The sequence below is a fragment of the Halomonas sp. HAL1 genome (genome assembly GCF_030544485.1).
In the GTDB taxonomy this organism is placed as follows: Bacteria; Pseudomonadota; Gammaproteobacteria; order Pseudomonadales; family Halomonadaceae; genus Vreelandella; species Vreelandella arctica.
Map to the genome: position 1 here is coordinate 1 of NZ_CP130610.1, position 115,343 is coordinate 115,343.

General features: G+C 54.7%; 91 protein-coding genes, 6 rRNA genes and 1 other RNA gene (1 of these 98 running past the window's edge). 46 read left to right on the forward strand and 52 right to left on the reverse strand.

All coding sequences use genetic code 11. The features are described from left to right. From dnaA to gyrB, 4 genes are all read left to right on the forward strand, one after another. Positions 1-1,467 carry a chromosomal replication initiator protein DnaA gene (dnaA, locus tag Q3Y66_RS00005; protein WP_008959106.1) on the forward strand — a complete coding sequence of 489 codons (1,467 nt, stop codon included), beginning with the start codon at positions 1-3 and terminating at the stop codon, positions 1,465-1,467. A gap of 60 nt (positions 1,468-1,527) precedes the next feature. Beyond that, positions 1,528-2,631 (forward strand): DNA polymerase III subunit beta, encoded by a 1,104-nt coding sequence (gene dnaN / locus Q3Y66_RS00010; RefSeq protein WP_008959107.1) that lies wholly within the window; start codon positions 1,528-1,530, stop codon positions 2,629-2,631. A 126-nt stretch (positions 2,632-2,757) separates the two neighbouring features. After that, positions 2,758-3,861, forward strand: a complete 1,104-nt coding sequence (recF, locus tag Q3Y66_RS00015) for a DNA replication/repair protein RecF (protein ID WP_008959108.1) — start codon at positions 2,758-2,760, stop codon at positions 3,859-3,861. Positions 3,862-3,912: 51 nt separating this feature from the next. After that, the gene (gyrB, locus tag Q3Y66_RS00020) at positions 3,913-6,333 is read left to right on the forward strand and encodes a DNA topoisomerase (ATP-hydrolyzing) subunit B (protein WP_008959109.1); all 2,421 of its coding nucleotides are present in this window, start codon (positions 3,913-3,915) and stop codon (positions 6,331-6,333) included. A 106-nt stretch (positions 6,334-6,439) separates the two neighbouring features. Here the strand turns inward: gyrB and gmhB are convergent, their stop codons facing one another. From gmhB to glyQ, 3 genes are all read right to left on the reverse strand, one after another. After that, positions 6,440-6,997: a D-glycero-beta-D-manno-heptose 1,7-bisphosphate 7-phosphatase gene (gene gmhB / locus Q3Y66_RS00025; RefSeq protein ID WP_008959110.1), complete on the reverse strand. Its 558-nt coding sequence runs from the start codon at positions 6,995-6,997 to the stop codon at positions 6,440-6,442. Positions 6,998-7,160: 163 nt separating this feature from the next. Then, positions 7,161-9,227, reverse strand: a complete 2,067-nt coding sequence (glyS, locus tag Q3Y66_RS00030) for a glycine--tRNA ligase subunit beta (RefSeq protein ID WP_008959111.1) — start codon at positions 9,225-9,227, stop codon at positions 7,161-7,163. Next, positions 9,227-10,198, reverse strand: a complete 972-nt coding sequence (gene glyQ, locus Q3Y66_RS00035; RefSeq protein WP_008959112.1) for a glycine--tRNA ligase subunit alpha — start codon at positions 10,196-10,198, stop codon at positions 9,227-9,229. The genes glyS and glyQ overlap by 1 nt, the downstream gene beginning before the upstream one ends. Before the next feature lie 109 nt (positions 10,199-10,307). Here glyQ and rfaD point away from each other — a divergent pair, with 109 nt between their 5' ends. Both rfaD and waaF read left to right on the forward strand, forming a co-directional pair. Further along, positions 10,308-11,264, forward strand: coding sequence for an ADP-glyceromanno-heptose 6-epimerase (gene rfaD / locus Q3Y66_RS00040; RefSeq protein ID WP_008959113.1), 957 nt, complete (start codon positions 10,308-10,310; stop codon positions 11,262-11,264). After that, a complete protein-coding gene (gene waaF, locus Q3Y66_RS00045) occupies positions 11,257-12,300 on the forward strand; it encodes a lipopolysaccharide heptosyltransferase II (RefSeq protein ID WP_008959114.1) in 1,044 nt (347 codons plus the stop codon). Before rfaD ends, waaF begins: the two co-directional genes overlap by 8 nt. Here the strand turns inward: waaF and Q3Y66_RS00050 are convergent. The 4 genes from Q3Y66_RS00050 to Q3Y66_RS00065 are packed head-to-tail and all read right to left on the reverse strand — an operon-like array spanning position 12,290 to position 16,593. Then, a complete protein-coding gene (locus tag Q3Y66_RS00050) occupies positions 12,290-13,933 on the reverse strand; it encodes a sulfatase-like hydrolase/transferase (RefSeq protein WP_008959115.1) in 1,644 nt (547 codons plus the stop codon). The genes waaF and Q3Y66_RS00050 overlap by 11 nt on opposite strands. Before the next feature lie 30 nt (positions 13,934-13,963). Beyond that, a complete protein-coding gene (locus tag Q3Y66_RS00055) occupies positions 13,964-14,668 on the reverse strand; it encodes a YrbL family protein (RefSeq protein WP_083832272.1) in 705 nt (234 codons plus the stop codon). After that, positions 14,632-15,807, reverse strand: coding sequence for a glycosyltransferase family 4 protein (locus Q3Y66_RS00060; RefSeq protein ID WP_008959117.1), 1,176 nt, complete (start codon positions 15,805-15,807; stop codon positions 14,632-14,634). The genes Q3Y66_RS00055 and Q3Y66_RS00060 overlap by 37 nt, the downstream gene beginning before the upstream one ends. A gap of 33 nt (positions 15,808-15,840) precedes the next feature. Then, a complete protein-coding gene (locus Q3Y66_RS00065) occupies positions 15,841-16,593 on the reverse strand; it encodes a glycosyltransferase family 2 protein (RefSeq protein WP_008959118.1) in 753 nt (250 codons plus the stop codon). Between the two features lie 82 nt (positions 16,594-16,675). On the opposite strand from Q3Y66_RS00065, the gene Q3Y66_RS00070 reads away from it, so the two are divergent. Together Q3Y66_RS00070 and Q3Y66_RS00075 are read left to right on the forward strand one after the other, a co-directional pair. Further along, positions 16,676-17,704 (forward strand): glycosyltransferase family 4 protein, encoded by a 1,029-nt coding sequence (locus Q3Y66_RS00070; RefSeq protein WP_035587216.1) that lies wholly within the window; start codon positions 16,676-16,678, stop codon positions 17,702-17,704. 31 nt (positions 17,705-17,735) lie between these two features. Then, positions 17,736-18,707 (forward strand): glycosyl transferase family 90, encoded by a 972-nt coding sequence (locus tag Q3Y66_RS00075; RefSeq protein ID WP_008959120.1) that lies wholly within the window; start codon positions 17,736-17,738, stop codon positions 18,705-18,707. Between the two features lie 35 nt (positions 18,708-18,742). On the opposite strand, the gene Q3Y66_RS00080 is transcribed toward Q3Y66_RS00075, so the two are convergent. Next, the gene (locus tag Q3Y66_RS00080; RefSeq protein WP_008959121.1) at positions 18,743-19,450 is read right to left on the reverse strand and encodes a 3-deoxy-D-manno-octulosonic acid kinase; all 708 of its coding nucleotides are present in this window, start codon (positions 19,448-19,450) and stop codon (positions 18,743-18,745) included. Between Q3Y66_RS00080 and Q3Y66_RS00085 the strand changes: the two genes are divergently transcribed. The 3 genes from Q3Y66_RS00085 to waaA are packed head-to-tail and all read left to right on the forward strand — an operon-like array spanning position 19,449 to position 23,258. Continuing rightward, entirely contained in the window at positions 19,449-20,546 is a 1,098-nt protein-coding gene (locus Q3Y66_RS00085; protein WP_008959122.1) for a glycosyltransferase family 9 protein, read from the forward strand. The genes Q3Y66_RS00080 and Q3Y66_RS00085 overlap by 2 nt on opposite strands. Beyond that, entirely contained in the window at positions 20,536-21,966 is a 1,431-nt protein-coding gene (gene hldE, locus Q3Y66_RS00090) for a bifunctional D-glycero-beta-D-manno-heptose-7-phosphate kinase/D-glycero-beta-D-manno-heptose 1-phosphate adenylyltransferase HldE (protein ID WP_008959123.1), read from the forward strand. Before Q3Y66_RS00085 ends, hldE begins: the two co-directional genes overlap by 11 nt. Continuing rightward, positions 21,966-23,258 carry a lipid IV(A) 3-deoxy-D-manno-octulosonic acid transferase gene (gene waaA / locus Q3Y66_RS00095; RefSeq protein WP_008959124.1) on the forward strand — a complete coding sequence of 431 codons (1,293 nt, stop codon included), beginning with the start codon at positions 21,966-21,968 and terminating at the stop codon, positions 23,256-23,258. The genes hldE and waaA overlap by 1 nt, the downstream gene beginning before the upstream one ends. A gap of 27 nt (positions 23,259-23,285) precedes the next feature. Here waaA and rpiA read toward each other — a convergent pair whose 3' ends face one another. Continuing rightward, positions 23,286-23,957, reverse strand: a complete 672-nt coding sequence (gene rpiA, locus Q3Y66_RS00100) for a ribose-5-phosphate isomerase RpiA (protein WP_008959125.1) — start codon at positions 23,955-23,957, stop codon at positions 23,286-23,288. A gap of 141 nt (positions 23,958-24,098) precedes the next feature. Between rpiA and ilvA the strand changes: the two genes are divergently transcribed. Beyond that, on the forward strand, positions 24,099-25,613 hold the full coding sequence (ilvA, locus tag Q3Y66_RS00105; RefSeq protein ID WP_008959126.1) for a threonine ammonia-lyase, biosynthetic: 1,515 nt from the start codon (positions 24,099-24,101) through the stop codon (positions 25,611-25,613). Positions 25,614-26,059: 446 nt separating this feature from the next. Here the strand turns inward: ilvA and Q3Y66_RS00110 are convergent, their stop codons facing one another. From Q3Y66_RS00110 to Q3Y66_RS00120, 3 genes are all read right to left on the reverse strand, one after another. Next, complete coding sequence (locus Q3Y66_RS00110) at positions 26,060-26,674, reverse strand: 5-formyltetrahydrofolate cyclo-ligase (RefSeq protein ID WP_008959128.1); 615 nt, start codon at positions 26,672-26,674, stop codon at positions 26,060-26,062. Positions 26,675-26,696: 22 nt separating this feature from the next. Further along, positions 26,697-26,879: non-coding RNA, 6S RNA (gene ssrS, locus Q3Y66_RS00115), on the reverse strand. Between the two features lie 124 nt (positions 26,880-27,003). Next, positions 27,004-27,315 carry a cell division protein ZapA gene (locus tag Q3Y66_RS00120; protein WP_008959129.1) on the reverse strand — a complete coding sequence of 104 codons (312 nt, stop codon included), beginning with the start codon at positions 27,313-27,315 and terminating at the stop codon, positions 27,004-27,006. Positions 27,316-27,485: 170 nt separating this feature from the next. Between Q3Y66_RS00120 and Q3Y66_RS00125 the strand changes: the two genes are divergently transcribed. The 4 genes from Q3Y66_RS00125 to Q3Y66_RS00140 all read left to right on the forward strand — a co-directional run bounded on the left by Q3Y66_RS00125 (position 27,486) and on the right by Q3Y66_RS00140 (position 32,096). Next, the gene (locus Q3Y66_RS00125; protein ID WP_008959130.1) at positions 27,486-28,064 is read left to right on the forward strand and encodes a UPF0149 family protein; all 579 of its coding nucleotides are present in this window, start codon (positions 27,486-27,488) and stop codon (positions 28,062-28,064) included. 20 nt (positions 28,065-28,084) lie between these two features. Beyond that, positions 28,085-29,425 (forward strand): Xaa-Pro aminopeptidase, encoded by a 1,341-nt coding sequence (gene pepP / locus Q3Y66_RS00130; protein WP_008959131.1) that lies wholly within the window; start codon positions 28,085-28,087, stop codon positions 29,423-29,425. 93 nt (positions 29,426-29,518) lie between these two features. Continuing rightward, complete coding sequence (gene ubiH, locus Q3Y66_RS00135) at positions 29,519-30,760, forward strand: 2-octaprenyl-6-methoxyphenyl hydroxylase (protein WP_008959132.1); 1,242 nt, start codon at positions 29,519-29,521, stop codon at positions 30,758-30,760. A 52-nt stretch (positions 30,761-30,812) separates the two neighbouring features. Next, positions 30,813-32,096, forward strand: coding sequence for a UbiH/UbiF/VisC/COQ6 family ubiquinone biosynthesis hydroxylase (locus Q3Y66_RS00140; protein WP_008959133.1), 1,284 nt, complete (start codon positions 30,813-30,815; stop codon positions 32,094-32,096). Positions 32,097-32,108: 12 nt separating this feature from the next. Here Q3Y66_RS00140 and Q3Y66_RS00145 read toward each other — a convergent pair whose 3' ends face one another. The 3 genes from Q3Y66_RS00145 to gpmI form a co-directional block, all read right to left on the reverse strand. Then, positions 32,109-33,425, reverse strand: a complete 1,317-nt coding sequence (locus Q3Y66_RS00145; protein WP_008959134.1) for a S41 family peptidase — start codon at positions 33,423-33,425, stop codon at positions 32,109-32,111. Between the two features lie 114 nt (positions 33,426-33,539). Beyond that, complete coding sequence (locus tag Q3Y66_RS00150; RefSeq protein WP_008959136.1) at positions 33,540-34,676, reverse strand: murein hydrolase activator EnvC; 1,137 nt, start codon at positions 34,674-34,676, stop codon at positions 33,540-33,542. Positions 34,677-34,681: 5 nt separating this feature from the next. Further along, positions 34,682-36,259 carry a 2,3-bisphosphoglycerate-independent phosphoglycerate mutase gene (gene gpmI / locus Q3Y66_RS00155; RefSeq protein ID WP_008959137.1) on the reverse strand — a complete coding sequence of 526 codons (1,578 nt, stop codon included), beginning with the start codon at positions 36,257-36,259 and terminating at the stop codon, positions 34,682-34,684. A gap of 366 nt (positions 36,260-36,625) precedes the next feature. Between gpmI and Q3Y66_RS00160 the strand changes: the two genes are divergently transcribed. From Q3Y66_RS00160 to Q3Y66_RS00170, 3 genes are read left to right on the forward strand one after another with little or no spacing between them, the layout of a single operon-like run. Continuing rightward, the gene (locus tag Q3Y66_RS00160) at positions 36,626-37,048 is read left to right on the forward strand and encodes a rhodanese-like domain-containing protein (protein WP_008959138.1); all 423 of its coding nucleotides are present in this window, start codon (positions 36,626-36,628) and stop codon (positions 37,046-37,048) included. A gap of 41 nt (positions 37,049-37,089) precedes the next feature. Next, entirely contained in the window at positions 37,090-37,590 is a 501-nt protein-coding gene (gene secB, locus Q3Y66_RS00165) for a protein-export chaperone SecB (protein WP_008959139.1), read from the forward strand. A gap of 15 nt (positions 37,591-37,605) precedes the next feature. After that, positions 37,606-38,370, forward strand: a complete 765-nt coding sequence (locus Q3Y66_RS00170) for a 16S rRNA (uracil(1498)-N(3))-methyltransferase (RefSeq protein ID WP_238528571.1) — start codon at positions 37,606-37,608, stop codon at positions 38,368-38,370. 24 nt (positions 38,371-38,394) lie between these two features. On the opposite strand, the gene Q3Y66_RS00175 is transcribed toward Q3Y66_RS00170, so the two are convergent. Together Q3Y66_RS00175 and Q3Y66_RS00180 are read right to left on the reverse strand one after the other, a co-directional pair. Further along, a complete protein-coding gene (locus tag Q3Y66_RS00175) occupies positions 38,395-38,943 on the reverse strand; it encodes a hypothetical protein (protein ID WP_008959141.1) in 549 nt (182 codons plus the stop codon). Continuing rightward, positions 38,936-40,579, reverse strand: coding sequence for a sodium:solute symporter (locus Q3Y66_RS00180; protein ID WP_008959142.1), 1,644 nt, complete (start codon positions 40,577-40,579; stop codon positions 38,936-38,938). Before Q3Y66_RS00180 ends, Q3Y66_RS00175 begins: the two co-directional genes overlap by 8 nt. A gap of 172 nt (positions 40,580-40,751) precedes the next feature. On the opposite strand from Q3Y66_RS00180, the gene Q3Y66_RS00185 reads away from it, so the two are divergent. The 4 genes from Q3Y66_RS00185 to ruvX all read left to right on the forward strand — a co-directional run bounded on the left by Q3Y66_RS00185 (position 40,752) and on the right by ruvX (position 43,563). Further along, positions 40,752-41,444, forward strand: a complete 693-nt coding sequence (locus Q3Y66_RS00185) for a S1 RNA-binding domain-containing protein (RefSeq protein WP_008959143.1) — start codon at positions 40,752-40,754, stop codon at positions 41,442-41,444. A 77-nt stretch (positions 41,445-41,521) separates the two neighbouring features. Further along, a complete protein-coding gene (gene gshB, locus Q3Y66_RS00190) occupies positions 41,522-42,478 on the forward strand; it encodes a glutathione synthase (protein ID WP_008959144.1) in 957 nt (318 codons plus the stop codon). A gap of 72 nt (positions 42,479-42,550) precedes the next feature. Then, positions 42,551-43,108, forward strand: a complete 558-nt coding sequence (locus Q3Y66_RS00195; RefSeq protein ID WP_008959145.1) for a YqgE/AlgH family protein — start codon at positions 42,551-42,553, stop codon at positions 43,106-43,108. Next, positions 43,108-43,563, forward strand: a complete 456-nt coding sequence (gene ruvX, locus Q3Y66_RS00200) for a Holliday junction resolvase RuvX (RefSeq protein ID WP_008959146.1) — start codon at positions 43,108-43,110, stop codon at positions 43,561-43,563. Before Q3Y66_RS00195 ends, ruvX begins: the two co-directional genes overlap by 1 nt. A 19-nt stretch (positions 43,564-43,582) precedes the next feature. Here the strand turns inward: ruvX and Q3Y66_RS00205 are convergent, their stop codons facing one another. Further along, the gene (locus Q3Y66_RS00205) at positions 43,583-44,608 is read right to left on the reverse strand and encodes an aspartate carbamoyltransferase (RefSeq protein WP_008959147.1); all 1,026 of its coding nucleotides are present in this window, start codon (positions 44,606-44,608) and stop codon (positions 43,583-43,585) included. Positions 44,609-45,164: 556 nt separating this feature from the next. Between Q3Y66_RS00205 and Q3Y66_RS00210 the strand changes: the two genes are divergently transcribed. From Q3Y66_RS00210 to Q3Y66_RS00225, 4 genes are all read left to right on the forward strand, one after another. Then, positions 45,165-46,697, forward strand: a 16S ribosomal RNA gene (locus Q3Y66_RS00210). 305 nt (positions 46,698-47,002) lie between these two features. After that, positions 47,003-49,895 (forward strand): 23S ribosomal RNA (locus tag Q3Y66_RS00215). Positions 49,896-50,038: 143 nt separating this feature from the next. Further along, a 5S ribosomal RNA gene (gene rrf / locus Q3Y66_RS00220) occupies positions 50,039-50,154 on the forward strand. Together the 16S, 23S and 5S rRNA genes form the textbook arrangement of a ribosomal RNA operon. A 191-nt stretch (positions 50,155-50,345) precedes the next feature. Continuing rightward, on the forward strand, positions 50,346-51,677 hold the full coding sequence (locus tag Q3Y66_RS00225; protein ID WP_008959658.1) for a deoxyguanosinetriphosphate triphosphohydrolase: 1,332 nt from the start codon (positions 50,346-50,348) through the stop codon (positions 51,675-51,677). An 8-nt stretch (positions 51,678-51,685) separates the two neighbouring features. On the opposite strand, the gene Q3Y66_RS00230 is transcribed toward Q3Y66_RS00225, so the two are convergent. The 3 genes from Q3Y66_RS00230 to Q3Y66_RS00240 are packed head-to-tail and all read right to left on the reverse strand — an operon-like array spanning position 51,686 to position 53,728. Further along, positions 51,686-52,594, reverse strand: a complete 909-nt coding sequence (locus Q3Y66_RS00230) for a nuclease-related domain-containing protein (protein WP_008959657.1) — start codon at positions 52,592-52,594, stop codon at positions 51,686-51,688. A 58-nt stretch (positions 52,595-52,652) separates the two neighbouring features. Next, on the reverse strand, positions 52,653-53,027 hold the full coding sequence (locus Q3Y66_RS00235) for a translation initiation factor Sui1 (RefSeq protein WP_008959656.1): 375 nt from the start codon (positions 53,025-53,027) through the stop codon (positions 52,653-52,655). A gap of 2 nt (positions 53,028-53,029) precedes the next feature. Next, a complete protein-coding gene (locus Q3Y66_RS00240; protein WP_008959655.1) occupies positions 53,030-53,728 on the reverse strand; it encodes an HAD family phosphatase in 699 nt (232 codons plus the stop codon). A gap of 286 nt (positions 53,729-54,014) precedes the next feature. Between Q3Y66_RS00240 and Q3Y66_RS00245 the strand changes: the two genes are divergently transcribed. After that, positions 54,015-54,437, forward strand: a complete 423-nt coding sequence (locus tag Q3Y66_RS00245; protein ID WP_008959654.1) for a hypothetical protein — start codon at positions 54,015-54,017, stop codon at positions 54,435-54,437. A gap of 17 nt (positions 54,438-54,454) precedes the next feature. Here Q3Y66_RS00245 and Q3Y66_RS00250 read toward each other — a convergent pair whose 3' ends face one another. The 7 genes from Q3Y66_RS00250 to tkt form a co-directional block, all read right to left on the reverse strand. Then, complete coding sequence (locus Q3Y66_RS00250) at positions 54,455-54,730, reverse strand: hypothetical protein (protein WP_238528594.1); 276 nt, start codon at positions 54,728-54,730, stop codon at positions 54,455-54,457. A 238-nt stretch (positions 54,731-54,968) separates the two neighbouring features. Next, on the reverse strand, positions 54,969-56,033 hold the full coding sequence (fba, locus tag Q3Y66_RS00255) for a class II fructose-bisphosphate aldolase (protein ID WP_008959652.1): 1,065 nt from the start codon (positions 56,031-56,033) through the stop codon (positions 54,969-54,971). A 96-nt stretch (positions 56,034-56,129) separates the two neighbouring features. Then, a complete protein-coding gene (locus Q3Y66_RS00260) occupies positions 56,130-57,299 on the reverse strand; it encodes a phosphoglycerate kinase (RefSeq protein WP_008959651.1) in 1,170 nt (389 codons plus the stop codon). A 67-nt stretch (positions 57,300-57,366) separates the two neighbouring features. Continuing rightward, positions 57,367-58,404, reverse strand: coding sequence for a type I glyceraldehyde-3-phosphate dehydrogenase (locus Q3Y66_RS00265; protein ID WP_035587409.1), 1,038 nt, complete (start codon positions 58,402-58,404; stop codon positions 57,367-57,369). 104 nt (positions 58,405-58,508) lie between these two features. Continuing rightward, the gene (locus tag Q3Y66_RS00270; RefSeq protein WP_008959649.1) at positions 58,509-59,234 is read right to left on the reverse strand and encodes an LrgB family protein; all 726 of its coding nucleotides are present in this window, start codon (positions 59,232-59,234) and stop codon (positions 58,509-58,511) included. Then, positions 59,224-59,577 carry a CidA/LrgA family protein gene (locus Q3Y66_RS00275; protein ID WP_008959648.1) on the reverse strand — a complete coding sequence of 118 codons (354 nt, stop codon included), beginning with the start codon at positions 59,575-59,577 and terminating at the stop codon, positions 59,224-59,226. Before Q3Y66_RS00275 ends, Q3Y66_RS00270 begins: the two co-directional genes overlap by 11 nt. Positions 59,578-59,580: 3 nt before the next feature. Continuing rightward, positions 59,581-61,572 (reverse strand): transketolase, encoded by a 1,992-nt coding sequence (gene tkt, locus Q3Y66_RS00280; protein ID WP_008959647.1) that lies wholly within the window; start codon positions 61,570-61,572, stop codon positions 59,581-59,583. A 253-nt stretch (positions 61,573-61,825) separates the two neighbouring features. On the opposite strand from tkt, the gene metK reads away from it, so the two are divergent. After that, complete coding sequence (gene metK, locus Q3Y66_RS00285; RefSeq protein WP_008959646.1) at positions 61,826-63,046, forward strand: methionine adenosyltransferase; 1,221 nt, start codon at positions 61,826-61,828, stop codon at positions 63,044-63,046. Positions 63,047-63,186: 140 nt separating this feature from the next. Beyond that, positions 63,187-64,863 carry an NAD-dependent DNA ligase LigB gene (gene ligB / locus Q3Y66_RS00290; protein WP_008959645.1) on the forward strand — a complete coding sequence of 559 codons (1,677 nt, stop codon included), beginning with the start codon at positions 63,187-63,189 and terminating at the stop codon, positions 64,861-64,863. A 12-nt stretch (positions 64,864-64,875) separates the two neighbouring features. Here the strand turns inward: ligB and Q3Y66_RS00295 are convergent, their stop codons facing one another. After that, the gene (locus tag Q3Y66_RS00295; protein ID WP_008959644.1) at positions 64,876-65,811 is read right to left on the reverse strand and encodes an AEC family transporter; all 936 of its coding nucleotides are present in this window, start codon (positions 65,809-65,811) and stop codon (positions 64,876-64,878) included. A 141-nt stretch (positions 65,812-65,952) separates the two neighbouring features. On the opposite strand from Q3Y66_RS00295, the gene metF reads away from it, so the two are divergent. Continuing rightward, entirely contained in the window at positions 65,953-66,795 is an 843-nt protein-coding gene (gene metF / locus Q3Y66_RS00300; protein WP_008959643.1) for a methylenetetrahydrofolate reductase [NAD(P)H], read from the forward strand. 94 nt (positions 66,796-66,889) lie between these two features. On the opposite strand, the gene Q3Y66_RS00305 is transcribed toward metF, so the two are convergent. The 4 genes from Q3Y66_RS00305 to prlC form a co-directional block, all read right to left on the reverse strand. Beyond that, entirely contained in the window at positions 66,890-69,091 is a 2,202-nt protein-coding gene (locus Q3Y66_RS00305; protein WP_008959642.1) for a TRAP transporter fused permease subunit, read from the reverse strand. 104 nt (positions 69,092-69,195) lie between these two features. Continuing rightward, the gene (locus Q3Y66_RS00310) at positions 69,196-70,188 is read right to left on the reverse strand and encodes a TAXI family TRAP transporter solute-binding subunit (RefSeq protein WP_008959641.1); all 993 of its coding nucleotides are present in this window, start codon (positions 70,186-70,188) and stop codon (positions 69,196-69,198) included. A 283-nt stretch (positions 70,189-70,471) separates the two neighbouring features. Beyond that, positions 70,472-70,723 carry a YheV family putative zinc ribbon protein gene (locus Q3Y66_RS00315; RefSeq protein ID WP_008959640.1) on the reverse strand — a complete coding sequence of 84 codons (252 nt, stop codon included), beginning with the start codon at positions 70,721-70,723 and terminating at the stop codon, positions 70,472-70,474. Between the two features lie 58 nt (positions 70,724-70,781). Continuing rightward, entirely contained in the window at positions 70,782-72,830 is a 2,049-nt protein-coding gene (gene prlC / locus Q3Y66_RS00320; RefSeq protein WP_008959639.1) for an oligopeptidase A, read from the reverse strand. 216 nt (positions 72,831-73,046) lie between these two features. On the opposite strand from prlC, the gene Q3Y66_RS00325 reads away from it, so the two are divergent. The 3 genes from Q3Y66_RS00325 (at position 73,047) to Q3Y66_RS00335 (ending at position 75,784) form a co-directional block, all read left to right on the forward strand. Further along, positions 73,047-74,387 (forward strand): sodium-dependent transporter, encoded by a 1,341-nt coding sequence (locus Q3Y66_RS00325; protein WP_008959638.1) that lies wholly within the window; start codon positions 73,047-73,049, stop codon positions 74,385-74,387. Between the two features lie 51 nt (positions 74,388-74,438). Then, positions 74,439-74,984, forward strand: a complete 546-nt coding sequence (locus Q3Y66_RS00330) for a gamma carbonic anhydrase family protein (protein ID WP_008959637.1) — start codon at positions 74,439-74,441, stop codon at positions 74,982-74,984. 128 nt (positions 74,985-75,112) lie between these two features. Then, positions 75,113-75,784: a metal-dependent hydrolase gene (locus tag Q3Y66_RS00335; RefSeq protein WP_008959636.1), complete on the forward strand. Its 672-nt coding sequence runs from the start codon at positions 75,113-75,115 to the stop codon at positions 75,782-75,784. Here the strand turns inward: Q3Y66_RS00335 and Q3Y66_RS00340 are convergent. From Q3Y66_RS00340 to Q3Y66_RS00350, 3 genes are read right to left on the reverse strand one after another with little or no spacing between them, the layout of a single operon-like run. Further along, positions 75,760-77,142, reverse strand: a complete 1,383-nt coding sequence (locus tag Q3Y66_RS00340; RefSeq protein WP_008959635.1) for a sigma-54 dependent transcriptional regulator — start codon at positions 77,140-77,142, stop codon at positions 75,760-75,762. The genes Q3Y66_RS00335 and Q3Y66_RS00340 overlap by 25 nt on opposite strands. Beyond that, complete coding sequence (locus Q3Y66_RS00345) at positions 77,135-79,054, reverse strand: ATP-binding protein (RefSeq protein ID WP_008959634.1); 1,920 nt, start codon at positions 79,052-79,054, stop codon at positions 77,135-77,137. The genes Q3Y66_RS00340 and Q3Y66_RS00345 overlap by 8 nt, the downstream gene beginning before the upstream one ends. Beyond that, positions 79,051-79,824, reverse strand: a complete 774-nt coding sequence (locus Q3Y66_RS00350) for a GntR family transcriptional regulator (protein WP_008959633.1) — start codon at positions 79,822-79,824, stop codon at positions 79,051-79,053. Before Q3Y66_RS00350 ends, Q3Y66_RS00345 begins: the two co-directional genes overlap by 4 nt. Positions 79,825-80,092: 268 nt before the next feature. Between Q3Y66_RS00350 and lldD the strand changes: the two genes are divergently transcribed. The 4 genes from lldD to rrf (Q3Y66_RS00370) all read left to right on the forward strand — a co-directional run bounded on the left by lldD (position 80,093) and on the right by rrf (Q3Y66_RS00370) (position 86,725). Then, positions 80,093-81,247: an FMN-dependent L-lactate dehydrogenase LldD gene (gene lldD, locus Q3Y66_RS00355; RefSeq protein ID WP_008959632.1), complete on the forward strand. Its 1,155-nt coding sequence runs from the start codon at positions 80,093-80,095 to the stop codon at positions 81,245-81,247. A 480-nt stretch (positions 81,248-81,727) separates the two neighbouring features. Beyond that, positions 81,728-83,260 (forward strand): 16S ribosomal RNA (locus Q3Y66_RS00360). Positions 83,261-83,565: 305 nt separating this feature from the next. Next, positions 83,566-86,456, forward strand: a 23S ribosomal RNA gene (locus tag Q3Y66_RS00365). A gap of 153 nt (positions 86,457-86,609) precedes the next feature. Next, positions 86,610-86,725, forward strand: a 5S ribosomal RNA gene (rrf, locus tag Q3Y66_RS00370). A gap of 69 nt (positions 86,726-86,794) precedes the next feature. Here rrf (Q3Y66_RS00370) and Q3Y66_RS00375 read toward each other — a convergent pair. Both Q3Y66_RS00375 and Q3Y66_RS00380 read right to left on the reverse strand, forming a co-directional pair. Then, entirely contained in the window at positions 86,795-87,535 is a 741-nt protein-coding gene (locus Q3Y66_RS00375; RefSeq protein WP_008959215.1) for an SDR family NAD(P)-dependent oxidoreductase, read from the reverse strand. 222 nt (positions 87,536-87,757) lie between these two features. Continuing rightward, a complete protein-coding gene (locus tag Q3Y66_RS00380; protein WP_008959214.1) occupies positions 87,758-88,366 on the reverse strand; it encodes a hypothetical protein in 609 nt (202 codons plus the stop codon). Positions 88,367-88,584: 218 nt separating this feature from the next. On the opposite strand from Q3Y66_RS00380, the gene Q3Y66_RS00385 reads away from it, so the two are divergent. Together Q3Y66_RS00385 and Q3Y66_RS00390 are read left to right on the forward strand one after the other, a co-directional pair. After that, positions 88,585-90,696 carry an adenosylcobalamin-dependent ribonucleoside-diphosphate reductase gene (locus Q3Y66_RS00385; protein ID WP_008959213.1) on the forward strand — a complete coding sequence of 704 codons (2,112 nt, stop codon included), beginning with the start codon at positions 88,585-88,587 and terminating at the stop codon, positions 90,694-90,696. A gap of 75 nt (positions 90,697-90,771) precedes the next feature. Continuing rightward, complete coding sequence (locus Q3Y66_RS00390; protein WP_008959212.1) at positions 90,772-91,557, forward strand: hypothetical protein; 786 nt, start codon at positions 90,772-90,774, stop codon at positions 91,555-91,557. Positions 91,558-91,655: 98 nt separating this feature from the next. Here Q3Y66_RS00390 and Q3Y66_RS00395 read toward each other — a convergent pair whose 3' ends face one another. Further along, complete coding sequence (locus tag Q3Y66_RS00395) at positions 91,656-92,399, reverse strand: Crp/Fnr family transcriptional regulator (RefSeq protein WP_008959211.1); 744 nt, start codon at positions 92,397-92,399, stop codon at positions 91,656-91,658. Between the two features lie 161 nt (positions 92,400-92,560). Then, positions 92,561-95,407, reverse strand: coding sequence for an excinuclease ABC subunit UvrA (gene uvrA, locus Q3Y66_RS00400; RefSeq protein WP_008959210.1), 2,847 nt, complete (start codon positions 95,405-95,407; stop codon positions 92,561-92,563). Positions 95,408-95,611: 204 nt separating this feature from the next. Here uvrA and Q3Y66_RS00405 point away from each other — a divergent pair, with 204 nt between their 5' ends. From Q3Y66_RS00405 to Q3Y66_RS00420, 4 genes are all read left to right on the forward strand, one after another. Then, positions 95,612-96,991: an MFS transporter gene (locus tag Q3Y66_RS00405; RefSeq protein WP_008959209.1), complete on the forward strand. Its 1,380-nt coding sequence runs from the start codon at positions 95,612-95,614 to the stop codon at positions 96,989-96,991. Positions 96,992-97,065: 74 nt separating this feature from the next. Further along, positions 97,066-97,695, forward strand: a complete 630-nt coding sequence (ssb, locus tag Q3Y66_RS00410; protein WP_008959208.1) for a single-stranded DNA-binding protein — start codon at positions 97,066-97,068, stop codon at positions 97,693-97,695. A gap of 53 nt (positions 97,696-97,748) precedes the next feature. After that, positions 97,749-98,639: a sugar nucleotide-binding protein gene (locus Q3Y66_RS00415; RefSeq protein ID WP_008959207.1), complete on the forward strand. Its 891-nt coding sequence runs from the start codon at positions 97,749-97,751 to the stop codon at positions 98,637-98,639. Continuing rightward, complete coding sequence (locus Q3Y66_RS00420) at positions 98,636-99,379, forward strand: 1-acyl-sn-glycerol-3-phosphate acyltransferase (protein ID WP_008959206.1); 744 nt, start codon at positions 98,636-98,638, stop codon at positions 99,377-99,379. The genes Q3Y66_RS00415 and Q3Y66_RS00420 overlap by 4 nt, the downstream gene beginning before the upstream one ends. Positions 99,380-99,490: 111 nt before the next feature. On the opposite strand, the gene fabB is transcribed toward Q3Y66_RS00420, so the two are convergent. Together fabB and fabA are read right to left on the reverse strand one after the other, a co-directional pair. Then, positions 99,491-100,708, reverse strand: a complete 1,218-nt coding sequence (fabB, locus tag Q3Y66_RS00425; RefSeq protein WP_008959205.1) for a beta-ketoacyl-ACP synthase I — start codon at positions 100,706-100,708, stop codon at positions 99,491-99,493. A 13-nt stretch (positions 100,709-100,721) separates the two neighbouring features. Continuing rightward, the gene (gene fabA / locus Q3Y66_RS00430; protein ID WP_008959204.1) at positions 100,722-101,237 is read right to left on the reverse strand and encodes a 3-hydroxyacyl-[acyl-carrier-protein] dehydratase FabA; all 516 of its coding nucleotides are present in this window, start codon (positions 101,235-101,237) and stop codon (positions 100,722-100,724) included. Positions 101,238-101,519: 282 nt separating this feature from the next. Here fabA and Q3Y66_RS00435 point away from each other — a divergent pair, with 282 nt between their 5' ends. Beyond that, a complete protein-coding gene (locus Q3Y66_RS00435; protein ID WP_008959203.1) occupies positions 101,520-103,361 on the forward strand; it encodes a bifunctional diguanylate cyclase/phosphodiesterase in 1,842 nt (613 codons plus the stop codon). On the opposite strand, the gene Q3Y66_RS00440 is transcribed toward Q3Y66_RS00435, so the two are convergent. The 9 genes from Q3Y66_RS00440 to Q3Y66_RS00480 form a co-directional block, all read right to left on the reverse strand. Then, positions 103,358-103,852 carry a DUF2878 family protein gene (locus Q3Y66_RS00440; protein ID WP_008959202.1) on the reverse strand — a complete coding sequence of 165 codons (495 nt, stop codon included), beginning with the start codon at positions 103,850-103,852 and terminating at the stop codon, positions 103,358-103,360. The two genes, Q3Y66_RS00435 and Q3Y66_RS00440, sit on opposite strands and share 4 nt — an antisense overlap. Continuing rightward, positions 103,853-105,121, reverse strand: coding sequence for a cyclopropane-fatty-acyl-phospholipid synthase family protein (locus Q3Y66_RS00445; protein ID WP_008959201.1), 1,269 nt, complete (start codon positions 105,119-105,121; stop codon positions 103,853-103,855). Then, positions 105,118-105,885 carry a DUF1365 domain-containing protein gene (locus Q3Y66_RS00450; protein WP_008959200.1) on the reverse strand — a complete coding sequence of 256 codons (768 nt, stop codon included), beginning with the start codon at positions 105,883-105,885 and terminating at the stop codon, positions 105,118-105,120. Before Q3Y66_RS00450 ends, Q3Y66_RS00445 begins: the two co-directional genes overlap by 4 nt. Further along, positions 105,882-107,261, reverse strand: a complete 1,380-nt coding sequence (locus Q3Y66_RS00455) for an NAD(P)/FAD-dependent oxidoreductase (RefSeq protein WP_008959199.1) — start codon at positions 107,259-107,261, stop codon at positions 105,882-105,884. The genes Q3Y66_RS00450 and Q3Y66_RS00455 overlap by 4 nt, the downstream gene beginning before the upstream one ends. Further along, the gene (locus Q3Y66_RS00460) at positions 107,258-108,043 is read right to left on the reverse strand and encodes an SDR family oxidoreductase (protein WP_008959198.1); all 786 of its coding nucleotides are present in this window, start codon (positions 108,041-108,043) and stop codon (positions 107,258-107,260) included. The genes Q3Y66_RS00455 and Q3Y66_RS00460 overlap by 4 nt, the downstream gene beginning before the upstream one ends. 36 nt (positions 108,044-108,079) lie before the next feature. Further along, a complete protein-coding gene (locus tag Q3Y66_RS00465; protein WP_008959197.1) occupies positions 108,080-108,511 on the reverse strand; it encodes a nuclear transport factor 2 family protein in 432 nt (143 codons plus the stop codon). Positions 108,512-108,571: 60 nt separating this feature from the next. Next, positions 108,572-109,984: a deoxyribodipyrimidine photo-lyase gene (phrB, locus tag Q3Y66_RS00470; protein WP_035587250.1), complete on the reverse strand. Its 1,413-nt coding sequence runs from the start codon at positions 109,982-109,984 to the stop codon at positions 108,572-108,574. Positions 109,985-110,068: 84 nt separating this feature from the next. Continuing rightward, positions 110,069-110,989, reverse strand: a complete 921-nt coding sequence (locus Q3Y66_RS00475) for a MerR family transcriptional regulator (RefSeq protein WP_008959195.1) — start codon at positions 110,987-110,989, stop codon at positions 110,069-110,071. Positions 110,990-111,229: 240 nt separating this feature from the next. Beyond that, positions 111,230-112,279, reverse strand: a complete 1,050-nt coding sequence (locus Q3Y66_RS00480) for an NAD(P)/FAD-dependent oxidoreductase (RefSeq protein WP_008959194.1) — start codon at positions 112,277-112,279, stop codon at positions 111,230-111,232. Between the two features lie 146 nt (positions 112,280-112,425). Between Q3Y66_RS00480 and Q3Y66_RS00485 the strand changes: the two genes are divergently transcribed. After that, positions 112,426-113,328 (forward strand): TIGR01777 family oxidoreductase, encoded by a 903-nt coding sequence (locus Q3Y66_RS00485; RefSeq protein WP_008959193.1) that lies wholly within the window; start codon positions 112,426-112,428, stop codon positions 113,326-113,328. An 18-nt stretch (positions 113,329-113,346) separates the two neighbouring features. On the opposite strand, the gene rapA is transcribed toward Q3Y66_RS00485, so the two are convergent. After that, positions 113,347-115,343 carry the 3' portion of an RNA polymerase-associated protein RapA gene (gene rapA / locus Q3Y66_RS00490; protein ID WP_008959192.1) on the reverse strand. Its footprint extends 949 nt past the window's final position, so 1,997 of the gene's 2,946 nt are visible here — the last part of the coding sequence; its start codon lies beyond the right edge, outside the window; its stop codon occupies positions 113,347-113,349.

A 115,343-nucleotide genomic window follows, 5' to 3' on the forward strand; every position in this document is an offset into this window, starting at 1 on the left:
GTGTCACTGACGCTTTGGCAACAGTGCCTGGACAACCTGCAGGATGAGCTGAATTCACAGCAGTTCAATACCTGGATACGCCCGCTGCAGGCAGAAGAAGGAGAGTCCAACGAGCTGCGCTTATTGGCGCCGAATCGCTTTGTGCGCGATTGGGTGAGCGATAAGTATGCCAAGCGGATTAGTGAACTAATGCGTGAGCTCGCGCCGGCCAAGCCGCCGAAAGTGAGTTTGACGGTAGGTAGCCGCCGCCCGGCCACGCAGGCACCTCAGCATCGCGACTTGGGCAACCCCGTATCGGCTTCTCCATCGCGTCCTTCGGCACCGGCTGTTCATACGCCTCCGCGCGGCGATATTGCGGACGAGCGTGAAATAGACAGGCTACGTGATGAAGCTCCCAGTCGGCGTAATAATGAGCGCCAAGTACAGGTAGAGGGCAGCCTGAAACATGGTAGCGGACTAAATCCTAATTTTACTTTCGATACGTTTGTTGAAGGTAAATCGAACCAGCTGGCTCGCGCTGCCTCCCGCCAGGTATCTGAAAACCCCGGCGGCGCTTATAACCCGCTGTTTTTATATGGCGGCGTGGGCCTCGGTAAAACCCACTTGATGCACGCCGTGGGTAATGCACTGGCAACGCGGCGCGAAAATGCCCGTGTGGTCTATCTGCACTCAGAGCGTTTTGTCGCCGATATGGTCAAGGCGTTACAGCTCAATGCGATTAACGATTTCAAGCGCTTTTATCGCAGTGTTGATGCATTACTTATTGATGATATTCAGTTTTTCGCTGGCAAAGAGCGTTCCCAGGAAGAGTTTTTTCATACCTTCAATGCGTTATTAGAAGGTGGTCAGCAAATGATCCTGACCTCTGACCGCTATCCTAAAGAGATCAGTGGGGTAGAGGAGCGCCTTAAATCACGCTTTGGTTGGGGGCTCACGGTCGCGATAGAGCCGCCAGAGCTTGAAACCCGCGTAGCCATCTTGATGAAAAAGGCCGACCAAGCTAAGGTCGATTTGCCTCACGATGCAGCTTTCTTTATTGCTCAGAAAATTCGTTCCAACGTGCGCGAATTAGAAGGTGCATTGAAAAAGGTCATCGCTGATTCGCACTTCATGGGTAAAACGATTACCCAAGACTTTATTCGCGAATCGCTGAAGGATTTGTTGGCCCTTCAAGACAAGCAGGTGGGCGTCGATAATATTCAGCGCACAGTCGCGGAGTATTACAAGATCAAGGTAGCGGACTTGCTCTCCAAGCGCCGTTCACGCTCGGTTGCCCGGCCTCGTCAGGTGGCGATGGCGCTTGCCAAGGAGTTAACCAATCATAGCTTGCCGGAGATTGGCGATGCCTTTGGTGGGCGTGACCACACAACGGTGTTACACGCTTGCCGAAAAGTGAAATCATTGCAGGAAGAGAGCGCGGATATTCGTGAGGATTACAAGAATCTGCTGCGCCTGTTGACCAGTTAACCACCCTATGGGACGGGCCTGTTACGCGCAGGTCTTTCAGGATATAGAACCGGAGTATTGATGAAATTTTCGATTTCCCGAGAGGCGCTGTTACGTCCGCTGACTCTGGTCGCAGGTGTTGTCGAGCGCCGCCAAACGCTACCTGTACTTTCGAATGTACTGATTCAGGTAGAGGGCGACCAGGTGTCGCTTACCGGTACTGACTTAGAGGTTGAGCTTGTTGGGCGCACGGTGGCCAGCCAGGTTGATCAGGCGGGTGCAGCAACGGTGCCTGCTCGCAAGCTGATGGATATTTGTAAATCACTGCCTGATCAATCCGATATTCAGCTAGCCGTTGAAGAGGGTCGTGCGGTCTTACGCAGTGGCCGTTCACGCTTTACCCTGTCGACGCTTCCGGTAGCCGAGTTCCCCAATATAGAAGATGCGGACGGCAGTCAGGAAATCAGCGTACCTCGCGGTACCTTAAAGCACCTGATTGAAGCCACCTCATTTGCGATGGCGCAGCAAGATGTACGTTATTACCTCAACGGTATGCTGCTGGAAATCCAAAGCAACCTGCTGCGTACGGTCGCGACTGACGGTCACCGCTTGGCGATGTGCTCACGCCCGATTGAAGTGTCTGTTAGTCAGTCACAAAAGCTGATTGTACCCCGCAAGGGTATCCTTGAGCTGTCGCGCTTGCTGGATGACAGTGATGAGCCTGTCAGCTTGACGCTGGGCTCCAGCCATGTACGTGCTCACACGGGCGATTTCACCTTCACCTCTAAGCTCATTGACGGCAAATTCCCTGACTATGAACGCGTAGTGCCGCGCAACGGCGATAAAGTGCTGATTGCCGAACGCGCTGCGCTGCGCCAAGTGCTTTCGCGTACCGCTATTCTCTCTAATGAGAAATACCGTGGTGTACGGCTATACTTTGAGGAAAACAACCTTAAAGTAATGGCCAACAACCCTGAACAGGAGGAAGCCGAGGAAAATATCGCTGTTGAGTATAACGGCGGCGCGATGGAGGTCGGTTTTAACGTTGGCTATCTAGTCGATGTACTGACGGTGCTGAACGAAGAACTCGTGCAGATTACCCTGGCCGACCCTAACAGTAGTGCACTGCTTGAAGTGCCCGGCGGTGGTGATGCACTTTATGTCGTTATGCCAATGCGCCTGTAAAGGGGGTTTGGATCATAGCATTGCACATGCAAGCTACATTAGCGGTGCTTCTGCTACCAGAAGCACCGCTTTCTCATTGGATGCAATACTCTTTATTTGCGGACTATTTTAAGTGGTGATAATAGGATGAGCCTGACACTGCTTAATTTCCACGGTTTGCGTAACCTCCAGCCAGTCGAAATGACGCCCTCATCACGTATTAACGTTATTAGTGGTGCCAATGGCAGTGGTAAAACCAGCCTTCTCGAAGGCGTGCATATTCTGGGTATGGGACGCTCGTTCCGTACACGCCAGTTGAAGCACACCATTCAAGCCGATAAGCCCCATATGACGCTGTACGGACGGTTAAGCGGTGAGCCTGAGGTTACCCTTGGTGTACGCCGTTTGCGTGCCCAGAGAGAGCTAGAGCTTCGTCTAAAGGGAGATAAAAACGCCCGCTTGGCGGAGCTTGTCGAAGCGATGCCGTTGCAGTTAATCAACCCTGACGCTTTTCGACTGCTTGAAGGTTCTCCTGCTGGTCGCCGAGAGTTTCTCGACTGGGGAGTGTTTCACGTGAAACATGACTTTTTGGGAATCTGGAAGCGTACCCGGCGTGCGTTGAAACATCGGAATGCACTGCTCAGGCGTGGTAGAATACACCCTCAGGAAATAGTGGTGTGGGAGCAGGAGCTCTCCATTTGGGGCGAACAGATGGATGCGTTGCGTCGTGCATGGTTTAGTGACTTTTTGCCTGTCTTTGAAGAGACGCTTAAGGTGCTACTGCCACTACCTGGGTTGTCGATTCATTACGCGAGGGGCTGGGATAAAGAGCGCTCTCTTTCGGCAGTGCTACACGATAGCCGACCCACTGATCAACAAATGGGCTTCACGCAGCAAGGCCCGCAGCGCGCAGATTTGCGTATCCGAGTAAACAAGCAGCCTGCTATCGAAGTGCTTTCCAGAGGCCAGCAAAAGTTAGTGGTGAGCGCCTTGAAACTCGCCCAAGGGCGGTTTCTGGAAAGAACAGCACAGCGGCACTGTATTTATCTCATCGACGATTTGCCAGCAGAACTTGATGAGCAAAATCGGCATCAGTTTTGTGGGTTACTTGAAGACATGCAGTGCCAAGCATTTATTACCAGCGTCGAACCTTCTGCGTTAAGTAGTACCTGGCGGCCTGATACTTTGGTGAAGATGTTTCACGTGAAACATACTGAACAAGGGCTGAGCCAGTTAGTGCTGGCTAGCTAGCGCGAAGAGTAGACGATACGGAATGAGACAGACTTCACGACGGAGTGGTCAATGAGCGAGCAGGCTTACGATTCATCAAGCATTAAGGTGCTCAAGGGGCTGGACGCAGTGCGTAAGCGTCCAGGAATGTATATTGGTGACACCGACGACGGTACCGGTCTGCACCACATGGTCTTCGAGTTGGTGGATAACTCCATCGATGAGGCCTTGGCTGGGCATTGCAGCGAAATTCGCGTTGTCATTCACCCGGATGAGTCAGTCACCGTTAGTGATAACGGCCGCGGCGTACCCACTGAACTTCACGAAGGCGAGGGGGTGTCCGCTGCTGAAGTTATCATGACGGTGCTGCACGCAGGCGGCAAATTCGACGATAACTCCTATAAAGTTTCTGGTGGGTTACACGGCGTTGGCGTTTCTGTTGTAAACGCACTGTCTGCCGAGCTGCGCTTGACCATTTGGCGCCAGGGCGAAGTGTTTGAACAGATGTACCATCACGGTGTGCCTCAAGCACCGTTGGGCGTTGTGGGCAAAACCGAAAAAAGCGGTACCCGCGTCCATTTTCGCCCTTCCCCTGAAACCTTTGGCAATATCGAGTTCCATTTCGATATTCTTGCCAAGCGGTTGCGTGAACTCTCTTTCTTGAATTCCGGTGTTGCGATCCGATTGTTCGATGAGCGCAGCGGTAAAGAAGAGCTATTCCATTACGAAGGCGGCTTAAAAGCCTTTGTTGATCACCTGAATACCAATAAAAGTGTCATTAACCCGGTATTCCACTTTAACGCTATTCGTGAAGATGGCGTTGAAGTTGAGGTGGCCATGCAGTGGAGCGAAGCCTTCACTGAAAATATTTTTTGCTACACCAATAATATTCCTCAGCGAGACGGTGGCGCGCACTTGGCAGGCTTCCGAGCGGGGCTTACCCGTACGCTCAATAACTATATTGAAGCTGAAAACCTGCTCAAAAAGGCCAAGGTCAATACCACCGGTGACGACGCCCGTGAAGGCTTGACTGCGATTATTTCGGTCAAAGTGCCGGATCCTAAATTTTCGTCGCAAACGAAAGATAAACTAGTCTCTAGCGAAGTTAAGACTGCCGTTGAGCAGGAGATGAGCCGCCTGTTTTCTGAGTATCTGGTTGAAAAACCTAACGAAGCTAAAGCGATCGTTAATAAGATGCTGGATGCGGCGCGGGCGCGTGAAGCCGCCCGCAAGGCGCGTGATATGACCCGCCGTAAAGGCGCGCTGGATATTGCCGGCCTGCCCGGTAAGCTGGCGGATTGCCAGGAAAAAGATCCAAGCCAGTCTGAACTCTACCTGGTAGAGGGTGACTCGGCAGGGGGTAGTGCCAAGCAGGGCCGTGACCGGCGTACCCAGGCTATTTTGCCGCTCAAGGGTAAAATCCTGAACGTCGAAAAAGCACGTTTTGATAAAATGCTTTCTTCAGCTGAAGTAGGCACGTTGATTACTGCACTTGGTTGCGGCATCGGCCGCGAAGAGTTCAACCCTGATAAGCTGCGCTACCACTCCGTCATTATCATGACCGATGCGGACGTGGATGGCTCACATATTCGTACGCTATTGCTGACGTTCTTTTTCCGTCAGATGCCGGAACTGATCGAGCGTGGCCATATCTTCATTGCCCAGCCGCCTTTGTATAAAATCAAGCGCGGTAAGCAAGAGCTCTATCTGAAAGATGAGCAGGCGATGGTGGATTATTTAACCACCACGGCCCTGGACGGCGCTGGATTACACGTTAATGCCAATGCACCAGGCATCTCGGGTTCTCAGTTAGAAACGCTGGTAAACCAGTACCGTAACGTCATGAAACGGATTGATCGCTTGTCACGGGTTTACCCCAATGAAGTGCTCAAGCAGATCATTCATACGTCCGCGCTTAAAGGTGAAGAAAGCCTGAAAGATCGCGTAACCATGCAGAACTGGATTGATGAAATTCAGAAGACCATGGATGACATGGTTGCCTATGAAGGTGGTCCGCGTTATCACTTCCACCTTCAAGAAGATTCTGAACGTGGACTTTTCCTACCTACCGTCTCGCTGGTGGCTCATGGTGTAACCACAGAGTACACGTGGGGACTCGACTTCTTTGAAAGCGCTGATTATCGGGGCATCGCTGAGTTGGGCGAAACGCTGGATGGCTTCCTTGAAGAGGGCGCGTTTATTGCCCGAGGGGAACGTCAAAAGCCTGTATCTCACTTCTCCGAAGTGCTGGCATGGCTGATGCAAGAGGGCCAGCGTGGTCTATCGGTGCAGCGTTATAAAGGTCTGGGTGAAATGAATCCAGATCAGCTTTGGGATACCACCATGGATCCCGATAGCCGCCGAATGCTGCGGGTGACGATCGAAGATGCGGTGGGTGCTGACATGATGTTCAACACGCTGATGGGTGATGACGTTGAACCACGTCGCGACTTCATCGAAACCAATGCGCTAGTGGCTAACCTAGACGTATAAGAGACGTTTGCTACTATCGTCATTGTTTCACGTGAAACATAGTGACGATCATTAACGAAAAGCGCCGCTAGTCTCCTAGCGGCGCTTTTTGATTACAGATCGGTATCTACTGCTTCGTAGTGATCAGCCAGTCCACAAAGTGAGCTAAATCATCGAAAGCATGTGCTTTTTCAAGCCCAATACCCTTGGCTTCAGTTTTTGCTCCTTTTCCGGTTCTAACCAGTACAGTACGACAGCCGACTGCTTCGCCTGCTTGTAAATCTCGCAGACTGTCTCCTACCATCCAGCTCCCTGCCAAGCTTGCCAGCCCCAACTGCTGCTGAATCTGATGCAGCATTCCAGGTAATGGTTTACGGCATTGACACTTGTCGTTAGGCCCATGGGGGCAGTAGGCGATGTGAGCGATGCTTCCGCCTTCCTTTTCCACCAACGCTAACAAGCGATCATGCATGCTCTGGAGCGTTGCTTCATCATAATAGCCACGGGCAATGCCTGACTGATTGGTCGCCACCACTACTGTAAATCCTGCATGACTGAGGCGAGCAATGGCGGCAATTGAAGAGGGGTAGGGCACCCATTCATCAAGGGATTTTATGTAGGCATCAGAATCAAGATTAATGACGCCGTCACGATCCAGAATGACAAGTTTTCCGGCACTTAGCATAGAAATCCTATTGGTACGGTTCGGCGATACTTGATGTCCGCGATTTTTATCGACTATCTTACTCGGACTCGCAGCAGTGTTTCACGTGAAACATATATTCCCAGTTAACAAAAAAGCCCAACCGTTTAGACGGCTGGGCTTGTAGCGACTAATCAAGCGATGACTACTGGGGAAGAAGTGAGATATCGGCCACTTCTAGGAAGAGCGCTTGAAGGCTAGCGAGTAGAGCCAAGCGGTTGCGCTGAATAGCGGGGTCATCCGCCATCACCATTACCTGGTCAAAGAAAGCATCCACCGGTTCCCGCAGGGTAGCAAGAGTGTCCAATGCTTGCTGATAGTTGCCTACAGCAAACAGTGGGGCCACTTGTGTCTGGCTTCCGCTCACCGCATCGAACAACGCTCGTTCGGCATCTTCCTGCAATAAGTTTTGATCAACCTGGGTACTACCATTGTGCTCTTGCTTAGCCAAGATGTTAGAAACACGCTTGTTAGCGGCTGCCAACGCGGCTGCTTCATCACGCTGGGCAAAAGCTTTCACGGCGCGCAGGCGGCGAGCGAAGTCGAGAGGATTGGTCACCGGGCGAGCGCGTACCGCAAGGTACATTTCAGCACTGATACCTTCTTCCTGGCCCCAGGCGCGGAAGCGATCCAGCATATAGGTCAGCACATCCTCAACCAGCCCATCGGCCTTGGGTAGGCTCTGGTGCTGCTCAGCGGCAACGGTGAGTAGCTCGCGCAGGTCAAGGTCCAACTCGCCTTTGATCAGAATGTTAAGCACGCCAATCGAGGCACGACGTAACGCAAAGGGATCCTTCGCGCCGGTGGGGCGTTGGCCAATGCCAAAGATACCTACCAAGGTGTCCAGCCGATCAGCCAGGGCTAACGCCTTGCCGGTCGCGCTCTGGGGAATGACATCAGTGGCGAATCGCGGCAGGTACTGCTCTTCAAGCGACTGGGAAACCTCCGTGGGCTCACCATCCTGCTCGGCGTAGTAACGGCCCATGATGCCCTGCAGCTCGGGGAATTCGAGCACCATTTCGGTCACAAGGTCACATTTGGCAAGCGCCACGGCGCGCTGGGCCTGAGCCACATCGCCGTTGATCTGCTCGGCAATAAAGGTCGCAATGGCGGTGCTGCGGCGCGCTTTGTCCGCCAAGGTGCCCAGCTGCTGCTGGAAAACAACGCTTTCCAGCTGGGGAATGCGCGAGGCCAGTGTGCGCTTACGATCGGTTTCGTAGAAAAACGCTGCGTCGGCTAGGCGCGGGCGAATGACTTTCTCGTTACCGGCAATGACCTGATCAGGGTCGGCGCTATCGATATTGGCGATGGTGATAAACAGCGGTTTCAGATTGCCAGCGTCATCCAGCAGGTGAAAATATTTCTGGTTGGCCTTCATCGAAGAGATCAGGCACTCAGCGGGCACTTCCAGGAAGCGCTCATCAAAACTACCGGTAAGAGCTACCGGCCATTCAACCAGTCCGCTCACTTCGACCAGAAGATCTTCATCAATGACGGCGGTGGCTTCTTGCACTTCGGCTTCTGCCAACACCTGCTCGCGGATACGTTCACGGCGCTGCACGCGATCAACCAGCACGTAAGCATTTTCCAGCGTAGCCACGTACTCATCGGCATGGGTCAACTGAATGGCATCAGGGGCGTGGAAGCGATGACCGTAAGTGGTGCAGCTTGCCTGTAGGCCTAGCGCCTCAGCAGCCACGACATCACTACCGTAAAGTGCTACCAGCCAATGAACCGGACGCGAGAACTCAACCCGTGAAGCGCCCCAGCGCATGTTTTTAGGCACAGGGAGGGCGCTGATGGCTTTGCGAATAATCTCGGGCAGCAGCGCTTGAATAGACTCACCTGGCTGCTGCTCGCGGTAGCCAAGCCAGGTGCCTTTATCGGTTTCCAAATGCATCAGCTCATCGACGCTAACCCCGCAGGAGCGGGCGAAGCCTTCTGCTGCTTTCGTGGCAACGCCATCCTTAAAGGCCGCCACCAGTGCGGGGCCACGGCGCTCAACGTCGCGGTCAGGCTGTTTGTCGGCCAGTTCACGCACTTGAACCGCTAAACGACGCGGGGTCGCAAAGGCTGTCACGCTGGCGAAGGGAACGTCGGCTTCTTGCAGGCCTTTCTCAATGCCTGCGGCAAACGCATCGGAAAGCGCATCCAGGGCCATGGGTGGTAGCTCTTCTGCACCCAGTTCTAGTAAAAGCGTATTAACAGCCATTAGTCGTCTCCCTGATCGGCGAGTAGCTCTTGTAACAGTTCTCGGCGAAGTGTTTCTGGCGCCATGGGGAAACCTTCGGCCTTGCGCGACTCAAAGTAGGCGGTGGCCACATCGCGGGCCATGGTGCGAACGCGTAAAATAAAACGCTGACGCTCGGTCACCGAGATAGCGTGACGGGCGTCCAGCAGGTTGAACGTATGCGATGCCTTCAGAACTTGCTCGTAGGCTGGCAGCGGCAGGCTGGCGGCGAGCAATTTGCTACACTCTTTTTCCTGATGGTCAAAGTTAGCAAACAGCTGATCCACATCGGCATGTTCAAAATTGTAAGTGGACTGCTCGCGCTCGTTTTGCAGATACACATCGCCATAGGTGACCTTGCTGCCGTCTGGGGCAATGGCCCAAATCAGGTCATAGACGCTATCGACGTCCTGCAAGTACATGGCGATACGCTCAAGCCCATAGGTCAGTTCGCCGGTAACCGGGTAGCACTCAATGCCACCTGCCTGCTGAAAATAGGTAAACTGGGTGACTTCCATGCCGTTTAACCAGATTTCCCAGCCCAGGCCCCAGGCGCCTAGCGTTGGGGATTCCCAGTTATCTTCGACAAAGCGGATGTCATGAATCAGTGGGTCGAGACCGAGCCGCTTGAGTGAGCCCAGATAAAGGTCCTGCAGGTTGCTGGGCGATGGCTTCATCACCACTTGAAATTGGTAGTAGTGCTGAAGGCGGTTAGGGTTCTCGCCATAGCGGCCATCAGTAGGGCGCCTTGAAGGCTGCACATAGGCCGCGTTCCAGGTTTCGGGGCCAATCGCCCGCAAGAAGGTGGCGGGGTGGAAGGTGCCCGCGCCGACTTCCATATCGAGCGGCTGAAGGATGACACAGCCTTGTTCTGCCCAGTACTGCTGCAGAGCAAGGATCAAGCCTTGAAAGGTCGACACATCAGGTGTCGATTGGTTTGTCGAAACACTCATCGCGGAAAGCACCGTTGGCCATGAATTCATAAGGCGTCAAGTATACAATCCTAGGCAGATGGGTTATAGGCACGTATGCCAACAAGCCGCGTTAGGTAAGGAGAACAGTATGATTGTGGTAACAGGCGGTGCCGGTTTTATCGGGGCCAACATAGTGAAAGCACTGAATGCCCGTGGCCGAAACGATGTAATGGTGGTCGATGATCTGCGCGATGGCACCAAATTCGTCAACCTGGCCGACTGCACGCTGGCGGATTATCTGGATAAAGATGACTTCCTTGCCAGAGTAAAAGCTGCCCTGAAAGGGGAAAGCGTCGACTTGCCTACCATTGATGCCATTTTCCACGAAGGCGCCTGCTCAGATACCACCGAGTGGGATGGCCATTACATGATGGAAAATAACTTCGAGTACTCCAAAGTGCTGCTTAACTACTGCGAGCAGCAGGGTATTCCCTTCCTGTACGCGTCATCGGCGGCGACCTATGGCGGCAGCGAGGTGTTCAAAGAGGTACCGGAGTGCGAAAAGCCACTCAACGTTTACGGCTATTCCAAACTGCTGTTCGATCAGCACGTGCGTGCGCGGTGGAGCGAATTGACCACTCAAGTAGTTGGCTTTCGATACTTCAATGTTTACGGCCCGCGGGAACAGCATAAGGGCAAAATGGCCAGTGTGGCGTACCATAATCATCTGCAAATCCGTAACGGCGAAACCCTGAAGCTGTTCGGCGCCTATGGTGGGTATGAGGCGGGTATGCAGAGCCGCGACTTCGTTTATGTCGGCGATGTGGTCGATGTAAATCTCTGGTTTCTGGATCATCCTGACCAGTCGGGTATCTTCAATCTTGGTACTGGTCGCGCAGAGCCTTTCAAAGCGATTGGTGAAGCCGTTATCGATTTTTACGGTAAAGGTGAGATTGACTACATTGCCTTCCCCGAAGAACTTAAAGGACGCTATCAGAGTTATACCCGGGCTGACATTAACCAGCTACGCACCAGTGGCTGCGATGTGGAGTTTAAAACCGTTGCTCAAGGGGTTAAGGCCTACTTGGGGTGGCTAAATGGCTAACTCAGCTCAGCGCTTGCTGGTGGTTGGCCCTTCGTGGGTCGGTGATATGGTCATGGCACAAAGCCTGTTTATGACTTTAAAAGCTCGCCAGCCAGGTGCGACGATAGGGGTGGTCGCGCCCGCGTGGTCGCAGCCTATTTTAGAACGCATGCCCGAGGTGGATGAGGTGTTGCCGCTGGCGATTGGTCATGGCGAATTTGGTTTGGCCAGCCGCCGCGAACTCGCCAGCCGCCTAAGGGGGCGATTCGATCGCGCGATTGTATTGCCGCGTTCTTGGAAGGCCGCATTGGTGCCTTTTATGGCACGCATTCCCGAGCGTGTCGGGTTTATGGGCGAGCATCGCTACGGTCTTCTCAAGGAGCGCCGTAAGCTCGACAAGCAGGTGCTGGATCAAACGGTAAAGCGCTTTGTTTCGCTAGGGCTGCCCCTTGAAGAAGCGACCAGCGGCGACTTTGTATTGCCCAAGCCGCGGCTGCAGATTGACCGCGATAATCTGGTTAATTTACGCCTGACGCATTCGCTTTCATCACGCACGGCGATTGGCATGATGCCGGGCGCTGAATACGGCCCAGCCAAGCAGTGGCCGATCAGTTACTTTCACACGTTAGCAAAACGCTTGGTAGAAGAAGGTTTTGAAGTGCGGGTGTTGGGCGGCGCCAAGGATCACCCAGCGGGGGAGGAGATTATTCAGGGGCTTGCCCATGCCCATAACCTATGCGGCAAAACACAGTTAGCCGATGCCGTTGACTTGCTGGCGGACTGTCGGCAAGTGGTCACCAATGACTCGGGCTTGATGCATGTGGCCGCAGCGGTAGGCGTTCGCATCCATGCGCTATATGGCTCTTCATCGCCAGCCTACACGCCGCCGTTGACCGATAATGCAGTGATTCACTACCTGGCGCTCTCTTGCTCTCCCTGCTTTCAGCGCACGTGCCCATTGGGGCATACCAACTGCCTTAACCAACTGAGCGTTGACCAGGTCTACGAGCAGATTCACGCGGCTCATCAACGGGAGAGCGTGATAGCTAATGGATAAGCTCCACTTCATCGGCTCGGTCAGCGGGTGTCTCTACGGTTTGCTCTTGAGAAGAGGACGCGTCGGGCTCACGGCGCTGGGGTGAGATACCTTCCCAGAGACGGTGCTGCAGCGCTGTCTCTTCCTGTAGGCGCTCATTGAGTACTTCAATACCATGTGCTTCCACCAGCGTACGCTGATCACTAAATAATGACGTGCCCAGCCCCGCACGCTGGCCTTCCAAGCGAAAGCCCAGCGCATCTAACAACGTGGGGAAAACATCCAGCATGGTGGCATCACGGCGAATACGCTGTGGCTGAATATCATCACCCAGCATGATAAGCGTGTTGTCGCGGTCTAAAGCGGTCAACTGATCCCACACCGACACCCGCATGGTCAGGTGGTCGCTGAGTACTACGACCAACGTGTTGTCGAGAAGCCCCTCTGATTCCAAACGCTCAATTAAATCTCGGGCCAGCCACGTTGAGCACTCTACTGAGTAAAGAATATCCTGCCCGTCAAATTCGCCCTGTTGTTCTACACAGGATTGAGAGGGGTAACCATTGGGCGCATGACCTGCTAAATTAAGAGTTACCACGCCCCAGGGGCCGTTATTCTCTTTGTCGAGACGCCGTATTTCGTCGGCGGTAATGTCATAAAGCGTGTCGTCATAAAGCCCCCAACTGTTTACATATTCGGGATCTGTCAGCTGTGGCTCTAACTCTTCACGCCCTTTTACGGTGTTGAACTGGTGGCCGCGATAGAAAATCCCCTTGCCTGCAAACTGAGTGCTGGCACCACCCAAGTAGCTGAGCTGGTAGCCCTGCGCCGCGAGTATATCGCCAAGGCAATCAACGCCGGGAACGACCTTAGAGAGAGGGTCAAACTGACTGTCGTGAAGGAGGCCCGCAGGCATTAAAGGCACGCCACATTGGCTGGCAATCATCCCCGCCATTGTCCAGCCGGTGTTATCCATTTGGCGGACACCTTCAAAGACCGCACCTCGTTCACCCAGTGCGTTGAGATTGGCATAGGCATCCTCGAATATATCGTTGGCGTAGGTGCGCTCAATGCTTTCTAGATACAAGAGAAGTAAGTTCGGGGCGTCTCTAAGCGCTTCAGCGGGGGGCGGCTTATAGCGACGATCCAGCCAGGCACCATCGTCGGTAACAATAGCTGCGCTGCGTTGGCCCAGACCAAAAAGCAGCGGGTTGCTTGCCAATAACAAAATAGCGAAAAAGCGCTCGGCTAACCGCCAGCGCTGGTCATGACGGGACAACCACGTGACGGATGCCAGCACGCCAATCATGATCAGCGTATAAAGCACCGCGGTAAGCATTTTACCGGCGCCGCCGTGCTCGGCCATGCCTGCCTGGAGATGAAAAAACACCGCGCCCAGATCGACAATGCCGAAGCTATCTGCCAAGTAGACGTAAACGCCCCACAAGCTAAGCGGCAACAGCGACCAGGGCCACATTTTGCGGTAACGAGCATTGGCAGGTTGGCCCCAGCGCAGCTTTAAGCCCACCCCAATCCATGCGGCGGCGACAAAAAATAGCGTCCACCAAGGTAGGCGGGTTAGCACCGTGACGGTATAGCCAAGGCATAGGCCGATAGTGATGATTGCTATTTTTCGAATAGCACGAGGATTCATATGCAACCTACTTTTTCAGGCAAGTTCATTTCATTGATTAACTTTGAGACCATCACTGTTTGAGGTATCAATCAGAGGCATGGCTGCGGCAAAATTATAATCACCAGCATAAACTTTTTGTGCACAGTCGGTAAATCTTGTTTTTGTTTGACGCCATTTCCGTTTGGTATAGCAATTCGACAATACTTTACTATGCAAAAGTAAACGTGCTTTGAGATTGATTTTTTTAGGAGAGAACCCATCAATCATAACTAGTTTATTATTAGCATGTTCTCCCTCAATAACAAAGTTATCTATATTAAAATCAGAGGCAGGAATGCCAGTAGTGGAAAATTTATGAACAATTTTTTCCACTAAAAGTAATGCACACTCAACGGTTAGCTCTTTTCTAAATAAAAGCTTGCGCAAAGTAATGGACTGACCTTGATCATCAACAATTCTTTCGACAACTAAACCAGGCCCTTTATTCGTTTTTACCCACTTTTGACAGAGGCTAATGCAACATTCAGTATTGTTAGGTGCAACAGCTTTTGATACATACCATTCTGAAAAGCTCTGTCGATGTTCTTTTTTCCAGCTTTCTGGATGCCGAGCAATTTTTATTAGTTTTGACGGATTGGTTTCATCTAAATAACAAATTCGATTTGACCCGTAGGATAAAATATTGTTATCGTTTAAGATTATTTTTTTACTATTTTTTATTTGCTTTCTGATTTCTCTGAATGCAATGTACATATATCATCCTTGATATTCTCTTTGAGGTGATCTGAAATTAAGGATTGCAGCGCTTGATATTGATATTCGTAGGTGTAATAACTAGCTGTTTCGACAAGCTGGTTGTTTATAAATGCATTATCTTTAAGCATGAGACTCTCAATTTTTTCCGCCCACTGCTCTGAAAGATAACCCTTTACAATTAAATTCCTTAACTCGCCTTTGAGTAGCTCACCAGCACCAACACGTTCGGACATCAGGGTCAATGTAGAACATGCCATCGCTTCTAATATAACACAACCAAACTCTTCGATATGTGCAGGCAAAACAAAGAGATCTAAAGCAGCGTAGTAATGCTCTACCTCAGGAACCGTTTTTTTCCATATAAAATATTGGTCGACGCCTAGTCTTACTGCTTTTTCTTTATAGGCTTCTATCTCCCCCTGCCCTATTACTAAAAAACGATATAAGACATTGGTTGCTTTTACCAAATCTCTCGAAATTTCAATGAAAAAATCTAAGTTTCTTTTTTTGAAATCACCCGAGGTGATTAAGCCGATGAGCTTTTCTTCTTGTTTAATATCAAGCTCATCTCGCTTCTTCTGTCTAAATATTGACTTTTTGAAGACATTAAATTGATGTGCGTCAAAACCAGGATAAGAGATGCTTATTTTTTGAGCCGGAATACCGTAACGAGTAGTTAAATCATTAGCCATTAACTGAGAGTTGGCAACAACATGCTGATAGTTACCTTTTCTGAGAATTTTATTATGTATTTTTGAAACGCTTTTTTGTTGTTGAGTCGATTTTGGATAAATTATTTCTTGTGCTAAATCCACACAGTTATGCATAAAAATTATGTTTGCATTTTCCATATCGCCATGGCTGATAATAAGAGAGGGCTTATTTTTTTGACACCAAGCATTAGCACGCTTACTAAACCAGAGTCGTCTGATGTAACTACTTAGTGGGATTTTTTTAATAATCTTTAAATCCACACCATAGGAAACAATTGTTTCTTTATTAATTTTTTCACATATGATGGTTACGTGATATCCCAAGTTTTTTAAAATTGAAATTTGTTGCAGAGCGATTCTTGCAGCGCCAGTTGTCTTGTTCAAGTTACGGATGGCAATAACTGCCGTCGGCACGTCTTCCATGATAGAACCTGTTGTCAAAAGTTTTTTTGAAATTTAATGCTTGATCTTCAAGAAGTTTTTCATATATTTCCAAAACACACCATTAGCATTCGAAACTGCTATTACTAATCCTCTCCAGCCATCGCGCCAGCCCTGCTGTAGAAAATAAGTTCGTAGAAAGGCGAAGACTGCTTTGAAAAAAATGACTAATACTGAGTAATGCTTCAGTTTTCCAGATTCAGCGCGAATGTTTGAATAACGATTAATTTTTTCTAGAAACTGTGACAAATCTGTCACGGCTGTATGCTTAATAGTACCCGATAAGCGTTGTACGCGGCTAATGCTGTTCACTGATATTGCTTCGTGAACCATGGCATTATTGAAATTATGACTGCGACGATCAAAGAGTCGAATTAACCAGTCATTTCCCCATCCAGAGTAGTGGACTGGCTGACCCATCATCCAATTCTCACGCAATATTTCCCCCAGATCGCTAGGTGATGCGTTGTTAACCCACGTTGTGATTGATTCGATGAGTTCTGGGGAAGGTACTTCGTCGGCATCAAGGGAGAGTATCCAATCATGCTTGGCTAGCGAAACGGCGTGACGTTTGGTAGGCCCGAAGCCAATAAAATCACCTTGATGTAGTGAAACGTTCGGATAACTCGCCGCAATGCGGAAGGTATCGTCGCTTGAACCGTTATCGTAAATCACTACGTTTTCAAAACACTGCACAGCATCCAGCGTATTTTGTAAAGTTGAGGCAGCATTTCGAGTGATGATAACAACGCTAACGCCAGCGGGCATAAATGTTTCGATCCTGTTAGAAAGTGGGTAGCGAATGCTATTATAGCGGCTTTACAGTCACCGTATCCCCAGTGAGGCGTTTTTGCACATCATTCATGTCAATCTGGCTAGAGGGTTCCGCGGGGGAGAGCGTCAAACCGTCCTATTGATCCAAGCATTAGCTGGTGCGGATGGAATAGAGCGCCAGACGCTGGTCTGCAAGCCATCGTCCCCTTTACGCGATGAGTTAGCAGGTACTCCAGGTTTAGAATTTACTAACGCTAGACATCAATTAGCAGGGCATTGGCATGCAGGTAAAGCCGATGTCGTGCATGCACATGAGGCAAAAGCAGTTCATTGGGCATGGCTACATAGCAAGCTGTTCCAAACGCCATATATTATTACTCGCCGCGTCGATACCCCTATTAAGCGTAAACTAAGTAATAAGGCTTTTTATCGTAATGCTCACTACTGCGTCGCTATATCGAGTGCCATAGCGCAGGAAATAAGCACATTAACATTTCAAAAAATTCCCATTATTCCAAGCGCCTTCACGCCCGTTTCACCGAATCCAAACTTCGTAAAGGAGCTACGTGATGGTTATTCCGAGCGTTTTATCGTCGGCCATGTTGGTGCTCTGGTGGATCGCCATAAAGGACAGCGAGTGTTATTAGAGGCAGCTCGTCAATTCCAGGTTACACGGCCAGAAGTATTGTTTGTATTTTTTGGAAGGGGGGAGGACGAGCAAATTCTACGTCAGGAGAGTGCCTCGTTAAGCAATGTCCTTTGGATGGGTTTCAAGCCTAATATTGGCGACTATCTGCCAATGTTAGACCTTTTTGCATTCCCTTCGCGAAATGAAGGGCTAGGATCGGTACTTCTAGATGTAATGAATGCTAAAGTCCCTATTATTGCCAGTGATGTTGGTGGTATTCCCGATATTGTCAAGCATAAAAAAACTGGCATTCTAGTGCCGCCCAATAACTCTGAGAAGCTAGTTGAAGGCCTTGAAGCATTAATAAAAAATGAACAGCTTCGAAGTACATTGTCATTTAATGCTTTTAAGCAATTAGAGAGGTTTTCTCCTGATGCGATGATGGATGCTTATCTTTTTCTATATCGTACTAAATAACACTTATTTGTAATATTACTGGCTTGGTTTTATGACTTTTATCGAACGCTTGAAAGCTAATTACCATAAGTTTCTATTTTATAGCAAGGGTGTCTTGGAAATAGGCTTACCCCGGCAATACTATTTCTTCGAACGGAAAAAATATCTCACTGCCTTTGAGAGGTTACCGTTAGGAAGTGAAAAATCTTATATTGAAGGCCGAGTAAATTACTATAACCAGCTTTCTAAGCCGTTAGAGCTAAATGATCAAGCACTAGACGTAGGTGGTTTTTCAAAACAGAAAAGTTGGTCTTACTATATTGATATGAAGTGCTATTTATCGCGTTTTGAGAAACCTTTGAAATTCCATTTCTGGCCGGGTGATATTCGTACAATACCCGAAGAACCTACGTTTGTAAAAAGTCGCCCGATTAGCCTGGATAATCAGCAGTCGGTGCTACTAAAGCTAAATCGAGTAAGACATTATTTCTTTGTAAATGATACGCTTAATTTTGATGAGAAAAAAAATCAGTTAGTGTGGCGGGGTGCTTGTCATCAGCCACATCGACAAGCCTTTGTAGAAAAATATTACCATCATCCCCTGTGTAATGTGGGTGACAGTCGTAAAAATGCTCAGGGAAAACCTTGGGGGCGTTCCTATATGAGCGTCAATGCACAGTTGAACTATAAGTTTATACTGAGCATTGAAGGTAATGATGTGGCAACGAATTTAAAGTGGATTATGGCCTCTAATTCATTATGCTTTATGACTAGGCCTAAATATGAAACTTGGTTCATGGAAGGGACACTTCAACCAAGCTTTCATTATGTTGAGCTTGCTGACGATTACTCAGATTTAGAAGAAAAATTAATTTACTATCAACAGTATCCTAATGAAGCAAAAAAAATTATTAAAAATGCTAATAATTATGTGGAGCCTTTTTTAAATCAAAAGCAAGAGCACCTTATCGGCTTGTTAGTAATGCAAAAATATTTTGAGAAAACAGGGCAAAACAGCGGCTGAAGTAAATAACATAAACAATGCGAGTAATTTCAGTCTTAGCTAAGATACCCTAGATTAATAGCTGATATTGATGACGAGTTAGTGAATTTCTCAATGGAGCGTTCCAATCTATCCAGGTTAGCTTTCTGCCATTTTCCCGCTGCCCGCAGGCGGCAGCGGTCAAGGTCAATCAACCATGGTGCTCCGCTGGGGTCGACCAGAATATTGCGCGCATTCAGGTCGACATGATCTAGCCCTGCTTGGTGAAAGCGTCGAATCATAACGCCGACGCGGTGTAACAGCGCTTCATCGGCTTGATCGTTGACCAACAGCTCGGCCAGCGCTTTTGCACCTGTAATACGTACGGTGATCAACGCAGCTTCATACGTAAGTCCATAGCGGGTAACGCAGCCTGCTACAGGACGGGGCACCGGCAGGCCCTGCTCGAAAAGCGCGGCCGTTAAACGCAATTCTCGAAATGCCCGGGTTCGCTCAGCGCCGGTCCATAAATAGCGTTTTTCACTGAGCTTGGCTGCCATGCCACCTCGGCGATAGGGCCTTAACACCCACTGTTCGGTCGGTGTTACCTGTAAAAACAGACTGCTGCCCCGGCCTGGGGCTTCACCCACTATTAATCCCTGTTCACGCCAGTATTCGGAAGTGAACAGAGCAGGATCCATTTGGTGTGTTCCCGGCGCGTCACATAAACTGTCTGCATCATGTAAAATCAGTCCATTTTCCTGCCGGAGTGCCGCTAAGCGCATGAAGCCCTCTCTGCCTGTTCAGCCTAACCACATTGCCATTTTGCGCCTTTCCGCCCTAGGAGACGTATGCAATCTCGTCCCCACGGTGCGGGCGTTGCAGCGCCAGTGGCCCGATGCGCGCATTACCTGGATTATCGGCAAGGGGGAGCACAGTCTACTGGCGGGGCTTTCCGGGGTCGAGTTCGTTGTTTACGACAAAGCGACCGGTATTGCCGGAATGCGTGCGCTTTGGCGGCAGCTTGCCGATACGCGCTTCGATGTACTGCTGCATATGCAGCAGGCCATCCGTGCGAGCGTGCTGTCCCTTGGGCTTAAAGCCAAGGTGCGTGTGGGCTATGACAAGGCGCGCGCCAAAGATGCTCAGCACTGGTTCACCCAGCATCAGCTTGCGCCGCACCCTAATGCCCATGTATTGGAGTCATTCATGGACTTCGCCCGGGTGCTGGGGGTAGAGGATGAACGGTTAGAGTGGAATCTGCCGGTCACCGACACCGCGCGCAATGAAGCACAGGTTATCAGTGGTGAGGCGCCTTACCTGGTGATCAACCCTTGCAGCAATGTGCGCCTGCGCAACTTTCGCAACTGGTCAGTGGAGGGCTATGCCAGCGTCATTGAGCATGCCTGGGTGCAGTATGGTCTCAAAAGCGTGCTGACCGGTGGCGGCAGTGCCCTGGAGCGGGAAATCGGCGATCAAATCGAAGCGCTTTGCCAGCCCAGTAGTGTGATTAACGCCATTGGCGGCACCTCCCTGAAAGGGGTGTTGGCCCTGATTGATCACGCTCAAGCGGTGATCGCGCCGGATACCGGGCCTATTCATATGGCCAATGCGATGGGAACTCCAGCACTGGGCCTGTACGCGTCGACCAATCCCCAGCGGGCCGCCCCCTATTTGTGGCGCGACTTTGCGGTTAATGCTTACCCTCAGGCGGTGCGCACCTATCTGCATAAGTCAGTAGACGAAGTGAATTGGGGTCAACGGGTGCGCCACCCAAGCGCCATGATGCTGATAAAAGCCGATGACGTTATCGCTAAACTGGATACACTGCTGGCCCATACTGCTTTGACTGCCAGCGCAGGGAGCACCGATGAAGATTGATTTAACCGCGTTAGAACATGCTCGTGTGCTGGTGGTCGGCGATGTGATGCTGGATCGCTACTGGCATGGCGGTACCTCACGCATATCTCCAGAAGCGCCCGTACCGGTGGTGCGCGTGGAAGATGTTGAAGACCGCCCGGGCGGCGCGGCTAATGTGGCGTTGAACATTACCTCGCTAGGTGGCCACGCAGTATTGGCGGGTGTAGTCGGTGATGATGAAAACGCAAAACTGCTCGAAGCCAGCTTGACCGCTTCCGATGTAAGCACTTACTTCCAGCGCAGCGCTGAAATACCCACAATCACCAAGCTGCGCGTGATGAGTCGCAACCAGCAACTGTTGCGTCTGGATTTCGAGCAGCGCCTGGACAGCGTCGATACCAGTGAACTATTGGCCCAGGTAGAAAAGGTGCTCCCCGACTGCGACGTAGTGATTCTCTCCGACTACGGCAAAGGCACGCTGAACCAAGTAGAGAACCTGATAGCCAATGCAAGGGCCCAGGGCAAGCGGGTTCTGGTCGACCCGAAAGGGCAAGATTTCAGCAAGTACCGCGGGGCGAGTTTAATTACACCCAACCTGACAGAGTTTGAAGCGGTGGTCGGTGCCTGCGCAACCGATGCGGAACTATCCACGAGAGGCGAAGCGCTACGTGCCGAGCTTGAGCTGGAAGCGCTGCTGATTACGCGCAGTGAAAAAGGCATGACCCTGATTCGCGAAGGGCACGCGCCGCTGCACTTGCCGACCCGGGCTCAGGAAGTCTTCGATGTGACGGGGGCAGGGGATACGGTGATTGGCCTGATGGGATTGGCATTGGCGGCAGGGCATGCCTTTCCTGAAGCGATGATGCTGGCCAACCTGGGGGCAGGGCTGGTAGTGGCCAAACCGGGCACAGCAACTCTATCGATCGCCGAGCTCTACACCGCGCTACACGGCGATAAGCTGGCTGAATTTGGAGTGATTGAGCCTGCTGTGCTGATAGAGGCCGTGCGCGCCGCTCAGCTGCGTGGTGAGCAGGTGGTGATGACTAACGGCTGCTTCGATATTCTACACGCGGGCCATGTCGCTTACCTGGAGCAGGCCAAACGCCTGGGTGATCGGTTAATTGTCGCGGTAAACGATGATGCCTCCATCGGCCGCCTGAAGGGGCCCAAGCGTCCGATTAATCCGCTTAACCGGCGCATGCAAGTCTTGGCGGGGTTAGGGGCCGTCGATTGGGTGGTGCCGTTCAGTGACGACACCCCCCAGGCGCTGATCGAAGCGGTGTTGCCGGATATTCTGGTCAAGGGGGGCGATTACAGGCCAGAAGATATCGCCGGGGGGGCGGCGGTTATCGCTAATGGCGGAGAGGTCAAGGTACTGGGCTTTGAAGATGGTGTTTCGACCTCGGCGATGATTAGTTCCATTTTAGACCGCGAGCGCTAATGGCTTTCACCACCTGGCCCCGGATTGCCTACTCAGCGGCCCTGTATGCGCTTTCACCGCTGATTGGTTGGCGCATCTGGCGTGAGCAAGTACCCACTTACTCACGCCTTCAGCGGCTGGGGTTACGCCTGAAGCCCCTTCCTCCAGCGCCACGCGTTTGGCTGCACTGTGCCTCGGTGGGAGAAGTGCGCGCCGCTCGGCCACTGATTGAAGAGCTGTTGGAGCGTTATCCAGCGTATAGCCTGCTGCTCACCACCATGACCGCTACGGGTGCCCAGCAGTCGCAAGCGCTTATTAGCGAGCAGCCCCCAAGCGATCAAGCAAGGCTTACCCATCGCTTCCTACCGTTGGATTTTCCCGGTGCTGCCAGACGCTTTGTGCGCAGCGTTCAGCCCAAACTCGCGATCCTGTTTGAAACCGAGCTGTGGCCTAACCTGATTCACGCCTGTCGCCAGCAGGGAGTGCCTGTGGCAGTAGTGAATGGTCGCTTATCGCCACGCGCCTTTAAGCGCTACCAACGCCTGCGCCCATTGATGACCAGTCTGCTTGCCGAGATTAGCTGGCTCGCCGCAAAATCATCGGCGGATGCCGAACGCTTTAATGTCCTCGGCTGTAGCACAGAAATTACCCGCATCGTTGGCTCGCTGAAATTTGAGCTGGCTAGCCAAGAGAAAGCAATAGAAGATAGTGAGCGTTTACTTCATTCGTGGGGTGAGCGACCTGTCTGGGTGGCGGGCTCGACTCGTGAAGGCGAAGAAGCGCTGCTGCTCAAGGCTCACCGCCAAGTGCTTGCGCGCTACCCCGACGCGCTGCTGGTGCTGGTACCGCGTCATCCTCAGCGCTTTGATGAGGTGGCTAAGCTTTGCAAAACTGAAGGCTGGACATTGAGCCGCCGCAGCCAACAGCAACCCGTGACAGCACAAACCCAGGTTTACCTGGGGGATACGCTTGGTGAGCTGGCCATGCTTTATGCCGCAGGCAGTGTGGCCTTTGTAGGGGGCAGCCTAGTGCCGCTGGGCGGGCATAATGTGCTTGAACCTGCGGCGTTAGGCCGGCCGGTGCTTAGCGGCCCCTCGATTGAGAACTTTGCCGACGTGGCTGAGCCGCTTCAAGCTGCAGGGGCGTTAACGCTGGTCGATAGCCCGGATACGTTAGCAGACGCCTTGGCGGGCTACTTTGCTAACCCTGAGCACGCCCAGCAGGCTGGGCGTGCTGGCTGCGCGGCGATTGAAACACAAAAAGGGGCATTGGCCCGAACGCTGACTGGATTAGAAGTGCTGCTGCCCCGATAACGCACGGCCTTTATTGACGCATTTTGATTAACGCGCCATTCGCTCTACACCATCCGCTGTACCCAGCAGTAGAACATCGGCGCCACGTGCGGCAAACAGACCATTGGTGACCACACCAACGATGGCATTGATACGCGCTTCCATGGCCACCGGGTCTGCGATCATAAATTCATAGCAGTCGATAATCTGGTTGCCGTTGTCGGTCACCACTCCCTGGCGGTAGACCGGTTCTGCTCCTAGTGCGACAAGCTCGCGAGCGACATAGGAGCGTGCCATCGGTATGACTTCTACTGGTAGCGGAAAGCTGCCTAGTTGAGGCACGTACTTTGAGCCATCAGCAATGCAGATAAAACGCTCGGCGCAGGCCGCCACGATTTTTTCGCGAGTGAGCGCTGCGCCACCGCCTTTGATCATATGTAAGTTAGCATTTACTTCGTCTGCACCATCGATATAAAAAGGGACAGTGCCAACGCTGTTGAGCTCAAATACTTCAATGCCCAAGGCTTCAAGGCGCTTGGCGCTCGCTTCTGAACTGGCCACCGCGCCTTTAAAAAGATGCCGCAGCGGCCCAAGGCGATCAATAAACAGATTGGCCGTTGAGCCAGTACCAATACCTAAGATGGTATCCTTTTCCAGCTTAGGTTTAATTTCTGCAATGGCTGCATCCGCCACGGCGGCCTTCAGTTCATCCTGGTTCATAAAGAGTAAGCCTAGTAAGTCAGTCTAGTGTGAGTCAGTAAAGAGTTAATGGCGCTAGTATAGCGACCTAGACGCGACTAGGCGTAATCTGCTACCAATAAAAGCTTTTGTCCGTTCACGTTCTTCCCTTGGGATACCCGCATGCTCGAAGCAACCGTCAAAAAGATCCTCCAGGCCCGCGTTTATGAAGCCGCTTGTGAGACCCCGATTACCCCTGCACCCTTTTTGTCGCGTCGTTTCAACAACCAGATTTTGATTAAGCGCGAAGATTTACAGCCGGTGTTTTCATTCAAGATCCGCGGCGCTTATAACAAAATGGCGCAGCTCACCCAGGCGCAAAAAGATAAAGGCGTGATTGCCGCCTCCGCGGGTAACCATGCCCAAGGGCTGGCTATGGCCGCCAAGCTGATGGGCGTCAAAGCCGTCATTGTGATGCCGCGGATTACCCCGGATATTAAAGTCCAGGCGGTACGCGCCCGGGGTGCCAAGGTCATCCTAAAAGGGGATGCCTTTGCGGCGGCCGCCGAGCATGCGCAAGAACTCATCAAAGAGCACGGCTATACCTATATTCCGCCATTTGACGATATTGACGTGGTGGCTGGTCAAGGCACCATCGGGGTGGAAATCTTGCGCCAGCATGCGGGGCGGCTGGATGCCATCTTCGTACCGGTGGGCGGCGGTGGATTGATTGCGGGGGTGGCGGCTTACGTCAAGTACCTGCGTCCGGATATCAAAGTGATTGGTGTCGAAGCCGAAGACAGCGCCTGCCTTAAAGCTGCATTAGAGGCGGGTGAGCGTGTGATACTCGACCAAGTAGGCGTGTTTGCCGAAGGCGTCGCGGTTGCGCAAATCGGTGAGATACCTTTTTCACTGATCCAAGGCCTGATTGATGGTGTCATTACCGTCAATACCGATGAAATGTGCGCAGCGGTTAAAGATATCTTTGAGGATACCCGAGCGGTGGCGGAAACTTCCGGCGCGCTCTCGCTGGCGGGGCTGAAAAAATATATCCAGCAGACCGGTGCCGAAGGCGAGACGCTGCTGTGTATTAATTCGGGGGCCAATACTAACTTTGATCGTCTTCAGCACATCGCTGAGCGCACAGAGTTGGGTGAGCAGCGCGAAGCAATTTTGGCGGTAACCATCGCCGAGAAGCCCGGCAGCTTTAAAAAGTTTTGCCGTACCCTGGGCAAGCGTATGGTGACTGAGTTCAGCTACCGTTATGCCGATAGCAGCGAAGCGCATATCTATGTCGGTGTTCAGGTCAAACCCGGTGGCGAAGACCGCCAGGCGGTGATTGATAAGCTGCGTGAAGGCGGCTACCAGGTGGAAGACCTTACCGATAACGAGTTGGCGAAGCTGCATATTCGCCACTTGAGCGGCGGTCGACCCAGCGAGCGCTTCGAAGAGGAGGTGTATCGCTTTGAGTTCCCTGAACGCCCAGGCGCATTGATGAACTTTTTGACCCAACTGCCCCACGATTGGAATATTTCGCTGTTTCATTATCGCAACCATGGCGCGGCGTATGGCCGAGTATTGGTGGGCATGCAAGTGCCGAATGGCGACCGAACCCATGTGGCAGAATATCTAGACGCTATCGGTTACCGCTATTGGCGCGAGAGCGACAATCCGGCTTATCGACTGTTCATGGCCTAGTGCTGGCCAGTAATGAGCAATAACGATGTGTGTAAGCGGTTGCTTACCCTAGATGCCAGAGCAGCCAGTAACATAACGTTACTAAAATGTTTGAAATAAGGCTGGAAAACATCATTCAAGCTGTTGTCAGTGGTGCCCATATCGCCCTATAGTCGTGAGCGAAATTAAGCAAGTTTGCCACCCTGTTGGCGACAGTAAAGGGTGGCAGATTTCACACATTCGGTAACGACAAAGGTGTTGGAGAAGCGGCATGCGGCGTAAGAAGCCTGATATGGTAATGGCGTTGATGGTGGTGTTTGCATTAGGGGTGCTCGCGACCGGTTATGCACAGGCGTTGTCAGGTAGTTAATCCCTGACAACTGCGGCAGCTCCACTGTTAATCCGGGTAACAGATATCAGATGAGAAAGGCTGATCCTTGATGGGGTCAGCCTTTTTTGTGGGCGGCTTATTGGCGGCGGACGCCGCCTTGATCGCTGACCACGGCTTGTAAAGGCACGTCCCATGGCTCTACAGGCAGAGATGCCACCTGCTGGCAGGCATGGGCGACGCCGATCAGGGTAGGCGACGGCCCAGGGCGATGCATGAACGCCAAGCTACGGTCGTAAAATCCGCCCCCCATGCCCATACGGTTAGCATTACCATCAAAGCCAACCAGCGGCACAATCAGCGTATCTAGCGCCCAGGCCGGTAGCCGGTTGCGCTGCTGAGCGCTAAAGCGTAAATCGGGTTCCCAAATACCAAAGCGGTTTTTTACCATTGGGGTATTGGGCCGGTAGGCGACGAACCAGAGGGTATTCTTGCTGAAAGGACGTAAAACAGGTAAATAAACCTCGACGTTACGTTTGCGCAGCCAGGGAAGCAGCGGCATCGGGTCAATTTCACCGTTGACGGGCAGGTACAGGCTTATACGCCGTGCGCGGCGGATTTCAGGTAGGGTTTTCAGGTGCTGACACAAGCGTTGGGCCGCAAGGCGCTGCTCATGCTGAGAAAGGGCTTTGCGTTGGCGACGTAAAAAGCGGCGAAGTGCGCGCTTATCCTCGTCGTGATGGAGGCTTTCCATGCATAGGTTCTCTCTTGCAGGGGTGTTCTCCAGAGTGCCGCTGTCGTTCTGGCCCTGAACCTACTGGTTCAGGTGGGTGGCCGCAGCCAAACCGTCAGGCTTTCCGACGCACGGACATGCACACGGGTCTGGCTAGCATTTGGCCCCCTGGGTATTACGCATAGGCTCGAGGGACTATAACGACTGGCGCACACCCCAGAGAACCCCGCCATCCTAACAGAGCGATGGCTAATGCCAAAGGGCTGGGTTAAACGTTCGCCGAGTTTTTAGGCGGTTTGCAGCGCTTTTAAACAATGCCCAGGGTACACAATGTCTGAGGTAAACAATGCCTAGGGTTGACGTGAGGGTTGGCGTGTTTTGGCCAATGCCCGTTCAAGGCGATCATTTAACCGATTCAGGTTCGCCTCACCGGCGCGGTGCTCATCCATGGCTTCAAGCAGTTCATGGGTGATATTGAGGGCCGCCATGATAGCAATTCGCTCACTACCCAGTACGCTGCTTTGGGCATTGATACCCTGCATGGCGCGATCAAGATAGCGCGCGGCGCGGTCAAGTTTGGCTTCTTCGCCCGTGTCGCAGGCAATGATATAGCCGCGCCCTAACAGGGTTATTTCTTTGGTTGGCCGCTTGGCATTACTCATCAAAGACTCCAGCACGGGCCAGCAGGGGGCCCAATGCGTTAACATCACAGCATAGGAAGATAGGTGCCAGGTGCCACTCACTATAAGAGAGGCGCTTGTGCGCGGTCAACGCGCAAGCCCTATCACCCATACTTCCAGTGCCACGAATAAATACGAGGTTATCAAATACTATGTCATTGATTGATGAGCGTCAGGACTTTTCTGACGTCGCCGATGTTTTTCTACTGCATGGCAGCATGCAATCTCCGGCTTTCTTGGATGGCCGTTTGTGTGCGCTGCTGGCGCTGCGCGATGTGAGTGCCGAGGACTGGTTGGACGAAGTCTGCCAGAGCTTAGGTGTTGAACAGCCACGCGACCAGCCAAGTGCCGAGCGGCTATTAGGCTGGCGGCGGCAAACCGTAGAGGCGCTCAGCGCCAGCGACCTGGACTATACGCCGCTGCTGCCCGATGAGCTGTTCTCACTGGCCGAGCAGGCGCAGGGCCTGAAGGAGTGGACGCTAGGCTTTATCGAGGTGGTCGACGAGGTAGCTGACACTGAATTGCGTGAGCGTTGGTCACAGGCGCTACGCGAGGCACTGAGTGACCTGGAAGGGTTAGGCCGCATCGATACCGATATTGATGACAGCCCCGAGAACGAAAATGATCTGTTTGCGCTGACTGAGCATGCCCGTATGGCCGCCATGCTGCTGTATACCGAGCAGCACCCAGGTATGCCGCAAGTAGAGCAAACCGACGCCCCCGTTCATTAATCACTTAGCCAGGAGCCTCCATGTTGCCCGAGATGTTACCTCGCCCCCCCGCCATTAGCGTAGCGGAGTATCGCCAGCGCCGTGATGCCTTGATGGCGCAGCTACCGGATAACGCCGCGGTAGTGCTTCCCGGCGCTGGGCTGATGACCCGCTCACGGGACAGTGAATTCGCCTTCCGTCAGAACAGTGATTTTTACTACCTGACCGGCATTCGCGAACCGGACGCGCTGCTGGTGCTGCTGCCGGGGCGAGCAGAAGGCGAAAGCGTGGTGTTCTGCCAGGACCGAGACCCCACCATGGAAGCGTGGACAGGGCGTCGGCTTGGAGCTGCTGGTGTGGTGGCCGAGCATGAGATTGACCAGGCATTCGAAAATGCGGATCGCGACGAGCAGTTGGTTGAGCTGCTGACGGGGCGCGAATTGCTCTATCTGCCGTTGGATAGTGGCGAGGCAGTCGCCGTGGCTGAAGAGGCCCTGCACAGTGCTCAGGCAGGGCTTAGGCGCGGGCGGCCGGCATTGAAGGGCTGGTTGGACATTAGTCCGTTGATCCACGCCATGCGGCTGATCAAGAGTGATGCCGAGATTGACTTGCTCAGGCATGCGGCGGTGATATCCGCACGGGCTCATCGGCGTGCCATGCAGGTATGTCGCCCTGGGCTCAGTGAGTTTCAGCTCCAGGCCGAATTAGAGCATGAGTTTGTCTGGCAGGGCGCCAGTGGCCCGGCTTACAGCACGATTGTCGGCAGCGGTGCCAACGCCTGTGTCCTGCACTATATTGAAAACAGCGCACCGCTGTGTGAAGACGGTCTGGTATTGATCGATGCGGGCGCCGAATTTGAACTGTACGCTGGCGATATCACCCGTACGTTTCCGGTCACAGGGCGGTTCAGCGCTGCGCAGCGGTCGCTGTATCAGGTTGTACTCGACGCCCAGGAGCGCGCCATTAGCGCTGTCCAGCCTGGTGCCACACTGGCGGATATTCATCAGGGCGTGGTGCATGACTTAACCGCTGGCCTGATTGAGCTTGGCTTGCTGGAAGGTGACGTTCAGGCGCGCATTGACGACGAGAGTTATCGACGCTTCTATCTGCACTCGACGTCACACTGGTTGGGGCTGGACGTACACGATGTCGGTACCTATCGGCTGGACGAGCAAACGCCGCGCCCTCTTGCCCCTGGCATGGTGCTCACCGTAGAGCCCGGCCTCTATATTCCCAGCGATGACGATATTCCTGATGCCTATCACGGTATTGGTATTCGTATTGAAGACAATGTGGTCGTGACGAAGGATGGGCATGCTGTGCTGACGGCGGACGTGCCCAAGCAGGTGGCTGATATTGAGGCCTTGATGGCTAAAAAATAACCAGTTTTTAGAGCATTAATTTGACGTTATGTAAATTACGTTACGAATTATTAGTTGCCTCTAAAGTGCGGCGGTATGGCGAGGGAGAAGCCGATGCAACGGGCTAAACAGACGACTGATCATGAAACTGCTCAAGCGCTGACCCATGACATTGTGATTGTGGGCGGTGGATTGGTGGGGGCGAGCCTGGGCTGTGCTCTTGCGCCGCTGATTGAGCGCTACGGCTGGCGGGTGGCCGTGATTGAAGCGGCACCGTTAACGGCGCAGTCACTGGAAAGCGCCTGGCAACCCAGCTTTGATGCCCGGGCCAGCGCGATCGCCGAAGGCTCTGCCCAGCGCTTCGAGCAGTTGGGTGTGTGGGAAGCGATGCGTCATGAGGCGACACCGATCAAGCGTATTCATATCAGTGAGCGTGGCCGCCTGGGGGCGACACGGCTGAGTGCTGACGAGCTGGGCGTCGCGGCGCTGGGCCACGTGATTCCCAACGCCTGGATGGGGCGTGTACTGCATCGGCGTCTAGCCGAGCTGCCGCTGGAGTGGCACTGCCCTGCGAAGGTGGAGCAGCTGACCCCCGTAGCGGGCGGGCATCATCTCAAGCTCTCGGATGGTAGCCAGCTTACTGCTGGCTTGACGGTATTGGCGGATGGGGGGCGGTCTGGGCTTAAAGAGCAATTGGGTATTGGCAGTCGCCGAGAACCTTACCAGCAGACAGCTTTGATCGCGCATGTGGGCGTTAGCCAGCCTCATGAGGGGGTCGCTTACGAACGCTTTACCGCCCAAGGGCCAATGGCCCTGCTGCCACTGCCGGGTCAAGCCATGGAGTTGATATGGACGCATCCTAGCGGTAGCGAGAAAGCGCGTATGGCACTGCCGGAGCGTGAATTTCTGCTTCAGTTGCAGCAGGCGTTTGGTGATCGAGTGGGCCGGTTTACGCAGCTGGGTGCCCGACATGCTTATCCGCTCTCACTGGTAACCGCCGAGGAACCGGTACGGCCGGGGCTGGCGGTATTGGGCAATGCCGCCCACGCCCTTCATCCGGTTGCTGGGCAAGGGTTTAACCTGGCGCTGCGCGGGGTGATGGATCTGGTCGATGCCTTGGAGCAGGGGGAACTGGCGAAGCGACCGCTGGGGGATATGGTCACACTGCAGACCTTCGAGAAGCAGCGTTCACGGGATCGCGCCAACGTGATTCGCTTTAGCGACGGCCTGGTCAGGCTGTTCGGGCTCTCCTTTCCGCTGTTGCCCCATGCCCGTGCGGCGGGCTTGATTGGCCTGAACCTGGTGGGGCCGTTAAGGCGAGGACTGGCCAGACGTGCCATGGGCCTGGAACGCTAGGCTATCTACAATCAATAGCTGCGCTCGCTGGCGCTAGTTAAAAAGGATTTCTATGCAGACTGACTCCTCTACTGCAAAGCCGCCGGTTGAGCGCTTTGAGGCCATCATTGTCGGCGGCGGCATGGTTGGTACCGCGCTCTGTGCGTTGTTGGCACAAGCGGGGATGAAAGTCGCGTTGGTCGAGGCAAGGCCAGCGCCATTAGGTCTTGATAAGGCCACTGGCCCGCTACCTGCTCCGCGCGTTAGCGCATTAACGCCGGTTTCCCAGCGCTTGCTGGCGCATGTGGGCGCTTGGCCCGCCATGCAGGCAACCCGGGTAACGCCCTACCGCGGCATGCAGGTGTGGGATGCCGAAGGCAGTGGCGAAATCGCTTTTTCCGCTGATGAGGCGGGCGTGGCGGTGCTTGGTCATATCGTTGAGAACACGGTCACGCTGGCCGCACTCAATCGTCAAGTGCTAGACCACCCCAACGTCACGACGTTTTTTGGTGCTAGCCCGCAAGCGCTGCAGCGTGCCAATAGCCATGCTGCCAATGGCAATCGTGCTAGCGGGGACTGGCTCATACTTGACGATGGGCGCCAGCTACACGCGCCGTTAATCGTTGCCGCCGATGGCGCCCACTCGATGCTGCGTGAGATGGCGGGTATTGAGGTAGCCAGCGACGATATGCAACAGCACGCTGTCGTGACCACGGTGCAGTGCGCCAAGCCTCATGGTGGCAAGGCGCGGCAAGCGTTTATCGATGGCCGACCGCTGGCATTTCTGCCTTTAACCGTGGAAGGCAATGAGCATTTCTGCTCTATCGTCTGGTCAACCACCCCAGAGCACGCCGATGAGTTAAGCGCGCTGTCTCGTGACGCACTGGGGGAGGCGCTTGGGGAAGCGTTTGGTCATCGCCTAGGAGGCGTTACTGCCTGCGACAAGGCCCACCGTTTTCCGTTAGTGCAGCGCCATGCCCGCCACTATGTGCAGCCGCATTTCGCGCTGGTGGGGGATGCGGCCCACAGTATTCATCCGTTGGCGGGCCAGGGGGTCAATCTGGGGCTGATGGATGCGGCGGTGCTGGCCGAAGAGGTGGTACACGCCTGGCAGCGTGGCGCTCCTTGGGGAGAAATGAATACGCTAAGGCGCTATGAGCGGCGTCGGCGCTTTGATAATAGCGCCATGCTGGGGTTGATGAAGGGCTTTAAAGTACTGTTTGGCAGTCACGATCCGGCGTTGACGATGATGCGCAACCTGGGCATGAGCGGCATGAACCAGTTGGTGCCACTGAAGCGAGTGTTGATGCGGCAGGCGACTGGGGAACGCGGCCGCCTGCCGCTCACGTGCCGTTAAATTAGGCTGTCGTTAACGCCGCTGGCGATCCACCACATTAAGTGCCTTGAGTAGGTTGAGTGCTTCGCTGAGCTGGTAATCATCAAGTAGCCGCTCGGCCATCTCCTGTCGATCACGGGGCGCCTGCTGGGCGCTTAGGTGGCCTTCAAGGTCGGCTTCGCGAATTTCACGACGGCTCTCGGCCACTTCCAGACGGCCGCGGACCACCTCTACATCGGGTTCAATACCCTGGGCCTGGATAGAGCGCCCGTTGGGAGTGTAGTAGAGCGCCGTCGTCAGTTTCAGGCCTTCGCCATTGCCCAGTGGCATGATCTGCTGCACCGACCCCTTGCCAAAACTGTCGGTGCCCATGATGACGCCGCGCCGTTGATCCTGCAGCGCACCGGCGACGATTTCTGCCGCTGACGCACTACCGCCGTTGATCAGCACCACCAGCGGAACATCACTAGCCGGCGTGGCGGGGGAGGCAGAGAACGACATTTCGGTATCCGAGAGGCGACCCTCGGTATAGACGATCAGTCCTTCGTCCAGGAACAGGTCGGTAATGCCGACGGCGGCCTGCAGCACACCGCCGGGGTTATTTCGTAAATCGAGTATTAACCCTTCCAGTGGCTGATCCTGTGCCATGCGTTCAAGCGCGTCGCGGGCCTGATCAGGCGTGCGCGATTGGAATTGGCTGATGCGTAGGTAACCGTAACCCGGTTCAAGCAGCTCGTGCTTAACGCTCTCACTGCGAATAATTTCGCGGGTTAGGGTGAACTCGCGCGGCGTGTCTTCCCCTGAACGCAGCACGCTAATGCGAATCTCGGTATTGGGCTCGCCGCGCATCAGGGTTACCGCTTCCTGCAGCGACATGCTGTCGGTAGGCGTACCGTCGATGGCCACGATAATGTCGCGGGACTGTAAACCGGCGCGGGAGGCCGGGGTGTCATCGATAGGCGTAATGACCATCAATTGGCCGTTCTCGGTGCCCACTTCGATACCAATGCCGCCAAATTCGCCCTGGGTCGACTCTCGCAGGCTTTGGTACTCCTCCTCGTCCAGGTAGGCGGAGTGGGGGTCAAGCTCGCTCAGCATGCCGCGCATGGCATTGCGCAGCAGCGTGCGATCATCGACCTCTTCAACGTAGGCACGCTTGATGCGTTCAAACACCTCGGCGAAGGTCTGGATATCTTCAAGGGGGAGTTCGTTAGAGACAGGCTCATCCACCACGCTGCTACTGGCTGGTTGAGCAAGTAACGGTAGCGGGGCCGACAGTAAAACAATCGGGAGCAGGGTAGCCAAGAAGCGCTTGGCGGGGGCTGATACCCCGGTAACTGATAGCGTCATGCAGACTCCGCAGGGCGATAGGTGGCGCCAATGCGCGCCACCCTGTCATTGAAAATGTTGAGTAGAAATGTGTCGTTGGGCGTTGAGACATCAATAGTCATGCAGCTTATCCCGTCAGCGACGCGCAATCCAACGCTGTGGATTAATTGGTTCACCGCCGCGACGAACTTCAAAGTAGAGTGCCGCGCGGTTTTGCCCACCACTATCTCCTACGCGACCAATTTCATCGCCTCGGTTGACCTGCTGGCCAGGCCTGACGCTGAACTGCTGCAGGTGGGCATGCAGCGTCATGATCTGGTCGCCATGGTCGATAATCAGCAAGTTACCAAACCCGCGCATCCAGTCAGCGAATACCACCCGGCCAGTGTGTACGGCAGTGACTGGGGTGCCTGCGCTGGCCTGAATCACAATGCCGTTATAGTGCACGCCGTCGCGATGGTGAAAATCGCTGCTGATTGAACCCTGTACCGGCCAAGGCAAATCACCTTGGGTGCTTACAATATGCGTAGTGGGCGTGGGTTCAGCAAGTTTTGCCATCTCCGCCTGGATATTGCGCAGCACCCGCTCGGCTTCTTCGCGGCTTTGATTGAGGTCGGCCAGCCGCTCTTCTTCGCTGCCGTAGCGGTCATCCAGGTTAGAAACAACGCCACGCCGTTCGGTAGTGCGCTGGGCAAGCAGCGCGCTTTGCTCTTCTAACTCGTCGGCCAACGTATCGAGGCGGGCCTGGCGCTCGCTCAGCTCTTGCTGGGTCTCAGCCAGGGCGGTGTCTAGCTTGGCGATAGCCTCTAAGCGACGATTGCGTGCTTCCGTTAGCCGGTTCATGTAGGCCTGCATACGGTCAAGCTCAGCAGGGTCACCCTGGTTAAGCAGCAGCTTGAGCTGTGGCGTTGGGCCAAGCCGATAAAGCGCTGAAAGCTGTTGGCCCAGGGCCGCATACTGATCGGTGCGCTCGCCCTCTAGCCGGTCGCGGTGCTGACGTAGCTGGGTCGTTTCATCGTTGAGCTGGCGGCGCTCCGCTTGCAGTGTGTCTAAGCGCTGATGCGTTTCGGCAAGCTCCGTTTCAACTTCCTGAAGCTCGCGCTCGGCGCTATCGCGAGCCTCGCCAGTGGCGCTGAGGCGTTGGGCGACGGACTCGATCTCCTGGCCAATCACATCCAACTGCTGACGCGCCGTGCTTTCATCCTGCTGAGCGAAACCTGCTGACGTGTAAACTAACGCCAGCAGGAGCGCCACTGTTAAATACCACCGCATGGGCACTACTTGTAATGAATCAGTGGTTTTCCGGTCATCGCCTCGGGCTGTTGCTGATCCATCATGGTCAGTAGCGTAGGGGCCAGGTCGCATAGTTTGCCCTCTTCAAGCGAGGCCGCGCGATCGCCAACGTAAATGAGCGGTACCACAAAGGTGGTGTGGGCAGTCTGCGGTGCGCCCGTTTCGGGGTGTACCATCTGTTCGGCATTGCCGTGATCGGCGGTAATCAAGCAGGCGCCGCCAGCGCGCTCAATCGCTTCGACCACGCGGCCCACGCAGGTGTCGACGGTTTCAATAGCTTTTACCGCCGCGTCAAAGTCACCGGTGTGGCCGACCATGTCACCGTTGGCGTAGTTGCAAACGATGAAATCGAAACTGCCGCCGTCAATGGCGTCTACCAGCTTGTCGGTAATCTCAAAGGCACTCATTTCAGGCTTTTCATCGTAAGTGCGCACATCACGGGGCGAGGGCACCAGGATGCGTTCTTCGCCCTTGTACTCAGCTTCATTACCACCTGAAAAGAAAAACGTCACGTGGGGGTACTTTTCGGTTTCGGCAATACGCAACTGTTTTAAGCCGCGCTTGGCGACGACTTCCCCCAAGGTGTCGTTAAGATCCGATGGGGGGAAGGCGGCAGGCGCAGGAATATCAGCGGCGTACTGGGTCATCATCACCAGCCCCTTGCCCGCAAGCTTAGGACATACACGCCGCTCGAAGCCCTTGAAATCCGGCTCGGCAAAGGCGCGAGTTAACTCACGGGCGCGGTCGGAGCGGAAGTTAAGGAAAATGGCGGCATCGCCATCCTGTAGCGTTACCGCATGCTCTTTGGTGCCGTCTTTCTGCGGTATGCTGCTCGCTGCTACAAATTCGTCAGTTTCACCGCGCTGGTAGGCGTCGCGTAGCGCGGTTTCGGCGCTGGTGGCGTAATGCTCCGCATGACCATCGGTCAGTAGGCGGTACGCTTGCTCAACACGTTCCCAGCGGTTGTCACGGTCCATGGCGTAAAAGCGACCAATAATTGAGGCTACAAAGCCGTTATCAGCGCCCACCAGTTCTGCCAAACGGGCATTGGCGCGCTCTATTGATGATAGAGCGCTTTGTGGAGGCATATCGCGGCCATCGAGAAAGGCGTGAATAAAAATACGCTGGGCACCGCGGCGTGCGGCCAGTTCGGCCATGGCAATAAAGTGCTCTTCATGGCTATGGACGCCGCCGGGGGAGAGCAGGCCAATCAAGTGTACCGGCTTACCGTTGGCGACAGCTGCGTCAATCGGCTGGGTAAGATTTTCATTAACGTCCAGGTCGCCGTCTTCAATCGCTTTGCTGATGCGGGTGAAGTCCTGATACACGATACGCCCGGCACCAATATTCATATGCCCGACTTCCGAGTTACCCATTTGGCCTTCGGGGAGCCCCACGTTAAGACCATCGGTATGAATGAAGGTGTGCGGGCAGGTTTCCCACAATTTATCTATCACCGGTTTATGGGCAGCGGCGACGGCATTATGGTCGCTGTCGGGGTTGTGGCCGTAGCCATCAAGAATAATCAGCGCCACTGGGCGCGGGGTACGCGAAGTATCCATAAAAACCTCGTTAAGATTGGCAAGCCGAACGACTCGAAAATTCGGGGTCGCGACGGACGCACGCTTGGGGCATCATAACGCAGGCAACTGCCAGGCGTCATGAGTTAGGAGCCTGCCCGGCTTAACACTGATCTACTGCGAATCCCGGTATTTTGGCCAACTTTTATCGATCAATTCCGTTAAATAGCGCGCTATTCGTCTCAATTGATCGATAAATTTGGCTCAAAATCCGTGCTTCTCGCGACGATCGGCTAAGCCGGACAGGCTCCTAGGCCTGCGCGGGAAGCTATCTGACGTGTATACTTGTCGCGTTTTGGCAGCGGTTAGGCCGCTTTTTTCTGCATTGACCAAGAGATTGTGTTCGCGATGATCGATCAGGTGTTCGAATTCGTACAGAACCACCCCCTGCTAGTCGGGGCATTTTTGCTGGTGCTAATCGCGTGGATCATTTATGAAACGCGTAGCGCCTCTACAAATGCACTGACCGCCTCGCAGGCCACTCAGCTTATTAACCGCGAAGACGCGGTGGTGCTGGACATACGTGAAAGCAAAGACTTCAAAGCCGGGCATATCGCGGGGGCGCGCAACATTCCGCAAAGCAACCTCGATAGCCGCATGAGCGAACTGGAAAAAGTAAAAGCCCAGCCGATCATCGTGGTATGCAAGCACGGTCAGAGTTCTGGTGCCGCACAGGCCAAACTCACCAAAGCAGGCTTTGAGCGCGCTTATAAGTTAAGAGGCGGTATGGCGCAGTGGCAAGGCGATGGCCTTCCGGTGGTTAAGAAGTAAGCGACGTTATTTTTATTTAATGAACAATCAGGAGTTTTATCATGGCGGAAGATAACAATACCCCACAGGCCGGTGCCGCAACGGATGAAAAGCCGCAGCTGAAGTTTTCGCTGCAGCGCATTTATGTAAAAGATATTTCGTTTGAAGCGCCGAATTCCCCGTCGGTATTTAAGCAGGCGTTCAAACCCAAGGTGAACCTGGATCTGAATACCACCAGCACCAAGATTGCTGACGACCAGTACGAAGTCGTTGTCAAAGTGACCGCTCAGGTGAACGATAACGAAACGGGCACAACGTCTTTCCTGGCCGAAGTTGAACAGGCCGGCCTGTTCCGCATTGCCGGTATCGAAGGCGCACAGCTGGAACAAACCCTGGGTGCATTCTGCCCTAACCTGCTGTTCCCCTATGCGCGTGAATGCGTGGATAACCTGGTCAACCGCGGTGGTTTTCCGCCACTGATGCTGGCACCGGTTAACTTTGAAGCAATGTACGCTCAGCGTAAGCAGCGCGAAGCCAAACAAGCCGAAGAGAACACCCACTAAGCGATGTCAAACGCCATGTCAGCAACCCACGCCGCTGATTGGTATGCCCAGCATGGCAAAATGCCACGCCTCTATGTGCCTGTTGATTTTGTGGCAGGTAAGGAGCTGGCACTGCCTGAAGGGCCTGCTCGTCATGTCACCCGTGTATTGCGTATGGGTGAAGGCACGCCGCTGGTGCTATTTGACGGCCAAGGTCTTGAGGCAGGGGTGCGCTTGGTAGACGTTAGCCGTAAACAGACGCTAGCGCGAGTCGAAGCGGTGTGGTTGGGCAGTGGTGAATCACCACTGTCCGTCCATTTAGGCCAAGCTATCTCTAAAGGCGACCGAATGGATTATGCCATTCAAAAAGCCGTTGAGTTGGGCGTGGCGGCCATTACGCCGCTCTACACCGAGCGTGGCGATGTGCGATTGAAAGGCGACCGTGAAGATAAAAAGCTGGCGCACTGGCAAGCGGTGGCTGCCAGCGCCTGCGAGCAGAGCGGTCGAGCGGTAGTTCCGCCAGTGCATCCACCCATGGCACTCCAAGCATGGCTTGCAGAGCGCCAGGAGCCGCTGCGCTTGATGCTGCATCTAGCGACCGGCAATGCGTTTGATCGCCAAGACCGACCGGCGTCGGTGGCACTGCTGATTGGCCCGGAAGGCGGTTTGAGCGAAAGCGATATCGCTGCCGCTCAAGTCGCTACCTTTACGCCGCTAACGCTCGGTCCCCGGGTGTTGCGAACAGAAACAGCACCCATAGTGGCGCTTTCCCTGCTACAACACTACTTTGGCGATTTGTAAGCACTTACTATCAGCAAAACTCTATCACACCGCCTTTTCCCTTCGCGCTTTTGTCCCTGAATTCTTTGTCGCTGATTCCTGCCCATTTCGATAGGCCTGTTGAAGCCCCTTAAGCACGATGGGCTTAAGCATCGGTAGTGTTTCTCCCGATAACCCACTGAGCACCGTTAAACGGAGTTGTCGGCCACGTGCGTAGCCCAGCCAGCAGGGCAGCCATATCGGTACGGGCGTGCTATCCAGCATCTGGATTCGCCAGTGGCGCGGGGTGGCTATGCGTTCCCATAGCCACAGTCGGTCCAGCGCTTTTGGCGTTGGCGGTGAACCGCTATCAATTTTAACGCCTGCACTGGGTTCTTCTTTTTGAGCGGGTAGTTCGGCCCCCACCAATAGTAGTGCGCGGCGCATTTCATGAGCAGAGAGTAACCACGCCCCTGGCTTGCCATCAGCCACTCCCAAGCCTGCGGCCCACAGGCGAACCCAGGCCGGTTCGCAAGCATTGGCCCCAAGACGCTGTAGCCGCTTTTGAGCCGCTGTCGTATCAATACGCCGGGCTAGCGTTAAGCACTCAACCATTCGCCCACCACTCATTCGCCCAACCCTGTAGCAGTGCTAACATGCCCAGCATGATGCAAAACCAAATAAATAAGCCGATACAGCGTCGGCGCGTCAGGCGGGCCTCTTTGCCAATCACCTGGGCGTTATCAGCTCTGGATGCCAGCACGGCCTGCATGTCTGGCGCAGCTTCTGCCATCATTACATCGCTCAACTGTTCTTGGCTGGGGGCTGGCGCTGTCAGGCTAACGAGATAGCCAACGCTCATCGACACCGCTACGCCGACCGTGTTGTTGTACAGCCAGGAGATATCGAGTAGCGCAGAGACTGCCCATACGGCAAACATGCCGGTAATGAGCCCAGCCATGGCGCCGCGAGCATTGGAACGGTGACTGAAAATAGCCAGCAAAAAGGTACCGAGCAGTGCCCCATAGAACCAGGAGCCAATCTGGTTGACCGCCTCGATCACGGGCCCTAGGTTACCTGCAAAAAAAGCAAACAGCGTGGCATAGAGCCCCCAGAAAATAGTGGCTAGCCGTGAGGCTTTTAAGTAATGGGCATCGCTGGCATTGGGTTTGAGATAGCGGCTGTAAAAATCCCGTACGGTCACCGCCGACAGCGAGTTGAGCGCCGAGTCGAGACTCGACATGGCCGCAGCAAACACCCCGGCAATCACCAGCCCGGCCATGCCTGAAGGAAACGCGTTGACGACATAGCGGGGCAACAGCTCATTGAGGTCATCAGGGGGCGTTAGCCCATGCTGCTGGTAATAGGTCGCCAAAATGACGCCAATAAATAGAAATAGCAGCATCTGTGGAATCAGTAGATAACCGCCAATCAGCAACGAGCGCTGGGCATCGAGCACCGAAGGGCTGGATAAGACACGCTGTATCTGGCTCTGATCGGTGCCGAAGTAAGCCACATGCAGGAAAAAACCACCGAATAGCCCTGCCCATAGCGAGTAGGTCACGCTGGGGTCGAAGGACAAATCAATGGCGTTGAACATGCCGCTGGCCGCACCAAAGCTGAACACATCACCCCAGCCGCCGGGAAGGCTGGTTACCAAAAAGAAGATGCTTAATAGTGCGCCAAACCAGAGCACGAACATTTGCAATACATCCGTCCAGATGACGGCGCTGATACCGCCCATGACGGTATAGCTGATGGCCAGTACTGCCATAATGATAATAGTAAGGTTGACGCTCCAGCCGGTTACCACTGCAAGCACTAACGCTGGCGCATAAAGCACCACGCCAGTGGCGAGGCCGCGGGCAGTAAGAAACAGCAGGGCGGTAAGGGTACGCGTGGCCGGGCCAAAGCGACGTTCCAGCAGTTCGTAGATGCTATAGATGCCCGCGCGGTGAAAAATAGGCACCAACACCAAAATCAACACGATCATGGCCAAAGGTACATTGATAAACGTCACCAAGCGTTCAAGGCCGCCCTCGAAGCCCCAGCCAGGTGCTCCGATAAAGGTGATGGCACTGGCTTGAGTCGCCATCACCGAAAGGCCAATCGCCCAGCCCGGTATTTTGCGGCCGCCTAAAAAGTAGTCCTCAGGATTGTGCTGATCTTTGCCAAAACGCGAACCAATCCAGGCAATAAGGCCGATATAGCCGATCAGCACTAACGTATCAAAAAGCGTGAACCCTTCCATGTTCGCTCCCCTACGCCTAATTTCGTCTAGTGTTTTGATAGTAGCAGGTTGTGAGGTGATTGCTTTTCAGGTGTCACAAGCGCTTTCGACCACTAAAAAATCGACAACTCGCTTTGCCCTGTGTGTGCCAGACACCATAATGTTGTTCTATATTCCTTGAAGGACGTTCCCCATGGTCCGTGAGTCACACTCATCCCCCCGATCCGCCAGCGATGCATCTGCCCAGTTGGGCGAAGTGGCGTATCTAACGGTCACGGCCGTCAATAACATTGGCGCATTTTTGCAGTGGGGGCAGCCAAAAGATGTGTTGCTGCCATTTAGCGAGCAACATTTTCGCCCTGATCCCGGCAAGCGCGTGCTGGTAATGCTGTATAGCGATGACCAAGGACGTCCAGTGGCCACGATGAAGCTGGATCGCTTTCTGGCGGATGACGCCTGGGCCCTGGAAAAAGGCGATGAGGTGGCCGTCGTGGTTGCTGAGCGTACCGATTTGGGGATGAAAGTAGTGGTCGATCACCGCTACTGGGGACTCATTTATCAAGATGACGTTACTCAACCGCTACGCCGCGGCCAATCAGTTAAGGGCTATGTGAAGCAGCGCCGTGACGACGGTCGCTTAAATATCTCGCTACTGCCGCCAGGCGCTGCCCGGCTCGATGTGGTCGGCGACAAGATCCTTCAGGCGCTGCGTGAAAGCGGCGGTTATTTGGCGCTGGGTGATAAAAGCCCCGCCCATGAAGTTAAAGCACGCTTAGGCGTGAGTAAAAGTGCCTATAAACAGGCCATTGGGCGGCTTTACAAGCAGCAGTTGATCACCCTCGAGCCTGACGCTATTCGCTTAGTGCCCGGCGCGCTGAGTGAGTAGTTAGCTGGGGCAGTTGGAGCCTAGCGGGCAGTGCGGCATACTGGGCCTCTATTGTTCATGTTTGGATAGTGCCCCCGATGAGCCAATCAAATCTGCATCTCGGCGTTGTGATGGATCCCATCAGCGACATCGCTTACAAGAAAGACACCACCATGGCCATGCTATGGGCCGCCCAGGAACGAGGCTATACCCTGCACTATATGGAGCAGGAAGATCTTTTCTTGAATGCGGGGCAAGCCTACGCGCGTATGCGGCCGTTAACGGTGCACCGTGATCCCAACCACTGGTACGATTTGGGCGAACCTTCTGCGCGCCCATTGGTTGAGCTGGACGTAGTGTTGATGCGTAAAGACCCGCCCGTCGATGCTGATTTTACTAACGCCGTACATCTTTTGGGCTTTGCCGAACGTGAAGGGGTGCTGGTGGTTAATCCCACGGCGGCGCTGCTGCAGTGTAATGAAAAGCTGTTTGCCCAGCAGTTCCCTCAGTGCTGTGCACCCACGATAGTCGCAAGCCGCGATGACGTTCTGCGCGCCTTCCACGCCGAGCACGGCGACGTGATCTTCAAACCACTGGATGGCATGGGCGGTACCGGCATTTTTCATATTGGCCCAGATGGTCGCAATATCGGCGCAGTGATTGAGCAGCTTACCTTTCGCGGCCAACGCCAAATCATGGCGCAGCGTTATCTTCCCGAAATTAAGGATGGCGATACGCGCATTCTCTTGGTCGATGGTGAACCCGTACCCTTTGGCCTGGCACGTATTCCGTCAGCGGGCGAAACCCGTGGCAACTTGGCTGCTGGTGGGCGGGGCGTCAGTCGTGAACTCACCGAACGTGACCATTGGCTTATTCAACAGGTGCAGCCAATGATTCGTGACAAGGGCTTAATGTTCGTTGGTCTCGATGTGATCGGTGACTATATTACTGAAATCAACGTCACCAGCCCCACCTGCGTACGTGAAATAGATGACCAGCGGGGAACGAATATCGCCGGCTTGCTGCTGGATGCCATTGAGCGCCGCTTAGCCTAAGCGCGGCTTCACTCTTATAATGACACTTATTACGTTATGCCTGTTGGAGTACCAACAGGCAGTGGGAGACGCATGCAAAGTTTGAAACATCACTTTTTAATGGCCATGCCACATTTAGAAGATCCTAATTTTGCCGGTAGTCTGATCTATCTTTGCGATCACGATAGCAACGGCTGCATGGGGGTGATTACTAACCGTCCGTTAGAGATCACCCTTGAAGCCCTGTTTGATCAACTGGAACTGGGTGGTGAGGCAAGCCCGCACCGCAATGCACCGGTCTATTACGGCGGGCCGATGCACAAAGATCGTGGCTTCATTCTGCATGTCGGCGATAGCCAGCAATGGGACTCGAGTATCCAGGTGGAAGATGGCATAGCCCTCACCACATCCTTAGATATTCTCCAGGCCTTTGCTGCCGGCGATGGCCCCGAGCACTTTTTAGTCTGCTTGGGTTGCGCAGGCTGGGAAGTGGGGCAGCTAGAAGAAGAGCTTAAAGAGAATAGTTGGTTAACGGTAGAAGCTCAGAGCAGCGTGCTATTCAACACGCCTCCCGTCGAGCGGTTAACGGCGGCGGCAGGTTTACTCGGTATCGACCTTAACCTAATGACCCGAGATGCGGGGCACGCTTAATGGCTGAGGCGGGGCAGCGCTTAATCCTGGCCTTTGACTACGGCACTCGGCGTATCGGTGTGGCGGTGGGCAACGAGCTGCTGCACAGCGCGCGGGAGCTCACGCCGCTGACGGCGCGAGATGGGATTCCAGATTGGAACGTCGTGTCACGGCTGCTTAAAGAATGGCAGCCCGATCTGTTAGTGGTGGGGCTGCCGCTGAATATGGATGGTAGTGAATCAGAGATGAGCACTCGCGCCCGCAAATTCGGCAATCGTCTGCATGGCCGCTACGGCAAGCCGTGTGAAATGGTCGATGAGCGTGGTACCACGCGGGAGGCGAAAATGATCGCCCGTGAGGCGGGGCATAAAGGCAACTATCGGCAAGATAGTGTCGATGGCATTGCGGCTATTCTTATTCTTGAAGGCTGGTTTGCCCACCAGGAAGGTTTGCCAGGTGGGCGTCTTTCACTGTAACGCCTATGAAGCCCTTCTTTTAGCGATCTAGCGTGCCTGTTTGAGTTGGCACGTACCAGCGCACCGGCCGTAACTCCTGCTCAATCAATTCGTCGACCTTTAGTAACGTTGCGAAAATTGCCATCCGCATGGGAATGCCGTTATCGGTTTGGCGGAAAATCGCCAGACGCGGGTCGCCGTTCAGGTCCACGTTTAAATCATTCGCACCGGGGCGGCTGTCCCTAGGCAACGGGTGCATCACTATCGTGCTTTGGCTGCAGCGGTGATCGAGAAAATCGCGATTGACCATAAAGTCGTCAGAGAGCCCCTGAAAACTCTCATTCATCTCGTCGGTAAAGCGCTCTTTCTGAATACGCGTTGTGTACACCACATCCAAATCTGCAAAGTCGTTGGCTAATGAGTCGCGCTGCTCAATGCGATGGCCGCGAGATGCCACTAGATCAATCAGTTTTGAGGGCATTTCAAGACCTGGCGGTGATACCAACGTAATGCGCAGCGGATCATAGAGTGATAAGAGCTTGATCAGTGAATGGACGGTGCGACCGTATTTCAAATCGCCGGTGAGTAAGATATGGGCACCGGTCAGCGATTTACCCAAGCGCTGAAACTCTTTATCAATCGTATAAAGGTCAAGCAGCGCTTGGCTGGGGTGTTCGCCAGGGCCGTCGCCGCCATTAATCACTGGTACGTTAGTAGCTGCAGCAAATTCAGCCACTGAACCCTGGTCGGGGTGGCGCATCACAATGGCGTCACAGTAGCCACTCATTACCCGGCTGGTGTCGTAGAGTGACTCGCCCTTCGCCATAGAGGAGAAGGTAAAGCCAGTGGTGTCGCATACGCTGCCGCCCAAACGGCAAAAAGCTGCATTAAAGCTGACCCGTGTTCGTGTACTGGCTTCAAAAAATAGATTGCCAAGCACCGCCCCTTCCAGCACGCGTGTCACTTGGCGCCGCTGGGCGATTGGCTCCATGCGCGCAGCAACACGCAGTAAATGATCAACGCTTTCACGATTTAATGAGTCGACAGTTAGCAGGTGGTGGCTCATGGCGGACCTCAGCAATGTGGTAGATGAGGCTAGTGTAACCGCCAAGGAGGGTGGCGCCGAAGGGGTTTAATCCACTAGGAGCGGCTAATCTGTAATTTTTCTACAAAAGCCCTTGCCAACCCGGCCGCGAAACCGTAAAGTACGCATCCGCTGCCGGGGACGCCCAGCGTTACCAGCGGTGCATAAGGTGTAAAAGCCTTGGTTAGTCAAGCAGTTAACGCTTTTGCGATAGCTAGCGGTTTTGGATGTAGTCAGTATCACATCGAAAACAACGCCCTTGACAACCACCAGGAAATGCGTAGAATACGCCTTCCTCGCTGCGGCAGGCCAGTTCAACGGTTCGCCAGTCAAACACAGCGAAACAGCTCTTTAACAATTTGATCAGGTAATTCATGTGGGCGCTTGCTGACGTTGGTGACAAATCACCAAATATCAAGGCAAGCGGTCATGACAATGTAAATTGAAATGAATTCGTTTGAACCTTGAGCCAAGTTTGATCCGCTTTTGCTGCCTTCGGCTAGTCCTTAGGTAGGCGAGTAAGGATCACAATGATTGTAAACTGAAGAGTTTGATCATGGCTCAGATTGAACGCTGGCGGCAGGCCTAACACATGCAAGTCGAGCGGTAACAGATCTAGCTTGCTAGATGCTGACGAGCGGCGGACGGGTGAGTAATGCATAGGAATCTGCCCGATAGTGGGGGATAACCTGGGGAAACCCAGGCTAATACCGCATACGTCCTACGGGAGAAAGGGGGCTTCGGCTCCCGCTATTGGATGAGCCTATGTCGGATTAGCTAGTTGGTAAGGTAATGGCTTACCAAGGCGACGATCCGTAGCTGGTCTGAGAGGATGATCAGCCACATCGGGACTGAGACACGGCCCGAACTCCTACGGGAGGCAGCAGTGGGGAATATTGGACAATGGGGGCAACCCTGATCCAGCCATGCCGCGTGTGTGAAGAAGGCCCTCGGGTTGTAAAGCACTTTCAGCGAGGAAGAACGCCTGTCGGTTAATACCCGGCAGGAAAGACATCACTCGCAGAAGAAGCACCGGCTAACTCCGTGCCAGCAGCCGCGGTAATACGGAGGGTGCAAGCGTTAATCGGAATTACTGGGCGTAAAGCGCGCGTAGGTGGCTTGATAAGCCGGTTGTGAAAGCCCCGGGCTCAACCTGGGAACGGCATCCGGAACTGTCAGGCTAGAGTGCAGGAGAGGAAGGTAGAATTCCCGGTGTAGCGGTGAAATGCGTAGAGATCGGGAGGAATACCAGTGGCGAAGGCGGCCTTCTGGACTGACACTGACACTGAGGTGCGAAAGCGTGGGTAGCAAACAGGATTAGATACCCTGGTAGTCCACGCCGTAAACGATGTCGACCAGCCGTTGGGTGCCTAGAGCACTTTGTGGCGAAGTTAACGCGATAAGTCGACCGCCTGGGGAGTACGGCCGCAAGGTTAAAACTCAAATGAATTGACGGGGGCCCGCACAAGCGGTGGAGCATGTGGTTTAATTCGATGCAACGCGAAGAACCTTACCTACCCTTGACATCTACAGAAGCCGGAAGAGATTCTGGTGTGCCTTCGGGAACTGTAAGACAGGTGCTGCATGGCTGTCGTCAGCTCGTGTTGTGAAATGTTGGGTTAAGTCCCGTAACGAGCGCAACCCTTGTCCTTATTTGCCAGCGAGTAATGTCGGGAACTCTAAGGAGACTGCCGGTGACAAACCGGAGGAAGGTGGGGACGACGTCAAGTCATCATGGCCCTTACGGGTAGGGCTACACACGTGCTACAATGGCCGGTACAAAGGGCTGCGAGCTCGCGAGAGTCAGCGAATCCCTTAAAGCCGGTCTCAGTCCGGATCGGAGTCTGCAACTCGACTCCGTGAAGTCGGAATCGCTAGTAATCGTGAATCAGAATGTCACGGTGAATACGTTCCCGGGCCTTGTACACACCGCCCGTCACACCATGGGAGTGGACTGCACCAGAAGTGGTTAGCCTAACGCAAGAGGGCGATCACCACGGTGTGGTTCATGACTGGGGTGAAGTCGTAACAAGGTAGCCGTAGGGGAACCTGCGGCTGGATCACCTCCTTAAACGATGCGTCACGCGTCAGTAAGCGTCCACAATGAATTACCTGATCAGAATGCTGTTGATACGCAGTGATAAGTGACTCTTTTTTCACGTTAAAAAGAAAAAATAGCTTTTGAATTTTAAAGGTCTTTTCTTTTTTTAATAGGAAAGAACGCTTATCACTGCTTATAGCAGTCGCTCTTTAACAATGTATATCATGCTGACAAGAACACTTCGCAAGAAGTGGTCTTAAATTGTGATACGCGTCAGCGTATCCGGCAAAATGAAACGTGATCATTGCGAGATACCAGACTCCTTCGGGTTATAGGGTCAAGCAATGAAGCGCACACGGTGGATGCCTAGGCAGCCAGAGGCGATGAAAGACGTGGTAGCCTGCGATAAGGCTCGGTGAGGTGGCAACAACCTGTGACCCGGGCATTTCTGAATGGGGAAACCCACCGATCATAAGATCGGTATCGTGCACTGAATACATAGGTGTACGAGGCGAACCAGGGGAACTGAAACATCTAAGTACCCTGAGGAAAAGAAATCAACCGAGATTCCCCTAGTAGCGGCGAGCGAACGGGGACCAGCCCTTAAGCATGTGACTGATTAGGCGAATGCGTTGGGAAGCGCGGCCGTAGCGGGTGATAGCCCCGTAGTCGAAAATCTGATCATGTGAAATCGAGTAGGTCGGGGCACGAGAAACCTTGACTGAAGACGGGGGGACCATCCTCCAAGGCTAAATACTCCTGGCTGACCGATAGTGAACCAGTACCGTGAGGGAAAGGCGAAAAGAACCCCGGAGAGGGGAGTGAAATAGATCCTGAAACCGTGTGCGTACAAGCAGTAGGAGCAGACTTGTTCTGTGACTGCGTACCTTTTGTATAATGGGTCAGCGACTTATATTCAGTGGCGAGGTTAACCGTATAGGGGAGCCGTAGGGAAACCGAGTCTTAACTGGGCGACACAGTCGCTGGATATAGACCCGAAACCGAGCGATCTATCCATGAGCAGGGTGAAGGTTGAGTAACATCAACTGGAGGCCCGAACCAGGATCTGTTGAAAAAGATTTGGATGACTTGTGGATCGGAGTGAAAGGCTAATCAAGCTCGGAGATAGCTGGTTCTCCTCGAAAGCTATTTAGGTAGCGCCTCATGTAGTACCGCCGGGGGTAGAGCACTGTTTCGGCTAGGGGGTCATCCCGACTTACCAACCCGAGGCAAACTCCGAATACCGGTGAGTAACGCGTGGGAGACACACGGCGGGTGCTAACGTCCGTCGTGAAAAGGGAAACAACCCAGACCGTCAGCTAAGGTCCCGAAATCCTGGTTAAGTGGGAAACGATGTGGGAAGGCTCAGACAGCTAGGAGGTTGGCTTAGAAGCAGCCATCCTTTAAAGAAAGCGTAATAGCTCACTAGTCGAGTCGGCCTGCGCGGAAGATGTAACGGGGCTAAACCAGGTACCGAAGCTACGGGTTCATCCTTTTAGGATGAGCGGTAGAGGAGCGTCGTGTACGCCAATGAAGGTGGATTGAGAAGTCTGCTGGAGGTATCACGAGTGCGAATGCTGACATGAGTAACGATAAAGGGAGTGAAAAACTCCCTCGCCGGAAGACCAAGGGTTTCTGTTCGACGCTAATCGGAGCAGAGTGAGTCGGCCCCTAAGGCGAGGCCGAAAGGCGTAGTCGATGGGAAACGGGTCAATATTCCCGTACCGGACATGGTTGCGATGGGGGGACGAAGAAGGCTAGGTGAGCCAGGCGTTGGTTGTCCTGGTGAAAGTGAGTAGGCTGAGGGTTTAGGTAAATCCGGACCCTTTTCAGGCCGAGACACGAAACGAACTGACCACGGTCAGGAAGTCACTGATGCCACGCTTCCAGGAAAAGCCTCTAAGCTTCAGATCATGTGCGACCGTACCCCAAACCGACACAGGTGGTCAGGGAGAGAATCCCAAGGCGCTTGAGAGAACTCGGGTGAAGGAACTAGGCAAAATGGTGCCGTAACTTCGGGAGAAGGCACGCCGGCGTAGGGTGATGAGACTTGCTCTCTAAGCCCGAACCGGTCGAAGATACCAGGTGGCTGCAACTGTTTATTAAAAACACAGCACTCTGCTAACGCGCAAGCGGACGTATAGGGTGTGACGCCTGCCCGGTGCCGGAAGGTTAAATGATGGTGTTAGCCGCAAGGCGAAGCTCTTGATTGAAGCCCCGGTAAACGGCGGCCGTAACTATAACGGTCCTAAGGTAGCGAAATTCCTTGTCGGGTAAGTTCCGACCTGCACGAATGGCGTAATGATGGCCACGCTGTCTCCACCCGAGACTCAGTGAAATTGAAATCGCCGTGAAGATGCGGTGTACCCGCGGCTAGACGGAAAGACCCCGTGAACCTTTACTATAGCTTCACACTGGACGCTGATGTTGCCTGTGTAGGATAGCTGGGAGGCTTTGAACTTTGGACGCCAGTTCGAAGGGAGCCAACCTTGAAATACCAGCCTGGCATCATTGGCGTTCTCACTCAGGTCCGTTATCCGGATCGAGGACAGTGTGTGGTGGGTAGTTTGACTGGGGCGGTCTCCTCCTAAAGAGTAACGGAGGAGCACGAAGGTACCCTCAGCACGGTCGGACATCGTGCATTGAGTGCAAGAGCATAAGGGTGCTTGACTGCGAGACAGACACGTCGAGCAGGTGCGAAAGCAGGTTCTAGTGATCCGGTGGTTCTGTATGGAAGGGCCATCGCTCAACGGATAAAAGGTACTCCGGGGATAACAGGCTGATACCGCCCAAGAGTTCACATCGACGGCGGTGTTTGGCACCTCGATGTCGGCTCATCACATCCTGGGGCTGAAGTCGGTCCCAAGGGTATGGCTGTTCGCCATTTAAAGTGGTACGCGAGCTGGGTTTAGAACGTCGTGAGACAGTTCGGTCCCTATCTGCCGTGGGCGTTGGATGTTTGAGAAGGGCTGCTCCTAGTACGAGAGGACCGGAGTGGACGACCCTCTGGTGTTCCGGTTGTCACGCCAGTGGCATTGCCGGGTAGCTATGGTCGGACGGGATAACCGCTGAAAGCATCTAAGCGGGAAGCCCCCTTCAAGATGAGACATCCCTGAGGCCTAGAGCCTCCTGAAGGGCCCAGCGAGACCAGCTGGTTGATAGGCACGGTGTGGAAGCGCTGCAAGGCGTTGAGCTAACGTGTACTAATGGCCCGTGAGGCTTGACCCTATAACACCCAAGGGGTCTGGTCGTGATGATGACGTCAATGAACACCGGATACGCAGCGTGTGGCCCGAGCAACAACAAGGGCGGCACGATGAGACGCACACAATTTAGCAAGTATGCTTCAGCATGATATACCGCCAGTTACGCCTGACGACCATAGCACGCGTGAACCACCTGATCCCTTGCCGAACTCAGCAGTGAAACCGCTTAGCGCCGATGGTAGTGTGGGGTCTCCCCATGCGAGAGTAGGTCATCGTCAGGCACCTATACCGCAGAAAACCCAGCCACCCGGCTGGGTTTTTTGTGTGCGTGAAAGAAAAACAAGGGTCTCCCCATGGAGAGTCCCGGCAGCCCGTCGCAGCCATCGTCAGGCACCTATACCAAAAAACCCCCAGGGCTAACGCCTTGGGTTTTTTTTTTATGGCAAAATGCACTCCTCAAGGAGAATTGCCCATGACTCAGATGCGCTGGGAACAGCTACTTTCCCCACGTCGTCTTCACGACCAACGCTCAACAAGTACTCGTGAAATCGGTCGTAGCCCATTTCATAAAGACCATGATCGGATTGTTTTTTCAGGCTCGTTCAGGCGTCTTGGCCGTAAGACACAGGTGCATCCACTGACAGAAAACGATCATATTCATACTCGCCTAACTCACTCGCTAGAAGTCGGCTGTGTCGGTCGTTCTCTGGGTATGATTGTCGGAGAGTTACTACATGATCGCTTGCCAGAATGGATAACGCCCGCTGATCTTGGGGTCATTGTGCAGACAGCGTGCCTGGGACATGACATTGGGAATCCCCCTTTTGGGCATGCCGGTGAGTATGCCATTCGCGATTGGTTTCAGCGTGCTCAAAGCAGTGGGCTATTAGAAGGCCTTTCAGACGCAGAGCGCGAGGATCTGTTGACCTATGAAGGCAATGCTCAGGGTTTTCGAGTGATTACCCAGATCGAATATAACCAGTTTAATGGTGGCATGCGGCTGTCAGCAGCCACCCTGGGGGCGCTACTCAAATACCCTTGGACGGTTCGTTACAGCGGACGCGCGGGAAAATTCGGCGCTTACCAGTCAGAGCAAGTGTTACTCAAAGAAGTGGCTGAAGCGGTAGGTTTGTTGCCGCAAGGCGAGCAGCGCTGGTGCCGCCACCCGTTGGCTTGGCTTGTCGAAGCCGCTGATGATATTTGTTACGCCCTGTTAGACCTGGAAGATGGTTTAGAAATGGGTATTCTGCGCTATGAAGAAGTCGTCGAAATACTGCGTCAAATTGCCGGAGAGTTCCCGCCTGAATATGCCGATATGCAAGCCCGTAATGTCTCCCAGCGGCGGCGTATCGCTTTACTGCGCGGTGCTGCTATGGAACGTGCCGTCAATGATGTCGGCGCGGTGTTTGTACAGCATGAGCAGGCCCTGCTAAGCGGCACCCTCAGTGACGACCTATTAGAGCTGTGTCACCCCGACCTTGGGTGGGGTGTTCAGGCGGCGAAGCAGCTTGCCCGAGAGCGTATTTTCCAAAACGAGCGTAAAGCGAAATTAGAGATTGGTGCCTATACGACGCTAGGTATTCTCTTGGAAGCTTTTATTGGTGCTGCCCACGAGCTACATCACACCGGGCATTCATCGTTTAAACATCAGCGTGTGTTGGCCCTGATTGGCGAAAACACGCCGCTGCCTTCTTGGCCGCTTTACGATAGCTACCGCCGAATGCTGGACTTTATCGGTGGGATGACGGACCACTATGCAGTCGATCTTGCCCAAGAGATGGGTGGGCGGTTACGCGGCGACTAAGCCGTACATTATACGGACGGCTGGCGGAGATGTTTGAGTTCCATTAGCCGTGCCCGCTCCAGTAAGATATGAATGACCTTATCGTGAATGGCATCGCTCATCTGTCCCGGCGTTATCTCGGTGAGCTGTTGGGCAAGTTGCTCGCCGCTCACTACCAGAATATCCGGCGAGGCCTCGCTGGTATCAATCTCCCAGCCGGGCAGCACTAACACTCCTTTAACCGGTACCGGCACACTGCAGCGGCGCTCTAACCATTGGCCGAGCCAGCTAACGCCTTGGCGCGTTTTATGCAGTGGCCGGCGCTCTTGCCAATGTGGAAAGCGTAGCCGCTCGCGCTCTACCGCCACTGTGTTGAGTTCGTTGCCATCAGTGCCGATAGCGAGTGTTCTTGCCCTTGTTTCCACCACAAAAACACCGTGAGGTGTTACCACCACGTGATCAATCGTGAAGCTATCGGTGGGGACATCATGAAATACGTAGTAGGGGTGGGCCTCAGGGCGGACTAAACGCTCAAGCTCTTGGCCAACGGCAAGCTCGCAAGCGAGGCCTAATTTTAGTCGCCGAATACGTTGATAATCACGTACCAGCAGCAGTGAAAACGTCAGTACCAGCAGTGTGCTGAGTAGTCCATATAAAGCCCATTCGACCCAATCTTGTTGGTCCACAAAAAGCATGCGGCCCATGCCATACACCAGAGGGGCCAAGCTAATGATGGGCCCTAACGCCCCGTTTAGAAATAGGCTGGAAAAAGCTTGGTCAAGGCGATGGCGCAGCGCTTGGCCCGGTTCATGAAGGGGAGCTTTGAAGGGCGAATGGACGCGCGCATCGTGTAGGTTGCGCAGCGCCAGGACAATACTGGCCATTGCCGCCATGGGGAATAAAAAAATGAGGGGTAGCAAGTATTCCAGCCAAGCCATTGCAGTGCCTTGCCCTATAGCGACTTACTTGACGGTAAGTCTTGGTGGTGTAGAGGCTTTAACCCCCTGCGAGTTTAACCTGATAGCCGAGTGTGCTGAGCTCCTGGCGCAGAACATCACGATGGTCGCCTTGTATTTCAATAATACCGTCTTTAATAGCTCCGCCCGTCCCACAACGTTTTTTAAGCGTTTTTGCTAATGTTTTAAGTTCATCACCAGACAAAGGGATGCCGCTAACAGTGGTAACCCCTTTGCCTTTACGGCCGCTGGTTTCGCGTCGAATACGCACTATGCCATCTAGCTCGGCTAAGCGCTGTTGTTCGCTTACATCATCACAGTAACAGGCTTCAAGTGCTTCCCGGCAGGTGGGGCAGGTTTTACCATGTTCGGTGGAGTAAACCAGCCCACCCAATTGGTCACGTAAAGAGGCCATTATCATCCTCCGATAGAGTGTTGAGGCACGGCTGTCTGCCAATATTCACGCGTGAGACGCTCCACTACGGCGGGTAACTGATACATATTACTGATCATAATGGCAGTTTCAGGCGTCTCTTCGGCATCCGGGAAACGATTTAAATGAATCACCGTCATCCCCGCTTGCAGTGCTGCGCGAACACCTACTAAGGCATCGTCTATAGCGATACAGTCACGCGCTGCATAGCCCATGATACTGGCTGCGTGTAAATGTAAACAGGGTTCAGGCTTCCAGCAATTGGCGGTATAGCCACTGAAAAAGCGTTTTCCAAAATAATGGTTAAGTCCTGTGGCTTTTAGCGCCGTAAGAATTTTACTTTCAGGCCCATTAGAGACTACCGCACTTGGGTAAGAGCTCAGTATATCCAACGCTTCACGAGCACCTGGTATGGTCGTCAACTCTTGGGCAAGCCGAGTTGCTAGATTGGCTCGCATAAGGATTTCCATGCGCTCAAGCTGATCAGGATCAACATCACCATAGCGCTGTTGAAGTTCAGCAACGATACGCCGAAAGCGCGCTCCACGAAATTCACCGAGGTAATCGGTAGTAGCAAATGGCAGCCCTACTGAATTAAGCCCGGCGGCCATCTCTTCGGCTAGTAGCGGTTCGCTATCGACGAGTGTGCCATCACAGTCAAACAGCAAAAGTGGGAGCGGCATTACGGTTCCTTGCAGCGGCTTTAGCGCTGCCAGTGTTAGTTGAAGCCATCTATACTGCTATTGAACGGGATTTTACGTCATTTGTGAACACTGTTTTGTTATTTTTTGCTTGCCTATACACTACGCTTGAGCCAGCTTAAACGGCTACGCTCATTTTGGTGGCCGCTGTTGTCTGTCATCTAGCTTCAGGAAACGCTGTAGCGCTAGCGTTGGAAACGGCCAAGCTGCGCTGAAGAGATAGTAGGGATACACTATTCTGTCATAACCAAAACATGGAGAACGTCCGATGCGATTCACCCCTTGGATCCTACCCTTAGCCCTCAGCGCTGCTTTGCTAACGACGACTGGCTATGTGTTTGCTGATAATCATGAAACGGAAGGCGAACAGCACGAGCCTCTTAATGATGAAGCGCTTGAAAAGGAATACGGTATTAAAGCCGGATCGGTAAAACGTGACGACGTGGCGTCATCTAGCGATGCCGAGGATACTAATGAGCAGACCCGTGTGCGTGAAGAAGAGGAGGAGGAGAAGGACGAAGAAGTAGCCACCAGCGCAGGCGAGGATGACGTAGAGTTAGAGACTGGCAAGAGTGAAGAGCGAAACCCAGAGGCTGGCACAGGCGGTACTGGCAGCCCGGATGATGCTATTCATAGCAGCGAAGAAGAAAATAGCGAAGATGACGAGGGAGACACTGACGATAATGAGTAACGTCAGTGCCTGAAACATTATTTAGCTAGACGGCGTGAGTTAGCCCTGCTGCGCTGATGATAAGGCTTCATTGTGAGCTGGCTGGTGACCCACCAAGGGGCTAGCTGACCATTCATAGAGTTAAACAATGCTTTCTGCATTTCGAGGCCAGCTTCCATGCTGGCCTCGAGCTTTTCGGTGACCATTTTTTGATTTTCTTTCATCATTTTAGGGCTGAAGAAAGGCTGTGTTTGCCATAAGTGATTGCGCATCGTGATGGTCGACAGGGAAGTGGACCATAGTTCAAATGCCATTAGGCCCGCCTTCCAAACATCAAACATCGCTAACGGAGTGGTGGGCATAAGTGGCGGCATTGTGGAGCTTTTCATGAGTATTAGCCTCTCTATTTGAACACGAAACCTCGTGGACTCATCACCAGTGTTAGCGTATCAATGCTGCAATGCAATATGTATTTCGTCGAGCATAACGTGGGATAGGTAAAAAAAGACGACCGTTTGGTCGTCTTTATAGTAAACAATGGAAGTAACAGGTTTACTTGATCTTAGGAGCCAGTTCACCGCGCTCATAGCGCAGAGACATCTCTTCTAAACTGATCGGTTTAATTTTGCTAGCGTTACCTGCTGTGCCAAAGGCTTCATAGCGAGCAATACACAGATCGCGCATCGCGGTGACGGTTTCTTTGAGGAATTTACGTGGGTCGAATTCGGCAGGATTTTGAGCCATAAAACGACGCACAGCCCCTGTAGACGCCAAGCGAAGATCGGTATCGATATTCACCTTGCGTACGCCGTGCTTAATCCCTTCAACGATCTCTTCCACCGGAACGCCGTATGTTTCTGGAATCTGGCCGCCATACTGGTTAATCACTTCCAGCCACTCCTGCGGCACGGATGAAGAGCCGTGCATGACGAGGTGGGTGTCCGGAATCCGCGCATGAATCTCTTTGATGCGCTGGATAGAGAGCGTATCCCCGGTGGGTGGCTTGGTGAACTTATAAGCGCCGTGGCTGGTGCCAATGGCAATGGCCAAGGCGTCTACGTGCGTCGCTTTGACGAATTCGGCCGCTTCTTCAGGGTCGGTCAGCAGCTGTTCCATATCCAGCTTGCCTTCAGCACCAATGCCGTCTTCTTCACCGGCCATGCCTGTTTCCAGACTGCCCAGGCAGCCCAGCTCGCCTTCAACAGACACACCGCAGGCGTGGGCCATTTCGACGGCACGACGAGTAACGTTAACGTTGTAGTCGTAATCGGTGGGTGTTTTGCCGTCTTCGCCCAGTGAGCCATCCATCATTACCGAGGAGAAGCCAAGCTGGATAGAGCGCTGGCAAATCGCAGGGCTAGTACCGTGATCCTGATGCATGACCACCGGGATATGGGGGAACTCTTCTACCGCCGCTAAAATCAGGTGGCGTAGAAACGGAGCTCCCGCATATTTACGAGCGCCAGCAGAGGCTTGCACGATTACCGGTGAGTCGGTGGCATCAGCAGCTTCCATAATGGCGCGCATCTGCTCAAGATTATTAACGTTAAATGCTGGGATGCCGTAGCCATATTCGGCGGCATGGTCGAGCATTTGGCGCATGCTGATCAGAGCCATTCAATCACCTTATCTAAGTTTTAAAAAAAGCATGTTGTCACAATGGGGCTAGTAACACCGCGGCTTTATTGCTCGGGTGGTTTAAGTCGCCCCATATTAACCGCGTTTGGCGGCAGCTTCGAGCGCTGCTACGGCGGGCAACTGCTTGCCTTCGACATACTCAAGGAAAGCACCGCCGCCGGTGGAGATATAGGAAACACGATCAGCAATAGCATATTTATCAATGGCCGCTAACGTATCACCACCGCCCGCAATCGAGAAACCTGCGCTATCAGCGATAGCCTGGGCGATAACCTGGGTGCCTTTGCCGAACTGATCGATTTCAAATACCCCGACGGGGCCATTCCACAAAATGGTGCCAGCATCTTTAAGCATACCGGCCAAGTGAGCGGCGGTATCGGGGCCAATATCTAGAATCATCTCGTTGTCAGCCACTTGATCGACCGGTTTGACAATGGCCTCTGCCGATTCAGAAAACTCAGTGGCCACCACGACATCGGTGGGTAACGGAATCGACACCTTCTCCATCAGGGCTTTTGCCTGGCCAATCAAATCGGCTTCATGGAGTGATTTGCCGACATTATAGCCCGCAGCGGCGATAAAGGTGTTGGCGATGCCGCCGCCCACGATCAGCTGGTCGCATTTGTCGGCCAGCGCAGTAAGCACGTCCAATTTGGTAGAGACTTTTGAGCCACCCACAATCGCCGCCATGGGGCGTGCCGGATTCGCCAGGGCTTTCTCTAAGGCATCCAATTCTTGGGCAAGCAGTGGACCTGCGCAGGCGCTGGGGGCAAAGCGCGCCACACCATGGGTAGAGGCTTGCGCTCGGTGGGCGGTGCCGAAGGCATCCATGACAAAGATATCGCACAGCGCGGCGTACTGCTGCGCCAGCTGTTCGTCATCTTTTTTCTCGCCGCTATTGAAACGCACGTTCTCTAGTAGAACGACATCGCCGTTGGCGATTTCTAACGTCTCACCAAGATACGCTTTGATTAGCGGCACGGGGCGACCTAACAGCTCCCCCAAATGCTCAGCCACCGGCGCGAGTGAGAATTCTTCGGCGGGCTCGCCTTCAGTAGGGCGACCTAAATGGCTCATGAGCATCACTTTTGCCCCCGCTTTCGCCGCTGCTTGAATGGTTGGCAGGGCGGCTCGCAGGCGGGCGTCACTGGTGACGCGGCCATGTTTGATGGGCACATTCAAATCTTCACGGATCAGCACGCGTTGCCCTTCCAGGGGAAGGTCAGTCATCTTTTTCACGTTCATGTGAGCGGTTTCCTCGTGTTTATGCCATTGAGCTGAAAGTAAAAAGTAAACCAATAATGCCAACAGGTTATGTCTGTGCCGAAAGTGTGGCCAATCGCTGACTAATATCGAGCATCCGGTTAGCGAACCCCCACTCATTATCGAACCAGCACAACAGCTTGATAAGGCGCTTACCGGCCACCCGTGTTTGGGTGGCATCGAGAATGCCTGAGCGCGGGTCGTGGTTGAAATCAACCGACGCCATAGGTGCTTCAGTATAGCCAAGTACGCCCTTTAAGCGCTGCTGACTGGCGGCCAGCAGCAGCGCATTGACATCATCCCGGTGAGTATCACGGCGAACCGTCAACGCGACATCCATCGCAGAAACATTGATGGTAGGAACGCGTACGTGCAGGCACTCGAAACGGCCCGCCAGGTGAGGCATTAAGCGGCTGATGCCGAGCGCCAAGCCGGTATCCACTGGCACAATGGAGTGCATTGCCGAGCGGGTAAGACGCAAGTCGGTTTGATGATACGCATCAATCACCGGCTGGTCGTTCATCGCCGAGTGAATGGTCGTGGTGACACCGTGCTCAAGGCCGAGCGCTTCATCCAGAATGGTTAACAGCGGCACAAGACAGTTGGTGGTGCACGAAGCGGCAGAAAGGATGCGCTGGGAAAGCGCCAGCTCGCCTTCATTAATACCCCATACAATGGTGGCGTCGACATCATTTTCCGCAGGCTGGGAAAACAGCAGCCGCTTAGCGCCTGCCTTTAAATGCTGCTCGGCAGTGGCACGATCTTTAAAGCTCCCAGAGCACTCCAGCACCAGGTCCACATCAAACGCCTTCCAGGGCAGCTTGCGCGGATCTTGTTCGCATAGCACCTGAATACGTTGGCCGTTGACCACTAGACACTCGCCGTCGTTATCCACCTCACCTGGGAAGCGGCCATGGGTAGTGTCATAGCGGGTCAAGTAGGTGATAGTGGCAAGATCGGAGAGCTCGTTAATGGCGACCACTTCAATTTCCGGGTGGTGCCGCTCAACGAGCGCCCGAAGCACGCATTGGCCAATGCGTCCGTAACCGTTAATGGCGATGCGATACCGGGGAGCAGAATTAGCCATGCGGAGGGCGGCTCTTAAAAGTGAATCAATCATGAAAATGACGTCGAAAACCGTGGAATGATAACGCATTTCTGCCAGCGATTCTTATCAGTTGCCGGTTCCTATCAGCCACCCATCCCTAACAGCCGCCAGGCGAGAGGTAGCAACACGGCAGTGAAAATGCCGGTAAGGCTCATTCCCAGCGAGGCAAATGCGCCAGCCGTGGGGCTGAGTTCAAACGCTCTAACGGTACCAATTGCATGACCGTTAAGCCCAAGCGCAAAACCGATCAGGCGTTCGTCATCAATATGTAAAAAGCGCGCGGCGAGACTGACACAGGGAATCGTGATGACGCCAGTGATCAACAGCGCCCCTAACAGTAGCGCTACCGTTCCGCCAAGTTGCTCGGTTATGCCAATCGCAATCGGCGCAGTAACGGATTTGGCCGCAATGGAGGCGAGTATCGTGTTCGAACTACCCAGTAACCAGGCAATTGCCAGCGAATAGAAAGCCGCTAGCGCCGCGGCGATGGGCAAACAAATCGCCAAAGGCCGCCATAGTTCGACGATACGCGGTAACTGTTGGTAAAGCGGCATGCCTAGCGCCACCGTGGCTGGCCCCAGCAGCACCGTTAACCAAGTGGCACCTTGCTGGTAGGTAGCGTAAGGCAGCCCTATCAGGGCTAATGCCCCTGCCAACAGCAGCGCCGCGATCAAAATGGCGGGCAGCCAAGAGGGACGTTTTAGGCGCTGAAATAGCCCGTTACCAATTAGATAAGCGGTAAGCGTTAACCCCACCGCAAACAATGGCGTGGTGGTTAACAGGGCGAGCAGCGATGAATCATCGGACATGTGACTGTCCGATGAGGCGTTTAAGCAGCCAAAGCGTAGTAAACACGCTGAGTAATGTGCCTAGTACTAGCGCGATAAGAATAGCGCTCCATTGCCCGGCCAGCTCGCCGATAATAAAAAACACCCCCACTACGCCGGGCATTATCAGCATAGCGAGCAGGGCAATTAGCGGCTGGGCGGCAGCAGCAATGCTGCCAGGAACGCGACCACGGATAGCGAGAGTAACGCATAGCAGCAACATGCCGATAACGCCTGACGAGATCGGTAAAGCAGTGACATGAATCACCACTTCACCGATCAGCCAGTAGCTAATCAACCATAGAAAGCCACTGAGTGCGGGCATGGCTTAGCCGAGTAGTTCGTTGGCTTGCTTGACCACATTTTCGACGGTAAAGCCGAAGTGCTTGAACAGGTCGCCCGCCGGGGCGGATTCGCCGTAAGTGGTCATGCCGATCACGCGGCCGTCCAGACCTACATACTTGTACCAGTAGTCGGCGTGAGCTGCTTCGATCGCGATACGCTTGGTGACTGCTTTAGGCAGCACGCTCTCACGGTACTCAGCGTCTTGACCGTTAAAGCGGTAAGCCGAGGGCATGGAAACTACGCGTACGGCTTTGCCTTGCTGCTCAAGCTCGGCAGCGGCGTCCATCACCAACGACACTTCTGAACCGGTGGCAATCAGTATCAACTCCGGCGTTCCTTCGCTGTCCTTGAGAACGTACGCACCGTTTTGGATCGCTGCCAACTGCGCTTTCGTGCGCTGCTGGTGGGGCAGGTTCTGGCGGGACAGCACCAGCGCCGTGGGGCCTGAGTGGCGCTTGATGGCGGCATCCCAAGAGGCGGCGGTTTCCACTGCATCACAAGGGCGCCAAGTATTGAGGTTCGGCGTGGTACGCAGGTTGGTAAGTTGCTCAATCGGTTGGTGGGTCGGGCCATCTTCACCCAGGCCAATGGAGTCGTGGGTAAAGACGTAAATCACCTGCTGGCCCATCAGTGACGCCATGCGGATCGAGTTACGCATGTACTCCATAAAGATCAGGAAGGTCGCGCCGTAAGGTACCAGACCGCCGTGCAGAGCGATCCCGTTCATGACGGCTCCCATGCCAAACTCACGGACACCGTAGTGCAGGTAGTTACCGCTGGCGTCTTCCGGGGTGATCGCCTTAGCGCCTTTCCAGAAGGTCAGGTTGGAGGGCGCCAAATCGGCACTGCCACCCAGCAGTTCCGGCATTTGCGGGCCAATCGTATTCAACACTTCAAAGGAAGCTTTGCGAGACGCGATGGTCTCTCCGCGTTCTTGGGCCTGCTCGATCAGTGCTTCAGTGGCAAGTTCGGTGGGCAGCTGGCGCTTCATTCGGCGCTTAAACTCCCGCGCTTCGCTGGGGAAGGCCTCGGCATAGCGAGCAAAGCGCTCATCCCACGCCTGCTGGGCTGCTTTTCCAGCGGCACGGGCATCCCAGGCGGAGTAGATGGGCTCAGGGATATGGAACGGAGCGTGGGGCCAATCAAGCTGGATGCGGGCCAGGGCGACTTCGTCATCACCCAATGCCGCACCGTGGGCTTCCTCTTTGCCCTGCTTGTTGGGCGCGCCAAAACCGATGATGGTTTTGCAAATAATCAGGCTCGGCTTATCGTCGTGGCTCTTGGCCAGCTCAATAGCGGCTTTTACTTCTTCGGGCTTGTGACCATCGACATTCGGTACCACGTGCCAGCCGTAAGCTTCAAAACGCTTGGCGGTATCGTCGGTAAACCAGCCTTCGACTTCGCCATCAATGGAGATGCCGTTGTCGTCATAAAGCGCGATCAATTTACCCAACTGCTGGGTACCCGCTAGTGAGGCCGCTTCGTGGGAGATGCCTTCCATCAAGCAGCCGTCACCCAGGAAACACCAGGTGTGGTGATCAACAATGCTGTGGCCAGGGCGATTGAACTGCGCCGCCAGGGTTTTTTCTGCAATCGCAAAGCCTACCGCATTGGCAAAGCCCTGGCCGAGCGGGCCGGTGGTGGTCTCAATGCCCGGCGCGTAGCCGAATTCCGGGTGGCCCGCGGTGGGCGAGTGCAGCTGGCGGAAATTCTGCAGTTGTTCCAAGCTTAGCTCATAGCCGCTTAGGTGCAGTAGAGAGTAAAGCAGCATGGAGCCGTGACCATTGGAAAGCACGAACCGATCACGATCGGCCCACTTGGGGTCTTCGGGATTGTGCTTGAGGTAGTCATTCCATAGCACCTCGGCAATATCCGCCATGCCCATGGGCGCACCAGGGTGGCCGGACTTGGCCTTCTGAACGGCATCCATGGAAAGCGCGCGAATGGCATTGGCTAGCTCAAAACGGGATGGCATGGGGGTGCTCCTCGCCTGGAAACAGAAATTATAAAGCCGCTATTGTCGCTGACTTCCCATGTTGCGGCAAATATGATGGCAAATTCTGGTAAGCGCGTTCTGGGAAGCATCGCCGACAGCGTGTAGACTCTGCCCCCCGAAGTGGTGGAGAAAGTGGTGCTGCCGCTTCTCTTACGGGCAGGAGTTACCTGCCATGATTTCCTGCTGATGCTGTGGATTAGAGACAGCCGTCATACAGAGGGTCGAGTGCGCGATGAGCGAATATTCCCTGTTTACCTCCGAGTCCGTCTCCGAAGGTCATCCCGATAAGATTGCCGATCAGATCTCTGACGCGGTGTTAGATGCCATCATCGCCCGTGATAAACAGGCGCGTGTTGCCTGTGAAACCATGGTAAAAACCGGGGTGGCGATCATTGCCGGCGAAATTACCACCTCCGCCTGGGTTGATTTAGAAACTCTCGTGCGCGATGTGATTATCAGCATCGGCTATAACTCGTCTGATGTCGGCTTTGATGGCGCGACTTGTGGCGTGGTTAACCTGATCGGTAAGCAGAGTGTCGATATTGCCCAAGGCGTCGACCGTACCAAGCCGGAAGATCAGGGCGCAGGCGATCAGGGCTTAATGTTTGGCTACGCGACCAACGAAACTGATTCGTTTATGCCCGCGCCGATCCACTACTCGCACCGTTTAGTCGAGCGTCAGGCCGAACTGCGTAAAAATGGCCTACTGCCGTGGCTGCGCCCGGATGCCAAGAGCCAGGTCACCTTCCGCTATAATGCCGAAGGCCAGCCTTGCGGTGTCGATGCCATCGTGCTTTCCACGCAACACGATCCTGACATCGATCAGGAAGATCTGCGTAAAATGATCAAGCGCGAGGTCATTGAGCAAGTGATCCCCGCTGAATGGTTGGATGAGCACACCCAGTACCACATTAACCCGACCGGCAAGTTCGTCATTGGCGGCCCGGTAGGCGATTGTGGCCTAACGGGGCGTAAGATCATCGTCGATACTTACGGCGGCATGGCACGTCACGGTGGTGGTGCATTTTCAGGCAAAGACCCCTCTAAAGTTGACCGCAGCGCCGCCTACGCGGGTCGCTATGTGGCTAAAAATATTGTTGCGTCGGGCCTGGCAGACAAGTGTGAGATTCAGGTCTCTTACGCCATTGGTGTGGCCGAACCCACCTCGGTCTCTATTGATACCTTTGGTACCGGCAAAATTGACGATAAACAGATTGTTGCGCTGGTTCGCGAGCATTTCGATCTGCGCCCTTACGCAATCACCAAAATGCTCGACCTGCTCCACCCGATGTATCAGCTCACTGCTGCTTACGGACACTTTGGTCGTGCGCCGTTCGAGCACAGCTACACTTGGAGCGATGATAAAGGTGAGGAACATACCGAAACCTTTACCGCCTTTCCGTGGGAAAAAATTGATAAAGCCGATGCGCTGCGCAAGGCGGCCAATTTGTAAGACATTCGCTACCGCGTTTGTAAGCAATGTATGAAATCGCCCCTTTGGCTCCGGCCGGGGGCTTTTTTTATGCGCTGCTTCGAAGCCCTGCGTTAGGCTAAGTCTATTTGCTAACGATTCGTGTGAAGAGGAGGGGCAAGATGGCAAGTGGTCTCGTTGCGTGGGTATTCGCTAGCCTTATCGGGCTTGTCACGTTTTCCGCACAGGCTGCCGAGTGCCCTGATTGGTCGAAGGAGCGCTTGACTCGCGAAAGCAAAGCACTGGCCGAGCAGGTTCAACGCTGGGACACAGCCTACCATGACGAGGGCGTCACGCTGATCAATGACGCCCTCTACGACCAAGCCGTAGAGCGCCTAGCCACTTGGCAACGTTGCTTAGGTAATTCACCAGCCCATCGCCCGCTTTCGCGAGTTACCCGAAGCAGCGGTACTCTCGATCATCCGGCGGCGCAGCGTGGGCTTACTAAAGCCGATGACGATGGCGTCAGGCGCTTTACCAGCCGCCGCGAAGATCTATGGATTCAACCCAAGGTAGACGGCGTGGCGATTACGCTGCGCTATGTCGATGGCGAATTGGTTGAAGCCGTTAGCCGTGGCGATGGCGAGCGGGGCCAAGACTGGACGAGTCGGGCGCGCCAGTTACCCGATGTTCCCAGTACGCTGCCTGAGCCTATTTCTGCGGTGCTCCAAGGCGAATTGTACTGGCGGCTAACCCAGCACGTGCAGTCACGGTCACCCGCATCGGGTGCCCGGGGCGCCGTGGCGGGAGCAATGGCGCAGTCCTCACCTACCGTGGCCACCCTTGAGCGTATTGGCCTGTTTGTTTGGGATTGGCCCGACGGGCCTACTGGTATGGACGAGCGTTTAGCGCGTCTTACCGCGCTGGGCTTTGATACTGCCAGCTATACCCAGCCGCTAGATGACCGACGTGATGCCACTTACTGGCGCGATAGCTGGTTCAACGGCCCGCTGCCGTTTGCCACCGACGGCGTGGTCATCAAACAAGCCGAGCGCCCTGGCGTACGGAGCTGGTCATCGTCACCGCCGGAGTGGGCCATTGCCTGGAAATACCCCGCTCAGCAGGCGCTAGCGGAAGTACGCGGCATTGAATTTCGCGTAGGGCGTACCGGCCGTGTGACGCCGCTGGTGTGGCTTAACCCGGTACAGCTGGAGGGGCGTCGCATCAGCCGTGTTTCGTTAGGCTCGCTGGAGCGCTGGGAAGCACTGGATGTTCGACCTGGCGATCAAGTGGCGATCTTCTTGGGCGGGTTAACGATTCCCCAGTTAAGCGAGGTGGTGTGGCATACCCAGGAGCGCTCGCCGTTGACTCCGCCTTCACCCCAGCGCTTTAACCTGCTGAGCTGCTTTGAATTAACCCTTGGCTGCGATGCCCAGTTGCTGGCGCGGCTCACCCATCTTGGCGAGCAGCTTGGCATGCAGGGTATTGGTGAAGGTACCTGGCAAGCGCTGATGGACGCGGGCGTAGTCACTCATTTACTGGACTGGTTGGAGGTTGAACCACGTCAGCTAAAGCTGGCGTATGGCATTGGTGAGGTCACTGCCGCTGCGCTCATTGAGCAGTTTCAGGTTGCCCGTAGCAGGCCGTTTTCGGCATGGCTGAGTGCACTGGGGGCGCCGCCGGGTAGCGAGTCAGTTCGTGGGGATTGGGATGAGTTAGCAGGCTACCAGCGCGAAGAGTGGCAAGCCGTTTCTGGCGTCGGCCGGGTTCGTGCTGATGCGCTGGTAGCGTTTTTCAGCCACCCCGACGTGCAGCGCATGGCTCGGCAGTTGCAGCAGGCGGGGGTTGCAGGGTTTTAGCTAACTCACTCACTAACCAAGCCCGGTGAGACGCAGCATCAAACCGAGATAAAGCGGAATCAGCAGCGGCGCGAGCAGTGTGGTGACCAGCACGGCTAACGCGCCTTTTTGTGGCTGAATACCCAGCTCCATGGCCACCACCACTACGTTGGAAGCCATGGGTACCACGCCTATCAACAGCAGTGCCAAGGCCAGTTCCGTGGAAAGAGGTGCCACCCACTGTAGTATTAAAGCAGCTCCCAACATGACGAGCGGCCAGAGCAGATAGCGAAGGCCCAGACAGGTGGCTACAAAGCGTGAGTCCCAGGCGGCAAGCGTTACTTGGCTGAGCGTCATGCCAATGATCATCATGCCCAGTAGCGTATACGTAGCGGGGAAGACTTGTAGCGAACTCATTACCGCGGTGGGGATGGTTACTTCCAAAGCGCTAAGCATTAAGGCTAATAAAAAGGCGTAAATAAGCGGTAGACGTGAAATTTTGATCAAGCTCTCACGCACTGAAAAGCGCCCGCGCGCGCTAAGGTAAAAGCCTACGGTAAATTCGTAGATATTGATCCCCAGCATGCAGAACAGGTAAAGAGTGACGCCCTCGGGGGGCAGCAAGATTAGCGCGATCGGCAACCCGAAATAGCCGGTGTTGCCCGTCCCTGAGGAGAACGCCAGCAGGGCGGCTTCATGTTCACCAAAACGGTGGCGCGTAATGCGTTGTACCACCAGCGCCATGAGGCTCGCCAAAATGAACAGCGCTAATGTCAGCAGCAAATAGTCAGGTGTCGGGCCACCGTTCATCAATGCACGGAAAATGGTAAAGGGGGCAATCAGGTAAACCAATAGCGTGGCAATCGGGCGAGGATCCAGTTTAAGCCGTTGGGCGGCGAGCCAGCCTAACGCCACATAGCTCAGTAACATCAGTAGTGGCCCAACCAGGGCCGCAGGTGCAAGATCCATTTACCCTCCCGTAAAATATGTGGTGACTGACGAACATGAGCCGAATTAAAGGCCGAGCGTGAAATCTTTCATTAGCCCCAGCGCAATGGAACAGCGAGAATACCCCAAATATCATCACTATTGATCTAAAAAGGAAATCCCATGAGCAGCCACGAGCATCCGTTAGGCATCAGCTTTGAGTTCTTCCCGCCCAATACCGATGCTGGGCGCGACAAGCTGATCCACGTTCGTGATGAGCTGGCCGCCCGCAAACCGCGTTTTTTCTCGGTGACATACGGCGCCGGTGGGTCGACTCAGGCGCGTACCCGCGAGGTAGTGCGTGCGGTCGGCGAGAGTGGCATCACCACCGCGCCGCACCTTTCTTGTATTGGAAGTGAGAAAGCTCAGCTGCGCGACCTGCTGGCGCAGTACCGGGAAGAGGGCGTGGATAGCCTGGTAGCGCTGCGTGGTGACATGCCCTCCGGTATGGGAAGCATTGGTGAGCTACGTTATGCCAACGAATTGGTTGAGTTTATTCGCACGGAAACCGGTGACCATTTCGATATCGCCGTAGCCGCTTATCCTGAATCTCATCCACAGGCGCCTAATCTTGATAAGGATGTGGAAAACTTCGCGCGTAAAATGAAGGCGGGGGCCAACATGGCCATCACCCAGTACTTCTTCACCGCCGATGCCTATTTCAACTTCGTTGATAAAGCCCGCGCGCTGGGCGTTGAGCAGCCGATTATCCCCGGGATTATGCCGATTACCAACTACACCAAGCTGGCGCGTTTCTCTGACGCCTGTGGTGCCGAGATCCCGCGCTGGATTCGCAAGCAGTTGGAATCGTATGGTGATGACAGCGAAGCGATTGCCGCTTTTGGCACCGATGTGGTGAGCCGTCTTTGCCAACGGTTGCTGGATGGTGGTGCGCCAGGCCTGCACTTTTATACCCTTAACCAAGCCGCACCGGTGCTGAAGGTCGTCGACAACCTGACTGACTAAGCCCCTTTATTACTGGTTGGCGCTTAACTAAAAACCCCGCTCAACAACGTTGAGCGGGGTTTTTTTACGCTTCGTATTTAGCGGCTTAAACCACTCAGCCAGCTTGCGCTATTTTATTACCACCGCCGTGTAGCTTGCGCTGCATAACGAATAGCACGATACCAATCGCGAGGCCGAGGACGTCGGTATAGATACCGCCGTAGATCATAAACATCGCCCCCACCAGCATGACAACGCGCTGCCAAGCATTAACCGGTCCAAAGAACCACGCTTGTACCATGCCCGACAGCAGAACAATCCCCAGCGTTGCAGTCACCCCAACACGCAAGATCTGCATCGGCGAGCCTTCCATCAGCATGGCCGGGCTGTAGAAGAACATAAACGGCACAATGAACGCGGCCAAGCCAATCTTGAACGACGCCACTGACGTGCCCATGGGGTTGTCGCCAGAAATGCCGGCGGCTGCATAAGAGGCCAAGGCAACGGGCGGGGTGATCGCCGACACGACGGCAAAATAGAACACGAAGAAGTGCGCGATCAGTGGCTCAATACCGATATTGATTAGGCCTGGCGCAACGACGGACGCGGCCACCGCATAGGCGGCGGTGGTCGGCATGCCCATACCTAACAAAATGCTGATCAACATGGCGAATACTAGCGCCAGCAACTGGCTGACACCGGCGAGGCCAAGCAGCAGAGATGAGAAGCGCGCGCCGACACCCGTCAGCGAAATCACCCCGACGATTAAGCCTGCACAGGCGCACACGGCGATAATCTGAATCGACATGGTGCCCGCAATCTGCAGGGCTTTAAGGATTGCACGAAGGCCCATTTTATTGGGCGAAATCCAGCTCACAACGGCGGCTGAAGCGGTTGCCAGGGTGCCCGCTCGGATAACCGAGTAGCCCATGAACAGCGCGACAATCAGGATAATAATGGGCGCAAACAGGTAAACCTGTTTCACCAGCTTCGAGAACAGCGGGATCTCATCCTTGCGCATGCCACGCATGCCTTTACGGGCGGCTTCAAAGTCGACCATAAAGTAGATAGAGGCAAAATAGAGGATGGCAGGAATGATCGCCGCAATGGCAATTTCGGTATACGGAATACCGGTCACTTCAGCCATGATGAACGCGCCAGCACCCATGATTGGCGGCATGATCTGCCCACCGGTTGAAGCGGCGGCTTCGATGGCACCCGCACTACGCGCGGGATAACCGACTTTCTTCATCAAAGGAATGGTCAGGGAGCCGGTAGAAACCACGTTACCCGCCGATGTGCCGTTGATCATGCCCATCAGGCCAGAGGCGAAAATAGCCACTTTAGCGGGGCCACCGCGAGCACGACCCGCTGCGGCAAAGGCAAAGTTAACGAAGTAGTCGCCGACTTTCGAAGCTTGAAGAAATGCGGCAAAAATGATGAACAGAATAATATAGGTCGATGACACTGCCGTGGTGGGCCCGAGGATACCGGCATCGGTGTACACCTGGCTGAAGAAACGCTGCAGTGACAGGCCCGGATAGCCCAAAAAGCCCGGTAAATAAGGACCGGCGAAAACGTAGGTCAAAAAGACTGCGGAAATCACCACTAACGCTAAACCAGCTACTCGGCGAGTAAGTTCTAGAATCAGCAGAGAACCTGCGATGGCCGCCCAGGAAATACCTGACGGCGCAAACGACGTACCCGTCGACATACGGATATTGGTGTTATAAGCCACTAGCAAATAGCCTGCGCTCGCCATCGCGCAAACCATCAGCACCAAATCGGCAGGGTTGAAGCGGTGCCGAGCTTGACGGTAAAACCATGACAGCACAATCGCACCCGCCGTGGTCGCCATGAGCGGATAGCCGTAGTGCCAGTTTTCGACACTTGGGTCGATGCGCATGGCACTACCGCTGAGCGTTTGGTACATCACGAAAACTTGCGCCAAGGTATAGGCAGCGGGGATCAGTAGCGCATAGCTAACCCACTTAATCCAGGCGCCTGACGCCTGATGATCGTCCTCGGCAAAGCGGGCACCGGCAAATAGCCCGTAACCCAGAATAAGCGCACCGGCAATGTGTACGATACGAAACGACCAGGTTTCCATCGGATACACGTTGAGTGAAATCAGATGGAAACTTGAGTAAGCGATCGCTAATGCCGCAAATAGCAAGAATTGCCAGCCCGTAAACAGGCGGCGATTGGGTTCAACAACGTCGTCATCGACACCATCAGCAATAGACTCTGGTATCGCAGAAGCCGCGTGGGCATCATCCTTGAGGCCAGTGGGTTCTTGGTCGGTTTTGTGACTCATTAGAGTTCACCCTCACAGCAAAAGCAGACAAAGGGGGGGTAGCAGCGAAAGCTGCCCCGCCCGGCGAAACCGGAAACGGGGCAGTTAGAACGGTTTAAGGTTGCTTAGTTGATCATGTCATCAGCAATTTCATAGCCGTTCTCTTCATACCAGCGAGCAGCACCGGGGTGGAACGGCAGCACGGTGTTGTGCTTGATGTTTTCTGGAATGGTGGTTTCAGCACTACGGTGCACAGAGCGCATACGGTCGTTGTTTTCCATGGTGGCTTTGGTGACTTCATAAACGAAGTCTTCCGGCAGATCACAGCCAGCGATAGCGAAGTTCCACATGGAGACAGCGCGAGCATCTTCTTCAAGCGTTGTATAAGTGTTCGCCGGGATCATGAATTCAGCGACTGGGTAGTTTTCCAGTACCGTAGCTAACTCTTCTTCATTAAATTCGATGATGTTGACGTCAGTTTGTACTTCCAACTGACTAACTGCCGGGATCGGAATGCCCGCAGCGAAGGCAACAACGTCAAGTAGGCCATCCTGCAACTGACCGCCCAGGTCTGACCAGCCGCCGTTACGGCGCTCGAAGTCAACGCCCAAGGTTTCTAAAATGGCCGGGAAGTAAGTGTCAGACGTTGAGGCAGCCGGACCAAAACCGATACGTGCGCCATCCGGAATATCGGAGATTGACTCAATGCCGCTGTCAGCAAGCGCGGTAATGGAGAACGGCGTTTCGTACATGGGGAACATGGCGCATACATTGTCCATCTTCATACCAGGCGCCAGTGGGCTTTCGCCTTTAATGGCATCAGAAGCGGGACCCATGGTGGTTAAGCCAAATGCCATGTCGCCCGTGTGCACGAGTGCCAGGTTTTGAGTAGGGCCACCGGTGACTTCACCGCCACCCGATACACCCAGCTCATCAGCAATAAAGTTTGCCCAGCCTGAACCGTAAACGAAGTAAGTGCCGCCTTGGCTTGCGGTACCTACAGTGAAGTTGTCAGGCCAACCGGAACGGTCTGCTTGAGCTTGAGCACTGCTGGCAGCCGCCACAAGCAGGGCGCTGCTGGCGAGAAGAGTGAACGTTTTAGGCATTTGATTGCGCATGGCGAAAGTTCCTAGCTGTTATTGGGGTTATAGTCTGATGATTCCGAGTAATAGCGCTCATCGAACGGCATTAATCAGGCTATGCAGCAGTTATTACAGCGATAGTTGTGCCATCTTATATTTATTTATTTAAAATCAAATGCTTATAATTTTTTTATTCAACTTTGGTGGAAAGGGCTTTTCGCTATTGTGTCCGGTTGTTCGCACGGAAACGGCTTTTAAGTGTGCGGATAACCGCACACTTGCTGCGCTCTTCTGATACGACCAGTGCGAGAGGAGGGAATTAGCGGGAAGACTTGCCTGGATCCATAATGCGTACGGGTTGCACATCCTGCTGTTTCTGATCATCACGAACCTGGTTGACCCTAGTGGTCATCTCAGTAAGCGCATCTTCTTCGATGGGCAGTTGCTCAAAAAAATCGCAGCTGACGCACTCGCGATAACGGATGCCGTTTTGTTCCCAGGCGCGGATACGATCCATCGCCGCACAGCGCGGGCAGGTAACACCGGCGATAAAGCGTTTAACAGTCGACATTCAAAACTCCAAACGCGTGGCACCCAAGGTGCCACGCATGGGAAAGGGTTTAAAAAACTTAAGCAGCGCGAATGCCGCAGTGGCGCAGCAGCGGTTCGACGCTGGGTTCACGGCCACGAAAGGCAACAAACAGATCCGCCGCGTCTCGGGCGCCGCCCTGTTCGAGGATTTCACAACGAAAGCGCTGTCCTGTTTCAGGGTCGAAGATACCGGCCTCTTCAAAGGCGCTCCAGGCATCCGCCGAGAGCACTTCCGCCCATTTATAGCTGTAATAACCGGCAGCGTAGCCCCCGGCAAATACGTGACCAAAGCTATTCTGAAAGCGGTTGTACGTTACTTTCGGCAATACTGATACGGCATCGCGCACTTCATCTAACAAGTTTTGTACGTCGCTGGCGCTGGGAGCGCTCAACTCGTGGTGCAGTCGTAAATCAAACAGTGAGAACTCGATTTGACGCATCATGCCCATGGCGGATTGGAAATTCTTAGCCGCTTGCAGGCGCTCAAGCAGCTCGGCGGGCAGTGGTTCGCCGCTATCCACGTGCTTGGCGAGCAAGTCTAGCCCTTCGCGCTCCCAGCAGTAGTTTTCCATAAACTGGCTGGGCAGTTCGACGGCATCCCAGGCAACGCCATTAATGCCGGAAATATCGGCAATATCCTGTTTGGTCAGCATATGGTGAAGGCCGTGACCAAACTCATGGAACAGGGTGGTGACTTCATCATGGGTGAGCAGCGCAGGTCGACCGCCTACCGGGGCCGTGAAGTTGCAGGTTAAAAAGGCGACCGGCAATTGCAGGCCCTGCTCTGTTTGACGCCGCACGCGGCAATCAGCCATCCAAGCGCCGCCCCGCTTCCCTTCACGGGCGTATAGATCCAGATAAAAACCGGCAATCGGCTGGCCGTTTTCGGTGATGCGGAAATAGCGTACGTCAGGGTGGTAGCGAGGCGCTTCAGTATCTTCTTCAAAGCGCACGCCATAAAGACGCTCGACCACCTGAAACAAGCCATCGACCACCCGTGGCGCGGGAAAGTAAGGGCGCAGCTGTTCTTGAGAAATAGCATGGCGCGCTTCGCGCAATTTTTCACTGGCGTAGGCAACATCCCACGGTTCTAACGCCTCCAGGCCAAGTTCGTCACGGGCATAAGTACTTAGCTCGGCAAACTCTTCTTGCGCCTGGGGAAGCGCCCGACGGGCTAAATCGTTGAGAAAGTCGAGCACCTGTTCGGGGGACTCTGCCATTTTGGTGGCCAGTGAATAATCAGCGTAGGTTTCAAAGCCGAGTAGTTGGGCAATTTCGCTACGTAGCGCCAGTATCTCTTCCATGATCGCGGCATTATCAAACTTACCCGCGTCAGGGCCCTGGTCTGAGGCGCGGGTAACGAAGGCGGTATACACTTCGCGACGCAGCTCGCGGTTGTCAGCGTAGCTAACCACCGGGAAAAAACTGGGGAAATCCAGGGTAATACGGTAGCCCGCCACGCCTTTCGCTTCGGCAGTCGCTTTTAATGTTTCAAGGGCGCTTTCGGGTACACCTGCTAAGGCTTCTTGGCTGTCGATATCTTTATGCCATGCTTGAGTGGCATCCAGCACGTTATTCGAGAACTGGTTTGACAGCATGGAGAGCCGCGACTGAATCTCGCCGTAGCGGGCTTTTTTGTCTGCGGGAAGGTCGACACCGGCCAGACGAAAATCGCGCAGCGCATTCTCAACAGTACGCCGCTGTGCGGCATCCAGGGTTTCCCAGGCCGGGCCTTCTTTTAGCGCTTGCCAGCCATGAAACAGCCCTTCGTGTTGGCCAACCCAGGTGCCAAAAGCGGAGAGTTTTTCAAGGCATGCCTGATATGCTTCGCGCAATTCTGGAGAGTTCATGGTGCCGTTAAGGTGCGAGACCGGTGACCATGCTTTAGTCAGCCGGTCATTGACGGCTTCGAGTGGCACCGCAAAATTCTCCCAGCTTGGCGGGGCGGCGGCTGCCTGTTCGGCGAGGCGGTCAATGGCTTCGCGGCTCTCGCTAAGCAGCGTTTCCACAGCGGGCTCCACATGCTCGGCGCGAATCTCAGCAAAGGGGGGTAGCTCGTGCGTTTCAAGCAGCGGGTTGGTGGACATAGGCACCTCAGGTGGCAGCAATTTTAAAACCGTATAGGAAGCGCAAAACGCGCAATAATAATGACACAGTGCGGGCGGTGGGGCTGCGTTTCAATGTTCGCTTCAATAACTATAACAACGATGTTTAATATCCGGGTTTACGCTTAGGGTTTGGCCTGCACGCAAGCGCCTGCTAGTCTTGCCGCCTTTTATTGCCACCAATGGCAGGAGCATGTGATGAGCGAGACGCTGGAGCGCTGGGGGTCGAAGCGGGCCTTTATCTTGGCGGTAACAGGTGCTGCGGTGGGGTTAGGCAACATCTGGCGCTTCCCTTATGTGGCAGGGGAGAATGGTGGCGCGGCCTTTTTGCTGATTTACGTGGCGTTCGTGCTGCTGCTGGGGATTCCAGTAATGATGGCCGAGATCCTGATTGGCCGTGCCGGTCGGCGTGGGCCGATGCAGGCGCTGGGGGCCTTGGCGGCCGAGGCGGGGGCTTCCCCGCACTGGCGCTGGCTAGGGTTGTTCGGGGCGCTCACCGTGTTCTGCATTTTATCGTTCTACTCGGTGGTATCCGGCTGGTCGATTGAGTTTCTGGTGGCCTCTGTTAACGGCAACTTTAATGGCGCGAGTGCCGCTGAGATCGGTGCCAGCTTTGAATCTTTTTTAGCCAATCCGGGGCTGCTGATTTTTAATCACTCGCTGTTTCTATTTATGACCATGACCGTGGTAGCGGCGGGCGTTGCCAAGGGGCTGGAGCGGTTGAACAACCTGCTGATGCCGCTGTTGTATCTGTTGTTGCTGCTACTGGCGGGCTATGCCGCGACGACCGATGGTTTTGGTACGGCGCTGGCGTGGCTGTTCTTACCCTCTTTCGAGGCGCTGACACCATCGGTAGTGGTGCATGCCATGGGCCATGCCTTCTTCACGTTGGCGGTGGGGGCCTGTGCATTAATGGCCTATGGCGCTTATATGCCGGAAGAGCAAAGCTTACCCAAGGCGGCGGTTGCGGTCGCAGTACTCGATATCAGCGTGGCGTTACTGGCGGGGATCGCTATTTTCTCAGTGGTATTCGCTCAGGGTATGGACCCTGCCGACGGCCCGGGCTTGATGTTTGTGACGTTGCCTATCGCCTTTTCTGAGCTGCCATGGGGCTCGGTATGGCTAAGCGTGTTCTTTTTACTGCTGCTGTTGGCCACCTGGACATCGGCGATTAATCTGGCGGAGCCGATGGTCGCCACGCTGCAAGGGCTGGGGCTGCGTCGGAGTATTTCGACGGCGATCGTAGCGCTCAGCGTCTGGTTGATCGGGCTATTATCAGCCTTCTCCTTCTCCTCCCTGGCTGAGTTTCGGCCGCTGTTCGGGCGCAACGTCTTTGAGCTGGTTAGCAGTATACCGCCGGATGTTTTTCTGCCACTGGGTGGCCTGCTAATCGCGATTTTTGCGGCTTGGATCATGCCACGTGAAAGGGTGGTCAGCGCGTTAGGTGTTGGTGAGAGCGGCTACTTAGTGTGGCGTAATATCATCCGCTGGGTGTCGATTCCGCTGACCTTTATTGTTCTATTGGCCGGGTTGCTATAGTGGGTTGGTCAAGTTCTCTACGTTTTCCTTCCAACATTTCAGGAGCGAGTGATGAGCAGTGCGCTAAGAGGCTATCAAGGTATCGAACCCCAATTGGGTGAGCGTGTTTATATTGATCCGGCCAGCGTGGTCATTGGAGATGTGGTGCTGGGTGACGACTGCTCCGTGTGGCCAATGACGGTGATTCGTGGCGATATGCACCGTATTCGTATCGGCGCACGAACGAGCGTGCAGGATGGCAGCGTGCTGCATATTACCCACGCCAGTGACTTCAGCCCCGACGGCTTTCCGCTCACCATTGGGGACGACGTGACGATCGGCCATAAAGCGATTCTGCATGGCTGCACGCTGGGCAGCCGGATACTGGTAGGGATGGGCGCGATTGTGATGGATGGCGCGGTCGTCGAGGACGAGGTCATTATCGCCGCGGGTGCTGTCGTCACGCCGGGTAAACATTTGGAAAGTGGTTATGTGTATGCTGGTAATCCGGCCAAAGCGATGCGGCCGCTGAAAGATAAAGAGCGCGCTTTCTTCCCCTATACCGCCGGTAACTACGTCAAATTAAAAGACCGTTTCTTGGCAGAAGCGTCTCTTTAATCATTTTTCTTAGGGAAGCCTAAGCAGTTGCTCAGCCAACCTTTTTTTCTAAATAAGTCATGTCGCGGCCGCAAGAAATCTGTTAATTTATACAGTTTTCTGTTTTGCAGACTCTGGGATGCCGCGTCATGGCTAATTTTCGCACGCATATTACGGTAGCAGCGGCGGGCGGCATGCTAGTAGCTTACGCAGGCTGGAAAGGCCAATGGTGGCCGCCTTCCCAGGCGGTGGTGATGATTGCGTTGGTCACGTTTGGTGGCATTCTGCCCGATATTGATGCCGACCGTTCTCACTCTATCCGTTTGATATTTAACCTACTTTCAGTGCCTGCCTTGGTGCTGGGGGCACTGTTGCTCCAGCCCTGGCTAACGCCTGGTGCGCTGTTGGTTGCCTGTGGTGGGATCTACTTCTGTGTTCGCTATTTGGCGGGCGTACTATTTTCGCGACTGACCGTTCACCGCGGTATTTGGCACTCTCTGCTGGCAGGTGGGCTATGTAGCCTACTGGCCGCCGCGTTTAGTTTTAACTTACTCGGCCAGCCAGCGTGGTTGGCCTGGTCCCACGGGGCTGCCACGTTGGTCGGTTTTTTGATTCATCTGAGTTTGGATGAAATATATAGCGTTGACCTGGAGGGTGCCCGGCTAAAGCGTTCGTTTGGAACGGCGCTGAAGTTAGGCGATAGCCGTCGGCCGATGTCCAATCTGTTGATGCTGATTGCGACGTTTACGCTAATCCCCTGGGTGCCGCCCTGGTCGGTATTGGGTGAATTGCTGCATCAAGGCTCGCTGCTGTGGCGGTAGTCGTCGGCGTTGAGTCCGTGCTTTTTAAGTTTGTCGTAAAAGGTTTTGCGCGGAATGCCTAAGTGGCGACACACGTCGGTTACCCGGCCGTGGTAGCGCGCCAATGATTGGCTGATCAGGCTCTTTTCAAACAGCTCTACCTGGCGCGGCAGAGTGAGCTCTTCGGTATCGGCGTTGACCCCTTCCAGCAGCGCGTCCAGGCGGTAATCAAAAGCAGCACCCAGCAGCACATAACGCTCAGCAAGGTTACGCAGCTCACGTACATTGCCGGGCCAGTCGTGGGCCAGCAGGGCGGCAATGGCGGGGCTGTCTAGGGTTGGCGCTTCCAACCCGCTGCGGTTGGCAGCCACCACGGCAAAGTGTTGAAACAGTAAAGGAATATCTTCGCGCCGCTCACGCAGCGCGGGCAGCGGCAGGGTAACCACGTTCAGCCGGTAGTATAGATCTTCGCGAAAATTTCCCTCTTCAGAGGCGGTTTTGAGATCGACTTTGGTGGCCGCAATCACGCGGATATTAAGCGGAACGGTTTCATTGGCGCCTAGCCGCTCGACGCTGCGCTCTTGCAGTACCCGCAGCAGTTTGACCTGCAGCGCCATGGGCATCGATTCAATTTCATCTAAAAATACCGTGCCGCCATTAGCGTGTTCAAACTTGCCGATGCGCCGTTCTACGGCGCCAGTAAAGGCGCCTTTTTCATGACCAAACAGCTCTGACTCAATGGTGTTTTCAGGCACCGCACCGCAGTTAATGGCCATAAACGGACTGTTACGCCGGGCGCTGCGCTCGTGAATGGCACGGGCGACCAGGTCTTTGCCGGTGCCTGTCTCGCCAAACAGCAATACATCGGCTTCCACTTGGCTGATGCGCTGAATCATCGAGGCCAGCCGTGAAATGATCGGTGTGCGCCCTACCAACCGCGGCCCTAATGCGGCCTGTTGCACCTCTAGTTCCGCTTTTAGGCGATGGTTTTCCAAACTGAGCTGGCGCTTTTCAATACCACGACGTACCACATCCAGCAGTTGATCACCGGCAAAGGGCTTCTCGAGAAAATCCCAGGCGCCTGCGCGCATCGCTTCTACCGCGGTAGAAATATCGCCGTGGCCGGTGATTAAAATAATCGGCAGGGTGGCATCGCGGCTGTGTAGCTCATGCAGTAACGCCATGCCATCCATCCCCGGCATGCGGATATCACTAACAATCACGCCGGGGAAGTCCGGCGTTAATGCCGCCAGCGCTTGTTCTGCCGATTCAAAGCAGTAGGGCGTGTAGCCCGCAAGTTCGAGGGTTTGGCTGGCGGTGATCCGCAGATGCGGTTCGTCGTCGATCACCATGACCGGCAGCGTCGACGGCTCATGCATAGTGAGTGCGCTCCTGGGGGTGCGTAAATGTTGAGTGGGACAGGGTAATGGTGAAGCAGGCGCCCCCTTCGGGTTGGTTAGCAGCCTGCAGCTTGCCGCCTAGATCGTCCATGATACGTGAAGAGATTGAAAGCCCCAGACCCAAACCACTCCCTGGCGCCTTGGTGGTAAAAAAGGGTTCAAAAATATGCCCTAAATGCTCCTCGGGAATGCCAGGGCCGTTATCGGTAACGCTGATAACGACCTGCTGCTGGTGGGTATGCGCCCCTAAGATCAGTTGTGGGGTTGGCACGCCTTTCATAGCCTGCAGTGCATTGCCGATTAAGTTAACCAGCACCTGTTCCAGCCGCACCAGGTCGCCTTTTACCCACAGCGTTTCATCGGGCCAATCCTGAATAATGCTGATATTGCCTTCGCGCAGGCGGCTCTGAAACAGGCGTAAGGCGTAGTCGATACAAGCTTGTACCGATATCGTCTCCTGACGTTCGCTGCTTTTGCGCGAAAACTGCCGCAGCTGGGCGCTGATATCCGCCATGCGTTCGGTTAGCTCGACAATTTGTTCCAGGTTGGCATCCGCCTTGTCGTGGCGGGCTAATGCGATAAAGCGACGGGCGTTTTCTGCGTAGGCGCGAATAGCCGCCAGCGGTTGATTGAGTTCATGGTTGATGCCCGCGGCGAGTTGCCCTAATACCGCCAGTTTGGCGGCTTGAATAAGCTCATCCTGGGTTTGACGCAAGTTGGCTTCAGCGCGGCGACGTTCTTCAATTTCATCGGAAAGGCGCTGATTACTGGCCACCAGGTCACGAGTGCGGCGTTCAACGCTGACTTCTAGTTCGTCACGCACGCGGGCCAAAGTGTTGCGCTCGCGTTGGGCAAATGCTTCCCGCTCACGACGCAGCCTTAGACGCTGCCAGCCAATGCCCACACCAAGCGTTACCACACCATAAAGGCCGCCTGCCATGAGGGCGGCAATCCATTGGGCACTAATCACTGGTGTTAGCGGCTTTAAAATATGCATTTGCCAGCCAAACTCAGGAATATGCCGGGTCAGGCTAAGGTAGTCGCCGTTACTTAGCGGGCCCTGGGAGAAACTGACCAGCTGACTGCCCTGGCGGTAAGGCGCATCGACTTCTATACCCGAAGGCGACAGCGGCTCCATGGCGTAGCGGCGAGTGTCGTGCAGTGTTTGGCGCTGTTCATCGCTGAGCGGGTAAAGTGCGTTCATGCGCAGCTCTGGGTGGCTGGCCATGAAAATGATGTTGTCGCTATCGGTCACAAACAGCTCGGCATCCTGTTCCGCCCAGCTCTCTTCAACGTCATCTAGCAGGACTTTAACCACTAACACCCCGTCTGGCTGTGAATCTGGCGAGGTGTCGTCTAGCCACACGGGCGAAGAAAAGTAGTAGCCCCGCTCAAGAGACTTGATCCCCAAACCAAAAAAACGGCCCTGGCCGCCTGCAATGGCATCGGTGTAGTAGGAGCGAAATGCATAGTTCTGGCCGATAAAGGTATTGGGGCGGTGCCAATTGCTGGCGGCGATCGTGTCGCCATCGCGGTTGAGCAGATAGACGTCCGACACGCCTGCTGTGAAGCGGAAACGATCCAGTAGCATATTCAATGGCATTGGGTCTTGGCTGTCGGGAGAGGCCAGAAAGCGCTGCACGCCTTCCCGGGTAGCAAGCATTTGCGGCAGGTAGTCGTAGCGCAGCAAATAGCCGTTCAAGTTGGCGGCAGACAGTCGCAGCTCGTTTTCAGCATCGTCCTGCAGGTTGGAAAGCGCTTGCTCACGCGCTAGGTGAGCAGCCTGCCAAACACATAACAGCAAGCCGAGCGAAATGACCAGTAGCCACAGGCGCCGCCAACGTAGTGGTAAAGGAGCCGGGGCTTGATTGGTCATGGCAGCGCTGTTCATGCCGGTGTCTTGCTATTGCCTTGGGCGCGGCGAAGGGCGCGCTGGGCGCGTGTCTCTGCCCGAGCCATTTCCAACAATCCTTCTTCGACAAACACTAGATGTTCGTGGGCGCGAGTGCGGGCATCTTCTGCGCGCCCTTCTAAAATGGCATTGAGTAGAGCGCGGTGCTGTTGCATTAATTGGCTGCGTGAACCTTCCTTGGCAAACAAGTGGGCGAGATTATTAACAATGCTTTTCTCCAGCAGATGAAAAATGCCGCGAATGGTATGTAGCAGCAAAACATTATGGGCAGCCTCGGCAATCGCAAGGTGGAACGCTGCATCCAGTTTCGCTTCTTGAATAGGGTCGGCACCGGCGAAGCCGCCGTCGAGCTCTTCAAAACGCTGGATCAGAACGGCCTTATCCGCGGGTGTTGAACGCAGTGCAGCGTAATAAGCGGATATCCCTTCCATGGCATCACGGAATTCGAGTAAATCCAGGTTGAACTCGTCGTGGCGGGAAAGCATTTCCAGCAATGGGTCGGTATAACCATTGCTGAGGTCGTCGTTAACAAAAGTGCCGCCGCCTTGGCGGCTGGTCAGTAAACCGCGAGCCGCTAGTTTTTGGATTGCTTCACGTAAAGAAGGGCGCGAGACGCCGAAGCGTTCGGCCAATTCACGCTCAGGAGGCAGACGTTGCCCTGGTTTTAGGCTGCCTTCCAACATCATGGCTTCTAGGCGCTCAGTAATTACATCGGCCAAGCGCTGCTGGCGGAGCGGTGGGTAGCTCATGTTGGTTGGCTCCTTTAATTGGTAAGACCAATATTAAGGGCTTTGAAGCCTTAGCTCAAGAGTCTCTAGGGCAGGGGGTGGTGTTGTCAGGCCCATGAATAGCGGCTTTAAACTAAAGTATAGCGCAGTGGGGTGCTATAAAGCGGCATCATCGTTTGACACGCTTAAGGCGCCTCACTAATGTTGGCGTTACTTTTTTGTCAATTGGTAAAACCAATTCTAACAATTGAGCGTCGATGTAAAACGCATACACTGCATAGGGCTCGCCATGATCATTTCAGCATCCACGGATTACCGACAAGCGGCCAAGCGCCGTATCCCGCCCTTTTTGTTTCATTACGCGGACGGCGGGTCTTATACCGAACATACGCTGCGGCATAATGTCGAGGATCTTGCCGGTATCGCGTTACGTCAGCGCGTGCTGAAGGATATGTCTTCATTGTCACTGGAGACCGAGCTGTTCGGTGAGAAACTTGCCATGCCGATTGCTTTGGCGCCGGTGGGGTTGGCAGGCATGTATGCAAGGCGTGGTGAAGTGCAGGCGGCGCGGGCAGCCACTAATAAAGGTATACCCTTTACGCTGTCGACAGTATCGGTGTGTCCAATCGATGAAGTAGCCTCGGCAGTCGATCGGCCTATCTGGTTTCAGCTCTATGTGCTGAAAGACCGTGGCTTTATGAAGCATGCATTGGAGAAAGCTAAGGCCGCTGGCGTCAAAACGCTGGTTTTTACCGTCGATATGCCGGTGCCTGGGGCGCGTTATCGCGATGCGCACTCTGGTATGAGCGGCAAGTATGGGCCAATCCGGCGAATGGCTCAGGCCGCAATGCATCCTTTCTGGGCTTGGGATGTGGGCGTTCATGGCCGCCCCCATGATCTGGGTAACGTATCTGATTATCGCGGTAAGCCAACGGAGCTTGAAGATTATATTGCCTGGCTTGGTGACAACTTCGATCCGGCTATCTCCTGGAAAGACCTGGAGTGGATTCGGGAGTTCTGGGATGGCCCTATGATCATCAAGGGCATACTTGATCCCGAAGACGCTCGTGAGGCGGTTCGCTTTGGCGCGGATGGCATTGTTGTTTCTAATCATGGTGGACGCCAGCTTGATGGGGTACTTTCTACCGCGCGTGCTTTGCCTGCTATCGCCGATGCGGTTAAAGGTGACATAGCGATACTGGCTGATTCTGGTATACGCAGCGGACTTGATGTCGTGCGGATGATTGCTATGGGTGCTGACACGGTATTGCTTGGGCGTGCCTACATCTATGCTCTTGCCACTGCCGGCGAGGCTGGCGTTACCCATTTGCTTGAGTTATTCGAAAAGGAAATGCGGGTAGCAATGACACTCACCGGGGCCCATAGCATCGCCGACCTCGGGTCTGATTCTTTGGTTCCAACTTCGCTCCGCGATGTCTATTAAGCGTCGCTTGCGCCTTACTACTATCAATATTAAAAAAGCTCTTGCCAACGCGTCCGCGAAACCGTAGAGTACGCATCCGCTGCCGGGGACGCCAAGCGTTACCAGCGGTGTATAAGGTGTAAAAGCCTTGGTTTGCCAGGAAGTTAGCGCAAGTTTCATCGCTCGCTTCACCCGCTAAACACAGCGGTTGACAACCACCAGGAAATGCGTAAAATACGCCTTCCTCGCTGCGGCAAGCCAGTTCAACGGTTCGCCAGTCAAACACAGCGAAATCGCTCTTTAACAATTTGATCAGGTAATTCATGTGGGCGCTTGCTGATGTTGGTGGCAAATCACCAAATATCAAGGCAAGCGACTCAAGCAATAAGGTTTTTCGAAACCTGTTTTGAATGAATTCGTTTGAACCTTGAGCCAAGTTTGATCCGCTTTTGCTGCCTTCGGCTAGTTCGTAGGTCAGCGAGTAAGGATCACAATGATTGTAAACTGAAGAGTTTGATCATGGCTCAGATTGAACGCTGGCGGCAGGCCTAACACATGCAAGTCGAGCGGTAACAGATCTAGCTTGCTAGATGCTGACGAGCGGCGGACGGGTGAGTAATGCATAGGAATCTGCCCGATAGTGGGGGATAACCTGGGGAAACCCAGGCTAATACCGCATACGTCCTACGGGAGAAAGGGGGCTTCGGCTCCCGCTATTGGATGAGCCTATGTCGGATTAGCTAGTTGGTAAGGTAATGGCTTACCAAGGCGACGATCCGTAGCTGGTCTGAGAGGATGATCAGCCACATCGGGACTGAGACACGGCCCGAACTCCTACGGGAGGCAGCAGTGGGGAATATTGGACAATGGGGGCAACCCTGATCCAGCCATGCCGCGTGTGTGAAGAAGGCCCTCGGGTTGTAAAGCACTTTCAGCGAGGAAGAACGCCTGTCGGTTAATACCCGGCAGGAAAGACATCACTCGCAGAAGAAGCACCGGCTAACTCCGTGCCAGCAGCCGCGGTAATACGGAGGGTGCAAGCGTTAATCGGAATTACTGGGCGTAAAGCGCGCGTAGGTGGCTTGATAAGCCGGTTGTGAAAGCCCCGGGCTCAACCTGGGAACGGCATCCGGAACTGTCAGGCTAGAGTGCAGGAGAGGAAGGTAGAATTCCCGGTGTAGCGGTGAAATGCGTAGAGATCGGGAGGAATACCAGTGGCGAAGGCGGCCTTCTGGACTGACACTGACACTGAGGTGCGAAAGCGTGGGTAGCAAACAGGATTAGATACCCTGGTAGTCCACGCCGTAAACGATGTCGACCAGCCGTTGGGTGCCTAGAGCACTTTGTGGCGAAGTTAACGCGATAAGTCGACCGCCTGGGGAGTACGGCCGCAAGGTTAAAACTCAAATGAATTGACGGGGGCCCGCACAAGCGGTGGAGCATGTGGTTTAATTCGATGCAACGCGAAGAACCTTACCTACCCTTGACATCTACAGAAGCCGGAAGAGATTCTGGTGTGCCTTCGGGAACTGTAAGACAGGTGCTGCATGGCTGTCGTCAGCTCGTGTTGTGAAATGTTGGGTTAAGTCCCGTAACGAGCGCAACCCTTGTCCTTATTTGCCAGCGAGTAATGTCGGGAACTCTAAGGAGACTGCCGGTGACAAACCGGAGGAAGGTGGGGACGACGTCAAGTCATCATGGCCCTTACGGGTAGGGCTACACACGTGCTACAATGGCCGGTACAAAGGGCTGCGAGCTCGCGAGAGTCAGCGAATCCCTTAAAGCCGGTCTCAGTCCGGATCGGAGTCTGCAACTCGACTCCGTGAAGTCGGAATCGCTAGTAATCGTGAATCAGAATGTCACGGTGAATACGTTCCCGGGCCTTGTACACACCGCCCGTCACACCATGGGAGTGGACTGCACCAGAAGTGGTTAGCCTAACGCAAGAGGGCGATCACCACGGTGTGGTTCATGACTGGGGTGAAGTCGTAACAAGGTAGCCGTAGGGGAACCTGCGGCTGGATCACCTCCTTAAACGATGCGTCACGCGTCAGTAAGCGTCCACAATGAATTACCTGATCAGAATGCTGTTGATACGCAGTGATAAGTGACTCTTTTTTCACGTTAAAAAGAAAAAATAGCTTTTGAATTTTAAAGGTCTTTTCTTTTTTTAATAGGAAAGAACGCTTATCACTGCTTATAGCAGTCGCTCTTTAACAATGTATATCATGCTGACAAGAACACTTCGCAAGAAGTGGTCTTAAATTGTGATACGCGTCAGCGTATCCGGCAAAATGAAACGTGATCATTGCGAGATACCAGACTCCTTCGGGTTATAGGGTCAAGCAATGAAGCGCACACGGTGGATGCCTAGGCAGCCAGAGGCGATGAAAGACGTGGTAGCCTGCGATAAGGCTCGGTGAGGTGGCAACAACCTGTGACCCGGGCATTTCTGAATGGGGAAACCCACCGATCATAAGATCGGTATCGTGCACTGAATACATAGGTGTACGAGGCGAACCAGGGGAACTGAAACATCTAAGTACCCTGAGGAAAAGAAATCAACCGAGATTCCCCTAGTAGCGGCGAGCGAACGGGGACCAGCCCTTAAGCATGTGACTGATTAGGCGAATGCGTTGGGAAGCGCGGCCGTAGCGGGTGATAGCCCCGTAGTCGAAAATCTGATCATGTGAAATCGAGTAGGTCGGGGCACGAGAAACCTTGACTGAAGACGGGGGGACCATCCTCCAAGGCTAAATACTCCTGGCTGACCGATAGTGAACCAGTACCGTGAGGGAAAGGCGAAAAGAACCCCGGAGAGGGGAGTGAAATAGATCCTGAAACCGTGTGCGTACAAGCAGTAGGAGCAGACTTGTTCTGTGACTGCGTACCTTTTGTATAATGGGTCAGCGACTTATATTCAGTGGCGAGGTTAACCGTATAGGGGAGCCGTAGGGAAACCGAGTCTTAACTGGGCGACACAGTCGCTGGATATAGACCCGAAACCGAGCGATCTATCCATGAGCAGGGTGAAGGTTGAGTAACATCAACTGGAGGCCCGAACCAGGATCTGTTGAAAAAGATTTGGATGACTTGTGGATCGGAGTGAAAGGCTAATCAAGCTCGGAGATAGCTGGTTCTCCTCGAAAGCTATTTAGGTAGCGCCTCATGTAGTACCGCCGGGGGTAGAGCACTGTTTCGGCTAGGGGGTCATCCCGACTTACCAACCCGAGGCAAACTCCGAATACCGGTGAGTAACGCGTGGGAGACACACGGCGGGTGCTAACGTCCGTCGTGAAAAGGGAAACAACCCAGACCGTCAGCTAAGGTCCCGAAATCCTGGTTAAGTGGGAAACGATGTGGGAAGGCTCAGACAGCTAGGAGGTTGGCTTAGAAGCAGCCATCCTTTAAAGAAAGCGTAATAGCTCACTAGTCGAGTCGGCCTGCGCGGAAGATGTAACGGGGCTAAACCAGGTACCGAAGCTACGGGTTCATCCTTTGGATGAGCGGTAGAGGAGCGTCGTGTACGCCAATGAAGGTGGATTGAGAAGTCTGCTGGAGGTATCACGAGTGCGAATGCTGACATGAGTAACGATAAAGGGAGTGAAAAACTCCCTCGCCGGAAGACCAAGGGTTTCTGTTCGACGCTAATCGGAGCAGAGTGAGTCGGCCCCTAAGGCGAGGCCGAAAGGCGTAGTCGATGGGAAACGGGTCAATATTCCCGTACCGGACATGGTTGCGATGGGGGGACGAAGAAGGCTAGGTGAGCCAGGCGTTGGTTGTCCTGGTGAAAGTGAGTAGGCTGAGGGTTTAGGTAAATCCGGACCCTTTTCAGGCCGAGACACGAAACGAACTGACCACGGTCAGGAAGTCACTGATGCCACGCTTCCAGGAAAAGCCTCTAAGCTTCAGATCATGTGCGACCGTACCCCAAACCGACACAGGTGGTCAGGGAGAGAATCCCAAGGCGCTTGAGAGAACTCGGGTGAAGGAACTAGGCAAAATGGTGCCGTAACTTCGGGAGAAGGCACGCCGGCGTAGGGTGATGAGACTTGCTCTCTAAGCCCGAACCGGTCGAAGATACCAGGTGGCTGCAACTGTTTATTAAAAACACAGCACTCTGCTAACGCGCAAGCGGACGTATAGGGTGTGACGCCTGCCCGGTGCCGGAAGGTTAAATGATGGTGTTAGCCGCAAGGCGAAGCTCTTGATTGAAGCCCCGGTAAACGGCGGCCGTAACTATAACGGTCCTAAGGTAGCGAAATTCCTTGTCGGGTAAGTTCCGACCTGCACGAATGGCGTAATGATGGCCACGCTGTCTCCACCCGAGACTCAGTGAAATTGAAATCGCCGTGAAGATGCGGTGTACCCGCGGCTAGACGGAAAGACCCCGTGAACCTTTACTATAGCTTCACACTGGACGCTGATGTTGCCTGTGTAGGATAGCTGGGAGGCTTTGAACTTTGGACGCCAGTTCGAAGGGAGCCAACCTTGAAATACCAGCCTGGCATCATTGGCGTTCTCACTCAGGTCCGTTATCCGGATCGAGGACAGTGTGTGGTGGGTAGTTTGACTGGGGCGGTCTCCTCCTAAAGAGTAACGGAGGAGCACGAAGGTACCCTCAGCACGGTCGGACATCGTGCATTGAGTGCAAGAGCATAAGGGTGCTTGACTGCGAGACAGACACGTCGAGCAGGTGCGAAAGCAGGTTCTAGTGATCCGGTGGTTCTGTATGGAAGGGCCATCGCTCAACGGATAAAAGGTACTCCGGGGATAACAGGCTGATACCGCCCAAGAGTTCACATCGACGGCGGTGTTTGGCACCTCGATGTCGGCTCATCACATCCTGGGGCTGAAGTCGGTCCCAAGGGTATGGCTGTTCGCCATTTAAAGTGGTACGCGAGCTGGGTTTAGAACGTCGTGAGACAGTTCGGTCCCTATCTGCCGTGGGCGTTGGATGTTTGAGAAGGGCTGCTCCTAGTACGAGAGGACCGGAGTGGACGACCCTCTGGTGTTCCGGTTGTCACGCCAGTGGCATTGCCGGGTAGCTATGGTCGGACGGGATAACCGCTGAAAGCATCTAAGCGGGAAGCCCCCTTCAAGATGAGACATCCCTGAGGCCTAGAGCCTCCTGAAGGGCCCAGCGAGACCAGCTGGTTGATAGGCACGGTGTGGAAGCGCTGCAAGGCGTTGAGCTAACGTGTACTAATGGCCCGTGAGGCTTGACCCTATAACACCCAAGGGGTCTGGTCGCGATGATGACGTAACATTAAAAAAACCGGATACGCAGCGTGTGGCCTAGCTCAAGAAGAGCCCAGGCGGCACGATGAGACGCACACAGTTTAGCAACCGCTAGTCAGCATGATGTACATTACCCGTTACGCCTGACGACCATAGCACGCGTGAACCACCTGATCCCTTGCCGAACTCAGCAGTGAAACCGCTTAGCGCCGATGGTAGTGTGGGGTCTCCCCATGCGAGAGTAGGTCATCGTCAGGCACTTATACCGCAGAAAACCCAGCCACCCGGCTGGGTTTTTTGTGTGTGTGGAAGAAAAGCACCCCACACTTACCACTCAATAGGTTGGCCATTCCAGTCCCAAAAGGTACCGCTATCCTCGGGCGTTCTCTGGGAGATGACGGCTAGTAATTGCTCTGCTACAAATGTTGGCGTGAATAACTTCTCGTTAGGCACTCTTGCTTGAAATGGCTTGGAGAGAACCGTGTCGGTGGTGCCTGGATGTAGACAGAGCACGGTGGACTGCTTATTAAGTCGCTTGAGCTCAATGGATGCTGTTTTAAGGAGCATGTTATGCGCTGCTTTACTGGCTCGATAGCTGTACCAGCCGCCTAGCTGATTATCCTCGATTGAACCAACCCGCGCAGAAAGACTGGCGATCACTGTAGGGTGTGTCCCTTTGAAAGAGTCTTTCAGTGCCGCCAGTAGCAAGATAGGCGTAAAGGCGTTGATATTCATTGTCTGCGTTAGGTTTTCAACACTAAGCTGATCTAGTCGCTTTTCAGGAACCAGTTGTTTGGCTTCATCATGAAGTATGCCAATGGCATTAAAGAAGAAGTGAACAGGCCGGGCAGCCAATGCATTTTGAAGTGCCTGCCTATCCTGTTCTTGAGAAACATCAAGCATCAGGTGAGTAAGGCGTGGGTGGTCAATTTGTGATGGTTTACGGCTTACCGTAATAATGTGGCCGACCTGGGAGGAAGAGAGTAGCTGTTGAATGATGGCAGCGCCTATTCCTCCCGATGCGCCAACCACCAGCGCTGTATAATGATGAGGCAGTAAGTTGAACATAGAGGCCTTTGCTATCATGCAAGTAAAGGCTTTCATTGAAGCGCTATCTAGAAAGCTTGTCGAGAGATTAGATTATTAGCCGAGGACTTTTTATTTTCCTGAGTTTCTTCTCCAGGCTTGATTGGCAATGCTCAATATTTTGGGGCTGCGGGTTTCTTTTTACCCCTTAAGGCATATGTTTACCCCGTTACTGAAAGATGATGTGCTGCCAGATAGAGAATATTAGTGCGTAGTATATTCGGCGCCTTCACATTCAGCCAGCATCCGGTTAATCGCCGCATCGGCGCCTTGCAGGCTAAACGTCATATACCAGGGCTCGCGCTCCTCCTGGTCAAAGCCGAGAAAAAGCTGCTCGCCCTGTCGCATGTCGGCCATCAGCGCCGCCAAGTCGCTTAAGTAAAAGTGGGCATAAAAACCGTCGTCGCCGCGTTCGGTAATAAATTCCGCCATGGTATCAATCACGGGCTGCTCATCAATGCGTAGCCTGGCGGGCACAAGGTTGACCGCACGACTCTCACCTTGCTGTTGCTCTAGCGTCACCCGCATCTCCAGCCAGGGTAAATCGCAAACGCCTGCGGTGGCGTTCAGGCTTAGGGTGGCATCAGAATAGCTGTGAGTTTCTATCGCCCGGTAGTGTCGTTCACCCCCCAATGACAGTGTCATCGACTGCCAGTGTTCGTGGGTGGCCACGTCGTCGGTATTAAATGTTGCTGCGCTAGCCATGGGCGTTGCAACCATCAATGAGATGACCATTGCCGCCGTAACGAACATAGGGGCTAACATTGACGCGTGAAAACGCAAGGCGAGCGTCGCCGTGATGATGTGAGCCATGTAACCAAAATTCCTAGATGATTAACCGGAAAAAAAACAGTCTATAGCGTGTTTAAGATTGTCAAAAGAGTAACGCGCTGATTTTTCTATATATGGTAGAAAATAGTTAAAAAAGTGCCTTATATGGTGGAAAGTCAAGTCTATACTTCACTCTGATGCCACGTATAATCGACCCATTTGAGCGCTATATTCACCCCGTTGTGAAGGAGTTTTGCGACATGAGCACTGCTGCTAAGGCTATGAAGACCTCTAACGATGTCCCGATGCAGGCCCCCTCGCGGGAGATCTGGGATGCCAAGTACCGCCTCAAGGATCGTCATAGCCAGCCCGTCGACCAAGATGTCGGTGCTACGTTTGAGCGTGTTGCACGCGCCCTTGCAGCGGTGGAAGGAGACAAGGCAGAAGAGTGGTTGCCGAAATTTCGCTGGGCGCTGGAGCATGGCGCTATTCCTGCCGGTCGCATTCTCTCTAATGCGGGCGCAGAGGCTTACAAGCCAGCGGTAAGCCTGATCAACTGCACCGTCTCGCGCACCATTCGCGACTCCATGCGCGATATTCTCGACTCCGTCGTGGATGCGGGTATGACGCTAAAATCAGGGGCGGGTATCGGCTACGACTTCTCGACACTACGCTACAAAGGCGCGTTTGTGTTTGGTGCTGGCGCAGGCACCAATGGCCCGCTGGCGTTTATGGATATCTACGACAAGATGTGTTTCACCGTGGCTTCTGCCGGTGGCCGTCGTGGCGCCCAGATGGGTACCTTCGATGTAGGCCACCCGGATGTGCGCGAATTTATCCAGGCGAAGCGCGAAGCGGGGCGCTTGCGTCAGTTTAATCTGTCGCTGCTGATCACTGATGAGTTTATGGAAGCGGTCAAAAACAATACTGATTGGCCGCTCGCCTTCCCGCTGCACCCCGGTGAAAAAGAGGACGTTAAAGCGGAAGACCTGCTCTATCGCGACTGGCCGGTAGTGGAAGAGGGCTACACGGTGGATGCCGAAGGCCGCGTCGCCTGCCGTATTGTAGAAGTGATCAAAGCGCGCGAATTATGGGACACCATCATGTCCTCCACCTATGACTACGCCGAGCCAGGTTTCATCCTGATCGACCAAGTCAACCGCATGAACAATAACTGGTTCTGTGAGGATATCCGCGCCACCAACCCCTGTGGCGAGCAGCCGCTGCCGCCAGAGGGTGCCTGCCTGCTGGGCTCCGTCAATCTGACCAAGTTCGTGATCGATCCCTTCGGCGCCGAACCGCGCTTTGACTGGGAGCGTTACCGTAAGGTCGTCGCCATCTTTACCCGCATGCTCGATAACGTGGTCGAGATTGCCGGCCTGCCGCTGCCCCAGCAGCAGCGTGAAATCGAAGCCAAGCGCCGCCACGGCATGGGCTTTTTGGGCCTGGGGTCGACGCTTACTATGCTCAAAATCCCTTATGGCTCGAAGCAGTCACTGGTATTCACCGATGAAGTGAGCCGTCACTTGGCGATTGAGGGCTGGAAGCAGGCGCTGGAACTCTCTAAAGAGAAAGGCATGGCGCCGGTGCTTGAGCAGGAGCACACCATTACCCCCAAGATGCTGCGCGAGCGCCCACAACTGGCCAAAGATGGTTATGAAGTGGGCGATCAAGTACCGGGGCGTATTCTGCATGCCCGTTACAGCCAGTACATGGCCCAAGTGGCCGAGCTTGAGCCCGAACTGGTCGCACAGCTGGCCGAGCACGGCGCGCGCTTTACCCACCACAGCTCGATCGCGCCGACCGGCACGATCAGCCTGTCGATGGGGAACAACGCCTCCAACGGTATCGAGCCCTCCTTCTCGCACCGCTATTTCCGCAATATTATCCAATCGGGCAAGAAGACCAAAGAGCAGGTCGAAGTTGTCTCCTTTGAGCTCGCCGCTTACCGTCACTTTATTGCCGCTGATGCGGTGGATAGCGACCTGCCTGACTATTTCGTTACCGCCGATGCGATCTCACCCGAGCAGCACGTCGCCGTTCAGGCCGCCGCCCAGCACTGGGTGGATTCAGCGATCTCGAAAACGGTTAATGTGCCTACTGAGTTCCCGTTTGAGCAGTTCCAGAACCTCTATTTGCAGGCCTATGAAAGCCGCTTAAAAGGCTGCACCACTTTCCGCTTTAACCCTGAGGCCTTCCAGGGCGTGCTGGTGCGTGAGGATGATCTTAAAAACACCACCTATGTATTTGAGCTGGAAAATGGCGAAACCCTCGAACTGACCGGGGATGAAAAGGTGGTTTACGACGGCGAAGAACATAACGCTGCCAACCTGTTTGATGGCTTAAAAGAGGGCACCTACGGCAAATGGTAGCGGCGGGGGCTGCGCCCTTGCTAGCAGCGTCCATGTAAAGAACCGCCCGATTACCTTTGCTAAGTGGAGAACACCATGGCTGTAGAAATTACCTCAAAAATCGTTGGTTACCGCATCAAGCAGCAGGAGCAGGCCGCGCCCGTTCCTGAGCTACAGGATGAAAGCCCGCTGACGGTGCGGATTCCGTCACGCCCGGAAGGCACCCTAGAAGCCGTATCAGAGAAGATTTCGTACGTGGGCGCGGAAGGTCGCAAGAAAGTCTATCTGCTGGTGTCGTTTATGCCGGTGGAAGGCGTGATTGGCGGCAAACGCGTGGTGATTGAGCGTCCGGTAGAGTTCTTTTTCCCGTCGGGCCAGCTCTCCAGCGAGCACCAGTGGATCACCGCCACCATGCGCAGCCTCTCGCTGGCGGCCCGCGGTGGATACGTCACCCAGGCAGTGGCGGATTTGCGCAAAGTGGCGTGGGACAAAGGCCTGGTGCGCTGCGGTATGAACCGCTGGAACAAGCCGATGTTTCACGATTCAGAGGTCGCTGCGATTGCTTGGTCGATACAGCAGATTCTTTATCGTCGCGGTTTCCTGGACCGGGATGGCAATCAAGTACCGGCTGAACAGCTGGTTGAGCGCTATGCCCACCGCATGACCCATGGCCATGCTTGGCAGCCGGATGAAGAAGCGGGCGATGCGCCCGTTGAAGCGGGTGCGGTAGAGCCGATCGGTGAAAAGGCTACTGCGGAAAAAAAGCCTGAAGGCAGTGGCCCTGCCACAGTGGGTAACTGTCCTGAGTGCCGCGGCGAGCTCATCATGATGGATGGTTGCCCAACCTGCTATGCGGGGTGTGGCTGGTCCAAGTGCGGTTAATGTCGCCACAGCGGCTGACGGCGTGACAACACTACCGCGTGCTTTATAGCACGCGGTTTTTTTATGCTGATCGCCTAACTTATGCTGAATGACATAACTTATGCAGTATCACCTAACAGGGGGCGGACGTTGTCGGTGAGATAACAGTCATCAAATTGGCCTTCGGCGCATAACGCCGCTAAGTCCGGAATGGTGAGGTGATGACGATCACGGAATACCAACTCGCTTTCACTGAGTGCGGTAAACGTTCGGCTCACGTGAACGGGGCTAAGGCCAAGTACATCGGCCAACTGTTCCTGAGAGAGAGGCAGGCGAAACTGATTGCTAATATCGGGATTAGTTTGGCGTAGCCGCAAATACATCTCGTAGAGAAAATGCGCCATTTTCTGGCGGGCACTGCGTCTTGCCAGGGTGACCAGCCGCTCTGTCATCAGCGCCTGTTGGCGACTACCAATAGCAAACATCACCGATGTAAGGGGGAGCGACTGACGGAAAATATCCAGCATACGTTTATGCGGGAAGTGGCAAACCACACCATCATCAATCATGCGCACATTCTCTAGGCGCTCGGAGAAGGCAAACTCGCGCAGACCAATAATGTCACCCGGCAAAAACACCTCCAGAATCTGCCGATCACCATTTTCTAAGTGGCGGTAGGAGAAGGCCCAGCCACTTTTTAGCGTGCAGAACTCATTGGCCGCATCGCCCATTTCCCATAGGATCGTGCCAGATTTTATAGTGCTTGGACTCTCTTCAAGCGAGAGGAGTAATTTTTTTTCCTCCTCCTTCAACGAGCAATAGTGACTGAAGTGCTTGATAATACAGCTTTTTTCTTCGTTCATGGCCTATCCCTCTAAGAGAGGTTTACTTAATATAACTAACTATTAGCTGCTCGTCGCAATACACAATAAGGCGGCTTACTGCGTTGTTCAATACATAGGGCAGTGGGCTCCTTTACTCAGGGGCGCGCGTGCGCGCCCAACTCCGAAAAAAGACCTAAAGGTTATCGCTTGGTTGCTCGTTTGCCACGCGCTAGTAGCGGCGCTAAGAAATGCCCGGTATGCGAGACTTTCTGTTTTGCGAGCTGCTCCGGCGTGCCTTCAGCGATAATCTGACCGCCACCTGAGCCCCCTTCGGGGCCGAGATCGACAATCCAATCGGCCGTTTTGATCACATCAAGATTGTGCTCAATCACTACGATAGTGTTGCCATGATCGCGCAGGCGGTGGAGCACCGTCAGCAATTGGCGAATATCTTCAAAATGCAGGCCTGTGGTTGGCTCATCGAGAATATACAGCGTTTTGCCGGTATCACGCTTGGCTAACTCACGGGCGAGTTTCACCCGCTGCGCTTCGCCGCCCGACAGGGTGGTAGCGCTTTGCCCCAGGCGGATGTAGGAAAGCCCCACGTCGAGCAAGGTTTGCAAGCGACGGGCAATAGCGGGCACCGGGCTGAAGAATTCCAGCGCGTCTTCCACGGTCATGGTCAGCACTTCGTGGATCGTTTTGCCTTTGTAATGAATATCCAGCGTTTCACGGTTATAGCGCTTGCCTTTACAGACGTCGCAGGGCACATAGATATCGGGTAGAAAGTGCATCTCCACCTTGATCATGCCTTCCCCCTGGCACGCCTCGCAGCGCCCGCCTTTCACGTTAAAGCTGAAACGGCCGGGCTTGTAGCCCCGCGAACGCGCTTCCTGGGTGCCCGCAAATAGCTCGCGGATCGGTGTGAAAATACCGGTATAGGTAGCCGGGTTGGAGCGCGGCGTACGCCCAATCGGGCTTTGATCAATATCGATCACTTTATCGAGTTGATCGAGCCCTTCGATTTTTTCATAAGGCGCGGCGGTCAGCGTGGTCGCGCGGTTTAGCTCGCGAGCCGCAATCGGCATTAGCGTGCCGTTAATCAACGTCGATTTACCCGAGCCCGAAACGCCGGTAATAGCGATAAACAGCCCCAACGGCAACGTTAGCGTCACGTCCTGCAGGTTATTGCCGGTGGCGCCGCGTAGCACTAATTGCTTTTCTGGATTGCCGGGAATGCGGTAGGGCGGTACGGCGATTTCCCGTGTGCCGGAAAGATACTGGCCGGTCAGCGAGTTGGCATTATCCATTATGTCCTGGGGCGTGCCCTGGGCGACGATTTCACCACCGTGGACACCTGCACCGGGGCCGATATCCAGCACGTGGTCGGCGGCACGAATAGCATCTTCATCGTGCTCTACCACAATCACGGTATTGCCCAAATCGCGCAGCCGCTCAAGGGTTTTCAACAGCCGGTCATTATCGCGCTGGTGCAAGCCAATCGACGGCTCATCAAGAATGTACATGACCCCGACTAAGCCTGCGCCTATCTGGCTGGCCAGACGGATACGCTGGGCCTCGCCGCCAGAAAGCGTGTCGGCGCTGCGCTCCAGATTAAGGTAATCCAGCCCCACATTGACCAAAAACTCTAGCCGAGCGTGAATTTCATGAACAATTTTATCGGCAATTTCACCTTTACGGCCGGGTAGTGTTAGATCAGCAAAGTAGCGCCACGCCTCGCCAATCGGGAAACGGACGATGTCGGCGATATTGTGGTCATCCACATAAACATGGCGCGACTCTTTGCGCAGCCGCGAGCCATTACAGGTGGCGCAGGGCTGTACCGCGATGTATTTGACCAGGTCATCGCGCACCATGTTGGATTCGGTTTCCCGATAGCGGCGCTGCATATTAGGCAGCACGCCCTCAAAGGCGTGTTCACGGGTCACTTTGCGGCCGCGGTCGCCCACGTAGACAAACGGAATCTGCTCGTCGCCGCTGCCGTTTAAGATAACCTCCCGCTCATGGCGGGCAAGCTCTTGCCAAGGTGTTTCCAACTCAAAGCGGTAGTGCTTGGCCAGCGCCTGGAGCTGGGTAAAGTAGTAAATATTGCGTCGATCCCAGCCTTTGATGACGCCTTCGGCAAGCGAAAGCTCTGGGTGGCTGATCAGCTTGTCCGGGTCGAAGTACTGCTGAACGCCCAGCCCATCGCAGGTGGGGCAGGCGCCCGCCGGGTTGTTGAACGAAAACATGCGTGGCTCAAGTTCTGCCAGCGAGTAGCCACATACCGGGCAGGCAAAGCGCGACGAAAAGGCAATATCGTCGCGCTCACCGTCCATAAAGTGAATCATGGCGGTGCCGTCAGCGAGGTTTAGCGCCGTTTCGAACGACTCTGCCAGGCGCTGGGCGAGATCATCGCGTACCTTGAAGCGGTCAACCACCACGCTGATGTCGTGTTTTTTGCGCTTATCCAGCGGTGCAATGTCGTCTAGTTCCAGCACTTGGCCGTCGATTAAAGCGCGCACGAAACCCTGGGCGCGCAGCTCGGCTAATAGCTGTAGGTGCTCGCCTTTGCGACCTTTGACCACCGGCGCTAACAGCATCAGCTTGGTGCCTTCGGCGAGATTCATCACCTGATCGACCATCTGTGAGATCGTCTGGGCTTCAAGGTCTTCGCCGTGCTCGGGGCAGCGGGGCGTGCCTGCGCGGGCGAACAGCAGGCGCAGATAGTCGTAAATTTCGGTGATGGTGCCCACGGTCGAGCGTGGGTTGTGGGAGGTGGACTTCTGCTCAATAGAGATCGCAGGTGACAGCCCTTCGATGTGATCTACATCGGGCTTTTCCATCATCGACAGGAACTGGCGCGCATAAGTGGAGAGCGATTCCACGTAGCGGCGCTGCCCCTCAGCGTAAAGGGTATCGAAGGCTAAAGACGATTTACCCGAGCCGGAGAGGCCGGTAATCACAATCAGCTTGTTACGGGGCAGTTCCACATCGATCTGCTTGAGGTTGTGGGTGCGGGCACCCCTGACCAGAATGCTGTCCATCAACACCTCGAATCGCGCGGCAAAAGCGTGATTATACGTTTGTCTGACCCCTCCCGGCAAAACCGCTTTAATAACCTGCGTCAACTCGCGACGTTTCCAGCGACCGCCCAAACCGCTAGAATAGGGGTTTATCGCAAGCCGTTACGCTTACTCACCACATGCTTATCCACCAGATAGTTATTTTTCATCACACACAAGGGCATTATGCGCAAGGTTTCCGCACTGTTGCTGGCCTCTGAACGTCGTGCGATCAGTGGTTTGGCCGGGCTCTATGCATCGCGCATGCTGGGCCTATTTATGGTGCTGCCCGTGCTGGCGCTCTATGCCGATACGCTGGCGGGGGCGACGCCTCTGTTGGTGGGCGTCGCACTGGGCATCTATGGGTTGACCCAGGCGACGCTGCAAATCCCGTTTGGCCTACTCTCTGATCGCATTGGCCGCAAGCGAGTGATTGCCATGGGGCTGGTGATTTTTGCACTTGGCAGCGTAGTCGCAGCGCTCTCCGATAGCATTGCTGGCGTAATCGCCGGGCGAGCGTTGCAGGGCGGCGGCGCCGTGGCTGCGGCGATTATGGCGCTGCTGGCGGATCAAACCCGTGAGGAAATTCGCACCGCCGCGATGGCCACCATTGGGCTTTCGATTGGTGTGTCGTTTGCCATCGCCATGGTGTTGGGGCCATGGCTCGCCGCCTGGGCGGGGCTGGCTGGCGTGTTCTGGTTTACCGCGCTACTAACGCTGGTAGGGTTGCTGGTCCTGTGGCGCTGGGTGCCAGCCGCGCCACGGCGGCGGCGTCACCGTGATGTAGGCATGGATCGCCAGCAGTTTAAAAGCGTGATCACCCGCCCCGATCTATGGCGGCTGGATTTATCGATTTTTGCTCTGCATCTAGTGCTGATGGCGATATTTGTGGCGGTCCCGTTTCGCTTGCTAAATGCTGGCGTGGCGATTGAGTATCACGGGCTGGCATATCTTGGCATTATGGCGCTATCGTTTGTGGCCATGGTGCCGCTGATTATTGTGGCCGAGAAGCAACAGCGCATGCGCTTGATGTGCCTGGGGGCGATCGGCGCTATTGTGATTAGCTTAGCGGGGCTGGGGTTGCCACTATCGCCAGGCTATTGGCTATTTGTCTGGCTGTTTGTGTTCTTCACGGGCTTTAACTTGCTGGAAGCGACGCTACCTTCCATGCTCAGTAAGCTGGCCCCGGCGGGCGCGAAAGGGACTGCCATGGGTGTGTATTCCACCAGTCAATTTTTAGGCGCTTTTTTAGGCGGTACACTAGGCGGTTTACTGGCGCATTATGGCGGCCTCAACGCGGTCTTTATTGGCTGTGCTGTGCTTGCGCTATGCTGGTGGATCGCCATGTGGCGGATGCCTTCACCGCCACCGCTCTCCAGCGAAGTGGTGGCGCTGCACGAAACCCAGGCAGACGCGCTCGACCTGTTGATGGAACATTTAGCCGATGTGGTCGGCGTAGAAGACGTCATGGTGGTGCCGGAAGAGCGTTTGGTCTATTTAAAGGTGAATCGTCAGCAGCTTGATCAGGCAGCGTTAACTCGGCTGATGGCGCCACCCAAATCTTAATCCAGCCCGGCCGGTAAAAAGCGTGACGGCGGTTGGCAGTAAACTCTACATGACATCTATTAAAGGAGCGCCTTATGGCTCGCGGCATTAACAAGGTCATCTTGATTGGCAACCTCGGGCAGGATCCAGAGGTGCGTTTCACTCCAAGCGGTACCGCCGTGGCGAATTTGAACCTGGCGACCACCGATACCTGGATGGATCGCCAGAGCGGCCAGCGCCAGGAGCGTACCGAATGGCACCGCGTGGTAATGTTCAATAAAACCGCCGAAATTGCCCAGCAGTACCTGAAAAAAGGCTCCAAAGTCTATATTGAAGGGCGCCTGCAAACTCGTAAGTGGCAGGATCAAAACGGCCAGGATCGCTATTCGACAGAGATTGTCGCCAACGATATGCAAATGCTTGATGGTCGCAGTGGTGACTTCCAAGGTGGAGGCGCCGGGCAAAACAGCTATCCCCAGAACGCTCCTCAGAATGCGCCCCAAAACGCGCCGGCCCCCAATAACCAAGGCGGCGGTTATCCGCAGCAGGGCGGTGCTCCTCAGGGCGGAAACTACCCAGACGGGCAGAGCCCACAGCAGCCTCGCCCCGCACAGCCAGCGCCCCAGCAGGGCAACCAAGCACCGCCGCCCAACCAGCAGAACAGCAGCTACGGTGCGCCGGACCCGGGTAACTTCGACGACTTTGACGATGAGATACCGTTTTAAGTGCACTATTCACCCAATAGTGTAGAGCTGAGCGTGAGTAAGGGGAAAGCGTCTTGAAATTGCTAATATTGGATGCCGGACACTGCTTAAGCTTGGCACTGGCCCGGGAAGCAAGCCGTCGCGCTGATACAGAATTAGTCATTGAGCAAGGGACAACCATCACGCCGTCGCGCCTTGCCGCGATTGCGCCTGACGCCGTGGTTATTCCACCGTTGGCACATCCCTTAAATATGGCGCCAGCGGAGGTCACTGCTCATGCTGATGCAGTCGATATCTGCTTAGATGCTTGCCTATCTGAAAATGTAGCGTTGGTATGGTGTGTGTCTGATCAGCTCTACGAGGATGGCCTGGAAGTCCCTATTGATGAGCATGTAGTGCCTGCACCACGAGACGACAGCCTGCGCCGCCTGGTACAAACCGGAGACCGTATACGGGCGGAGTATCAGCGGCATCTGATTGTGCGTCTAGGCCCGCTGTTTGCTTTGGAAGGCAGTCATGCGTGGCTCAATGACATCATCGGTAACTTAGTACTCGGGAAGCCAGTGCGGGCAGCAGAAGACGTGATCTTTTGCCCGACATCGGCGGATGCCGTCGCCATGGCGCTGATTGGTATGTTACAGCAGCAGGCCAGCGGAGCGGGTGCGTGGGGCGCCTATCATCTCGCTGGCACCGAGCCAGTCAGCGCCTTTACCTTTACCTCCATGGTGCGGACCCAGCTGTTAACCCATCTTGAAGGCCGCGGTGAGCAGATTACTCTCGGTGAGGTGCAGCCGCTTAAACACCATCATGATGCCAAGCTTCGGCGCGTCTTAAATTGTCGCCGTGTGTTGGATGTCTTTGGTGTCCATCAAAAGCCATGGCGGTTAGAGGCTGGGCGTATGTTGGATGCGTGGTGTTTAATCCGTGAGAATAATCGTGTCAGCGATACAGGAGCATCGGCTTGATAAATGTGGTTCGCAGCCTGGTATTTTATGCTGGCTATTTTTTTGCCATGCTGATGATTGGCATTCTGTTTTTACCCATTGCGCCGTTTCTTCCGCTCTCTGGCCGCTACCGCTTACTCAATCTGTATAACTACTTTTTGATGGTGTGGTTTCGTATCGCCTGTGGCGTCCGCTATGACATTCAAGGGCGTGAAAATCTACCCAGCGGCCCCTGTGTGATTCAAGCCAATCACCAGTGTGAGTGGGAAACGGTGTTTCTGCAGGTGATGAAGCCGCCCGTATGTACCGTACTGAAACGTGAGTTACTGCGTCTACCGATCTTTGGTTGGGGGTTGCGTTTGCTCCGCCCGATCAGCTTGGACCGCTCTAAACCGGCGCGGGCGATGAAGCAAGTGCTTACACAAGGCGTAGAACGTCTCGGTACCGGCATGTCTGTGTTGATCTTTCCGGAAGGAACGCGAGTAGATCCGGGTATCCGTAAACGCTATAACAAAAGTGGCAGCGTGGTGGCGTGCCGTGCGGGAGTACCGGTCTTGCCGGTGGCTCATAATGCTGGCGAGCGCTGGCCGGGGCGCCACTGGGTTAAGCGGCCAGGCGTACTGCGTGTGCGCATTGGTAAGCCTATTGAAACGGCGGGGCGAATGCCGGATGAGGTGCTAGCTGACGTCGAAGTGTGGATTGAAGCGCAGCTACAGGAAATTTCAGACGTGCCGCGGCCTACTACATCTAGCTCACGTTAAAGCGCTGTGCGCTTTGGTATACACCGGCTGGTGCAATATTTTATATCTTAAACGACAATGGCGCCCGCTGGGCGCCATTGTCGTTGTTATCGTGCCTGAATCTGCCCTGCGTTAGTCGTTAAAGCGCTGGAAGACTAAACACGCATTTGTGCCACCAAAGCCGAAGCTATTAGACAAGGCACGCTCTATTGTCACGTTATCTCGACGTTTGGTGACAATATCAAAGCCGTCGGCCTGCTCATCCAGGTTGGCGATATTCGCCGATGCAGCGACAAAGTTATGTTGCATCATCAGCAGCGAATAGATCGCTTCCTGTACCCCCGTAGCGCCAAGGGAGTGACCGGTCAGCGATTTGGTTGAGCTCATCGCGGGCGTCGTATTACCAAACACTTCACGTATTGCTTTTAGCTCGGCCACATCGCCCACCGGGGTAGAGGTACCGTGAGTATTAATGTAATCGATCTTACCCTCTACGGTAGCCATTGCCTGATGCATGCAGCGCATAGCACCTTCGCCTGAAGGCGCTACCATATCGTGGCCGTCAGAGGTGGCGCCGTAGCCAACTAACTCGCCGTAGATCTTGGCACCACGCGCTTTAGCGTGCTCAAGCTCTTCCAACACCAGCATGCCGCCACCGCCTGCAATCACGAAACCGTCGCGGGCGTTGTCGTAAGGGCGCGAAGCTTGCTCTGGCGTATCGTTATAGTGCGTTGAGAGCGCGCCCATGGCATCAAACAGGCAGGAGAGCGTCCAGTGCTCCTCTTCACCGCCACCTGCAAACACTACATCCTGCTTGTTAAGCTGAATCTGCTCCATCGCGCTACCAATACAGTGCGCTGAGGTAGCACAGGCAGAGGAGATAGAGTAATTCACGCCCTTAATTTTAAAGGGGGTCGCCAAACAGGCGGAAACAGTGCTGCCCATTGTCCGCGTCACGCGATAAGGGCCAACGCGACGCAGGCCTTTCTCACGCAGTACGTCGGCAGCTTCAACTTGGTTAGCGCTTGAAGCACCGCCGGAGCCAGCAATAAGCCCTGTTCTCTCATTGGAGACTTGCTCCTCAGAGAGCCCCGCGTCTTCAATGGCCTGGGCCATTGAAACATAGGCGTAGGCAGCTGCATCGCCCATAAAGCGGCGCAGTTTGCGGTCGATGAGTGCGTCAAGATCAATATTGACGCTGCCAGCCACATGGCTACGGAAGCCACGCTCGGCGTACTCTTCCTTAAAACGAATACCGCTACGCCCAGTTTTGAGCGCGTCCAGGACCTGTCGTTGGTCGTTGCCAAGGCAAGATACAATGCCAAGGCCGGTGACTACCACTCGTCGCATGGGAGCCTCCTGTTCAGAAATTCGCAGTGGAGGTGAATAGGCCAACGCGCAGATCATTAGCCTGATAAATGTCGCGTCCGTCGACGGATACTGTTCCGTCGGCGATACCCAAGATGAGTCGTCGGGTAATAATACGCTTAATATTAATACTATAGGTCACTTTTTGTGCATCCGGCAGGATCTGCCCGCTGAACTTGACCTCACCACAGCCGAGTGCACGTCCGCGCCCCGGGTGGCCTAACCAGCCCAAATAGAAGCCGACTAGCTGCCACATGGCATCTAGACCTAAACACCCAGGCATAACGGGGTCTCCAGGAAAGTGGCAGTCAAAGAACCACAAGTTAGAGCTGATATCCAGCTCAGCGATCAGTTCGCCCTTGCCATGCTCTCCGCCTTCTTCATGAATGTGCTTAATGCGATCAAGCATCAGCATATTAGGCGCTGGGAGCTGTGCATTACCGGGGCCGAATAGCTCGCCGCGTGAGCAGGCCAGCAGTTCTTCGCGATCAAAGGAGTGTTGCTTGGTCACTGAATCGTTCCGAATATCAAAAAGGTTGTTGGGCTAGTCTACTTCCCGAAACCGCTGAATGCACGTAACTGACTATTTATCGCTTATATCTGAAGATTTTAGCGGTTTGGTCGATAGCACGATAGTAGAAGACTTTATTCAAAAGCTGTCGTTCATGCACAATAAATGTCGCTTTGCCGTAATATAGAGTATCCAAGTTTTTGATTAGGCGGCATGATCAACATGGCACCTAGCGCTAAATTTTTTATCTAGATTAATTTGTATAGGGTATAGCGAATCGCCATGTGGCTTCCTGTTTCTCTCAATCGTCCGTTAGTTTGGGTCGCGCTGACGGCGCTCCCCGCCTGTGTTTGGATATCCGATGCGACGCTGCGCCTAGTGGCCGCGACGTTGGTTATGTTAGGGCTATGGGATGCCTGGAACCAAGTGCGTCAGCAACGGCTACGGCTGCGTCTGTCCCAAGATACGTTAGGGCTCACTAGCGATGCCATGGTGATTACCGATGCACAAAATCGCGTCATCGTGGTTAATCCCGCCTTCACCGAAGTGACCGGTTACTCGAGCCAAGAGATTCAGGGGCTGAAACTGGAGACGCTGGCAGCGCCACGGCACGATAAAAACTTTTATCAAACGTTTTGGAGCACGCTGAAAAGTACCGGCCGCTGGGAAGGTGAAATGTGGAGCCGCCGTAAGCACGGCGATGAGTATCCTGAGTGGTTAAAAGTACGCGCCGTGACCGACAAACGCGGCAACATTACCCATTTTATTAATCTGTTTACCGATATTTCGGCACAAAAAGCCCGCGAGCGTGATTTGCGGCGTATCGGCTATGAAGATCCGCTCACAGGGCTACCCAATCGTCGTCGCCTTCACGATCTGCTGGCTTCCCGGCTGCGCCATCTGCGCGCTGGAGAGAGCTTGGATATGGCGCTGGTCGATATTGATGGGCTGAAATCCGTCAATGATAGTCTGGGGGTGGAACAGGGCGACCGTTTGTTGGCGCGCTTTGGTCAACGTTTAACCAGCTATGTGGCGGGCAGTATTGTGGGTCGCTTGGGCGGCGACGAGTTTATGGTGATCCGCACCACCACTTTTGACGATCATGACCAATGGGTCGCCACCCTGCGTGAGCATATGAGTCGGCCATTTGAAATTAATGACCAATCGCTGCGCTTAGGACTGTCGATCGGTAGTTGCCGAGTGCCCGAGGATGGTGACGACTCAGGCGTGCTCTTCCAGCGCTTAGAGTCGGCGCTTTACAGCGCTAAACGGCTGGGGCGTAACTTAAGCCAGCGCTTTCGCCCGGCGCTGGATAAGCAGGATAATCCTCAACTGGCGCTGGTCAGTGATTTACGCGCTGCGCTTATTTCCGGTGACCAGTTGGAACTGCATTATCAAACCCAGCATGAGCCTGCTAGCGGCGAGCTGGTGGGTATGGAGGCACTGCTGCGCTGGCGCCATCCCAAGGATGGTATGATTTCCCCTGGCGACTTTATTCCGTTGGCCGAGCGGCACGGTTTAATGAGCCAGCTGGGTACCTGGGTGATCGAAAAAGCCTGCGCCCAACAGGCGCACTGGCGTAATAGCGCCATGCCAAAAATGACGATATGGGTCAATATTTCGGCCCTGCAGCTCTTTCAAGGCGACCTGGAAAGTCAGTTGACGACTTGCCTAAAGCGTTATCAGTTGAAACCATCGCAAATTGGTTTAGAGCTGACCGAATCGGTGCTGCTTGACGAACGCGCTGGCGATATGGGACCACGCCTTCAGGCGCTGCGCGACCAAGGCTTTGCGATTGCCATCGATGACTTTGGGACAGGCTATTCGTCGCTCGGTTATTTGAAGCGCTTGCCGGTAGACAAAATTAAACTCGATCGGGCGTTCATTAAGGAGTTGCCACATGATCAAGCGGATGCCTCAATCGTGAAGACGGTCTTAGCGATGGCGGAAGGCATGGGGCTAGGAGTGATTGCAGAAGGCGTTGAAACCAAAGAGCAGTGTCAGTTTTTGGTGGATGCCGGATGTACGTCCGTACAAGGTTTCTACTTTGCCAGACCGCTACCCGCTGCGGAATTGGAAAAGCGTTTGCTGCCTGAGCCAGCCACTGCCTCTGCTGCTTCTTAACGCTTATAAAAACGGCTAATGCCTACACACAGTGACGCCCATATCAGCGCCTGGGCTGGCAGCAGCCAAGGGGCAAGCGTCACCTCCGCGAGTAGCGCGCCGCCGTAATACGAGAGCGGGCCGCTAACAGCGCCACACAGCGCGGCTAGTAGCGGATAACGCCACAGCCACGCCAGCGAGTGATAGACCAGCGTGGCAAACAGCGGCCAGAGCATCCATAGCCAAAGGGGTAATAACCCCAGCACCAGTGCCTGATCGTTAAAATCAAAGCCTCCCAGCAGGTTTAAGCCGCCATCGACCATCAAGCCGAGCAGTGCAAATCCCGCGATAAACCGCCACTCTCCCGGCAGCGCGCAGCGCCATAGATGCCAAGCTAGCAAGCCTCCGCCCGCAAGCGCGGCAACGCCTGAACCTCCTACTACGCATAACAGCCAGCCAGCTTCAAAACGCAGGGCATTGAACAGCAGTGCATGCCATCGGCGTGATGCCATTTAGAGAGCGCCGGTGAGCGGTATGGGCTTCGCCGCTGGTTTAGCCAACAGCAGATGGCAGGTACCGATAGAGCGCTCGATGAAGCCGCCTTCGCAGTAGCATAAGTAGTAGCGCCACATGCGGATAAAGCGCTCGTCGTACCCCAGCGTGCGTACCTGCTCCAGGCTGGCTTCAAAGCGGTGGCGCCACTCACGCAGAGTGCGGGCATAGTGCGGGCCTATTTCATCCAACGCGACCACGTTCAGCGACGTTTTGCGCATTACGCTGCTTAACATGGCATGGTGCGAGGGTAGAAAACCGCCGGGGAAAATGTAGCGCTTGATAAAATCCATGTCGCGTTTAGCGTCTTCAAAGCGCTGGTCGCGGATGGTGATGGCTTGCAGCATGGCCTGCCCATCGTCGGTTAACAGGCTATCCAGCTTGTTGAGGTAGGTATCGAGATACTGGTGCCCCACGGCCTCGATCATCTCGACCGAAATAAGCCGGTCGTAACGGCCGGTTAATTCGCGGTAATCCTGTTTGAGTAGGGTAATTCTGTCTTCCAGCCCCTCTTCCTTAATCCGTTGAGCAGTATGAGCGTGCTGTTCATCGGAAATGGTCGTAGTGGTGACATGGCAGCCGCGGGTTTTCGCCGCGTGAATCGCCAGACCACCCCAACCAGTGCCAATTTCTAACAGGTGATGCTCTGGCCGGACATCAAGCTTTTCAAGCATCAAATCCAGTTTGTAGGTTGAGGCCTCTTCCAGAGTAGCTTCCGGGTAGGGGAAAACGGCGCTGGAGTACATCCAGTGGTGGCGATCCAAAAACGTCGAAAATAGGTCGTTACCAATATCATAGTGGGCTGCAATGTTGCGCTTAGAGCCGCTTAGGCTGTTGCGCTGAAAACGGTAGGCGGCACCCAATAACCAACGGGCAATGCGGGCACTGCCGTTCTCCATTTTGGTATTAACCTGTTCCAGGTTGGCGGCAAACAGGCGGACTAGGGCGACCAAGTCGTCGGCGTCCCAATCACCGTCCATATAAGACTCGGCAGCGCCAACGGTGCCGCCGAAGGCCAGCCGCTTCCAGGCGCGCGAGTGGCGGATTACCACGGTTACCTGCAGCGGTCCTCCCTGGCCTAAGTGGTGGCACTGGTCACCTTCAATGAGGGTAATACGACCACCGCGAAAGGTATCCAGTTGGGCCACTAGGCGCGGCTTCAGCCACTTGGTTAAGCGGTCTTGGGCAACAGGTTGAATATTTGGCGGCGTAGAACGCAGGGTCGTCACTTTGAAGTCTCCTTGCGCTGCTTGGGGTGGTTATAAACAGGGATGCGCTTAAGCCACAGCCGAAGCGCTTCAAAATGAATACCCGCAATGGTTTTCAGGCTCATCCATGGTTGGCGAGCCAAGGTTGTTAGCAATACACCGCGGGTGGCGGGTGAGGCCTCAAGGGTTAATGTGGCATCAAAATGGCACTGCTGTTCCCGCCAGTTCTCCATATGCAAAAAGAGCGTTTCGCCGGGGGCGTTAAATTTCCACCGATAGGTCATATCCATGGGGTTGAAAGGCGAAACGTGGAGGTCTTTGTCGAAACGGGCCTGGTGGCTGTGACGTGAAGGGTCCACCGCGCTGGCGTAACGGGTACGCTCACGCCAAGGCATATTGGTGACTTCGCTCAATACGGCTGCCAATCTACCCAAATGGTCGTAGGCGTAGTAAACGGAGATAGGATTAAACATGCAGCCCAGCGTGCGCAGTTGGGTGAGCACACAAATCCGCCCCGTGGGGGCGCTGCCTAATTGACGAACGAGCTCTTCGCGCACGGCGGTTTTTAGCGGGCGATCCACCGGGCCTAGATAATCTTCCCGCCGAAAACGCGCCAAGGCAGGCCTGCGGGCGCTGAAGCCGGGCACCTTGTCGAACAGATCGGGCAGCTCGTCCAGATCCAACCACGCCATCCATACCTGGTAACTGAATGCGTGGGGCTTGGGCGTGAAGCGGCGGTGGCGCAGGGTGCCACGATAGATACGCGAACGCGGAGCGGCAATCATCCGAGACCCTCAACACCTTGCGGTGTCAGCAGCTCATGAGCAGGTAGCGCCAGCGGTTCCGCGGGAGGCGGGGCAGCTTCGTCACAGCCCAGGGCCTGGGCGACGCGCAGGGCGCTCCACACCCCGTCTTCGTGGAAACCGTTGCGCCAATAGGCACCGCAAAAATGCGTACGCTGCGCTGTCGACGATATCTCAGCGTGGCGCGCCTGCGCCGCCTGGCCAGCCAAGGTAAACTGCGGGTGCGCGTAGGTATAACGTCCCAGTACTTTATCGGTATCAATGCTGGCGCTGTCGTTCAGGGTCACGCAAAACGTAGTGTCACTGTCTATCCGCTGAAGAATATTCATGTCGTAAGTGACCGATACCCGTGCTTCGCTATCGCGCTGATCCAGCCGGTAGTTCCAGCTCGCCCAGGCACGTTTGCGCCGCGGTAGCAGGGAGGTGTCGGTATGCAGCACCACCTCGTTATCCTGATACGGCATGGCGCCGAGCACTGCTTTCTCGTCTGCACTGGCGTCACCCAGCATCGCCAAGGCTTGGTCGGCGTGGCAGGCGAGCACCACTTGGTCAAAGTGTTGGCTGCCAGCGGGAGTGGTAATCGTAACGCCAGCACGCTCTCCAGAGCGTTCGCGGGTAATCTTGGTTACCGGCGTATTGAGGTGAATGCGCGACGCGTAGGGGGCTGTTAGGTTAGGGATATAGCTTTTCGAACCGCCCATCAGGGTGTACCACTTGGGGCGGTGATTAACCGATAACAGGCCGTGATTGCGGAAAAAACGCACAAAAAATGCCACCGGAAAGGCGCGTAAATCGCTGATGCTGGCCGACCAAATGGCGGCTCCCATGGGCAGTAAGTAACGCTGCTGGAAATCGCGGTTGTAGTGGTGGCGATCCAGGTATTCCCCTAGGGTCATCTGTTCGGGGAGCTCGTTGCGATCAAGCGCTTTAGTGGCCTGCTTGTTAAAACGTAGGATATCGCGCAGCAGGCGATAAAAAGAGGGGTTAAATAAATTGCGTCGTTGGGCAAACATCGATCCTAACGTGTGCCCGTTGTACTCAAAGTCCCTTGCCGTTTCATGCACCGAGAAACTCATCTCAGTGGCTTGTGAGGCAACGCCCAGGGTTGCCATCAAGCGCTGAAAGTGCGGATAGGTCCAGTCGTTAAAGACAATAAAGCCGGTGTCGATCGCATACGTTTGCCCTTTTACGTCCACGTCCATCGTGGCGGTATGGCCCCCAAGCCGCGAATCCGCCTCGAACAGCGTGACTTCATGCTGAGCGGAAAGGTACCAGCCAGCGGCCATGCCGCTGATACCGCTGCCGACAATGGCAATACGCTGAGATGCCCCAGCACTATTTGATACCACGGTACTCATGACGATTCCTTTTGGGCGCGGGTCATGCGCAGGCCTATCTGACGGCGCAAGGCAGGAGGCAAAATGCCCAGCAATTTGACCAGATAGGTGAACCGGCGTGGAAAATGGATATCCAGTCGACCCTTTACCAGGCCTGCGATAATGGCATCGGCCGCTTGCTCGGCGGTGACCTGCATGGGCATCGGGAAGTCGTTTCGCTCGGTGAGTGGCGTTTTCACAAAGCCGGGGTGGATAAGGCTGACATCAATGCCTTCCTGATCGAGATCCAAGCGCAGCGATTCCAGGAAGTAGCTGACGGCGGCTTTAGAAGCGCCATAGGCTTCTGCGCGGGGTAGCGGTAAATAGGCCGAGGCGCTGGAGGTGGCCGCTAGTCGGGCGGGCAGACCCTGCTGCCGTGCTGCCCGCAGCAGCGGCAGAGCGGCTTCGACGCCGTACAAAGTGCCAAATAAGTTAGGCTTAAAAACGCGCTCGACTAAATCCATATCGAACTGTTGAGCGTTCAGGTATTCGCAAGTACCAGCATTGAATAACGCTAAATCTAATGCCCCCAGGCGCTCGGCAATGGTCTCGCCAGCGTTAAGCACGGCTTGGCGGTCACTAACATCTAGCGGGAGCGGATGGGCATTGGGGTGGCCTTGGCACAGCGCTTCAAGTGACTCCGCGTTGCGGGCACTGAGTACCACCTGGTGGCCTTGGGCGATGAATTTACGGGCAAGCGCTTCACCAATGCCGGACGTGGCACCGGTTAACCAAATACGTTGGGGCGTTTCCCATGTACTCATTAAGCCTCCTCGTGCGCCCCGCCGTGATGTTACTGCTTAGGCAAGGCGTTTTTTTAACCAGCGAATGGCGCTTCCCATCAGCGGTAAATGTTCGTAAAGCATGGCGCCAGCATCAAAATAATCGCGATGACGCTCAACGCGCCCATCGGTGGCAAAGGTGAGTGCGCTACAGCCTTCGACCTTGACAGCTCGGCCACCTGCCAATCGGGGATGCATAAACGTCATGGTCCAGGTAACAAACGCTTGTTGTCCCTGTAACTGCCGAGTGTGGTAAGTAAAGTGGCAGTGCTCGACATTTTCATACATGGCTGAAAAATAACGCGCTAACGCTTCGCGACCTTCAAGATGGTGCAGCGGGTCACTAAAAATTATATTTTCAGTATATACCTCGTATAGCTTTTCTGTACAGGTATTGTCCAGTTTTTTGAAAAAGGCGCAGAACGCCTCCAGCGCCGCAGGCTCAGCCATGACGGTCTCCTTGATTAGCTTTATAACTATAATGGCTTAAGGAAGCGGGGACAGAAGCGATTATTTAGTGAGTGATTTAAACGCGTCCAGCGCACGTTGACGTGCCGCTTTGTGATCAACGATCGGCGCTGGGTACTGCACACCGGTGAGTAGGTCTTGAGGCGGCGCATGGCGCGCTTTGGCGGGAAGGTCAGCAAGCTCAGGCAGCCAGTGGGCAATAAACTCACCGTCAGCATCAAAACGGGTGGATTGGGTGGTGGGGTTAAAAATGCGGAAGTAGGGTGCGGCATCGGTACCCGTCGAGGCCGCCCACTGCCAACCGCCGTTGTTGGCGCAGAATTCACCATCCACCAAGTGGCGCATAAAAAAGGTTTCACCGCGTCGCCAGTCAATTAGGAGATGTTTGCTTAAAAACATCGCCGTGATCATGCGCAGCCGGTTATGCATCCAGCCCGTGGCGACTAGTTGACGCATGGCGGCATCCACAATGGGGTATCCCGTGCGCCCTTCGCACCAGGCTTGAAAGCCTTCATCATCGTCGCGCCACTGCAACTGCTTGGTGTGTGCCTGGAAGGGTTGATAGCGGCACACCTCGGGAAACCCCACCGCGACATGCTGATAAAATTCGCGCCAGATCAGTTCATTAACCCAGGTCGTCAGGCCAATATCGCCATCGCCAAGATGACCGCCATTCTCGGTCATTACGGCTTGCAAGCACTGGCGATGGGAGATCATGCCTAATGCCAGATAGGGCGAGAGTTCGCTGGTACCACGTACCTTGGGCAGGTCGCGCTGGTCTTTATAGTGGCGGCCACGAAAGCGCAGGAAACGCGCCAAGTTATCCGCCGCGGGCCGTTCACCGGCAGGCCACAGGCGCTCTTCAATCGGTGTGCTGTCAAGGGCCGGTAGCGCAGGCAGCGGATCACTTTTAATATCCAGTGCTGTTTGCACCGGTGGTGACTCGCGCAGCGCTAACTGGTCGACGGTGACCTGCTTGCGCCACGCTTTGGAAAAGGGGGTAAAAACACCGTAAAAGTCGCCTTTGCCGGTTAACAGGCTGCCAGGGGAAAATGCCACGGCATCGTGATAACCATGGGCGGTCCTCTCAGTTTTTTTAAAGGCATCTTGTACGGCTTGGTCGCGGCGACGCTCATTGAGGGCGTACTCGCAGTTGAAGTGCAACTGCTCAACATCATGTTCCCGAGCGATCTCAAGCAGTACGTCTGGCGCTTGGTTATAGTGGTCAATATCGCGATGAAGAAGCGGAATATTCAATCCGTTAAGGGCTGTTTTAACGGCGGCAACGCCGCGCGCCCAAAAGTCCAGCTTGTTGGCACCGTGCCCGTGCTCTTGCCACTGGGGAATACTGCGCAAAAAAACCGCGATGACAGGCCCTTTGGCCGCTGCGGCAGCCAGGGCACTGTTGTCATCAATACGCAAGTCGCTGCGCAGCCAAACCAATTGACGTTTCATAGGCTTTTCTGTCATAGGGGCTCCTGCGGCACAAAAAAATGGCCGGTCGCCAGAGGGCGAACGGCCAGGGTAAGAGCGTGTTGGTTACAGTACGCCTGACTCGCGTAAGAGAGGACGCAAGCGAGCAATCGCCTGGGGCAGGTCATCGCCTAGCATGTGAACCGGGCTATCGCGCAGATCGGCTTCGCGCAGGCGCGCCACTTCACCACACACGCCGATGGGCACATTAAGCGTCTCGGCGGCTTTAGGCAGCGCTTGGCGAATATAGCTGTCACTTTCGCGCTGGCCGCTAGACAGCAGAACCATCGACGAGTGTAGCCGCGCGACTGCCTGAGGGAGATCCTCCAGTGGCAGCGAGTGGTCAAGCATCTGTACTCGGTAGCCTTGCTCGCTGGCCATCAATGCCGACATCAACACCCAGAGCGGGCCAGGGTCATCGGGCATGGCATTGAGCAAAATCAGCGGGCCCCGGGTAGCCTGGTTAGCATAATGTAAGCGGATGCCCACTTGGCTGCGCAAAAATGCTTCCAAGGTGCGGCGTACTAACTGATCTGCCTGAATGGCCCATTTCGCCTCTAAGCTTAAAACAACCGGCTGCCAAAGCTCGTTAATGGCAATACTCAGCGGATAGAGCGCTAAGCTCTGGTAATAAAAAGCCTCTAGCTTGGGCAGGTCTAACGCTTCGATGATGGCTTGCAGCTGCAGGCGTTGGCTAGCCCAATCGCCGGCATCAGGGGTAGGCGTCTCAATTGTTTCTGGCTGGTCAAGCAAGTCGGCGACTTGACTGACCGGCACACCACGATTGAGCCACTGCAAGATACGTTCGATGCGTGTGATGTCGTCTTGAGCGTAAAGGCGATGCCCTTTGGGGGTGCGCTGGGGGCGAATTAGCCCGTAGCGTCGTTCCCAAGCGCGAAGGGTGACCGAGTTTACGCCCGTCAAGCGAGACACTTCGCGTATCGGATAGAGCGGCGTATCGGGGGGATGGGTCGCCTTAAGACTCATGTGCGCCAGTACCTCTTCGTTAACTGCAATCTAGTGAACCGCAAGCTAGTTAACTGCAGCGCCGCGCTGTAAGGGCCGGACATTATTCGCCGCGGCGAAGGTGAAGCGTGTTCCATGTAGAGACTGCCTAATCAAAGATCTGAACATTAGTACGTTACTGTATGCTCATTTGTACAACTTGTCGCTACTCGGTACAACCTTTATAAGAATCCCTCTTAGCCCGTATAATATTTTATATAATTAGACCGACCGGCCTATTAGCGCTTTCCCTAAGCGGTGGCCTGATAGCCAGGCATCTTCTACGCGGCCATCGCAAACGTTATCGCCGCACAAGGCCAAACCGTTTCCACTGTATAAGTATGTGTGTTCACAAGCGGCCGCTGGTTGTGCATAGCGCCACCGGTGCGCGCCTGTTTCAATCAGGTCGGGTAGGGTTGCTGAGACGTGAAAAAAACTTTTTAGAGCAGTAAGAAGTTGGTTAGCCACCTCACTGGCAGGCTGCTCCAAATGTGCTTCGCTCCAGTCGAGTTGAGCCAGCAGGCTAAGGCTTTCAGATTGAGCAGCGCGTCCTGGTTTTGTTTGGTTACGTGACACAATATGCAGGGCAGGGTGGGCAACCCGCGCCATCTGCCAGTCTGGGTCAACACCGGGTATGGCGGGAAGCGGTCCGTCAAAAATCGCCCATCCCGCCCAGCAGGCGCGTTGCTTTCGCGTTTGGCAAGCGGTGGCCAAATCGTCGTCCCACATTGCCAGCAGTGCATGGGCCTGGGGCGGTGGTGCGCTAATCACTACCTGATCATAAGGCCCATGCGTCATGCCGCCCGCCGCTACCAACTGCCACCCTTTTTGATTGCGTTTGAGTGACGTGATGGAAGTGCCTGTATGCAGTGCTGCCTGAGGTAGCGCCGTTAGCGAGTCGGCCAAATGACGCGTCAAGGCACTCATTCGAGGAGCACCGGCGTAGCGCTTTTGCCCATCGTTATGCGCCTGCCAGCCATTTGGGCTAGCCTGATAGGTAGCGGTGGGCCAGGAAGCGATGCAGCCAATGGATAGCCATGTATCAACTGCGCGCTGAAAGTCTGCGTCGCGCACGCTGAAAGCCTGAGCGCCTAAATCTAGCGTCGCGCTGGGCCTGCGCTTACTCGACATGCGCCCACCAGGGCCTTGGGCTTTATCAAACAGCGTAACGCTAGCGCCGCTATTGGCGAGTACCTGCCCACAGGCAAGCCCTGCGATGCCTGCACCAATGATGGCGACCGATTGATGAGCACTCAGAGGCAGTATCGCCATGGTTCCTCGCAGCGTTGTTTAGATGTCGTATGAATAGAACTGAAAGCTTACTGTAGCAGTTGTGTATAGATGTCGTACAATTTGGTCGTCGATTGATTCATTTCGCCAAGCTGACAACGAACGGTGGCACCAACAGGAGTAATTCCATGCGCGTATTAGTGACCGGAGGCAGTGGGTTTGTCGGCCAGCGGCTATGCCAAAAACTGATAGAGCAGGGCCACGAGGTGCAAGTGGTCTCCCGTCACCCTCATCAAGTACGCGATCGCTTGCCTAGCGGCTGTGATATTCGTGACAGCGCCCAGGCGTTTATTGAGTCGCCACCGGATGCGCTAATTAACCTGGCTGGAGAGTCTATTGCCGGTAAGCGCTGGAGCGATGAGCAGAAAGCCAAGCTGATAAATTCTCGTGTAGCGTCAACTGAGCAATTGGTCGCGTTGTGTGAACAGTTAAAGGCTAATGGTCAGCCATTGCCGAAGGTAATGGTATCGGGTTCAGCAATGGGCTATTACGGCGATCAGGGCAAGCGCGTAGTGACCGAAGAGACAATCCCTAATGATGAGTTTGCCCATCGTCTGTGCAAACAGTGGGAGGCAGCCACCCAGCCGATTGAGGCGATGGGGGTGCGTTTAGCGATTTTGCGTACGGGATTGGTGCTAGATGCAGGCGGCGGCAGCCTGCAGAAAATGCTGCCGCCGTTTAAGCTAGGGTTAGGTGGCCGCTTTGGCAGAGGTGAGCAATTTATGCCGTGGATTCACCGCGATGATTTAGTCGCGGCGATTTTGTTTCTCATCAATCACGATACCTTGAGCGGCCCCTTTAACGGCAGTGCGCCGCACCCGGTCACCAACGCCACCTTTACCAAAACCCTGGCCAAGCATCTCAATCGACCGGCCATTTTCCCCGTACCCGCGTTTGTCTTGAAGGCGGGGCTGGGTGAAATGTCTCGGCTATTGCTGACCGGGGCGGATATGCGCCCCGTGCGCCTTGAAGCGGCAGGATTTACCTTTCAATATCCCACATTAGACAAGGCGCTTGAGGCGATCCTTTAGGAAGCATTCGCTTGGCGATTAACGATCGGCGTCAACGGTGATAATTACCCGCACGGAATCCAGACGTAGGCGGGTATTTTCAATCGCTTCGCTGAGCGCCTTACGCTCATCTTTCAGCGCGTCGATTTCAGCGCCGCGCACCGCCGGGTTGTGCTCGGCCAGCGCGGTCAAACGGGCAATTTCTGTGTCCAATTGCGCACGCATGCGCGCTTCAGCATTTTCGACAATGCTGGGCAGCTGGCGCTCGGCTTCGCCTTCCCCTTGAGTGAGCAGTTCACGCAGTTGGTCATGGCGGCTCTTGATCAGATCGCGCGCCAGGGATTTATTCACCTTCTGCAGGTTCTTGCCCAAACCGGTGAAGGAGATCTTGCTGGTCAGGTTGGCGCCGGATTCATCCAGCAGCAGGCGCACCGCGGTGGGTGGCAAGAAGCGGTTAAGATGCAGCTTCTTGGGCGCCGGGCAGTGGGTGCGGAACACCAGTTCGGCCATCAATCGACCACTGGGAATGGCGTCGTGGCGCAGTAGCGCCAGCGCCGAGTTGCCCATGGTGCCATCCAACACGCGGCCCATCATTTCCCGCAGCAGCGGGTGTTCCCAAGAGAGCCGCTGCACATCGTCGCGGACCAGTGCTTGGGCGCGGCTGTACGTGGCGGTAAAGCCCTCTTCGCCTTTAACCAGACCCGGCAGGCCATCCAGCATATGTTGGCTGGGCTGCAGGTGCATCAAGCCCTTGCCGATTTCCTGGCTCTCCACGCCGAAAATATCCAGCGCCCGTTCAAGGTAGCGCGGCAATGCGGCGTCTTCGTCAAGTTCGCGCACTGCATCGATGACCTGCTGAGCGCGGGCAGGGCGGCAGGCGTTGAGTTCCAGCAGCCGGTTGCGGCCCGCATCGTGTTCCGCCAGTTTGGCGCTAAACATCGTGCGGGTTTCGGCGATAATCTCATCAAGCGCTTCATCATCCAGCAGGGCGTCAGCCAGGGCGTCACCAAAGGCATCAAACAGCTCGTTGCCGACTCCATGCGGGGCGCTGAACGCATCCATACCTTCGTTATACCAGCGCAGCAGACGCTCGCCGGGGCTGCCCTCAAAGGTAGGAATATGCAGCTCAATAGCGTGGAGTTGGCCGATGCGATCCAAGCGGCCAATACGCTGTTCGAGCTGATCCGGGTGCTGGGGCATATCGAACATGACTAGGTGACGGCAGAACTGGAAGTTGCGCCCCTCAGAGCCAATTTCCGAGCACACCAGCACCTGAACGCCTCCATCTTCATCCGCAAACGCCGCTGCCGCGCGGTCACGCTCTATCAAGGAGAGGTCTTCGTGGAACACCGGCGCATGGTAGCCGCCCAGCACCCGCAGCCCTTCAGCAAGGCCTTCGGCGGTTTCCCGGTGGTGGGCAATGACCAGGACTTTTTCGTTGGCGAAGCCGCTCTCGCTGTCGTCGCTGAGCTTTTCCAGCAGCCAGTTAACGCGCGGGTCGATGTGCCACCAGTCTTCGCTATTGAGCGGGTCATTGCTGAGCTCGCGGTAGGCTGCATCGGGATAGATCAGCACATCGGGGTGATCCATGCCGGTCTCAATCAACAGCTCATCAAGATAATCCTCGTCGCGCTCTAAGCGGCGCACTACGCGACGGTAGGCCGAAGGCAATGCTAACGGCGCGAGGTTTAAGCGCCGTTCCGGAAAGCCGCCTACGTGGCGGCGGCTGTTGCGGAACATCACGCGCCCCGTGCCGTGGCGATCCAGCAGCGCTTCACTGAGCTGGGCTCGAGCGGCGTCCTGCTGCGCTTTGCTAGCTTCTTCGTTACATAGCGTGGCCAGCAGCGCCTGGCTGTCGCGGTCATCGGCTACCGCAGAGACGTGAGCGCTCGCATCAGAGTTGCCGGGCAGAGCCTCCAAGGCATCGATGGCGCGTGCGACTTCGGTGTAGTGGCTCTCTTCGGCTTTGAAGCGCTCCAGGTCGTGGTAGCGCTCGCTATCCAGCAACCGCAGGCGGGCAAAGTGGCTCTTGATGC

Coding starts and splice junctions, on each gene's coding strand:
- Q3Y66_RS00175 (WP_008959141.1), bottom strand. CDS start 38,943: ATGGTTGAGTGCTTAACGCTAGCCCGGCGTATTGATACGACAGCGGCT.
- Q3Y66_RS00295 (WP_008959644.1), bottom strand. CDS start 65,811: ATGGATCTTGCACCTGCGGCCCTGGTTGGGCCACTACTGATGTTACTG.
- Q3Y66_RS00435 (WP_008959203.1), top strand. CDS start 101,520: ATGTGGCTTCCTGTTTCTCTCAATCGTCCGTTAGTTTGGGTCGCGCTG.
- Q3Y66_RS00465 (WP_008959197.1), bottom strand. CDS start 108,511: ATGGCTGAGCCTGCGGCGCTGGAGGCGTTCTGCGCCTTTTTCAAAAAA.
- tkt (WP_008959647.1), bottom strand. CDS start 61,572: ATGCCATCCCGTTTTGAGCTAGCCAATGCCATTCGCGCGCTTTCCATG.
- Q3Y66_RS00305 (WP_008959642.1), bottom strand. CDS start 69,091: ATGAGTCACAAAACCGACCAAGAACCCACTGGCCTCAAGGATGATGCC.
- Q3Y66_RS00390 (WP_008959212.1), top strand. CDS start 90,772: ATGGCTGTAGAAATTACCTCAAAAATCGTTGGTTACCGCATCAAGCAG.
- Q3Y66_RS00225 (WP_008959658.1), top strand. CDS start 50,346: ATGACTCAGATGCGCTGGGAACAGCTACTTTCCCCACGTCGTCTTCAC.
- rfaD (WP_008959113.1), top strand. CDS start 10,308: ATGATTGTGGTAACAGGCGGTGCCGGTTTTATCGGGGCCAACATAGTG.
- gpmI (WP_008959137.1), bottom strand. CDS start 36,259: ATGGATACTTCGCGTACCCCGCGCCCAGTGGCGCTGATTATTCTTGAT.
- Q3Y66_RS00065 (WP_008959118.1), bottom strand. CDS start 16,593: ATGCCCGCTGGCGTTAGCGTTGTTATCATCACTCGAAATGCTGCCTCA.
- Q3Y66_RS00075 (WP_008959120.1), top strand. CDS start 17,736: ATGACTTTTATCGAACGCTTGAAAGCTAATTACCATAAGTTTCTATTT.
- phrB (WP_035587250.1), bottom strand. CDS start 109,984: ATGAAACGTCAATTGGTTTGGCTGCGCAGCGACTTGCGTATTGATGAC.
- gyrB (WP_008959109.1), top strand. CDS start 3,913: ATGAGCGAGCAGGCTTACGATTCATCAAGCATTAAGGTGCTCAAGGGG.
- ubiH (WP_008959132.1), top strand. CDS start 29,519: ATGCAACGGGCTAAACAGACGACTGATCATGAAACTGCTCAAGCGCTG.
- Q3Y66_RS00180 (WP_008959142.1), bottom strand. CDS start 40,579: ATGGAAGGGTTCACGCTTTTTGATACGTTAGTGCTGATCGGCTATATC.
- Q3Y66_RS00265 (WP_035587409.1), bottom strand. CDS start 58,404: ATGGCTAATTCTGCTCCCCGGTATCGCATCGCCATTAACGGTTACGGA.
- Q3Y66_RS00140 (WP_008959133.1), top strand. CDS start 30,813: ATGCAGACTGACTCCTCTACTGCAAAGCCGCCGGTTGAGCGCTTTGAG.
- recF (WP_008959108.1), top strand. CDS start 2,758: ATGAGCCTGACACTGCTTAATTTCCACGGTTTGCGTAACCTCCAGCCA.
- Q3Y66_RS00440 (WP_008959202.1), bottom strand. CDS start 103,852: ATGGCATCACGCCGATGGCATGCACTGCTGTTCAATGCCCTGCGTTTT.
- Q3Y66_RS00375 (WP_008959215.1), bottom strand. CDS start 87,535: ATGTTCAACTTACTGCCTCATCATTATACAGCGCTGGTGGTTGGCGCA.
- glyQ (WP_008959112.1), bottom strand. CDS start 10,198: ATGAGTGTTTCGACAAACCAATCGACACCTGATGTGTCGACCTTTCAA.
- Q3Y66_RS00055 (WP_083832272.1), bottom strand. CDS start 14,668: ATGTACATTGCATTCAGAGAAATCAGAAAGCAAATAAAAAATAGTAAA.
- secB (WP_008959139.1), top strand. CDS start 37,090: ATGGCGGAAGATAACAATACCCCACAGGCCGGTGCCGCAACGGATGAA.
- rpiA (WP_008959125.1), bottom strand. CDS start 23,957: ATGAACCAGGATGAACTGAAGGCCGCCGTGGCGGATGCAGCCATTGCA.
- Q3Y66_RS00330 (WP_008959637.1), top strand. CDS start 74,439: ATGAGCAGTGCGCTAAGAGGCTATCAAGGTATCGAACCCCAATTGGGT.
- Q3Y66_RS00485 (WP_008959193.1), top strand. CDS start 112,426: ATGCGCGTATTAGTGACCGGAGGCAGTGGGTTTGTCGGCCAGCGGCTA.
- uvrA (WP_008959210.1), bottom strand. CDS start 95,407: ATGGACAGCATTCTGGTCAGGGGTGCCCGCACCCACAACCTCAAGCAG.
- Q3Y66_RS00240 (WP_008959655.1), bottom strand. CDS start 53,728: ATGCCGCTCCCACTTTTGCTGTTTGACTGTGATGGCACACTCGTCGAT.
- Q3Y66_RS00085 (WP_008959122.1), top strand. CDS start 19,449: ATGAAGCCCTCTCTGCCTGTTCAGCCTAACCACATTGCCATTTTGCGC.
- pepP (WP_008959131.1), top strand. CDS start 28,085: ATGTTGCCCGAGATGTTACCTCGCCCCCCCGCCATTAGCGTAGCGGAG.
- Q3Y66_RS00460 (WP_008959198.1), bottom strand. CDS start 108,043: ATGAGTACATGGGAAACGCCCCAACGTATTTGGTTAACCGGTGCCACG.
- ilvA (WP_008959126.1), top strand. CDS start 24,099: ATGCTCGAAGCAACCGTCAAAAAGATCCTCCAGGCCCGCGTTTATGAA.
- Q3Y66_RS00480 (WP_008959194.1), bottom strand. CDS start 112,279: ATGGCGATACTGCCTCTGAGTGCTCATCAATCGGTCGCCATCATTGGT.
- glyS (WP_008959111.1), bottom strand. CDS start 9,227: ATGGCTGTTAATACGCTTTTACTAGAACTGGGTGCAGAAGAGCTACCA.
- Q3Y66_RS00345 (WP_008959634.1), bottom strand. CDS start 79,054: ATGAACAGCGCTGCCATGACCAATCAAGCCCCGGCTCCTTTACCACTA.
- Q3Y66_RS00170 (WP_238528571.1), top strand. CDS start 37,606: ATGTCAGCAACCCACGCCGCTGATTGGTATGCCCAGCATGGCAAAATG.
- Q3Y66_RS00185 (WP_008959143.1), top strand. CDS start 40,752: ATGGTCCGTGAGTCACACTCATCCCCCCGATCCGCCAGCGATGCATCT.
- Q3Y66_RS00310 (WP_008959641.1), bottom strand. CDS start 70,188: ATGCGCAATCAAATGCCTAAAACGTTCACTCTTCTCGCCAGCAGCGCC.
- Q3Y66_RS00260 (WP_008959651.1), bottom strand. CDS start 57,299: ATGAACGTGAAAAAGATGACTGACCTTCCCCTGGAAGGGCAACGCGTG.
- metK (WP_008959646.1), top strand. CDS start 61,826: ATGAGCGAATATTCCCTGTTTACCTCCGAGTCCGTCTCCGAAGGTCAT.
- fba (WP_008959652.1), bottom strand. CDS start 56,033: ATGGCTCTGATCAGCATGCGCCAAATGCTCGACCATGCCGCCGAATAT.
- Q3Y66_RS00125 (WP_008959130.1), top strand. CDS start 27,486: ATGTCATTGATTGATGAGCGTCAGGACTTTTCTGACGTCGCCGATGTT.
- Q3Y66_RS00380 (WP_008959214.1), bottom strand. CDS start 88,366: ATGGCTCACATCATCACGGCGACGCTCGCCTTGCGTTTTCACGCGTCA.
- Q3Y66_RS00230 (WP_008959657.1), bottom strand. CDS start 52,594: ATGGCTTGGCTGGAATACTTGCTACCCCTCATTTTTTTATTCCCCATG.
- Q3Y66_RS00275 (WP_008959648.1), bottom strand. CDS start 59,577: ATGCCCGCACTCAGTGGCTTTCTATGGTTGATTAGCTACTGGCTGATC.
- ssb (WP_008959208.1), top strand. CDS start 97,066: ATGGCTCGCGGCATTAACAAGGTCATCTTGATTGGCAACCTCGGGCAG.
- Q3Y66_RS00235 (WP_008959656.1), bottom strand. CDS start 53,027: ATGGCCTCTTTACGTGACCAATTGGGTGGGCTGGTTTACTCCACCGAA.
- Q3Y66_RS00335 (WP_008959636.1), top strand. CDS start 75,113: ATGGCTAATTTTCGCACGCATATTACGGTAGCAGCGGCGGGCGGCATG.
- waaF (WP_008959114.1), top strand. CDS start 11,257: ATGGCTAACTCAGCTCAGCGCTTGCTGGTGGTTGGCCCTTCGTGGGTC.
- Q3Y66_RS00475 (WP_008959195.1), bottom strand. CDS start 110,989: ATGAGTCTTAAGGCGACCCATCCCCCCGATACGCCGCTCTATCCGATA.
- gshB (WP_008959144.1), top strand. CDS start 41,522: ATGAGCCAATCAAATCTGCATCTCGGCGTTGTGATGGATCCCATCAGC.
- hldE (WP_008959123.1), top strand. CDS start 20,536: ATGAAGATTGATTTAACCGCGTTAGAACATGCTCGTGTGCTGGTGGTC.
- Q3Y66_RS00340 (WP_008959635.1), bottom strand. CDS start 77,142: ATGCATGAGCCGTCGACGCTGCCGGTCATGGTGATCGACGACGAACCG.
- Q3Y66_RS00270 (WP_008959649.1), bottom strand. CDS start 59,234: ATGTCCGATGATTCATCGCTGCTCGCCCTGTTAACCACCACGCCATTG.
- gmhB (WP_008959110.1), bottom strand. CDS start 6,997: ATGCTAAGTGCCGGAAAACTTGTCATTCTGGATCGTGACGGCGTCATT.
- Q3Y66_RS00455 (WP_008959199.1), bottom strand. CDS start 107,261: ATGAGTACCGTGGTATCAAATAGTGCTGGGGCATCTCAGCGTATTGCC.
- Q3Y66_RS00050 (WP_008959115.1), bottom strand. CDS start 13,933: ATGAATCCTCGTGCTATTCGAAAAATAGCAATCATCACTATCGGCCTA.
- dnaN (WP_008959107.1), top strand. CDS start 1,528: ATGAAATTTTCGATTTCCCGAGAGGCGCTGTTACGTCCGCTGACTCTG.
- Q3Y66_RS00110 (WP_008959128.1), bottom strand. CDS start 26,674: ATGGAAAGCCTCCATCACGACGAGGATAAGCGCGCACTTCGCCGCTTT.
- ruvX (WP_008959146.1), top strand. CDS start 43,108: ATGGCTGAGGCGGGGCAGCGCTTAATCCTGGCCTTTGACTACGGCACT.
- Q3Y66_RS00250 (WP_238528594.1), bottom strand. CDS start 54,730: ATGGCATTTGAACTATGGTCCACTTCCCTGTCGACCATCACGATGCGC.
- Q3Y66_RS00245 (WP_008959654.1), top strand. CDS start 54,015: ATGCGATTCACCCCTTGGATCCTACCCTTAGCCCTCAGCGCTGCTTTG.
- Q3Y66_RS00120 (WP_008959129.1), bottom strand. CDS start 27,315: ATGAGTAATGCCAAGCGGCCAACCAAAGAAATAACCCTGTTAGGGCGC.
- fabB (WP_008959205.1), bottom strand. CDS start 100,708: ATGCGACGAGTGGTAGTCACCGGCCTTGGCATTGTATCTTGCCTTGGC.
- Q3Y66_RS00195 (WP_008959145.1), top strand. CDS start 42,551: ATGCAAAGTTTGAAACATCACTTTTTAATGGCCATGCCACATTTAGAA.
- Q3Y66_RS00205 (WP_008959147.1), bottom strand. CDS start 44,608: ATGAGCCACCACCTGCTAACTGTCGACTCATTAAATCGTGAAAGCGTT.
- Q3Y66_RS00405 (WP_008959209.1), top strand. CDS start 95,612: ATGCGCAAGGTTTCCGCACTGTTGCTGGCCTCTGAACGTCGTGCGATC.
- Q3Y66_RS00395 (WP_008959211.1), bottom strand. CDS start 92,399: ATGAACGAAGAAAAAAGCTGTATTATCAAGCACTTCAGTCACTATTGC.
- lldD (WP_008959632.1), top strand. CDS start 80,093: ATGATCATTTCAGCATCCACGGATTACCGACAAGCGGCCAAGCGCCGT.
- Q3Y66_RS00160 (WP_008959138.1), top strand. CDS start 36,626: ATGATCGATCAGGTGTTCGAATTCGTACAGAACCACCCCCTGCTAGTC.
- prlC (WP_008959639.1), bottom strand. CDS start 72,830: ATGTCCACCAACCCGCTGCTTGAAACGCACGAGCTACCCCCCTTTGCT.
- Q3Y66_RS00145 (WP_008959134.1), bottom strand. CDS start 33,425: ATGACGCTATCAGTTACCGGGGTATCAGCCCCCGCCAAGCGCTTCTTG.
- Q3Y66_RS00150 (WP_008959136.1), bottom strand. CDS start 34,676: ATGCGGTGGTATTTAACAGTGGCGCTCCTGCTGGCGTTAGTTTACACG.
- waaA (WP_008959124.1), top strand. CDS start 21,966: ATGGCTTTCACCACCTGGCCCCGGATTGCCTACTCAGCGGCCCTGTAT.
- Q3Y66_RS00060 (WP_008959117.1), bottom strand. CDS start 15,807: ATGGAAGACGTGCCGACGGCAGTTATTGCCATCCGTAACTTGAACAAG.
- Q3Y66_RS00385 (WP_008959213.1), top strand. CDS start 88,585: ATGAGCACTGCTGCTAAGGCTATGAAGACCTCTAACGATGTCCCGATG.
- Q3Y66_RS00450 (WP_008959200.1), bottom strand. CDS start 105,885: ATGATTGCCGCTCCGCGTTCGCGTATCTATCGTGGCACCCTGCGCCAC.
- metF (WP_008959643.1), top strand. CDS start 65,953: ATGAGCAGCCACGAGCATCCGTTAGGCATCAGCTTTGAGTTCTTCCCG.
- ligB (WP_008959645.1), top strand. CDS start 63,187: ATGGCAAGTGGTCTCGTTGCGTGGGTATTCGCTAGCCTTATCGGGCTT.
- Q3Y66_RS00350 (WP_008959633.1), bottom strand. CDS start 79,824: ATGAGCTACCCACCGCTCCGCCAGCAGCGCTTGGCCGATGTAATTACT.
- Q3Y66_RS00325 (WP_008959638.1), top strand. CDS start 73,047: ATGAGCGAGACGCTGGAGCGCTGGGGGTCGAAGCGGGCCTTTATCTTG.
- Q3Y66_RS00080 (WP_008959121.1), bottom strand. CDS start 19,450: ATGCGCTTAGCGGCACTCCGGCAGGAAAATGGACTGATTTTACATGAT.
- Q3Y66_RS00315 (WP_008959640.1), bottom strand. CDS start 70,723: ATGTCGACTGTTAAACGCTTTATCGCCGGTGTTACCTGCCCGCGCTGT.